This is a genomic window from Vibrio sp. S17_S38, from assembly GCF_014694375.1.
GTDB lineage: Bacteria > Pseudomonadota > Gammaproteobacteria > Enterobacterales > Vibrionaceae > Vibrio.
Genome location: NZ_JAAUWW010000003.1, coordinates 57,672 through 173,014, shown reverse-complemented (window position 1 = coordinate 173,014; position 115,343 = coordinate 57,672). Strand labels below are relative to the sequence as shown.

102 protein-coding genes are annotated in these 115,343 nt (G+C 40.2%); 72 read left to right on the top strand and 30 right to left on the bottom strand.

The window, feature by feature from the left end:
* Positions 1-322: 322 nt before the first annotated feature.
* Positions 323-1,288, bottom strand: a complete 966-nt coding sequence (ygfZ, locus tag HC725_RS03785; RefSeq protein ID WP_190330444.1) for a tRNA-modifying protein YgfZ — start codon at positions 1,286-1,288, stop codon at positions 323-325.
* 177 nt (positions 1,289-1,465) lie between these two features.
* Here ygfZ and HC725_RS03780 point away from each other — a divergent pair, with 177 nt between their 5' ends.
* Positions 1,466-1,726, top strand: coding sequence for an FAD assembly factor SdhE (locus tag HC725_RS03780; protein WP_190330546.1), 261 nt, complete (start codon positions 1,466-1,468; stop codon positions 1,724-1,726).
* A 52-nt stretch (positions 1,727-1,778) separates the two neighbouring features.
* A complete protein-coding gene (locus HC725_RS03775; protein WP_190330443.1) occupies positions 1,779-2,117 on the top strand; it encodes a hypothetical protein in 339 nt (112 codons plus the stop codon).
* An 85-nt stretch (positions 2,118-2,202) separates the two neighbouring features.
* On the opposite strand, the gene nadB is transcribed toward HC725_RS03775, so the two are convergent.
* Entirely contained in the window at positions 2,203-3,837 is a 1,635-nt protein-coding gene (nadB, locus tag HC725_RS03770) for an L-aspartate oxidase (protein ID WP_190330442.1), read from the bottom strand.
* Between the two features lie 441 nt (positions 3,838-4,278).
* Here nadB and rpoE point away from each other — a divergent pair, with 441 nt between their 5' ends.
* The 11 genes from rpoE (at position 4,279) to acpS (ending at position 13,632) form a co-directional block, all read left to right on the top strand.
* Complete coding sequence (rpoE, locus tag HC725_RS03765) at positions 4,279-4,857, top strand: RNA polymerase sigma factor RpoE (protein ID WP_190330441.1); 579 nt, start codon at positions 4,279-4,281, stop codon at positions 4,855-4,857.
* Positions 4,858-4,884: 27 nt separating this feature from the next.
* On the top strand, positions 4,885-5,469 hold the full coding sequence (locus HC725_RS03760; protein WP_190330440.1) for an RseA family anti-sigma factor: 585 nt from the start codon (positions 4,885-4,887) through the stop codon (positions 5,467-5,469).
* Between the two features lie 26 nt (positions 5,470-5,495).
* The gene (rseB, locus tag HC725_RS03755; protein ID WP_190330439.1) at positions 5,496-6,479 is read left to right on the top strand and encodes a sigma-E factor regulatory protein RseB; all 984 of its coding nucleotides are present in this window, start codon (positions 5,496-5,498) and stop codon (positions 6,477-6,479) included.
* Positions 6,479-6,949: a SoxR reducing system RseC family protein gene (locus tag HC725_RS03750; RefSeq protein ID WP_190330438.1), complete on the top strand. Its 471-nt coding sequence runs from the start codon at positions 6,479-6,481 to the stop codon at positions 6,947-6,949. The genes rseB and HC725_RS03750 overlap by 1 nt, the downstream gene beginning before the upstream one ends.
* Positions 6,950-7,104: 155 nt before the next feature.
* The gene (gene lepA / locus HC725_RS03745; protein WP_190330437.1) at positions 7,105-8,898 is read left to right on the top strand and encodes a translation elongation factor 4; all 1,794 of its coding nucleotides are present in this window, start codon (positions 7,105-7,107) and stop codon (positions 8,896-8,898) included.
* A 159-nt stretch (positions 8,899-9,057) separates the two neighbouring features.
* Positions 9,058-9,957, top strand: a complete 900-nt coding sequence (lepB, locus tag HC725_RS03740; RefSeq protein WP_190330436.1) for a signal peptidase I — start codon at positions 9,058-9,060, stop codon at positions 9,955-9,957.
* A gap of 10 nt (positions 9,958-9,967) precedes the next feature.
* Positions 9,968-10,648, top strand: coding sequence for a ribonuclease III (gene rnc, locus HC725_RS03735; protein ID WP_190330435.1), 681 nt, complete (start codon positions 9,968-9,970; stop codon positions 10,646-10,648).
* On the top strand, positions 10,638-11,669 hold the full coding sequence (gene era, locus HC725_RS03730) for a GTPase Era (RefSeq protein ID WP_190330434.1): 1,032 nt from the start codon (positions 10,638-10,640) through the stop codon (positions 11,667-11,669). The genes rnc and era overlap by 11 nt, the downstream gene beginning before the upstream one ends.
* Positions 11,670-11,745: 76 nt before the next feature.
* A complete protein-coding gene (gene recO, locus HC725_RS03725; RefSeq protein ID WP_190330433.1) occupies positions 11,746-12,459 on the top strand; it encodes a DNA repair protein RecO in 714 nt (237 codons plus the stop codon).
* Between the two features lie 57 nt (positions 12,460-12,516).
* The gene (pdxJ, locus tag HC725_RS03720) at positions 12,517-13,248 is read left to right on the top strand and encodes a pyridoxine 5'-phosphate synthase (protein ID WP_190330432.1); all 732 of its coding nucleotides are present in this window, start codon (positions 12,517-12,519) and stop codon (positions 13,246-13,248) included.
* A 3-nt stretch (positions 13,249-13,251) separates the two neighbouring features.
* Positions 13,252-13,632, top strand: coding sequence for a holo-ACP synthase (acpS, locus tag HC725_RS03715; RefSeq protein ID WP_190330431.1), 381 nt, complete (start codon positions 13,252-13,254; stop codon positions 13,630-13,632).
* An 87-nt stretch (positions 13,633-13,719) separates the two neighbouring features.
* Here acpS and barA read toward each other — a convergent pair whose 3' ends face one another.
* Positions 13,720-16,518, bottom strand: a complete 2,799-nt coding sequence (barA, locus tag HC725_RS03710; protein WP_190330430.1) for a two-component sensor histidine kinase BarA — start codon at positions 16,516-16,518, stop codon at positions 13,720-13,722.
* A gap of 278 nt (positions 16,519-16,796) precedes the next feature.
* On the opposite strand from barA, the gene rlmD reads away from it, so the two are divergent.
* The 6 genes from rlmD to tadA all read left to right on the top strand — a co-directional run bounded on the left by rlmD (position 16,797) and on the right by tadA (position 25,608).
* Positions 16,797-18,194 (top strand): 23S rRNA (uracil(1939)-C(5))-methyltransferase RlmD, encoded by a 1,398-nt coding sequence (gene rlmD / locus HC725_RS03705; protein ID WP_190330429.1) that lies wholly within the window; start codon positions 16,797-16,799, stop codon positions 18,192-18,194.
* Positions 18,195-18,252: 58 nt separating this feature from the next.
* Entirely contained in the window at positions 18,253-20,472 is a 2,220-nt protein-coding gene (relA, locus tag HC725_RS03700; protein ID WP_190330428.1) for a GTP diphosphokinase, read from the top strand.
* 88 nt (positions 20,473-20,560) lie between these two features.
* Positions 20,561-21,400 (top strand): nucleoside triphosphate pyrophosphohydrolase, encoded by an 840-nt coding sequence (gene mazG / locus HC725_RS03695; protein ID WP_446751347.1) that lies wholly within the window; start codon positions 20,561-20,563, stop codon positions 21,398-21,400.
* A 213-nt stretch (positions 21,401-21,613) separates the two neighbouring features.
* Complete coding sequence (locus HC725_RS03690; protein WP_190330427.1) at positions 21,614-23,266, top strand: CTP synthase; 1,653 nt, start codon at positions 21,614-21,616, stop codon at positions 23,264-23,266.
* 151 nt (positions 23,267-23,417) lie between these two features.
* Complete coding sequence (gene eno / locus HC725_RS03685) at positions 23,418-24,719, top strand: phosphopyruvate hydratase (RefSeq protein WP_190330426.1); 1,302 nt, start codon at positions 23,418-23,420, stop codon at positions 24,717-24,719.
* A 355-nt stretch (positions 24,720-25,074) separates the two neighbouring features.
* Positions 25,075-25,608, top strand: a complete 534-nt coding sequence (tadA, locus tag HC725_RS03680; protein ID WP_342365917.1) for a tRNA adenosine(34) deaminase TadA — start codon at positions 25,075-25,077, stop codon at positions 25,606-25,608.
* A 411-nt stretch (positions 25,609-26,019) separates the two neighbouring features.
* Here tadA and mltF read toward each other — a convergent pair whose 3' ends face one another.
* Positions 26,020-27,462 (bottom strand): membrane-bound lytic murein transglycosylase MltF, encoded by a 1,443-nt coding sequence (gene mltF, locus HC725_RS03675; RefSeq protein ID WP_446751346.1) that lies wholly within the window; start codon positions 27,460-27,462, stop codon positions 26,020-26,022.
* A gap of 331 nt (positions 27,463-27,793) precedes the next feature.
* Here mltF and purL point away from each other — a divergent pair, with 331 nt between their 5' ends.
* The 3 genes from purL to HC725_RS03660 all read left to right on the top strand — a co-directional run bounded on the left by purL (position 27,794) and on the right by HC725_RS03660 (position 32,776).
* Positions 27,794-31,705: a phosphoribosylformylglycinamidine synthase gene (gene purL, locus HC725_RS03670; protein ID WP_190330425.1), complete on the top strand. Its 3,912-nt coding sequence runs from the start codon at positions 27,794-27,796 to the stop codon at positions 31,703-31,705.
* A 129-nt stretch (positions 31,706-31,834) separates the two neighbouring features.
* On the top strand, positions 31,835-32,431 hold the full coding sequence (locus HC725_RS03665; RefSeq protein WP_190330424.1) for a YceI family protein: 597 nt from the start codon (positions 31,835-31,837) through the stop codon (positions 32,429-32,431).
* 114 nt (positions 32,432-32,545) lie between these two features.
* Positions 32,546-32,776, top strand: a complete 231-nt coding sequence (locus HC725_RS03660; protein WP_190330423.1) for a DUF3622 domain-containing protein — start codon at positions 32,546-32,548, stop codon at positions 32,774-32,776.
* Positions 32,777-32,845: 69 nt separating this feature from the next.
* Here the strand turns inward: HC725_RS03660 and HC725_RS03655 are convergent, their stop codons facing one another.
* Positions 32,846-34,822: a RecQ family ATP-dependent DNA helicase gene (locus HC725_RS03655; protein WP_190330542.1), complete on the bottom strand. Its 1,977-nt coding sequence runs from the start codon at positions 34,820-34,822 to the stop codon at positions 32,846-32,848.
* Between the two features lie 83 nt (positions 34,823-34,905).
* Here HC725_RS03655 and HC725_RS03650 point away from each other — a divergent pair, with 83 nt between their 5' ends.
* Together HC725_RS03650 and HC725_RS03645 are read left to right on the top strand one after the other, a co-directional pair.
* Complete coding sequence (locus tag HC725_RS03650) at positions 34,906-35,409, top strand: GreA/GreB family elongation factor (protein WP_194687856.1); 504 nt, start codon at positions 34,906-34,908, stop codon at positions 35,407-35,409.
* Between the two features lie 122 nt (positions 35,410-35,531).
* Positions 35,532-36,284 (top strand): DUF2884 family protein, encoded by a 753-nt coding sequence (locus HC725_RS03645; RefSeq protein WP_238928416.1) that lies wholly within the window; start codon positions 35,532-35,534, stop codon positions 36,282-36,284.
* 127 nt (positions 36,285-36,411) lie between these two features.
* On the opposite strand, the gene HC725_RS03640 is transcribed toward HC725_RS03645, so the two are convergent.
* Complete coding sequence (locus tag HC725_RS03640) at positions 36,412-38,955, bottom strand: Ig-like domain-containing protein (protein WP_190330422.1); 2,544 nt, start codon at positions 38,953-38,955, stop codon at positions 36,412-36,414.
* Between the two features lie 284 nt (positions 38,956-39,239).
* On the opposite strand from HC725_RS03640, the gene HC725_RS03635 reads away from it, so the two are divergent.
* Positions 39,240-40,229, top strand: a complete 990-nt coding sequence (locus HC725_RS03635; protein ID WP_190330421.1) for a DUF2860 family protein — start codon at positions 39,240-39,242, stop codon at positions 40,227-40,229.
* Between the two features lie 54 nt (positions 40,230-40,283).
* Here the strand turns inward: HC725_RS03635 and HC725_RS03630 are convergent, their stop codons facing one another.
* Both HC725_RS03630 and HC725_RS03625 read right to left on the bottom strand, forming a co-directional pair.
* Complete coding sequence (locus HC725_RS03630) at positions 40,284-40,472, bottom strand: DUF4250 domain-containing protein (protein ID WP_190330420.1); 189 nt, start codon at positions 40,470-40,472, stop codon at positions 40,284-40,286.
* Between the two features lie 22 nt (positions 40,473-40,494).
* On the bottom strand, positions 40,495-40,698 hold the full coding sequence (locus HC725_RS03625) for a YaeP family protein (RefSeq protein WP_190330419.1): 204 nt from the start codon (positions 40,696-40,698) through the stop codon (positions 40,495-40,497).
* A gap of 240 nt (positions 40,699-40,938) precedes the next feature.
* Between HC725_RS03625 and kch the strand changes: the two genes are divergently transcribed.
* Positions 40,939-42,117, top strand: a complete 1,179-nt coding sequence (kch, locus tag HC725_RS03620) for a voltage-gated potassium channel protein (RefSeq protein ID WP_190330418.1) — start codon at positions 40,939-40,941, stop codon at positions 42,115-42,117.
* A 102-nt stretch (positions 42,118-42,219) separates the two neighbouring features.
* On the opposite strand, the gene HC725_RS03615 is transcribed toward kch, so the two are convergent.
* Positions 42,220-43,935, bottom strand: coding sequence for a proline--tRNA ligase (locus HC725_RS03615; protein WP_190330417.1), 1,716 nt, complete (start codon positions 43,933-43,935; stop codon positions 42,220-42,222).
* 100 nt (positions 43,936-44,035) lie between these two features.
* Complete coding sequence (gene tsaA / locus HC725_RS03610; RefSeq protein WP_190330416.1) at positions 44,036-44,782, bottom strand: tRNA (N6-threonylcarbamoyladenosine(37)-N6)-methyltransferase TrmO; 747 nt, start codon at positions 44,780-44,782, stop codon at positions 44,036-44,038.
* 251 nt (positions 44,783-45,033) lie between these two features.
* On the opposite strand from tsaA, the gene ykgO reads away from it, so the two are divergent.
* Positions 45,034-45,159, top strand: a complete 126-nt coding sequence (gene ykgO, locus HC725_RS03605) for a type B 50S ribosomal protein L36 (protein ID WP_086982504.1) — start codon at positions 45,034-45,036, stop codon at positions 45,157-45,159.
* A 127-nt stretch (positions 45,160-45,286) separates the two neighbouring features.
* Here ykgO and metQ read toward each other — a convergent pair whose 3' ends face one another.
* The 3 genes from metQ to metN all read right to left on the bottom strand — a co-directional run bounded on the left by metQ (position 45,287) and on the right by metN (position 47,865).
* A complete protein-coding gene (gene metQ / locus HC725_RS03600; RefSeq protein ID WP_190330415.1) occupies positions 45,287-46,096 on the bottom strand; it encodes a methionine ABC transporter substrate-binding lipoprotein MetQ in 810 nt (269 codons plus the stop codon).
* A 61-nt stretch (positions 46,097-46,157) separates the two neighbouring features.
* Complete coding sequence (locus HC725_RS03595) at positions 46,158-46,841, bottom strand: methionine ABC transporter permease (protein WP_190330414.1); 684 nt, start codon at positions 46,839-46,841, stop codon at positions 46,158-46,160.
* The gene (metN, locus tag HC725_RS03590) at positions 46,831-47,865 is read right to left on the bottom strand and encodes a methionine ABC transporter ATP-binding protein MetN (protein WP_190330413.1); all 1,035 of its coding nucleotides are present in this window, start codon (positions 47,863-47,865) and stop codon (positions 46,831-46,833) included. Before metN ends, HC725_RS03595 begins: the two co-directional genes overlap by 11 nt.
* 379 nt (positions 47,866-48,244) lie before the next feature.
* Between metN and gmhB the strand changes: the two genes are divergently transcribed.
* Positions 48,245-48,802 (top strand): D-glycero-beta-D-manno-heptose 1,7-bisphosphate 7-phosphatase, encoded by a 558-nt coding sequence (gmhB, locus tag HC725_RS03585; RefSeq protein ID WP_190330412.1) that lies wholly within the window; start codon positions 48,245-48,247, stop codon positions 48,800-48,802.
* A 111-nt stretch (positions 48,803-48,913) separates the two neighbouring features.
* Here gmhB and HC725_RS03580 read toward each other — a convergent pair whose 3' ends face one another.
* On the bottom strand, positions 48,914-50,143 hold the full coding sequence (locus tag HC725_RS03580; protein WP_190330411.1) for an aromatic amino acid transporter: 1,230 nt from the start codon (positions 50,141-50,143) through the stop codon (positions 48,914-48,916).
* Between the two features lie 377 nt (positions 50,144-50,520).
* Here HC725_RS03580 and hflX point away from each other — a divergent pair, with 377 nt between their 5' ends.
* The 8 genes from hflX (at position 50,521) to glyA (ending at position 60,400) form a co-directional block, all read left to right on the top strand.
* Positions 50,521-51,864, top strand: coding sequence for a GTPase HflX (gene hflX / locus HC725_RS03575; RefSeq protein WP_190330410.1), 1,344 nt, complete (start codon positions 50,521-50,523; stop codon positions 51,862-51,864).
* A gap of 244 nt (positions 51,865-52,108) precedes the next feature.
* Positions 52,109-53,137 carry an ABC transporter permease subunit gene (locus HC725_RS03570; RefSeq protein ID WP_190330409.1) on the top strand — a complete coding sequence of 343 codons (1,029 nt, stop codon included), beginning with the start codon at positions 52,109-52,111 and terminating at the stop codon, positions 53,135-53,137.
* 14 nt (positions 53,138-53,151) lie between these two features.
* The gene (locus HC725_RS03565) at positions 53,152-54,207 is read left to right on the top strand and encodes an ABC transporter permease (protein WP_190330539.1); all 1,056 of its coding nucleotides are present in this window, start codon (positions 53,152-53,154) and stop codon (positions 54,205-54,207) included.
* Positions 54,208-54,234: 27 nt separating this feature from the next.
* Entirely contained in the window at positions 54,235-56,076 is a 1,842-nt protein-coding gene (locus HC725_RS03560; protein WP_238928415.1) for an extracellular solute-binding protein, read from the top strand.
* The gene (locus tag HC725_RS03555) at positions 56,073-57,221 is read left to right on the top strand and encodes an ABC transporter ATP-binding protein (protein WP_190330407.1); all 1,149 of its coding nucleotides are present in this window, start codon (positions 56,073-56,075) and stop codon (positions 57,219-57,221) included. The genes HC725_RS03560 and HC725_RS03555 overlap by 4 nt, the downstream gene beginning before the upstream one ends.
* The gene (locus HC725_RS03550; protein WP_190330406.1) at positions 57,214-58,227 is read left to right on the top strand and encodes an ABC transporter ATP-binding protein; all 1,014 of its coding nucleotides are present in this window, start codon (positions 57,214-57,216) and stop codon (positions 58,225-58,227) included. Before HC725_RS03555 ends, HC725_RS03550 begins: the two co-directional genes overlap by 8 nt.
* A gap of 41 nt (positions 58,228-58,268) precedes the next feature.
* Positions 58,269-58,667 carry an MliC family protein gene (locus HC725_RS03545; protein WP_190330405.1) on the top strand — a complete coding sequence of 133 codons (399 nt, stop codon included), beginning with the start codon at positions 58,269-58,271 and terminating at the stop codon, positions 58,665-58,667.
* Positions 58,668-59,149: 482 nt separating this feature from the next.
* Entirely contained in the window at positions 59,150-60,400 is a 1,251-nt protein-coding gene (gene glyA / locus HC725_RS03540; RefSeq protein ID WP_190330404.1) for a serine hydroxymethyltransferase, read from the top strand.
* A gap of 251 nt (positions 60,401-60,651) precedes the next feature.
* Here glyA and HC725_RS03535 read toward each other — a convergent pair whose 3' ends face one another.
* Complete coding sequence (locus tag HC725_RS03535) at positions 60,652-60,981, bottom strand: hypothetical protein (protein WP_190330403.1); 330 nt, start codon at positions 60,979-60,981, stop codon at positions 60,652-60,654.
* A 209-nt stretch (positions 60,982-61,190) separates the two neighbouring features.
* On the opposite strand from HC725_RS03535, the gene nrdR reads away from it, so the two are divergent.
* The 9 genes from nrdR (at position 61,191) to HC725_RS03490 (ending at position 67,864) form a co-directional block, all read left to right on the top strand.
* Positions 61,191-61,640, top strand: a complete 450-nt coding sequence (gene nrdR / locus HC725_RS03530) for a transcriptional regulator NrdR (RefSeq protein WP_190330402.1) — start codon at positions 61,191-61,193, stop codon at positions 61,638-61,640.
* A 72-nt stretch (positions 61,641-61,712) separates the two neighbouring features.
* A complete protein-coding gene (gene ribD / locus HC725_RS03525) occupies positions 61,713-62,870 on the top strand; it encodes a bifunctional diaminohydroxyphosphoribosylaminopyrimidine deaminase/5-amino-6-(5-phosphoribosylamino)uracil reductase RibD (RefSeq protein ID WP_190330401.1) in 1,158 nt (385 codons plus the stop codon).
* An 11-nt stretch (positions 62,871-62,881) separates the two neighbouring features.
* On the top strand, positions 62,882-63,541 hold the full coding sequence (locus HC725_RS03520) for a riboflavin synthase (RefSeq protein WP_190330400.1): 660 nt from the start codon (positions 62,882-62,884) through the stop codon (positions 63,539-63,541).
* Positions 63,542-63,603: 62 nt separating this feature from the next.
* Positions 63,604-64,716 (top strand): bifunctional 3,4-dihydroxy-2-butanone-4-phosphate synthase/GTP cyclohydrolase II, encoded by a 1,113-nt coding sequence (gene ribBA, locus HC725_RS03515; protein ID WP_190330399.1) that lies wholly within the window; start codon positions 63,604-63,606, stop codon positions 64,714-64,716.
* Between the two features lie 132 nt (positions 64,717-64,848).
* The gene (gene ribH / locus HC725_RS03510) at positions 64,849-65,316 is read left to right on the top strand and encodes a 6,7-dimethyl-8-ribityllumazine synthase (protein WP_190330398.1); all 468 of its coding nucleotides are present in this window, start codon (positions 64,849-64,851) and stop codon (positions 65,314-65,316) included.
* Between the two features lie 21 nt (positions 65,317-65,337).
* Complete coding sequence (gene nusB / locus HC725_RS03505; RefSeq protein ID WP_190330397.1) at positions 65,338-65,805, top strand: transcription antitermination factor NusB; 468 nt, start codon at positions 65,338-65,340, stop codon at positions 65,803-65,805.
* Positions 65,806-65,925: 120 nt separating this feature from the next.
* Positions 65,926-66,960 (top strand): thiamine-phosphate kinase, encoded by a 1,035-nt coding sequence (thiL, locus tag HC725_RS03500; RefSeq protein ID WP_190330396.1) that lies wholly within the window; start codon positions 65,926-65,928, stop codon positions 66,958-66,960.
* 25 nt (positions 66,961-66,985) lie between these two features.
* Complete coding sequence (gene pgpA / locus HC725_RS03495; protein WP_190330395.1) at positions 66,986-67,498, top strand: phosphatidylglycerophosphatase A; 513 nt, start codon at positions 66,986-66,988, stop codon at positions 67,496-67,498.
* Between the two features lie 15 nt (positions 67,499-67,513).
* Positions 67,514-67,864, top strand: a complete 351-nt coding sequence (locus tag HC725_RS03490) for a putative quinol monooxygenase (protein ID WP_190330394.1) — start codon at positions 67,514-67,516, stop codon at positions 67,862-67,864.
* Between the two features lie 118 nt (positions 67,865-67,982).
* On the opposite strand, the gene HC725_RS03485 is transcribed toward HC725_RS03490, so the two are convergent.
* The 4 genes from HC725_RS03485 to xseB all read right to left on the bottom strand — a co-directional run bounded on the left by HC725_RS03485 (position 67,983) and on the right by xseB (position 73,223).
* Positions 67,983-70,013, bottom strand: coding sequence for a sensor domain-containing diguanylate cyclase (locus HC725_RS03485; protein WP_190330393.1), 2,031 nt, complete (start codon positions 70,011-70,013; stop codon positions 67,983-67,985).
* 146 nt (positions 70,014-70,159) lie between these two features.
* Positions 70,160-72,055: a 1-deoxy-D-xylulose-5-phosphate synthase gene (dxs, locus tag HC725_RS03480; RefSeq protein ID WP_190330392.1), complete on the bottom strand. Its 1,896-nt coding sequence runs from the start codon at positions 72,053-72,055 to the stop codon at positions 70,160-70,162.
* A gap of 36 nt (positions 72,056-72,091) precedes the next feature.
* Entirely contained in the window at positions 72,092-72,976 is an 885-nt protein-coding gene (ispA, locus tag HC725_RS03475; protein WP_190330391.1) for a (2E,6E)-farnesyl diphosphate synthase, read from the bottom strand.
* A gap of 1 nt (position 72,977) precedes the next feature.
* Positions 72,978-73,223: an exodeoxyribonuclease VII small subunit gene (gene xseB, locus HC725_RS03470; RefSeq protein WP_190330390.1), complete on the bottom strand. Its 246-nt coding sequence runs from the start codon at positions 73,221-73,223 to the stop codon at positions 72,978-72,980.
* A 530-nt stretch (positions 73,224-73,753) separates the two neighbouring features.
* Between xseB and thiI the strand changes: the two genes are divergently transcribed.
* The 5 genes from thiI to rlmM all read left to right on the top strand — a co-directional run bounded on the left by thiI (position 73,754) and on the right by rlmM (position 78,728).
* Positions 73,754-75,202: a tRNA uracil 4-sulfurtransferase ThiI gene (gene thiI, locus HC725_RS03465; protein ID WP_190330389.1), complete on the top strand. Its 1,449-nt coding sequence runs from the start codon at positions 73,754-73,756 to the stop codon at positions 75,200-75,202.
* Positions 75,203-75,615: 413 nt separating this feature from the next.
* Complete coding sequence (locus tag HC725_RS03460) at positions 75,616-76,530, top strand: transcriptional regulator GcvA (protein ID WP_190330388.1); 915 nt, start codon at positions 75,616-75,618, stop codon at positions 76,528-76,530.
* Between the two features lie 4 nt (positions 76,531-76,534).
* Positions 76,535-77,173 carry an alpha/beta family hydrolase gene (locus HC725_RS03455; protein WP_190330387.1) on the top strand — a complete coding sequence of 213 codons (639 nt, stop codon included), beginning with the start codon at positions 76,535-76,537 and terminating at the stop codon, positions 77,171-77,173.
* Between the two features lie 2 nt (positions 77,174-77,175).
* Positions 77,176-77,640 (top strand): DUF423 domain-containing protein, encoded by a 465-nt coding sequence (locus HC725_RS03450; RefSeq protein WP_190330386.1) that lies wholly within the window; start codon positions 77,176-77,178, stop codon positions 77,638-77,640.
* Positions 77,637-78,728, top strand: coding sequence for a 23S rRNA (cytidine(2498)-2'-O)-methyltransferase RlmM (gene rlmM, locus HC725_RS03445; protein ID WP_190330385.1), 1,092 nt, complete (start codon positions 77,637-77,639; stop codon positions 78,726-78,728). Before HC725_RS03450 ends, rlmM begins: the two co-directional genes overlap by 4 nt.
* A 114-nt stretch (positions 78,729-78,842) precedes the next feature.
* Here the strand turns inward: rlmM and xni are convergent, their stop codons facing one another.
* The 4 genes from xni to queF all read right to left on the bottom strand — a co-directional run bounded on the left by xni (position 78,843) and on the right by queF (position 84,553).
* Positions 78,843-79,616 carry a flap endonuclease Xni gene (gene xni / locus HC725_RS03440; protein WP_190330384.1) on the bottom strand — a complete coding sequence of 258 codons (774 nt, stop codon included), beginning with the start codon at positions 79,614-79,616 and terminating at the stop codon, positions 78,843-78,845.
* A gap of 99 nt (positions 79,617-79,715) precedes the next feature.
* Positions 79,716-81,071 (bottom strand): nucleotide 5'-monophosphate nucleosidase PpnN, encoded by a 1,356-nt coding sequence (gene ppnN / locus HC725_RS03435; RefSeq protein ID WP_190330383.1) that lies wholly within the window; start codon positions 81,069-81,071, stop codon positions 79,716-79,718.
* A gap of 209 nt (positions 81,072-81,280) precedes the next feature.
* Positions 81,281-83,557, bottom strand: a complete 2,277-nt coding sequence (locus tag HC725_RS03430) for a tetratricopeptide repeat protein (protein ID WP_190330382.1) — start codon at positions 83,555-83,557, stop codon at positions 81,281-81,283.
* A gap of 99 nt (positions 83,558-83,656) precedes the next feature.
* Positions 83,657-84,553, bottom strand: a complete 897-nt coding sequence (queF, locus tag HC725_RS03425; RefSeq protein WP_190330381.1) for an NADPH-dependent 7-cyano-7-deazaguanine reductase QueF — start codon at positions 84,551-84,553, stop codon at positions 83,657-83,659.
* A gap of 87 nt (positions 84,554-84,640) precedes the next feature.
* On the opposite strand from queF, the gene syd reads away from it, so the two are divergent.
* Both syd and HC725_RS03415 read left to right on the top strand, forming a co-directional pair.
* A complete protein-coding gene (gene syd / locus HC725_RS03420) occupies positions 84,641-85,189 on the top strand; it encodes a SecY-interacting protein (RefSeq protein WP_190330380.1) in 549 nt (182 codons plus the stop codon).
* Between the two features lie 9 nt (positions 85,190-85,198).
* Positions 85,199-85,987 carry a DUF2310 family Zn-ribbon-containing protein gene (locus HC725_RS03415; RefSeq protein ID WP_190330379.1) on the top strand — a complete coding sequence of 263 codons (789 nt, stop codon included), beginning with the start codon at positions 85,199-85,201 and terminating at the stop codon, positions 85,985-85,987.
* 69 nt (positions 85,988-86,056) lie between these two features.
* Here the strand turns inward: HC725_RS03415 and HC725_RS03410 are convergent, their stop codons facing one another.
* The 4 genes from HC725_RS03410 to HC725_RS03395 all read right to left on the bottom strand — a co-directional run bounded on the left by HC725_RS03410 (position 86,057) and on the right by HC725_RS03395 (position 88,305).
* The gene (locus HC725_RS03410) at positions 86,057-86,503 is read right to left on the bottom strand and encodes a YaiI/YqxD family protein (protein ID WP_190330378.1); all 447 of its coding nucleotides are present in this window, start codon (positions 86,501-86,503) and stop codon (positions 86,057-86,059) included.
* 1 nt (position 86,504) lies between these two features.
* Complete coding sequence (locus HC725_RS03405) at positions 86,505-86,828, bottom strand: hypothetical protein (protein ID WP_190330377.1); 324 nt, start codon at positions 86,826-86,828, stop codon at positions 86,505-86,507.
* A 45-nt stretch (positions 86,829-86,873) separates the two neighbouring features.
* Positions 86,874-87,182: a DUF3301 domain-containing protein gene (locus HC725_RS03400; protein WP_190330376.1), complete on the bottom strand. Its 309-nt coding sequence runs from the start codon at positions 87,180-87,182 to the stop codon at positions 86,874-86,876.
* A gap of 64 nt (positions 87,183-87,246) precedes the next feature.
* Positions 87,247-88,305 carry a DUF3549 family protein gene (locus HC725_RS03395; RefSeq protein WP_190330375.1) on the bottom strand — a complete coding sequence of 353 codons (1,059 nt, stop codon included), beginning with the start codon at positions 88,303-88,305 and terminating at the stop codon, positions 87,247-87,249.
* Between the two features lie 87 nt (positions 88,306-88,392).
* Between HC725_RS03395 and HC725_RS03390 the strand changes: the two genes are divergently transcribed.
* Together HC725_RS03390 and truC are read left to right on the top strand one after the other, a co-directional pair.
* Positions 88,393-88,707: a YqcC family protein gene (locus tag HC725_RS03390; protein WP_190330374.1), complete on the top strand. Its 315-nt coding sequence runs from the start codon at positions 88,393-88,395 to the stop codon at positions 88,705-88,707.
* A gap of 8 nt (positions 88,708-88,715) precedes the next feature.
* Positions 88,716-89,555, top strand: coding sequence for a tRNA pseudouridine(65) synthase TruC (gene truC, locus HC725_RS03385; protein WP_190330373.1), 840 nt, complete (start codon positions 88,716-88,718; stop codon positions 89,553-89,555).
* Between the two features lie 216 nt (positions 89,556-89,771).
* Here the strand turns inward: truC and HC725_RS03380 are convergent, their stop codons facing one another.
* The 3 genes from HC725_RS03380 to map all read right to left on the bottom strand — a co-directional run bounded on the left by HC725_RS03380 (position 89,772) and on the right by map (position 93,877).
* Entirely contained in the window at positions 89,772-90,155 is a 384-nt protein-coding gene (locus HC725_RS03380; RefSeq protein ID WP_190330372.1) for a DUF3461 family protein, read from the bottom strand.
* A 77-nt stretch (positions 90,156-90,232) separates the two neighbouring features.
* Positions 90,233-92,854 (bottom strand): bifunctional uridylyltransferase/uridylyl-removing protein GlnD, encoded by a 2,622-nt coding sequence (gene glnD / locus HC725_RS03375; RefSeq protein ID WP_190330371.1) that lies wholly within the window; start codon positions 92,852-92,854, stop codon positions 90,233-90,235.
* 144 nt (positions 92,855-92,998) lie between these two features.
* Positions 92,999-93,877, bottom strand: coding sequence for a type I methionyl aminopeptidase (gene map, locus HC725_RS03370; protein WP_190330370.1), 879 nt, complete (start codon positions 93,875-93,877; stop codon positions 92,999-93,001).
* Between the two features lie 358 nt (positions 93,878-94,235).
* Here map and rpsB point away from each other — a divergent pair, with 358 nt between their 5' ends.
* The 18 genes from rpsB (at position 94,236) to tilS (ending at position 115,336) form a co-directional block, all read left to right on the top strand.
* On the top strand, positions 94,236-94,964 hold the full coding sequence (rpsB, locus tag HC725_RS03365) for a 30S ribosomal protein S2 (protein ID WP_190330369.1): 729 nt from the start codon (positions 94,236-94,238) through the stop codon (positions 94,962-94,964).
* Between the two features lie 147 nt (positions 94,965-95,111).
* Positions 95,112-95,957, top strand: coding sequence for a translation elongation factor Ts (gene tsf, locus HC725_RS03360; protein ID WP_190330368.1), 846 nt, complete (start codon positions 95,112-95,114; stop codon positions 95,955-95,957).
* Positions 95,958-96,132: 175 nt separating this feature from the next.
* Positions 96,133-96,867, top strand: a complete 735-nt coding sequence (gene pyrH / locus HC725_RS03355; protein ID WP_190330367.1) for a UMP kinase — start codon at positions 96,133-96,135, stop codon at positions 96,865-96,867.
* Positions 96,868-96,931: 64 nt separating this feature from the next.
* Positions 96,932-97,489, top strand: coding sequence for a ribosome recycling factor (frr, locus tag HC725_RS03350; RefSeq protein ID WP_190330366.1), 558 nt, complete (start codon positions 96,932-96,934; stop codon positions 97,487-97,489).
* Between the two features lie 90 nt (positions 97,490-97,579).
* Complete coding sequence (locus tag HC725_RS03345) at positions 97,580-98,335, top strand: isoprenyl transferase (protein ID WP_190330365.1); 756 nt, start codon at positions 97,580-97,582, stop codon at positions 98,333-98,335.
* A 23-nt stretch (positions 98,336-98,358) separates the two neighbouring features.
* The gene (locus HC725_RS03340; protein ID WP_190330364.1) at positions 98,359-99,204 is read left to right on the top strand and encodes a phosphatidate cytidylyltransferase; all 846 of its coding nucleotides are present in this window, start codon (positions 98,359-98,361) and stop codon (positions 99,202-99,204) included.
* 42 nt (positions 99,205-99,246) lie between these two features.
* Positions 99,247-100,452: a 1-deoxy-D-xylulose-5-phosphate reductoisomerase gene (ispC, locus tag HC725_RS03335; RefSeq protein WP_190330363.1), complete on the top strand. Its 1,206-nt coding sequence runs from the start codon at positions 99,247-99,249 to the stop codon at positions 100,450-100,452.
* Positions 100,449-101,807, top strand: a complete 1,359-nt coding sequence (rseP, locus tag HC725_RS03330) for a sigma E protease regulator RseP (RefSeq protein ID WP_190330362.1) — start codon at positions 100,449-100,451, stop codon at positions 101,805-101,807. Before ispC ends, rseP begins: the two co-directional genes overlap by 4 nt.
* Before the next feature lie 54 nt (positions 101,808-101,861).
* A complete protein-coding gene (gene bamA / locus HC725_RS03325) occupies positions 101,862-104,291 on the top strand; it encodes an outer membrane protein assembly factor BamA (RefSeq protein ID WP_190330538.1) in 2,430 nt (809 codons plus the stop codon).
* 29 nt (positions 104,292-104,320) lie between these two features.
* The gene (locus HC725_RS03320; RefSeq protein ID WP_190330361.1) at positions 104,321-104,830 is read left to right on the top strand and encodes an OmpH family outer membrane protein; all 510 of its coding nucleotides are present in this window, start codon (positions 104,321-104,323) and stop codon (positions 104,828-104,830) included.
* 22 nt (positions 104,831-104,852) lie between these two features.
* Positions 104,853-105,872 carry a UDP-3-O-(3-hydroxymyristoyl)glucosamine N-acyltransferase gene (lpxD, locus tag HC725_RS03315; RefSeq protein ID WP_190330360.1) on the top strand — a complete coding sequence of 340 codons (1,020 nt, stop codon included), beginning with the start codon at positions 104,853-104,855 and terminating at the stop codon, positions 105,870-105,872.
* A gap of 126 nt (positions 105,873-105,998) precedes the next feature.
* Positions 105,999-106,451, top strand: coding sequence for a 3-hydroxyacyl-ACP dehydratase FabZ (gene fabZ / locus HC725_RS03310; RefSeq protein WP_190330359.1), 453 nt, complete (start codon positions 105,999-106,001; stop codon positions 106,449-106,451).
* A gap of 15 nt (positions 106,452-106,466) precedes the next feature.
* A complete protein-coding gene (gene lpxA, locus HC725_RS03305; RefSeq protein WP_190330358.1) occupies positions 106,467-107,270 on the top strand; it encodes an acyl-ACP--UDP-N-acetylglucosamine O-acyltransferase in 804 nt (267 codons plus the stop codon).
* Between the two features lie 76 nt (positions 107,271-107,346).
* Positions 107,347-108,528, top strand: a complete 1,182-nt coding sequence (lpxB, locus tag HC725_RS03300; protein ID WP_190330357.1) for a lipid-A-disaccharide synthase — start codon at positions 107,347-107,349, stop codon at positions 108,526-108,528.
* Between the two features lie 9 nt (positions 108,529-108,537).
* Positions 108,538-109,167, top strand: a complete 630-nt coding sequence (gene rnhB / locus HC725_RS03295) for a ribonuclease HII (protein ID WP_238928414.1) — start codon at positions 108,538-108,540, stop codon at positions 109,165-109,167.
* A 114-nt stretch (positions 109,168-109,281) separates the two neighbouring features.
* Complete coding sequence (dnaE, locus tag HC725_RS03290) at positions 109,282-112,761, top strand: DNA polymerase III subunit alpha (RefSeq protein WP_190330356.1); 3,480 nt, start codon at positions 109,282-109,284, stop codon at positions 112,759-112,761.
* 108 nt (positions 112,762-112,869) lie between these two features.
* Entirely contained in the window at positions 112,870-113,829 is a 960-nt protein-coding gene (gene accA / locus HC725_RS03285; RefSeq protein ID WP_190330355.1) for an acetyl-CoA carboxylase carboxyl transferase subunit alpha, read from the top strand.
* 142 nt (positions 113,830-113,971) lie between these two features.
* Positions 113,972-115,336 (top strand): tRNA lysidine(34) synthetase TilS, encoded by a 1,365-nt coding sequence (gene tilS / locus HC725_RS03280; RefSeq protein ID WP_190330354.1) that lies wholly within the window; start codon positions 113,972-113,974, stop codon positions 115,334-115,336.
* Positions 115,337-115,343 lie beyond the last annotated feature (7 nt).

The following is a 115,343-nucleotide window of genomic DNA, read 5'->3' as shown; positions in this document are numbered from 1 at the left end:
GTATTTGTTGCTTGCATATTAAGCCATTATTATTTTCAATAAAAAAGCCCGTATTGGAGTATACGGGCAAAGTCACAGATGCATTATATAAAGTGGTTTAGAAGATTGTTCAGTCCAATCCACTTAAACTTGTGCCTAGCAAAAAAAGAGATTAGCGAAAGGAAACACAAGTATTACTAGAATACATTAAAATCATTAGTTTGATTATTTACTCACAAATTAAGCATAACAATTCCAACTTTGGTTTTTATTTGTGGGATGTAACCATCTTTTTATATATTGATTAAATTGTTATTTACATTAATAAAGTGATCTTAATCGACTATTCATCACTCTCCAGTGAGTAAGGTAAGCCGCTAAAAGTGAGCTCTATATTCGGTTGGTGGGTTAAACGGAATAGAGTTTCAGCCTCTAAGTTATTTGGTAACACAGCAAGCGCGATGATCTTGTCGTCTGAATATTTATAATGGGTAAGAAGTTGACCTGCGCCACGCCAGTTTTCACCCACTTGCCTTTCTATACTTAACTCTTCAGGTAGTTCCTCTTGTGATACACCTTCAAGTAAGAACATGGCTCGCTTATTAATTCCTCTATATTTGGCTCTCGCGACCGTTTCTTGACCTGTATAACAGCCTTTCTTGAATGAAATACCGCCTAAAGCTTGTAAATTCATGGCTTGTGGAATGTGTTCTAACTGATCTTGAGCTCTTACACGAGGTAGACCTGATAAAATATCAGAGCAATCCCAAATACTTTCATCGCAAATGACCGCCTGTGAATCTTGCTTAAGGTGGTTTTTAGCTTGTTCTTCTGAAACCAAGAGTAACCAGCGATTGTGCTCTACTTTTATGGCTGTACCACCTGATATGGCCCGAACATCTTGTGCTTGGTCATTTAATTCATCAATAAAAATGTCTGCTTGCTGCCCTAAAACCCCAATACAAACATCAGTGGTTTGGCTCATTTCTATTTTAGAAAAAATGGCGTACTTTTTGATTTCTTGTAGTTCTTTCTCTATCGCTGAGCGATGCTGAAATAATGCGTAGCCATCGTTGTGATTGAATAAACGAAAGACACTGAGCATCTTTCCTTTAGCATCGCAGTGTGCACCTAATGTGCTTTTCGTTGGATCCAATGCCACGACATCGCAAGTTACTTGGCCTTGAAGGTAGGATTTTTTATCGTCTCCAACTACATTGATGGCAGACCAAGAATGCAGTGGGCATAAAACCAAGTCGGGTAATGTTTTAGTCGAAGATAAAGATAATGTAGAAGAAGTCCCAGTCATTATAACGTCCTGAAGATAATATTTGTTCCATGGTAAACCTGTCTATTTCATTTGTCAGCTTTTCTCATTATTGGCTCGGTAAAGTTATAATTTATATACCACTCTGTGATAGCGGTACTAGTGAGAAGGTCATCATACTGGTAGACTAAAATGATTAAAATAATAGGTGGGATTGAGATGTATAGACCAGAAGAAAAAGCACGTATTAAATGGGCCTGTCGCCGAGGTATGCTAGAGCTTGATGTTGTTATCATGCCTTTTTTTGAAGAATGTTTTGATGATCTAAGTGAGCAAGAGCAGCAAGAATTTGTGTCTTTGCTTGAGTGTGATGATCCCGATTTATTTACTTGGATCATGGGGCATGGGCGCAGTGAACATTTAGGGCACGCAAAGTTAGTGGATAAGATCGTTGCCCATAATCTCAGTAAAGTGCGTTAATCTCGATAACCGCGCCAACAAATGTCATATTTTTGACTATAAAGAAACAGCAATGGCTTCAATTATCGCAATAGGTGTATTTTTATTGTTGAATTTGGGGCTCGCTGTTTCTCTCTCTCCTTTAGTTTTATCGCCATTATTAATACAATTATCATTTAAACTATGCTTTCAAAGTATAGAAGATAATAAATCGTCTTATTCCTATTCGTCTATATTCCATCCTGTTACTGCAATTCAAACTGAATTAATGACTTTCTGGGTACAACTTCGATTAAATAATCAGGTTATTCGATTATGGCGATATCAGTTTAATGAAGACGAATATCGTCGTTTATTGGTGTTGCTTAATCAAGATGACAATTATCGATTGGAAGTGAAGAAGGAACCTTAATGCTATTTATTGGACAAAATAGCATTAAGGTTTTAGAGCTTTAGAGCTTTAGAGCGAGGCTCAATTTATTGGCCGTGTTTTGTGATTAAAATAATGGATTGCTGGTTCTAAAGGTTTCAGGCTCTAGAATTGTCGGCCCGCTGTTCTCTAATTTATTAGGGTAATCTAAGGTATAATGCAAACCGCGACTCTCTTTTCTTGCCATCGCACAACGTACCATGAGTTCAGCTACTTGGAGTAAATTACGCAGTTCAAGTAAATTATTTGAAACGCGGAAGTGGCTGTAGTATTCATGGGTTTCTTGTTGTAATAATTGAATTCGTCGTAGTGCTCGCTCTAAACGTTTATCTGTCCTAACAATTCCCATGTAGTCCCACATAAAAAGACGTAGCTCATGCCAATTATGTTGCAGGATAACTTCTTCATCAGAGTTAGATACTTGGCTCTCATCCCAATAAGGTAAAGAGTCAGCTAGGGTAGCTTTATCGAAATTGGCGATAATATCGTTAGCGGCAGACCAAGCATACACTACGCATTCAAGTAATGAATTAGAGGCAAGTCGGTTTGCACCATGTAAACCGGTATATGTTACCTCGCCGATAGCATAAAGGTTTTTTAGATCGGTTTGTCCTTGCTGATTGACTATGACCCCGCCACAAGTGTAGTGAGCCGCAGGAACAATTGGGATCGGTTCTTTAGTCATATCAATCCCAAGGTCTTTTAGGCGCATATAAATAGTGGGAAAGTGTTTTTCAACAAAATCAGCTGGCTTATGACTGATATCTAAATACATGCAATCTGCGCCTAAACGCTTCATTTCAAAATCAATAGCGCGGGCGACGATGTCACGTGGTGCAAGTTCACCACGGTCGTCAAAATCAGGCATGAAACGAGTGCCGTCAGGACGCTTTAAGTATGCTCCTTCACCTCGAAGTGCTTCTGTTAGTAGAAAGTTTCGAGCTTCAGGGTGGAATAAACAGGTTGGGTGAAATTGATTAAACTCTAAGTTGGCAACACGACAACCTGCACGCCAAGCAATTGCAATACCATCACCAGATGAAACATCTGGATTTGACGTGTATTGGTACACTTTCGACGCACCACCTGTTGCAAGGATGACAAATTTAGCTCTGACCGATTCAACGTGTTCTTGATTACGATTCCAAATGTATGCACCGACCACTTTTTTAGGATCGCCACCAATTTTATCTTCAGTAATTAAATCAAGCGCATTGTAACGCTCAAGAAAGTGAATGTTGGGATGACGATCGACATTGTCTTGTAGCGAAGTTTGCATTGCCATTCCTGTGGCATCTGCTGCATGGAGAATGCGGCGATGACTGTGGCCACCTTCGCGTGTGAGGTGGTGTTTAGGGTGTTCACTTTTATCATTTTCATCAAAGTCGAATGGAACACCACCATCGATGAGCCACTGTACACATTCTTTAGAGTTTTTAGCGATGAAATTAACAGTCTCTTCTTCGCAAATACCAGCACCAGCGATTAACGTGTCTTCTACGTGAGATTCAATACTGTCATTTTCATCAAAAACAGCGGCAATACCTCCTTGAGCGTAGTAGGTCGAGCCTTCACACTTTGGGCCTTTGCTTAATACGATGACCTTCCCGTGAGCTGCAACGCGTAATGCCAATGAAAGGCCAGCCGCTCCACTACCAATGACGAGCACATCACATTCATGTTCTGTATTATTTGCGTTCATAATTTTGTCTCAATCCCTAAGCCAGAGGTTGGCGTTTTAATCAACCATAGATAACGTGACTGTGTGCATATATGCTTTTCATCTGCTGTTGTAGGTTTGCCTCAACGTACAGATTGGATCAAAGAGAATTGGTGGTAAATTAGTCTCACAATAAATAACGAATGGTATTATGAGCAAGCACTCTTGATTTAAAAAGGGTAATATGTCTGAATTATCGTCTCACATACCATATGATTACTGATTACGGTTAATTTGACGACCGAAGTAAATGATAATTACATTACACTTTATAATTGAAAAGCGAAAAGTTTTAATTTAAGGAACTTTTTTATTGATACGCGGTCATATCAGGTGCTCGTGTGGTGTCAATACTACAAATATAAAGAATAAGAGTTCATATCTGCGAAGATAAGAGCATAACAACAGGAGTAGGTGCTCGAAATGAGCGAGCAGTTGACAGATCAAGTTTTAATTGAGCGAGTTCAAAATGGTGATAAGCAAGCATTTAACCTTTTGGTGATTAAATACCAAAATAAGGTCTGCAGCTTAGTCTCTCGTTATATCAAAAATCCAGGCGATGTGCCGGATGTTGCTCAAGAGGCTTTTATTAAAGCGTACAGAGCAATTCCAGGGTTTCGTGGTGAGAGTGCTTTTTATACTTGGCTATATCGTATCGCAGTAAATACTGCGAAGAACTATATCGTGGCTCAATCACGCCGCCCACCAGCCAGTGATGTCGATGCAGAGGATGCAGAATATTACGAATCTGGTAGTGCACTAAAAGAAATTTCGAACCCTGAGAACTTAACGTTGTCAGAAGAACTAAAGCAGGTGGTTTTTGATGCAATTGATGCGCTGCCTGAAGATTTAAAAACGGCAATGACCCTTCGTGAAATAGATGGCTTAAGTTATGAAGAAATTGCTGAAGTGATGGATTGCCCTGTAGGGACGGTTCGTTCTCGGATATTCCGAGCTCGCGATGCAGTGGAAAAGAAGATAAAACCACTAATTCAGCGTTAATAGTCTTATTAATTTATGGTGATGAATATGACCAGTAAACAACAGATCTCGGCTCTAATGGATGGAGAGCTTGTGGATCAATCATTGATAACTGATATCGAAAACGATATTGAAGCACAACAATCATGGAGTTGTTACCATTTAATTGGTGACACGCTGCGTGGTGATGTCGCTCAAAATACATCAGGTTGGGATATTGCTTCCCAAGTTGCAATGGTACTTGAATCTGAACCAGCACATTCAAAACAAAATGGAAAACTTGCTCAAGTCGTACCATTAATGGAATCACAACCTAACCCACAAAAAGCGCGCTCAAAAATGCCAGCGTGGTTATCCAATCTAACTCAAATAGGGATTGCCGCTTGTGTTTCGTTAGTTGTGGTTTTAGGTGTACAGCAATATTCAGGCGGCAATGGTGCCGTCGGCGAATCAGATCAGCTACCCGTTTTACAAACCATCCCTTTTTCTGGATCTGCTGAACCTGTAAGTTTGACGAGCGAATCTGTTCGTACTCAATCGACTGAAGCGAAAGAGATGGAACAACATCGACGTATTAATGCACTGATGCAAGATTATGAATTGCAGTTACGCCTTAATCACTCCAGTGAATAATTGTTTAACGCTAGAGCGGTAATAAAATGAAAAAATTTCTGATTAGTATTGGGTTACTATTCAGCTTATTCAGTCAGCTTGCCTTGGCCGAAGATAAAAATTCAGCCGAGGCTTTACTGCATCAAATGAGCGAAGCCAGCCAAACTCTTAATTATGAAATGTCTTATATTCTTATTAAGAAAAATAGCATCGAGCCTTTACTTTATCGACACTCTGTTGGTGATAATAAACAACTTGCGCACTTGGTTTATCTCAGTGGCCCTGTTCGAGAAGTAATTCGACGTGCGGATGAAATAAGCTATATTGAACCGGGTATTGAGCCGTTCACTATTCGTTCTGGGAGTATGGTCGCACCACTTATTCCAATGATTAACAGCAATATTACAGAGCTTAGTCGCTTATATGATTTTGTTAAAATTGGGCGTTCTCGTGAAGCAGGATCTGCTTGCCAAGTCATAAGGGTAGTGCCTAAAGATGGGCAGCGTTATTCTTATGTCGTTTGGGTTGATGAGCGCAGTAAACTGCCTTTACGAGCTGATTTGATTGAACGTAATGGTGAGGTTTTAGAACAATATAGGACGGTGTCGTATGCCGTTAGTGATCATATTGCTACCATATTAGAAAAGCTTAATAGGGTGAAACTGCCTGATGTATTAAGCATTCCTAAGCCTCAATCTGCCGATGCTGATTGGAAGGTTAGTTGGGTGCCGGATGGTTTTAAAGCAAATGATCTTAATCGATACAGAATGCCTATTACGGACAGTATTGTAGAAAGTCAGCTATTTTCTGATGGATTATTTAATTTTTCTGTCTATGTTTCAGAGCTAAATTCACCAGACAGTCGTACGCAAATATACCGTCAAGGTCGTCGTACCTTGCAAACTTTCGTTAAAGATAATAAAGAAATTTCTGTCATTGGTGATATTCCTCCAGAGACTGCAAAACGTATTGCCAATTCGATTGTGTTTAAGTTAGCAACGGACACGGCAACCAATAAAGGTACTAAATAATGATGACAGCTTTGGCTACGGTCGTTGATATAGCTACCCAAAATGGTAAGCATTATGTTCAAGTGAGCTGTGATCAGCAAACCAGCTGCAATCATTGTAAATCACAAAAAAACTGTGGCACGGGATTGGTTTCTAAAGCATTAGGGAGTAAGTCTCACGTGTGGAAACTTGAAACTAAGCAAGCATTGAAAACGGGCCAAGTCGTTGAAATCGGCTTACCTGAAAAAAGTATTGTGCTCTCTGCGCTAACTGTTTATTTATTGCCTTTACTTGCGATGATGTTAGGTAGCCTTATTGCTCAGTTATGGTTAAGACCATTAATGGGCGGTGGAGAAGGGATTGTTATCCTCATGTTTTTTCTATTTGGTGGTTTGGGTATTTACTTCGCCAAGCCGATCACGGCTTGGTTAGAGGGTAAAGTTGGGCGTGAAGTCAGCTTAATTCGAATACTTGGCCAGCCTATTTGTTAAGCCTACCTCTCTTATGACTTGATCTACCTCTTCAAGTAATAAGGGTATAGCTACCTTGCTTGAAATTGGGTAGAATCCCCTCCACTTTAATGAAACCAACATATCAGTGTTGCGTTTCTATTTTTCATTTTTTAATTGAGTATCGTCACCAGCCTATGAAGCACATTCGTAATTTTTCGATTATCGCCCACATCGACCACGGTAAGTCGACCCTTTCTGATCGCCTAATCCAAGTTTGTGGAGGGTTAACTGAACGTGAAATGGCGGCTCAAGTGTTAGACTCAATGGATCTTGAGCGTGAGCGTGGCATCACAATCAAGGCGCAAAGCGTAACATTAGATTATAAAGCGAACGATGGTGAAACTTATCAGTTGAACTTTATCGATACTCCTGGACATGTTGATTTCTCGTATGAAGTATCTCGCTCTCTAGCGGCGTGTGAAGGGGCTTTATTAGTCGTCGATGCTGGTCAAGGTGTTGAAGCTCAAACACTGGCAAACTGTTACACCGCGATTGAAATGGATCTTGAAGTCGTTCCGATCCTAAACAAAATTGATTTACCAGCCGCGGATCCTGAGCGTGTAGCGGAAGAGATTGAAGATATTGTTGGCATTGATGCAATGGAAGCGGTTCGTTGCTCTGCAAAAACAGGCATCGGTGTTGACTTAGTATTAGAAGAAATTGTGAGATCAATTCCTGCTCCAGAAGGTGATCCAGACGGGCCCTTACAAGCTTTGATTATTGACTCATGGTTTGATAACTATTTAGGCGTAGTTTCTTTAGTTCGCATTAAAAATGGTTCACTAAAGAAAAACGATAAAATTAAAGTAATGAGTACAGGTCAGACTTGGGGGGTAGACCGTATTGGTATTTTTACTCCTAAGCAAGTTGATACTAATGGACTCAATACTGGTGAAGTTGGCTGGGTTGTGTGCGGTATTAAAGATATTTTAGGTGCGCCAGTAGGGGATACTTTAACTCACGCCAAAGGCGGTTGTGAAAAAAGATTACCAGGTTTCCAAAAAGTAAAACCGCAAGTTTATGCTGGATTGTTCCCTGTTTCTTCGGATGATTATGAAAACTTCCGAGATGCTCTGGGTAAATTAAGTTTAAACGATGCTTCGTTATTCTATGAGCCAGAAAGTTCGGCTGCACTTGGTTTCGGTTTCCGTTGTGGTTTTCTTGGCATGTTGCACATGGAAATCATTCAAGAGCGTTTAGAGCGTGAATACGATTTAGATTTGATCACAACAGCACCTACCGTAGTGTATGAAGTGATGAAAACGGATAAATCTATTCTATATGTAGATAGCCCTGCGAAATTGCCCGCAATTAATGACATAGAAGAAATTCGTGAGCCGATTGCACGCTGTAATATCTTAGTGCCAGCAGATTATTTAGGTAATGTGATTACCTTATGTATTGAAAAGCGCGGCACTCAGGTTGACATGGTTTATCATGGTAACCAAGTTGCATTAACTTATGACTTACCAATGGCTGAAGTGGTATTGGACTTTTTTGACCGTTTGAAATCAACCTCGCGTGGTTATGCTTCTTTAGATTACAACTTCCAGCGTTATCAGTTGTCTAGCATGGTGCGTGTTGATGTATTACTTAATGGTGAAACTGTCGATGCATTGGCGATTATTACTCATAAAGAAAACTCACAAACTCGTGGCCGTCAATTAGTCGAGAAAATGAAAGAGTTCATCCCTCGTCAAATGTTTGATATCGCGATTCAAGCGGCGATTGGTAATCATATTATTGCCCGTTCTACTGTTAAGCAATTGCGTAAAAACGTTATCGCTAAATGTTATGGTGGCGATATCAGCCGTAAGAAAAAATTATTGAAGAAACAAAAAGAAGGTAAAAAACGCATGAAGCAAATTGGTAATGTTGAATTACCTCAAGAGGCTTTCCTTGCAATCCTTCACGTTGGTAAAGATTAATTTATCAGGCTGAAATCGGGTCATCGAAATAAAGTGAAAGAGCAGTAACGTTCTTTCACTTTCATTGTTTTTATTGAGTGTTGTTTTAACCAAAATGGTTTTGAATGGACACCGGAATGGAATATCCGTTCTTATTTTAGAAAATTATAGGGAAGCCAAATGGCGAATACATTTTCATTGATTTTAGTTTTAGTGACTTTAGTTACTGGTGTTGTATGGGTGTTAGAGAAATTGGTTTGGGGTAAAAAACGCCAACAATCAGTTGCTAACATTGAAACTCAGACTAAAGAGCCTCTACCAAAAGAGATCGTAGCGAAAGTTAATCGTCAGCCTTGGTGGGTTGAAAATAGTGTATCAATCTTCCCTGTTATTGCATTCGTTTTGATTCTGCGCAGTTTTATTTATGAACCATTTCAAATTCCATCAGGATCGATGATGCCAACATTACTTGTTGGTGATTTCATCTTGGTCGAAAAATTTTCATATGGCATTAAAGATCCTGTATTTCAATCGACATTGGTTGAAACCGGTGAGCCAAAACGTGGTGATATCATTGTTTTTCGTTACCCACCACAACCTAATATTGATTACATAAAACGCGTCGTGGGCTTGCCGGGCGATACTATCCGCTATACTGAAAGTAAGCAGTTATGTGTTCAGTCTCCGGGCAGCCAAGAATGTAAACCTGTTGAGCATTCGGATGTAAAACAAAGTGACTTCTTCCAAGATGGCGTTCCTCTTATTCAAGCAAAGGAACAATTGGGTGACGTGGCACACAGTATTTTAATCAGCCCGGTACGCCGTGATAATGTTGCGGCTTATAAGCCAAGAGCATATCAAGCGGAGTGGGTTGTTCCTCAGGGCGAGTACTTTATGATGGGTGATAACCGTGATAATAGTGCAGATAGCCGCTATTGGGGATTTGTACCGGAGGCTAATCTAGTCGGTAAAGCCGTTGCTATTTGGATTAGCTTTGAATTTGATCGTGATGCGGACAGCGTATTGCCTTCGTGGATCCCAACCGGCGTGCGATTTAATCGTATCGGCGGCTTAATATAATTGAGAGAGCATGAATTCTCAGATTGCTAAGTTAGAAAAAAAGATCGGTTATAGCTTTAATAGCGCCGATCTTCTAAACCTCGCACTGACTCACCGCAGTGCGAATAGCCAACACAATGAACGTTTAGAGTTTTTGGGCGATTCAATTTTAAGTTTTGTCATTGCCGATGAATTATATCATCGCTTCCCTAAAATAAATGAAGGGGATATGAGCCGCATGCGCGCGACATTAGTTCGTGGGCAAACTTTAGCGGAGCTTGGGCGTGAGTTTGAGCTAGGAGATTACTTAAAATTAGGTCCAGGCGAGTTGAAAAGCGGTGGGTATCGCCGTGATTCAATCCTTGCTGATGCAGTAGAAGCCATAATCGGTGCCAGTTATCTTGATAGTGATGTTGAGGTTGTTCGTGGTGTTGTATTGAGTTGGTATCAATCTCGCTTGGAAGCGATCAAGCCAGGTATTTCGCAAAAAGATCCAAAAACTCAACTACAAGAATTTTTGCAAGGGCGTCGTAAGCCGCTACCGATTTATATCGTCGAGAAAATTAAAGGTGAAGCGCATAACCAAGAGTTTACCGTTTCATGTGATATTGCTGGTGTATCTGCGCCGGTGATAGGAAAAGGTACCAGCCGCCGTAAAGCTGAGCAATCGGCTGCGGAACTTGCGTTAGGAGTGCTGACCAATGACAAATAAAAATGATCCAAATAATGAGCAAAACAAGGTTCAAGATAACGAGCAGCCAGAATTCGATCTTGATGCCTATTTTGCGGGTGAAGCGCAACCATCAAAAGCTGACAATGTAAGCATTGATGAAAGTGAGCAGCATTGCGGTTTTATCGCGATTGTAGGTCGTCCAAATGTGGGCAAATCAACACTACTTAACCATTTGTTAGGCCAGAAAATTTCGATTACTTCACGTAAACCTCAAACGACACGCCACCGTATTATGGGTGTGGATACAGAGGATGGATTTCAAGCGATTTATATTGATACTCCAGGGCTTCACATTGAAGAAAAGCGCGCAATTAACCGTTTAATGAACCGGGCGGCTAACAGCTCATTAAGCGATGTTAATCTGGTTTTATTTGTGGTCGATGGAACACAATGGACGCCTGATGATGAAATGGTTTTGAACAAGTTGCGTAATGCTAACTTCCCAACTATTTTATTGATCAATAAAGTCGACAACGTTAAAGATCGTACACACGTTATGATGCATATGCAGTCATTGTCTGAAAAGATGGATTTTGTCGATATTATTCCTATTTCGGCTAAGCATGGTCGTAATACTGATGCGATTCGTCAGCGAGTCCGTGAGGCGTTGCCACAAGCTGTTCACCACTTCCCTGAAGAATATGTCACTGATCGTTCTCAACGTTTTATGGCATCGGAAATTATCCGCGAAAAATTGATGCGTTTTACTGGTGAGGAATTACCTTATTCCGTGACGGTTGAGATTGAACGTTTTGATTATAATCCTGACACCGATGGTTTTCATATCAACGCTCTAATTTTGGTTGAGCGTCTTGGTCAGAAAAAAATGGTGATTGGTTCTGGTGGTGAAAAAATCAAAACTATTGGTCGTGAAGCTCGTCTGGATATGGAAGAGCTGTTTGACCGTAAAGTATATTTAGAAACGTGGGTTAAAGTGAAATCAGGTTGGGCCGATGATGAACGTGCACTACGTTCTCTTGGATATATTGACGATTTATAATCTTTAGAATGGCGATCTCGTATTTCGATTTTATATCGAAATACGAGCCTTCGAAATGTGAGTGACGGAAAACGCTATGTCTGACGCTTTGGGTTTCCAACGTTGTTTTGTTCTCCATCGTCGTCCATATACTGAAACCAGCTTGATTTTAGATGTGTTCAGTGAAGAGTATGGGCGAGTCACTATTTTAGCCAAAGGTGCCCGCAGTAAGCGATCCAACCTCAAAGGCGTGTTGCAACCTTTTACCCCTTTGTTGCTTAAGTGGTTTGGTAAAGGTTCAATGCGTACTTTAAAGCAAGCTGAACCCATCAGTTTGGGCATTCCTCTTTCTGGTATCAATCTTTATTCTGCTATGTATATAAATGAATTGGTTGCTCGAGTGGTAGAAAGCGAAACTGCTTACCCTGAACTTTTCCACGATTACCTTTCCGCACTGACCGAATTAGCCCAATGTGACAACCCTGAACCCGCTTTACGCCGTTTTGAGCTAGCTTTGCTCTCTTCACTGGGATATGGCGTGGATTTTCTGCACTGTGCCGGCAGTGGCGAGCCTGTCTCTGATAATATGACTTATCGCTACCGTGAACAAAAAGGCTTTATTGCGAGCGTAAGACAGGATAACTTATCTTTTCTTGGTAATGAGTTAGTCGCTATTAGTGAGCGTCGTTTCTTAACCAAATCCCAATTACAAGCGGCTAAGCGCTTTACCCGCATGGCATTAAAGCCCTACATTGGCAGCAAACCGTTAAAAAGTCGGGAGCTATTTGTGATGATAGCTTCTAAGAAATAGTTACTATGTTTGGTATTTTATTCAAGCTTGAAGAGCTGATAACAAGGAATGAGAAAGATGAGTGAGATTTACTTAGGCGTCAATATTGATCATATCGCAACCGTTCGTAATGCGCGTGGCACTAAGTACCCGGATCCTGTTCACGCAGCGGAAATAGCAGAACGAGCCGGAGCAGACGGTATTACCGTCCATTTACGTGAAGATCGCCGTCATATAAATGATCGTGATGTTCGTATTTTGCGTGAAACATTGCAAACTCGTATGAATCTTGAAATGGCTGTGACAGATGAAATGGTGGATATAGCGCTTAAAGCCCAGCCTGAATATGTCTGTTTAGTGCCGGAAAAGCGCGAGGAACTGACCACGGAAGGCGGGTTAGATGTGGTTGGTCAACTTGATAAAATCACGGCTGCTACTAAAAAGTTAGCAGATGCCGGTATTAAGGTTTCTCTTTTTATTGATGCATCTACTGATCAGATTAATGCGGCTAAAGCGAGTGGGGCTCCTTATATTGAGCTTCATACTGGTCATTATGCTGATGCTGAAACAGACCTTGAGCAACAAGAAGAATTGAAGCGTATTGCAGCTGCGGCAACCTACGCACATTCTATTGGCATTAAGGTTAATGCCGGTCATGGTTTGACGTATCATAATGTTGGGCCTATTGCCGCATTACCAGAAATCTATGAATTAAATATTGGTCATTCGATTATTGGTCGGGCTTTATTTGATGGTTTAGACAAAGCGGTTGCTGATATGAAAGCCGTTATGCAGCAAGCACGCCGTTAAATTATGGCTATTGTTGGACTTGGCACTGACGTTGCTGATATTGAACGTATAGAAAAAAGCCTACAACGCTCAGGGAAAGCTTTCGCTGAGCGTATTCTAGTGTCCTCTGAACTTGATATTTTTGACTCATTGAAATATCAAGGTCGTTATCTCGCGAAACGATTTTCGGCGAAAGAAGCTGCTTCAAAAGCTCTGGGAACTGGCATCGCTTGTGGTGTTAGTTTTCAAGATTTTGAAATTAGGAATGATGATCTAGGAAAGCCATTTTTAATATTGCATGGTCAAGCACAAAAACTGGCAGAGCAAAAAGGCGTCCATTACATCCATTTATCTATTTCAGATGAAAAACGCTATGCTATGGCAACGGTGATTTTGGAAAGCTAAACTCGGCACTTACGTTTCGGCATTTAAACTTTGATTTTTCGGCCCTCGAGCGAAGCGTCCTTACACCTCGGCTCTCCATCGCTTGTTTTATAAATACTCACCTGCTGCTTGAACTATCTTGCTCATTTCATCTTGCAACTCAAATAATTCAGGCTCAATGCTCTCAATTAACTGATTTGATCGTAGAGCCGTTTCTATAACAGCACAAATATTTTGCAGTCTAGGCACACCACAATAAGCACAGCTTCCATGTAACTTATGGATAATAGCTAGTAATTCAGCTTCAGAACCATTTTTCGAAGCTAAAGATACTTCTACTTGTTTATCCACTTCGGGAATAAAGTGGACTAACATCTGTAGCATTTCAATAGCAAGATCGTTTTTATTGGCTGCCTGTTTTAACGCTATCGCCCAATCAATGCTGTTATCGGATAAGCTTAGCGGATTATGCGTTTTATCATTTTTATCTTCTGATGTGTCTATTTTTTCAATTGTGCCGGAGACCGTATAAGGATTCCAGTGCACCAATAGTTGATGCAACACATGCTCTTCGATTGGCTTGGACAAATAATCATCCATACCCGCTTGTAATAATCGTTCTCTTTCACCTTCAATTGCATGAGCGGTTACAGCGATAACGGGGGTTTTACCATTCAACTGAGTTTCTTTAATGTGTAAGCAAGCAGTCACACCATCCATATGCGGCATCTGAATATCCATCAATATAATGTCAAAGCTGTTTTCTGTTGCCTGTAAAACTGCTTCTGCACCATTTGAGCAAGTGGTTACGTGCATTACTTGTTCATCTAGCAGCGCTGTGATCAATTTTAAGTTAGCTGGGTTATCATCAACAGCCATTACTCGGATTGGTAACTTCTCACTATGTGGTGCTTCTGGTGCCGCAAGCAGCATTGATTGTGCTTGGTTAGGCAGCATCATTTGTAAGAGCTTCTTACGAATGATTGGCTTGGCAATACATTGAATTGGATACAGTTTGATTAGGTTTTCTGCCAACGCTAATTCTGTGCTTGGCAAGCCTAGGATCATTTTAGATGAAATACTCATACCTTGTTGGATGGCTCTGAAAATTTGATTTTGATCTAAAGGTGCACTTGGCGATGTATTAAATAACAATATATCGAACCGTTCGTTACTATCAGATAAGGCCGCATCAGGTAAATGATCTAAATGTGTAACCAACATGCCTAATCGAATCATATGTTGCTCAATAATACGGGCTAGTGAAATATTGGGCTCAATTAATAGCACCGATTGACCTTCAAGCGCAGAAGCGTCTATTTGAGGAACCAACGGTATATTGGTGGTTTGGAATGTTACGGTAAACCAGAAGGTCGATCCTTGATGCAAACGGCTGGTTAAGCTGATTTCTCCCCCCATTTGACTGACTAGGTTTTGCGTGATCACAAGCCCTAAACCTGTACCGCCATAACGGCGTGAAATACTGGCATCAGCTTGGCTGAAAGCTTGAAATAATTGGGCTTGTTGTCGTTCGGATATCCCAATGCCAGTATCACGAACAATAAATTGTACTTCTGCTTTATTGTCGATACTTGAACGCAGCTCAGCTGAAATATCAATGTTGCCACGTTCAGTAAATTTAATAGCATTACCAACAAGGTTAGTAATGATCTGTTGAATTCGTAATGAATCACCGACTAACCCAGCAGGGAGTGCAGGATCCAGATTTAATGTAATTTCTAATCCTTTTTCGTGGGCACTCGGCGCTTGTAAACTAACGACCTCATCTAATGATTCTTGTAAATCAAATGGGATATTTTCCAGTAAAAGCTTACCGGCTTCGAGTTTAGAGAAGTCGAGAATATCATTAATAATTGACAATAAACTTTGCGCTGAACGTTCAATGGTTTGTAAGTAATCGACTTGATTCGATGTTAATTGGGTTTTGAGTATTTGACGGGCAAAACCGATTACGCCATTTAATGGAGTTCGTAATTCATGCGACATATTAGCTAAGAATTCAGATTTCACTCGAGCGGCTTCTTGAGCTCGTTTTTTTGCGATATCAAGTTCGATATTTTGAATTTCTAGTTGTTCAAGGGTTTCTCGTAAATCGGATGTGGCTTGATCAATGCTATGTTGCATTTCAACATGATACTCGGACAACGACATTGCCATGGCATTAATACCACTTTTTAAGGTATCGAGTTCGCCATGCAGCTTGCCTTCAATCCTTACGTCCAAATGTCCGCGGCGAATTTTATCTACTACGCTTACCATATGTGAAATCGGTAATGTGACATCACGCATTAGGCGATAAGCAAAAAATCCAGATAGACCTATACCAAAAATGAGCACCATTAATGCCGAAAATATCTCTTGATATTGTTGCAGTCGTAATGACGACATATCCAACTCGATAGCGATATAACCTAAAGCTTGGTTTGGATCGATTTCTTTACCGGTAGGGTCAGAAAATTGACCTTCGGCTAAGATAGGTGAGCGTAAGATCAAAATGTTTGAGTTGTTTTTCGCTTGCTCTATTGTGCTGAGAAGTGGGATCGGCTTCGTTTTATCAAAAGTGAGTGATTGAAAGTTAGGATGAAAGTTTGATGTTACAAATAGCTCATGATGAGAATCAAATACCGCTATACTGCGCACAATATCTGAATGTTTACGGTGAGCGTAACTTATTAAACGGCGTACAGCTTCTCGGCTTTGCTGAGTCATGCCGTACTCACTAGCAATCGCTAACGGTTCAATGATATCAGTTCCAGAAGTAATTAATTGATTTTCGAGATCATTGTAGCGATTTAATGTGAAAAATCCGCTCAATAAAAAACCAATAATGAGTGTTGGTGCGAGCGTTAATGTAATTACGCGGGCGCGTAAGCCATACCTTGTCATGATTCTTTAATTACAAGCCTGTCTGGATATGGGAAAATAGCTATTTTGATAATTGTGAGTGATTGAATGCCACTAAATAGCCGTGATTCAAGTACACTTAGTCACCATAAAAGCTAAACGAATCGTTAGCTTAATCAACAATGTGTGTTTCGACAATCATAGAGTGAGATATTCACGATTAAACACAACTTTCACTGTTATTCATATCGCTTATTTTAATTAAATTAAGCGATAATATTTTTAAGTAACTCAATTTTATAACTAGGTAGTAAGTCGTAATGGCCAATTTTTATCAAGCTAAAAAACCACAAGCAAGTCAGATCAAGCATCAACTTGTGACTATCGAACGCCTCGATCATCAAGGGGCAGGGATTGCTTACGAAAATAAAAAGCCAATATTTGTTGAAGGTACGCTACCTGGTGAACGTGTGTTAGTGCAAGTGATGGAAGATAAAAGCAAATTTGCTAAAGCGAAGCTCATGCGAGTTGAGCAAGCGAGCGATAAACGTATTGATGCATTTTGTCCACATTATCAAACTTGCGGTGGTTGTAATCTTCAGCATTTGAGCCATGAGGATCAAATTTCTCATAAATCACAATCTTTAACACAATTGATGACTAAGTTTGCAGGCAAGGCGCTTAAGAAAAATGCTGCGACCAATGGAGATCTTCAACTCGAAGAACCCATTATTTCTAGTAATACTGGCTATCGCCGCCGCGCTCGCATTAGCTTAATGTTTGATATTAAAACCCAGAAACTTCAATTTGGTTTCCGTCAAAAAAGTAGTAAGAACATTGCTAACGTTACCGATTGTCCAGTATTAGAACCACAATTGAATGCCTTACTACCGGGTATTAAATCAGTATTAGATAATATGGATCAGCCAAGAAAGCTTGGTCATGTGGAAGTGGTGTTTGACGGTGTTAATAAAGCCATGTTGTTGCGTCATACCGCACCTTTAACCAGCCAAGAGCATCAATCTTTAGTTGAATTTGCTGAGCAGAATGATCTGACATTGTACCTGTCACCCAATCAAGGTGAGCTACACTGTGTGGTGGGTGAATCGTTAGCTTACCAAGAAACAGGAAGTCAGATTGCATTTTTACCGAATGATTTTATTCAAGTTAACCAAAGTGTGAATCAAGCCATGGTGAAACAAGCCATAGATTGGTTAGGATTAACCTCACAAGATCGTGTGCTCGATTTATTCTGTGGATTAGGTAATTTTAGCTTTTCTTTAGCTAAGTATGCTGAGCATGTGGTTGGCGTTGAAGGTGTGGAAGCCATGGTGCAGCGTGCAACTGAAAATGCTGAACGTAATGGCATTAAGAATGTTGAATTTTATCAAGCGGATCTTGAACAAGATTTACGCCAAGCACCTTGGGCTAAAAAACAATTTAATAAAGTGTTGCTTGATCCCGCTCGTGCGGGCGCCTCAGGTATCATTGAGCGTATTGCTGAACTTGGCGCTCAGGCTGTGGTCTATGTTTCATGTAACCCTGCTACGTTAGCCAGAGATAGCCAAAATTTATTAAACCAAGGTTACGAGCTACATAAATTAGCTATGTTAGATATGTTTCCTCATACCAGTCATTTAGAGTCGATGGCGCTATTTATCAAAACAGGTAAAGTCAAAAAGAACACCGTCAAAAAGCCGAATCGATTCAAATTATAACCAGTGAAAGAGGTAATTTTCGCTGTTATTCAAATTTTACCGACAGGAAGATGTACTAATGGTCGCAGTCAGAAGCGCACATTTAAATAAGCATGAAGAGTTTGAGCTAGACGCTTGGATTGAAAGCCTTCATCAAGATGGAAAAACCAGTAATAAGTTAAAGCAAGTTTATCAACAATGCGAAGAAATACTGGTTAATCAAAAGCAAAAAGAGAAGCTACTATGGCGTGGTCGAGAAATGATCGAAATATTGATCACCTTATCGATGGATCGCCCGACCTTAATGGCTGCACAGCTTTTTCCTATTGTTTCCGAAGGATTATTTGATCGTGAAGCATTAGTCGAAATTTATGGGAAAGAAATCGTTAAGCTTATCGATGGTGTCGATGAAATGGCAGCCATTGGTCAGCTCAATGTCAGTATGGATGATTCAGAAGCTTCGGAGCAGGTTGATAACGTCCGCCGGATGTTACTCGCCATGGTGGATGATTTTCGTTGTGTGATCATCAAACTTGCGGAACGTATTTGTAATTTGCGTGAAGTAAAAGATGAGCCCGACGACATCCGTCAAGCTGCAGCCAAAGAGTGCGCTAATATTTATGCTCCTTTAGCAAATCGATTAGGTATTGGCCAGCTTAAGTGGGAAATTGAAGATTACGCTTTTCGTTACCAATGTTCTGACACCTATAAAAAAATCGCCAAACAATTATCGGAACGCCGTATTGTCCGTGAGCAATATATTCATGACTTTGTGACTGATTTATCACAAGAAATGAAAGACGCCAATATCAATGCAGAAGTGAGTGGAAGACCAAAGCACATCTACAGTATTTGGCGAAAAATGCAGAAAAAAAATCTTGAGTTTGATGAATTGTTTGATGTGCGTGCGGTACGTATTATCGCCGATCAACTACAAGATTGTTATGGTGCGCTCGGTATGGTTCATACCAAATATCGACATTTACCAAGTGAATTTGATGATTATGTTGCGAATCCAAAACCGAATGGTTATCAATCTATCCATACGGTTGTGCTTGGGCCGGAAGGGAAAACCATTGAAATCCAAATTCGAACTAAACAAATGCATGAAGACTCTGAATTAGGCGTTGCCGCGCATTGGAAATATAAAGAAGGCAGCAGTACGGCAGGGCGCAGTGGTTATGATGAGAAAATTACATGGCTACGTAAACTGATCGATTGGCAAGAAGAGATGGCAGATTCTGGCGAAATGCTGGATGAGCTCCGCAGTCAAGTGTTCGACGATCGTGTTTATGCATTTACCCCAAAAGGCGATGTGGTTGATTTACCTATGGGCGCGACACCACTTGATTTTGCTTATCATATTCATTCTGAAGTCGGACATCGCTGTATTGGCGCAAAAGTGGGAGGGCGGATCGTACCGTTTACCCATAAGTTATCTATGGGCGATCAAGTTGAAATTATTACCCAAAAAGAACCTAATCCATCACGAGATTGGCTTAATCCATCCTTAGGTTTTGTGCACTCAGGCCGCGCACGTGCCAAAATCAATGCTTGGTTTAGAAAACTGGGTCGAGATAAAAATCTCGAAGCAGGTAAAGATATTCTCGAATCAGAGTTGCATAAAATTGGCGCTACATTAAAAGATGCTCAGAAATATGCCTTGAAGCGTTTTAATGTTAATAGCAATGATGAGTTGTTTGTTGGTATTGGTAGTGGTGATTTACGTATTAACCAAGTGATTAATCACATTAATGCTTTGGTTAATAAACCAACCGCTGAAGAAGAAGACAAACAAGCACTAGCTAAGTTACAAGAGGCAAAAACGGTACATGACAACCGCCCAAGAAAAGATGCGGTAGTGGTGCAAGGGGTTGATAACTTAATGACGCATCTTGCACGCTGTTGCCAACCTATCCCGGGTGATGAAATTCGTGGATATATTACGCAAGGGCGCGGAATTTCGGTTCATCGATCTGATTGTGAACAACTCGGTGAACTAAATCACCATGCACCCGAACGTATTATTGATACAGTTTGGGGAGGGGGCTCAAATGGTTTATATGTTTTGACCATTAGAGTTGAGGCGTTAGAGCGTGTCGGATTATTAAAAGATATCAGTACCTTGTTATCTAATGAGAAAATAAAAGTGAATAGCATGAATAGTCGTACCGACTACAAACGCCAGATCACGATTATGGATTTTCATCTTGATGTACATAATGTTGAAATACTGAATCGAATTGTGGCACGAGTTGAGCAGATTAAAGATGTATTACGAGTCAAACGTCTGAAATAATTTAACGAGAACAAGTTAAACACCGCTGATTGTAGCGGTGTTTTTTTATGGTAATAATTATCCCATAAAATATAAATGAGTATGAAATATGACGAGTGAAACCATTTTGAATAAATCCCTTAGCAATCCGATTGAACAACTTAAAGCTATCATGCAGCAGTTGCGCGATCCTGAAAATGGCTGCCCTTGGGATAAAAAACAGACCTTTGACTCCATTATACCTCATACGATTGAGGAAACGTATGAGGTCGTGGATGCAATTCATAATCAAGATTGGCCAAATTTACAAGAAGAGTTAGGCGATTTGTTGTTTCAAGTGATTTTTTATAGCCAATTGGCGAATGAGCAAGAATTATTTGATTTTGATGATGTTGTGCAAAGTGTGAATCAAAAGCTGATTCGTCGTCATCCTCACGTGTTTCCAGATAAACATGGTGTAAAAGAAATCATCAATGATGAAAGCGCATTGAATCAGAGATGGGATACTGAAAAGCAAAAAGAGAAGTTGGAGCAAGGCAAGGTTGAAAAAAGTATTCTAGACTCAATACCAAAAGCCTTACCTGCATTATCTCGTGCGAATAAAATTCAAAAGAAAGTGGCTAAATTTGGTTTTGACTGGGCAACCCTCGGACCTGTTGTTGATAAGGTACAGGAAGAGATTGATGAAGTCATGGCAGAGGCGCTGCAAGTTAAGGTTAATGAACAAAAAGTAGAAGAAGAGTTGGGTGATCTGATGTTTGCGACGGTGAACTTAGTGCGTCACTTAGGAAAAGATCCCGAAATGACTCTTGCTAAAGCAAATAAAAAATTTGAACGTCGATTTCGAGGCGTTGAAATTAAGATTCATGAAAAGGCCAAGCAGCTAGTCGATTGTTCTTTAGAGGAGCTTGATTTGGCTTGGGATGAAGTTAAATCTGAGGAGAAATAGCGCATATGAATACTTTTGTGGACGAAAAGCCTTAATAAATAGAAAGTTTAATTGCTTAAAATTCGTTGTCGATGAGGGAAATTGATTTGAAGCAAAAAATTAAATTACAGACTGTGATAGATTTCACGTTGTAGCGGAAAAGCGGTTCTGGTATATTTTCATCCCGTCCAGAAGTAATCCATTTTCCCTCATTCAACCAATTTCAGGTTAAGCATGACGACAAATTACATTTTTGTTACTGGTGGGGTTGTATCCTCTCTAGGTAAAGGTATTGCAGCCGCATCATTAGCAGCAATTTTAGAAGCTCGTGGTCTTAAAGTGACCATGATGAAACTTGATCCTTATATCAACGTTGATCCGGGCACAATGAGCCCAACTCAGCATGGTGAAGTATTCGTCACGGAAGATGGCGCGGAAACCGATCTCGATCTTGGTCACTACGAACGTTTCATTCGTACCAAGATGACCAAGCGTAATAACTTTACTGCTGGTCGCGTTTATGAAGACGTTCTTCGTAAAGAGCGCCGTGGTGACTATTTAGGTGCAACCATTCAGGTTATTCCTCACATCACTAACTCGATCAAAGATCGCGTTATTGCTGGCGCAGAAGGCCATGATATTGCATTAATTGAAGTTGGCGGAACGGTCGGTGATATTGAATCATTGCCATTTATGGAAGCGATTCGCCAGTTAGCAGCAGAAGTTGGTCGTGAGCACGCCATGTTCATGCATTTAACGCTTGTGCCTTATTTGGCCGCTGCAGGTGAAGTAAAAACTAAGCCAACGCAACATTCAGTAAAAGAATTATTATCAATCGGTATTCAACCTGATATTTTGATTTGCCGTAGTGATCGTATTATTCCTGCCAATGAGCGTAAGAAAATTGCTCTATTTTGTAATGTGCAGGAAAAAGCAGTGATCTCAATGAAGGATGTAGATTCGATCTATAAAATCCCTCAATTGATCCACGCTCAAGGTTTAGATAACTTAGTTTGTTCTCGTTTTGGTATCTCGGCTCCTGAGGCCGATCTGAAAGAATGGGAACAAGTGATTTATGAAGAGGCCAATCCAACTGGTGAAGTAACTATTGGCATGGTTGGTAAGTATATTGAATTGCCAGATGCTTATAAATCGGTGAATGAAGCCTTAAAACATGCAGGGTTGAAAAACCGTTTAAGCGTGACCATTAAGTATATTGACTCACAAGATGTTGAATCAAAAGGAACTGAATTATTAGAAGGCCTAGATGCCATCTTAGTTCCTGGCGGTTTTGGTGATCGTGGTATTGAAGGCAAAATTATGGCCGCTCAATATGCTCGTGAAAACAAAGTGCCTTATTTAGGTATTTGTCTTGGTATGCAAGTGGCGTTAATTGAATTCGCTCGTAATGTTGTTGGCCTTGAGGGCGCACATTCAACCGAATTTAATCCTGAAACTAAATTCCCTGTGGTTGGTCTTATCACTGAATGGGTTGATAAAGAAGGTAACGTTGAAGAGCGCACCGAAACATCAGATCTTGGCGGTACGATGCGTTTAGGCTCCCAGCTTTGTCACCTTGAGAAAGGTACGAAGGCTTATGAGCTTTACGGTAATGCTCAAATTCATGAGCGTCATCGTCATCGTTATGAAGTGAATAATAATTTACGTCCTCAAATTGAAAAAGCAGGATTGAAAGTGTCTGGTTTATCAGCAGATAAAAAACTCGTTGAAGTGATTGAAAACCCGAATCATCCTTGGTTTGTGGCAGCCCAATTCCATCCAGAGTTTAATTCAACTCCACGTGATGGACATCCATTGTTTGCTGGTTTTGTTAAAGCCGCAGGTCAATTCCAGCGTGGCGAGTTTGAAGCTGACGTTCAAAAATAAAATAGTTTCAACACTTTTAAGGTTGAGCTGATGTTTAGCCTTAAAAGATTTAAAAAAGTAAGATGTAAAAAGGATACGGATGGTTGCAAAAGTTGTGCTGCTATCCATTAGTTTGACATTTAAATTTTAAATTAAACGAGAGGAAACATTCATGTCTAAGATCGTTAAAGTTCTAGGTCGCGAAATCATCGATTCACGTGGTAACCCAACAGTAGAAGCTGAAGTACACCTTGAAGGTGGCTTTGTCGGTATGGCTGCTGCTCCTTCTGGCGCATCAACAGGTTCTCGTGAAGCTCTTGAACTACGTGACGGCGACAAATCACGTTTCCTAGGTAAAGGTGTTCTTAAAGCAATTGAAGCAGTAAATGGCGAAATCGCAACTGCTCTTGCTGGTAAAGACGCGAAAGACCAAGCTGCAATCGACCAAGTAATGATCGATTTAGATGGCACAGAAAACAAATCTAAATTTGGTGCTAACGCTATTCTTGCCGTTTCTCTTGCTAACGCAAAAGCAGCAGCAGCAGCAAAAGGCATGCCTTTGTTCGAGCATATTGCTGAACTAAACGGTACTCCTGGCGTATTCTCTATGCCTCTTCCAATGATGAACATCATCAATGGTGGCGAGCACGCTGATAACAACGTTGATATCCAAGAATTCATGATTCAACCTGTTGGCGCGAAAACATTCAAAGAAGCAGTACGTATCGGTTCTGAAGTATTCCACAACCTTGCTAAAGTTCTTAAAGCGAAAGGCTTAAGCACAGCAGTTGGTGATGAAGGTGGTTTTGCTCCTAACCTAGAATCAAATGCGGCAGCTCTTGCTGCAATCAAAGAAGCGGTTGAAGCTGCTGGTTACGTGCTTGGTAAAGACGTTACTCTTGCTATGGATTGCGCTGCATCTGAGTTTTACGACAAAGAAGCTGGCAACTACAACATGAAAGGCGAAGGCAAAATCTTCACTTCTGAAGAGTTTAACTTCTACCTACAAGATCTTGCTAACCAATACCCAATCGTATCTATCGAAGACGGTCTTGATGAATCAGATTGGACTGGCTTCAAACACCAAACGGAACTTATGGGCGACAAGCTTCAACTAGTTGGTGACGATCTATTCGTTACAAACACGAAGATTCTTGCTGAAGGTATTGAGAAAGGCGTTGCTAACTCTATCCTTATCAAGTTCAACCAAATCGGTTCTTTAACTGAAACTTTAGCAGCAATCAAAATGGCTAAAGACGCTGGTTACACTGCAGTTATCTCTCACCGTTCTGGTGAAACTGAAGATGCAACTATTGCAGATCTTGCTGTTGGTACAGCTGCTGGTCAAATCAAAACGGGTTCTATGAGCCGTTCTGATCGTGTTGCTAAGTACAACCAACTAATCCGTATCGAAGAAGCACTAGGTTCACGTGCACCATTCAACGGTCTTAAAGAAGTGAAAGGTCAAGCTTAATTCTTCTGCCTTTGGACGAAAGTATTAACTGATTAAACGTTTAAATCCTCGTCTAGTAATAGGCGAGGATTTTTTAGTTTGTGGAAATAAGAACAATGAGCCGTTCTGACCGTGTTGCTGCTAATACCTAAAAGCGGGCAACCAACTAATCCGTATCGAAGAAGCACTAGGTTCACGTGCACCATTCAACGGTCTTAAAGAAGTGAAAGGTCAAGCTTAATTCTTCTGCCTTTGGGCGAAAATATTAACTGATTAAACTTTTAGATCCTCGTCTAGTAATAGGCGAGGATTTTTTTCGTCTGTAGAAAATGATTCAATCACGTATAATGTTCGCTCAATTTGAGAGGTAGCCATTGTGACAAAATCTTTAACACCCCAATTTACTCCACAAGATGAATACTTCATGCGTCGTGCAATGGTATTGGCTGCACAAGCTGAAGCAAGTGGTGAAGTACCTGTTGGCGCTGTATTAGTAAAAGACGGTGAGATTATTGCCGAAGGTTGGAATACTTCTATTGAAAATCATGATGCCACTGCACATGCTGAAATCGCGACAATACGTCAAGCTGGTTTAGTACTTGAGAATTATCGTTTACTCGATACGACCTTATATGTGACATTAGAGCCTTGCCCAATGTGCGCAGGAGCTTTGTTGCATAGCAGAGTTAAACGTATTGTATTTGGTGCTCCAGATTTAAAAGCGGGCGCGGCTGGCACCGTATTAAACCTGTTTGAAAGTCAGGCTGCTTTTCATTATGCGGAAGTCGTGGGCGGATTATTAGAAAATGAGTGCCGTGGACAATTACAACTCTTCTTTCGCCGGCGTCGTAAAGAGATTAAAGAAAAAAGAAGAAAAGAGGTTGGAGATGATAATTCGGCAAATAAGTAGGTTTATATCTGCCGAGTTCATTAAATAATTGAATGGAATGCAGGGTGTGAGTTGTGATGATGGTGGGCGTTATTGTAGATCTTCTTCAGCACAAAAAACAAAACTACGATGGCGCCAAATGACTTTCTTTTTGTTATTTGAAATCATACGCTTTCTACGGGTTGAACTTGAACTGCGTGATAGTGATTTTTTTATGAGCTTTTTTTTAGAGAACATTCGTATTTCCCCTTATTAAATTAATGATTGATGTCTAATTAGATCTTAATTATAGCCTTGTTATATTACGTTCTTATGAATTGATAAAACTAACCTAATATTTAAAGCGTTAGGCTAGTTTTATTGTTATTTCTTGATGCTTGTCATACCCACTTGCTTTGATGAATCATCTGTCTCTTGCGCGTCTTTGGCTTCTTAGATTGTTGGGGCATCAATCACGGTGAAGTCGGTATCTTTATTATCGTTTCTAATTTCTTGTTTCGCTTGGGCTTCATAACCAATAATAGTTTGGTAGTAACGGCGTATATTCTCGACATAGTTTTTTGCTTCACTACCACGAGCGTAACCGTATCGAGTATAAGGGTAATAGCCTGATAATTGTAAATATGGTAAACGCTCTTTTACATCTGTCCAAGAGTTCGGATTGGCATTTTGAGATTGTGTAATTCGACGAGCATCCATGACATGGCCATATCCTAGATTATAGGAGGCTAAAGCAAACCAAATTTTCTCATGATCTGGAATCGAATCAGGGATCCGTCTCATAATACCTCGTAAATAAGATACGCCACCTTTAATTGATTGGGCGGGATCAAGTCGATTTGTGACGTTGACCATTTTCGCGGTTGACTGAGTGAGCATCATCATACCTCTGACACCCGTTGGTGAGGTTGCATGAGGGTTCCAGTGTGACTCTTGATAAGATAATGCCGCAATTAGCCGCCAATCAAATTCTTTAGAATAAGTTTGAAATAGTCGTTTATAACGAGGCAGCTTACTGTCTAGTGAGCGAATAAAGGCTCGTGTATCCACATAGTCAAAGCTTTGTATATGGCCAAAATATTTTTCTTCTAGTTGGGCGAGATCGCCTGATTGATTAATATCGCCGAAGAATTCCAACATCATAGCGTAGAGTGAATCATCATTGGATTTTCTAATATACCAAGAAATTGGCTGATCTTCGGTGAGTTCAAAGGCAGCGGCTAGATTAGGGTGTAGCCTTTGATTAACCGATAGTGAAATAGAATCGACAACGGTAAAGTCAATATCTCCAGTTGAGACTTGTTTTAATAAATCATTAGTATCAGTAGTTTGTACAGTATCCCACTTTAGTTCAGGGTTACTTGACGACAAAGCTTGTAATGTTTGATCGAATTCAGAATCTTTTACTACGACAAGACTGCCTTGTTTTTCCATTAATTGTTTAAGGTTACGTGGACGCCATGTTCCTTTGCGATAAATGACTTTTTGGCTGACATAATAATAAGCAGGCCCAACATTAAACTCAGCTAGACGATCCGGAGTGTGGCTGACTCCGGCGGCTATAAGATCGACTTCATGATTTTTTAATGCAGGAAAAAGTCCACTTGAATGGTAAGACGGTTTTATTTCAAGTTTTACTCCCAGCTCCTTGGCAAATTTTTGTGCTAACTCATAATCCAATCCCGTGGGGCCCTCTGGACCAATGAAATAAGACAGTTGATTATTTAAAGTGCCAACACGCAATACACCACGTTGTTGGATCTGTTCCAAGTCTGTCATAGACTTAGGATCTGGCTGACAAGCGGTCAACCCAATGAGAAAAAATAGGACCAGAATCCAGCGTTTACTTTCAATATAAGAGCAATATTTAGTCAAAAGGGGATCTCATAAAGTCGTTTAGATGTACTTTATACCAAATGCAGAGGTTCTCAGCAAAATTGATGAAATGTGGCGAATCGATATTCATTTCATCGGCTTAATATTAACGTCAAAATATGCTGTTTTATTGTTAATGACTAACAAAGATAAAAAATTGCGCAAACGGTTGCTTTGGGTGTTACGTCGAGTGCTAATTTCCTTTATAATACGCCGGAAAAGGCCGTTCACTGGTTTGAAATGACATTGATATAACGTAAATAAAAGCTAACCATTTGAAATTATATCAATATTATTTTTTATAACCCAACAGCCAAAGAGACCTAAGTACATGAGAATTTTGCGTGGTTCACCCGCTTTATCCGAATTTCGTGTCAACAAGCTTTTAGAGCTTTGTCGTGAGTTAAACCTACCTGTATCTGGTATTTATGCTGAGTTTACACATTTTGCAGATCTAACGACTGAGCTTGATGCTCAAGAAGTTGAAAAGTTAGAAAAACTACTTACGTATGGTCCAACCATCGAAGATCATGAACCTAAAGGTCAACTGCTGTTGACGACTCCTCGCCCTGGCACTATCTCTCCATGGGCATCAAAAGCGACCGATATTGCCCATAATTGTGGCTTGACTAAAGTAAAGCGTCTTGAACGTGGTACGGCTTATTATGTGGAATCCTCAGTTGAATTGTCTGAACTGCAATTATTAGAAGTTAAAGCTCTTTTGCATGATCGAATGATGGAAGTGGTTTTTTCTGGTTTTGAACAAGCTGTAACTTTGTTTAAAGTCGCGCAACCTGCACCGGTTTCGGAAGTGGATTTATTAACCGGTGGTCGCGCTGCACTTGAAGAGGCGAATGTTACGCTTGGTCTTGCTTTGGCAGATGATGAAATTGGTTACTTAGTTGAAAGCTTTACCGAAAAGTTAGGTCGTAACCCGACTGATATTGAATTGATGATGTTTGCTCAGGCGAACTCAGAGCATTGCCGTCATAAAATATTTAATGCAGCTTGGACCATTGATGGCGTTGAACAAGAAAAGTCTTTATTCAAGATGATCAAAAACACCATGGAAGTCACTCCAGATCACGTCTTATCGGCTTATAAAGATAACGCGGCTGTTATGGTCGGTTCAAGTGTTGGACGTTTCTTCCCAGATCCAAAAACGCGTCAATATGGTTACACGCAAGAACTCGCGCATATTTTGATGAAAGTAGAAACGCATAACCATCCAACCGCTATTTCTCCTTGGCCGGGCGCTTCAACTGGTTCTGGCGGCGAAATTCGCGATGAAGGCGCAACTGGCATAGGTGGTAAACCTAAAGCGGGTTTAGTCGGTTTCTCGGTATCGAATCTTAAAATTCCAAACTTTGTTCAACCTTGGGAAACGGATTTTGGCAAACCAAGCCGTATTGTCACAGCATTGGATATTATGCTTGAAGGTCCACTTGGCGGCGCAGCATTTAACAATGAATTTGGTCGTCCAAATCTATTGGGTTACTTTCGTACTTACGAAGAAAAAGTGAACTCTCATAACGGCGAAGAAATTCGTGGTTACCACAAACCAATCATGTTGGCTGGTGGATTAGGCAATATTCGCGACGAACATGTGCAGAAAAAAGAAATCCCAGTCGGCGCAAGTTTAATTGTGCTTGGTGGCCCAGCAATGAATATCGGTTTAGGTGGCGGCGCTGCCTCTTCAATGGCATCGGGTCAATCGGCTGAAGATCTCGATTTTGCTTCGGTTCAACGTGAAAACCCAGAAATGGAGCGTCGTTGTCAAGAAGTGATCGACGGCTGCTGGCAACTTGGCGATGAGAATCCAATCGCCTTTATCCACGATGTGGGCGCGGGTGGTATTTCTAACGCATTACCAGAGCTTGTTGATGATGGTGAGCGTGGTGGTATCTTCCAATTGCGTGATGTACCTAATGATGAGCCTGGAATGAGTCCATTAGAGATTTGGTGTAATGAATCTCAAGAGCGTTATGTGATGGCAGTTGCTCCAGAAAATATGGCCGTATTTGATGCCATCTGTCAGCGTGAACGCGCACCCTATGCCGTCGTAGGTGTTGCGACTGAAGAACGTGAATTGAAACTGGAAGATTCACATTTTGATAATACGCCAATCGATATGCCGATGGATGTTTTGTTAGGTAACACGCCTAAAATGCATCGTGATGCAAAAACATTAAAAGCGAATAACCCAGCAATTGATCGCAGTGGTATTGAATTAAATGAAGCGATTGATCGTGTATTACGCCTCCCAACGGTAGCTGAGAAAACTTTCCTTATTACCATTGGCGACCGTTCTGTGACTGGTCTTGTGGCTCGTGACCAAATGGTCGGCCCTTGGCAGGTTCCTGTGGCGAACTGCGCTGTTACAGCGGCAAGTTACGATACTTATCACGGCGAAGCTATGTCATTGGGTGAGCGTACGCCAGTGGCATTACTTGATTTTGGTGCATCAGCGCGTTTAGCGGTAGGTGAAGCTATCACCAATATTGCGGCAACCAATATCGGTGATATTAAGCATATTAAGCTATCGGCTAACTGGATGTCTCCTGCGGGTCATCCGGGTGAAGATGCTGGGCTTTATGAGGCGGTAAAAGCGGTCGGTGAAGAACTCTGCCCAGCGCTTGGTTTAACCATTCCGGTCGGTAAAGACTCAATGTCGATGAAAACCAAATGGCAACAAGATGGCGAAGATCGTGAAGTGACCTCGCCATTGTCATTGGTTATCACCGCATTTGCTCGCGTTGGAGATGTGCGTAAAACCATCACGCCGGAATTAAAACTCAACAAAGGTGATACCAACCTTATTCTCGTTGATTTGGGTAACGGTAAAAACCGCATGGGTGCAACTGCACTCGCTCAAGTGTATAAGCAATTGGGTGATAAACCTGCTGATGTGGATAATGCCGAGCAGCTGAAAGGTTTCTATAATGCGATACAAACCTTAGTGGCAAGCAACAAGTTGTTGGCTTACCACGATAAAGGTGATGGTGGCTTGTTTGTTACGTTATCTGAAATGGCATTTGCGGGTCACTGTGGTGTGAAAGCAGATATTGCTGGTTTAGGCTCAGATTCTTTAGCGGCTTTATTTAATGAAGAATTGGGCGCTGTGATTCAAGTTCAGTCTGATGACGTTGAAGTTGTTCAATCGGTGTTAGCTGAGCATGGCTTACTGACATGTTCTCATATTATTGGTTCGGTTGAAGTATCAGATAGCATTGTGATCACTGACGGTGAGACCGTTGTACTTGAACGTAACCGTACTGAGCTTCGCATGATTTGGGCTGAAACCACCAATAAAATGCAAGCCATGCGTGATAATCCTGCGTGTGCAGAACAAGAGCATGCAGCCAAAGCCGACAATAATGACCCAGGCTTAAATGTTAAGTTAACGTTTGATATTAATGAAGATGTGGCTGCACCAGTCATTGCCGCGTCGATGATCAATATGGGCAAAAAACCTAAGATGGCGATTTTGCGTGAGCAGGGTGTTAACTCTCATGTTGAAATGGCGGCAGCGTTTGACCGTGCTGGTTTTGCAACTACCGATATACACATGAGCGACATTTTAACAGGCCAAGCGGTATTAGAAGACTATCAAGGCCTTGTGGCTTGTGGTGGTTTCTCTTACGGAGATGTACTTGGAGCGGGCGAAGGTTGGGCGAAATCAGTACTGTTTAATGACAATGCTCGTGACCAATTTGCTGGTTTCTTCGAACGTCAAGATACGTTCTCACTTGGTGTATGTAATGGCTGTCAGATGCTATCTAATTTGCGCGAACTTATTCCAGGTGCGGATTTATGGCCTCGTTTCGTGCGCAATGAATCTGAACGTTTTGAAGCTCGTTTCAGCTTAGTTGAAGTGCAAAAATCGGATTCTGTCTTCTTTAGTGAAATGGCAGGGTCTCGTATGCCAATCGCGGTTTCCCATGGCGAAGGCCGTGTCGAAGTGCGTGGTAATCAACATCTTCAAGCAATCGAAAATTCAGGCACTGTGGCGTTACGTTATGTGGATAATATGGGTAATCCAACTCAACAATATCCAAACAACCCGAATGGTTCACCTAATGCAATTACAGGTCTAACTACCGAAGATGGCCGTGTCACTATTATGATGCCTCATCCAGAGCGAGTATTTCGCACGGTAGCAAACTCATGGCATCCTGAAGATTGGTCTGAAGATAGTCCATGGATGCGTATATTCCGTAATGCGCGTAAGCATATTGGTTAAATAAGTTTAGCTATTTATAAATACACAAACGGTCACTTCGGTGGCCGTTTTTTATCATTTAACCTAATCAACACATGAATATTAATTTAGCGACTACACTTATTTACATCCCCTAAAACTAAGGAATAAATGATGAATAAAACAGTTAAATGGCTTTTAAATGGTACGTGGGTAGCGATGATGTTGTTTTGTCAGCAAGCTTTAGCTGATTGGAATTTAGATGATAAAAACTCAATTTTGAATTTTGTATCAACCAAAAATAACAGTATTACGGAGGTTCATCATTTTAAAACATTATCCGGTACGCTTGGTTCTGACGGTAAGGTTGCCATTGATATAACGCTATCGAGTGTTGATACTAAAGTACCCGTCCGCGATGAACGTATGAGTCAAATGCTGTTTAATGTAAAAGACTTTCCACAAGCGATGCTTACCGCTCAACTGAATGTGGCACAATTAAAAAAATTAGAAAAAGGACAATTGGTTACCATGCCGTTAGAAACGGAACTGTCTTTACATGGAAAGTCTAAAACAATAGACACCAATGTTTCAGTTATAAGATTGAGCGACGGTGGTTTTCAGGTGGATACCATACAGCCTATTGTTGTAAATGTGGCAGACTTTGGTTTAGATAAAGGTGTGGAAGCTCTTAAGAATATAGCGAAATTAGATTCTATTGCACTGGGGATTCCGGTGACTGCGCACTTTGTGTTTAAAGAACAATAAATACTATTAAAAAGTGCATCTTTTTTCGTCAAGATATGCTTTAATGCGCGCCTAATTTAGCGTTGCGCCTAAGCGAAATGTTTCACCATGGGGCAAGGCAGGTAAAAGAGTATTATGAGTAACAAATATAGCTTTCAATTGGTTGAAAAGCGTAATGGTTGGTCTGCTGAGATTGTTCGCCAAATTACCTCTCGACGTACAATTATCTCTAAACGTCAATTAGGTTTTGAAACTGAAGCTGAAGCAACTGAATGGGCAGAGAAAGAATTGGTTGAATTCCAAAAGGTTCAAACTGAGCGTAATAAACGTAAATCAGCGGGTAAGCGTAAGAATGACGACGAATAAGTCGCTGCTTTAAGAAATATAAAAAACGGTCACCTTTACGGTGACCGTTTTTTTATGGCCTAGATTTAATTAACTGAGTGCTTCTACCCATTTTTGTACCTGAGAGAATGGATATTGCTCAAGCTTGCTAGCGCCTTCCATTTTATTCGCTTTTAGCTTGCTGCTTAGCGGCGTTGAAATACCGCATAGGAATCTTGTGATTGCTTCAGAGGTTAATTGCATTTCTTCTTGATGAAGGCTGCTCTCAAAAGCACTTTTAAATGGTTTTATCCAATGGGCGATAGTTTCTAATGGTATTTCATCTAAATAGGGTTTAGGCAAAGTGGCAACTTTGCCACGGCACACGCTGCAATGACCACAAGCATTTGGAACATCATGGTCTAAAAAGTATCCTGCAAGCTTAGAGCTTAGACAGGACGAGCTTTCAAATAAATTAATCAATGTTTGAATTCGGTTTAGATCACCATGTTCTTTTTGCTTGAAAAGCTCACTTAGCTCGTTGGCAACCTCAGTATGATCTCGCTGAGTCTCTGGTGTTTCTGAACCCAAAACTTGATATACATCCGTCACTTGTTTGCTTTCAAGTTCAATAAAACCTTGTTCATGAAAGTAATCTAACGCTGCGACCACTCGGCTACGTTCTGCTTGATAGCCCATCCACAAACCATCGAAATCGACACTGCGCCAAGTTTTGGCTATTTTTGAGCAACTGAAAATGGCTTGAATAAATTGGTGACGTTCAGAATTGGTTCCGTGCTGTGGGAAGCGGGCTAAAATATCGGCTTCACTCATAATATGCTTAAAGCGGTAGTCGGCGTAATAGCTATATTTCGCTTGGATAATGCCTTGTAGTTCTAAGTACACTAAAAGCGTTTTTAGAGGCAGTTGACGAATATTAGAATCACGAGATAAACGCGTGAGCATGACTTCCCATAACCCTGATTGGCTTTGGTCTTCATAAATTGATTGCAATACATGCTTAATAGAACAAGTATCTGGCGTATCACCATAAACAAAATTTTCGAGTACATTGATACCCGAAGTATTCGCCAGCACAGTACAATAAGATTTTTCACCATCGCGCCCAGCGCGGCCAATTTCTTGTGAGTAATTTTCAATCGACTTAGGCAAATCAAAGTGTACCACGCGACGAATATTAGACTTATCAATTCCCATCCCGAAAGCGATAGTGGCAACAATGCAGGGTACTTCTCCAGACATAAACTGCTGCTGAATATGTTGACGCAAGCCTGAGTCTAATCCAGCGTGATAAGCTAGGGCATTCATACCATGTTGTTGCAAATGTTGAGCGACTTGAGCAGCGGTATGTTGCAAAGTGACATAGACAATGGTGGGTAAATCAGGTGTTGTGCACAATAAATCAATTAAGGCTTGTGGCTTATCTTCTTCCTCACAAGGCAGAACACTTAAATCAAGGTTGGGGCGATAAAATCCCGTGATAGTGATGTTCTCTTTTAAGATATTAAACTTACTACTCATATCTTCAATAACCGCTGGAGTTGCCGTCGCGGTTAATAATAACACTTGTGGAATGTTTAAACTTTGGCAGTAATAAGGCAGTTTTAAATAGTCTGGTCGGAAATTGTGACCCCATTCTGAAATACAGTGCGCTTCATCGACGACCAACATTGAAATGGGTACTTGTGAGATAAACTGACGAAAGCGTTCGTTTTTCAATCTCTCAACTGAAATCATCAGTATTTTTATTTCTCCATTACGCACTTTTTGCATTATTTGATTGCTTGCTTCTCGATCTTGAGTTGAATCGAGAGAGGCCGCCGCAATACCTTTTGAATGAAGGAATTCGAGTTGATCTCTCATTAAAGCAAGTAGAGGTGATATAACGATAGTTAGGTTAGGTAGTAGCACAGCCGGTAATTGATAGCACAGAGATTTACCTGAACCAGTTGGAAAAATGGCCGCCGCAGATTGCCCCGATAAAATGGTATCAATGACTTTCGATTGCCCCCCACGAAGCTCACTAAAGCCAAAGTGCTGCGTTAATGCTTGCTGAATTAGGGTCATCATCAATTTCCGTTTGCCGATTAAAATAGAGTAATATGATACTTCATTTCAGAAGTACAAATAGATGCAACAATGAGAAAATCATGAATTCCTCATCGATAAACAAGATATTGATAGATAAAACGATACTCCACCAAGAAATCATTAAGAAGTTAGAATTGGTATATGCATCAGCCTTAGCTGCCACTCAAACTGCAACCGATAAAGAGAATGTACCTGAGCATAAATACGATACTTTGAGTTTAGAGGCTTCTTATTTAGCGCATGGGCAAGCACAGCGATTACAGCAATGTTTGAGAGATCTGCATAGCTTTAAAGATCTTGCTGTGAAAAATTGCTTGGACTCAGATTCTGTGAATATTGGTGCTTTAGTCAAACTGCTGGATGACGATGAAGACAGTTATAAATGGTTTTTCTTAAGTCCTGTGGCGGGTGGGCTGAGTGTCCAGTTCTCCAATATTATAGTGCAGTTAATTACACCAGAATCTCCGTTAGGAAAGACTTTAATGAGGAGAGCAGTCGATGATGAGATTGTTATCAAGATTGCTACCCACACAAAGTGTTACGAAATTATGTCTATTTATTAATTATCGGGCGGGATGGGTTGAAAGTATTGGTATAAGTTAACGTTTTACTGACTTAAACTAAAGATATATTGCTAGTCTTTCTTCCTACTTACTTTTACTCATCTCCAATGGGATCTTATCATATGAAACGGACTTTACTTTCTTTAGCGCTAACCTTTGCATCTGTTTCTGCTATGGCACAAACACCACGATGTGACATCAATATTAACAATGAAATGCATTTAAAAAATAATGCGGTTTCGATCTATCAACAAGACCAAGCGAAAGTACTTATTAATCAAAATAATGATTTGTTCATTAACGGTAAAAAATTAGATTTAGATCAGGCTCAAGCCGATGCTGTTAAAGCGTATCGAGAAAAAGTTAGCCTTTATATTCCGAAAGCCAAAAAAATTGCTGATGACGGTGTAACTTTGGCGAATCAAGTCATTGATGATATTAGTGCTAGCTTTAATAACACCAAAGCTTTTGATAATGTAAAAACAGCCATTGGTGGTTATTATTCCGATATTGAATCTCGTTATTACAACAATGGTGAATGGATTATAAAAAAAGATGCAGTTAAAGATGCGCTAATTAACTGGAAACAAGAATCAGCTGCTGCAACACAACGTTTTAATGGTGAGTTTTTCTCAAGTGCATTTGCTGTGTTGTCTGAGAAAATGAAAGCTGACGGAAGTGTTAATCTCACCGAACTGCAAAATCAATTAACGGGATTGAAATCACAAGTTGAAACGCGTTTGAAATCTCAATCAAAACAATTACAGAAAGAAGCGAATGATTATTGTGGTGATTTAAAAGACTTGGCGGGAGAAGAGGAAAAACTGCATCAACAAGTTCCTCAATTGAAAAATTACGATGTGTTTGTAATGTAAAATCAATTTTCCTCTAGTGATTAACAGACTTAACTAATTAAAATAAAAATGCCAGTTCGAGATGATTCGAACTGGCATTTTGTGCCTATATTTATGCTTAGTTATCCAGAGTTAAGGTTAGTCAGGATTACTGCGCGTTATTCATCTGTGTGAGCTTATCGCTAATTGGGCCTGAGAAGTTAAAGCCATCATATTTATCCCAATTAATCGACCACGTCATCACTCCACCAAAATTACTATAGGCTTTACTTGGAATCACCGAGCCACAATGAGTGGTGTTGGTAACACAATCCAACGCATCGGTAATATTCTGAGTTGGAGCTTGGCCTGAATTTGCCGATTGTGGGCCTGACGGTAAACCGAATGCGACCTGATCATCACGTAGAGGTTCAAAGCGAGAGCCATCAGCTAGCGTAAAGCCTTCAACTAACATTTTGGCAGAAGCAACCATCATATCAACAGAACCTTCAGGCGCGGCACTTGATGTATATGGATTCGCTAAACCACCGTTGTTGTACAACTGAACATGGAGTAGATCCAAAGTGCTGCGAACTTGATTGATGATTGGGATGTAAGCTCCCCAAATACCAGAGTAAGCCACCATGCCACCTTGAACATATGGATGCTCTGGTGCCATTGTGAGGAACATATCTCCGCCAATGTTTTTCTCAATTTGTAACAACGCTCCACCTAATCGGGCTTGAATTTGCGATCCATGCACTAAGCCTGAGCCACTTTCTAAGTCAATATCTAAGCCATCAAATCCCCATTCATTAATCAGGCTAGTAAGGCTTGAAATGAAGTGCTGCTCATCGGTATCACTATTGAGCGTAATAGTACCTTCCGCGCCACCTAAAGACAGAACAAACACTTTACCTTTAGCTTGTAAATCACGCATATCTTGCTTGAATTTTACAGGATCAATAGCGGGGCAGCTGCTGTGAATATCCGATTGGAACAAATTAAAATGAACGGTACCAGTGCTGTTTGGATCGTTATCAGCAAAAGCAATATCAATCACATCCCAGGCATCTGACATTTCAGACAAAGGAATTGGACAGCCGGCCGGGTTAACAAAGTTGTGCCAATAACCCACTAACTTGTGTACTTTCGAACTTTTCTCAATCACGTTTACCATTGCAGCATCGGAATCGGCTTTATTGCCTTGATTGTCGGTTGCAGAGCTAGAAATAGTGTAAGAACCGAGTGCGGTTGGTGTCCAGTTTACGGCGTAAGGAGAAGTTGTATCGGTGTCAATTAAGCTGCCATTAACGAAAAAGTCGATGCTAGAAATACTACCAGTGATGCTGGTGGCTTGTGCTACTAGTTGAACATTTTTACCTAATCCTACCGACGTACCAGATGTAGGAGAGATTAAGCGTGTCACAACAGGCTTATCACTTACAGTCACTTGTGCTAACGATTCAGCTTGGTTGTTTTCATCATCTGTTGCCACTGCTTTAATACTGTTGGAACCGACTAAGGTTGCACTCCACTGAGCGCTATACGGTGCTTGAGTATCAACGCCTAAACTAGCGCCGTTAGCAAAAAATTCAACACTTGTAATACTGCCATCAGGATCGGAGGCTTGTGCGGTAACATTAACATCGCTTCCTGCTAAAACGACACTTCCATCTTGTGGGGTGGTTAATGTAACAACTGGTGGTGTAGTGCATAATCCTAAGCTGGTCCAAGCATCTTGCCAATTTTGTCCAGTACCTGGCGCATAAGCCCATGATGCATCGGAAGAGCACCAACCCGCGACATCGCAGCGATATTTTTGATTATCTAATTGAACCAATTGACCCACGGTATATGCAGTGCCAGCAGAATAGAGCGCTACTTCACCACAACCACCACTAGATGTAGTGGCAACGTTAAGCGAGACTTGGTTACTGGTCGCGGTCGCATCTTTATCATCAAAGGCTTTAGCTTTAAGCGAGTGTTGACCTGAAGTAGCGATCCATTGAGCCTCAAACGGTTCACTATTGTCTGAAGCGATCAGTTGGTTATCGACATAAAATTCAACTTTAGCCACATAGCCATCGGTATCGTTAGCATTTGCCGTTAGCGTCACACTATCCGAAGGTTGAATATCATCTTCCGCTGTTGGAGTAATTAGACTGATGATTGGAGCCATATTGGTATCACCATTTTGGACTGAAATAGAAACTTGGCTTGATGTGCTTTTTCCTAAATTATCAGTCGCAATGGCTTGAATTGAGGTCGAACCTAGTGTCGCACTCCAATCCAGTTGATAAGGTGCGGCAGTCACTTGACCTAATGATTGATTACCTGCAAAAAATTCTACTTTACTGATATTACCATCTTCATCGTTGGCGTTGGCTTTTAACGTAATGGTCACGGATTCTGCAATTTGAGCATTATTCAATGGTGAAATAATGCTGATTGTTGGCGCAATATTGCCATCTTGATTATCGCATATTCCAAGCTTTTCCCATTCTTGAAATGATTCAGAAAACTGCGCTGGAGAGTTGCCCTTTGTCCACCATTGAGCTTGGTAAGCATTGTTATTTTGTTGAACTTGGCTGCCTCCATTGTAAGCTTGATCTGATTGCCAAATAGGTAAGTTACTACAATCTTGTGCATAAGCTTGCTGACTTAATATCAACGAAGCCATTACAGCACTATAAGTTAAAGTCCATTTCATCCTTTTCTCCTAAATATGAAAGCTATGTGTTTTGTATTTGACTCAGTTGAGTTTATAAACCCATGCTTATTTAGTAGTTGATAAAAATATAACGTATGTCTTGTTTGTATCAATATGAATAAAAATAGAGCGGATATCACTAAATATGGAAATGAAATAAGACAGCGACAATTAAGTCTGGAAGCAGATCACTCTAAATTAAGATGGTTCTTTGCTATTGTATTGATTAGTTTTATTTGTTATTTTTAGTCAAGTATTCTTATTTTGTATGGTTCGGTGTTGGCATGGTTAAAGTTATTTGGGTTGCAGTGGTTTTATTTGCACTATCAGAGTATAGCTATGCAGATGAACAAAAAGGCAAGTGGCAACCTGGTGTTTCAGGAACGCTAGCGATGTTAGTGGGAGGTGTGCAAAGCAACTCTCGCCTAGACTCTGGCCCTAAAAATATTGATTCGTTATCAGGATCGGGTGAAGAGAAAAAGGAGGCTTTCTTTTTTCCTTTGGCTGCGAGTCATGTGAACTATACGTTTTCAAATGGCAATTCACGTGTGCGATTTGGTGTAGAAGAAGCTGATATTGCTCTTGGTCGGCCACATATTGAGTTAGGTTTTCATCAATATGTTGATAATCTGGGTACTTTTAAGCTTTCTTACTTACCAGGTATTTTATCTGCGACGACTTGGAAAGATCCTTACCTTGTTGGTGAAGATAGAAAAGAAACTGACCGTAATATTCAAGGGGCACGCTTCCAATATACAGATATATTATCATCGCGATTTGGTTTGGAAATGGCCTATGGGAATCAAAAAATAGACGATGAACTCAGTGGTATTAGCTTTTCTCCGACAGCCCAAAAAGCATTAGATCGTAATGGTGACTTGTACTTTATTGAACTATCTCATTTAGACCCGATAAGTAAGACATGGTTAGTACGCAGCTCCGTCAACTATATGCGTAAAGATTTATCTGGTGAGGCAATGTCATCAAATAAATACACTGGGCAAATTGCCTTTTTGAAGCGGTTAGTTAAAGGAACCTTTACCGTAAGTGTCAAATATCATTATGAAGATTTTGAAAATGTGAACCCTATTTTTCAAGACACACGCAGTGATAATGGTGTAGGCATTATGTCTACTTATGTTTATAAAGCGCCATTTAATTTGAAAAATGTCGGATTAGTGACGTTACTTGGTTACAATCAAGATTTTTCTAATATTGATTTTTATGACAATTATAATGTGATTATTGGGGCTGGCGTGAGTTATGATTTCTAGTGATAGGGAGAATTGATTATTGAAGATAAGCCAACCCATATTTTTATAAATAAATTACCGGAACTGCTTAGCCTCTGGTAAATAATCAAATCCTGCGGTTGCGAGTTTCTCTATTAATTTTTGCTTATCAATATCGAAAAACTTAGTTAAGCCTTCTAAGTCACCAAATTCATCTCGGATCTTCATGTTGACAATACTCATCAACATAATCGGATCCATTTTTTCAAAATTAGATAAATCCATCGTGCGTTATCCTTATTATGATTTAGTCTTCAAAGTCTGAGATTAAAAGATTGGCTGCGGCAAAGGCGGCTCGCTCACGGGTTTCTTTAGGTAGGTCTTCATCTGAAGCAATATCATTAAAGGTTTTTACAGCACAAGTAATAGCTTGTGGAATATAGCCTTGATCGCCACTGCCAATTTGAGCGTATAGTTCACGGACTAAGTTGCAACAGTCGTAGATTTTCATTAAATATATCCAAGTTAAGTTACTAGCTGATTAAAGGTATTTCTGAGTGTTGATGGTAGATTAATATACTTAAAAGCGATATGGAACATCGAATATAGCTATCTTATTGGATAGTTGTAGTTTCCTCTAAGTTCACTCATCCCAACCACTTAGGTCGCTTTACTCAACAAAAGGTTATTTTGATTGTGAATATCTAAATGGTATTCTCTCAGCTCTATTATTATCGGATATGTTTGCAACATGATGAGAAAAAAATTACTCAGTCTATATAAACCATCTTGGATATTAGCCATTCTTGTTGCGGCTAATGGCTATTGGTTTATCAAACCAGCGATACAGCATAGCTTAAATATTTTGCCCAGTTTATTAGACTGGCATGATGATTGGTCGAGCCTTATTGATGAAATTGGACTAACTGAATTACCTAGATTAATGCTCGGTGCTGGCTTGATTATCATGTCTATTGGCTTGGCATTAAAAGCTCGATTAGCTTGGGCATTTTCCCTTCTTTTGTTGATCATTGTTGCGGCTATTAGCCTTTTATCATCAAGCTCTGGGTTATTATTACTAAGTTATACGTTGATTGTTAGTGCTCTATTATTGCTGTACTGGAAAAGCTTTGATAGTTCAAGTATTGCGGCGGGTAGCCTTTTTGCCTTAACCAGTACGGGCGCATTAATGCTGTACGCTATTTTTGGTACATTATATTTAGGGGCTGAATTCAGTTCACCTATTACTGATCTTTCCACGGCATTTTATTTTTCCATCGTGAGTATGTCGACAGTGGGTTATGGTGATCTTTATCCTATAACCTCTACCGCGAGATTATTTACCGCATCGATTATTGTGATGGGTATTACGGTATTTGCAACGTCCATCAGTGCGATTATTGGTCCTGTTATTGGTGGTAATTTAAAAAGAATTGTTAAAGGTAGGATATCGAACGTGATGAGAAAAAATCATTTTATAATTTTAGGTGTATCTCCAACTGCGCACAGCGTCTATGAGGGTTTAACTGAACGTGGGGAATCGGTCACTGTTGTTATTCCTGCCAATGTAGAGCATGAATATCCGAGTGATGCCGATATTGTTATTGGTGAGCCTTCGTCTTCTGATGTTTTGATTGAAGCGGGTGCTGAGAAAGCCCAGTATATTCTGGCATTGCGTAATGACGATGCTGATAATGCTTTTATCGTATTAGCGGCAAAAGAGGTTGGCGGTAAGAATACTAAGACTATTGCTTTGGTAAACTCAAGTAAGCATATTCCTCAAATTAAACGAGTAAAGCCTGATGTGGTTTTTTCGCTACAATTATTGGGAAGTGAGTTGTTAGTGAGAACCTTAAAAGGTGAAACTATAGACAATAAATTGATTACTAAACTATTTTTTGGTGAAGAAACTGAAGTGTCGGCTGATTAATTTTATCTGTAGATTTCAAATAAGAACACTATAGAAAATAGAAAAAAGATAGTAAAAAAGGCAGCGTAAAGGCTGCCTTTTTCATATCAGATAAAGCGAGGTTTATTGTAGCTTGGCTTTCAAGTGCTCAATAATATTATCGATTGCAATTGATTCTTTAACGCCATCTCGACGATGTTTATATTCAAAATTTCCTTCATCGATACTACGATCTCCGATCACAACCGTGTGCGGAATGCCAATTAGCTCGATATCTTTAAACATCACACCTGGGCGCTCTTTACGGTCATCAAACAGTACTTCAATACCCATTGTTGTAAGTTCGGCATAAAGCTTCTCTGCTGCTTCTTGTACGCGTGGCGATTTTTGCATATTCATAGGAACAATGGCTACTTGGAATGGTGCAAGCGCGTCTGGCCAAATAATGCCTGAGTCATCGTGGTTTTGTTCAATAGCGGCTGCGACAACACGTGTTACACCGATACCGTAACAACCCATTTCAAGAATGACGTTTTTGCCGTCAGGGCCAAGCACACCACAGTTCATTTTTTCTGAGTAGTTTTTACCGAGTTGGAAGATATGACCAACTTCGATGCCGCGTTTTAACATCAATGTACCTTTACCACATGGACTTGGGTCACCTTCGACTACGTTACGTAAATCTTCAACTTGACCTAACTTAACATCGCGGCTCCAGTTAATACCGAAGTAGTGCTTACCGTCGATATTAGCACCTGCGCCAAAATCACTCATGACTGCGACGCTGCGATCAACGATGAATGGCAGTTTAAGACCAACCGGACCTAATGAGCCAGGGCCTGCACCGATTAGCTGACGAATTTCTTCTTCATTTGCCATCTCCAGAGGAGCGGCTACTTGCGGTAAGTTTTCCGCTTTAATTTCGTTTAGCTCGTGATCACCACGAATAATCAAAGCAATGATTGATGCATCGATATCATCAGAAGCCTTTACAAATAATGTTTTGACAGTTTTTTCGATCGGTAAGCTGTGCTGTTCAACCAATTCTGCAATGGTTTTTGCATTAGGAGTATCAACTAATGTCATTTCTTGAGTTGGATCTGCGTATTCAGCTGATGGTGCTAAGGCTTCTGCTTTTTCGAGGTTAGCGGCATAATCAGATTCAGTTGAGAATGCAATTAGATCTTCGCCACTTTCGGCTAATACATGAAATTCTTGAGAACCATTACCACCGATAGCGCCGCTATCGGCTAGTACAGGACGGTAGTCCAGGCCCATACGATCAAATGCTTTACAGTATGCATCGTGCATAGCGTCATAAGACTTTTGAAGCCCATCTTTATCGATATCAAAGCTGTAAGCATCCATCATACTAAATTCACGAGCACGCATAACGCCAAAACGAGGGCGACGTTCATCACGGAATTTGGTTTGGATTTGGTACAGGTTCAATGGTAGTTGTTTGTAAGAGCTGACTTCACCACGTACGAGACTCGTGATCACTTCTTCTGCTGTTGGGCTAAGAACAAATGGACGAGAGTGTCGGTCAGTAAAGCGAAGTAATTCAGGGCCCATTTTTTCAGAACGGCCAGTTTCTTCCCATAGCTCAAACGGTTGAACAACGGGCATTAATGTTTCAATTGCACCTGCATTATCGATTTCTTGACGAATGATGTTTTCAACTTTACGCAGTACACGTAGACCTGTCGGCAGCCAAGTGTATAAACCTGACGCTAATTTACGGATCATACCTGCACGTAGCATTAGCTGATGGCTAATGACTTCTGCATCGTTTGGGGTTTCTTTTAAAGTCGAAACAAGGTATTTGCTGGTGCGCATTATGTTACCCGCTTAAGTTATTGAATGATGTGTCTTATCCATATGGAAAATTAGTCCATATAGTAAATTAGCCCAACATAATATCAGCCTGAGCGCATTCTCAAAAGGGTTCTATGGTTGTTACTCGAATGAAATTGCGATTTATTGTATCGATGGTAGTAGATAAATCACTTTCAACTGTGAATTTGACGTTTAAAGCGAATAAATGCACAGCGTATTCTTTGTTATCAGTTTTATTTTTTTTGTAAGCTGGGCGAGGATCTTGTCCTAGCACTTGTTCGATTACCGCCTGGATTTGTTGATGTTCAGAAGGCTTATTTTGGCAATGTTTTGCTAATGACAGTTGGGCTGCTTCTGAAAAGATCACGCTGAAAACGTCAGGTGCTTTTTCTGCGAAGCCACCTACAGCATTTGGTAATGCATCGGAATAAGGAATATACGGTTTAATATCGATGATTGGTGTGCCATCAACTAAATCAACACTGCCTAATTCTAGCCAAGTCTGGTTTCCTTCTTGTGTTACACCTTTTAGTTCTACCGCCGACATACCAATCCCATTAGGACGGAAGGTCGAGCGTGACGCAAATACACCAATCCTCTCATTACCACCCAAGCGAGGTGGCCGCACTGTTGGTTTCCATCCGGCTGCGAGATTTTGATCAAATAAGAACAGTAACCAAACATGGCTGAATTGTTCAATACTACGTACCGATTCTGGGTTATTCGCTTCACCAAGGAGCTTTACTCTTGCCGTCGCACTTGGTGCTAATCGAGGTTGTCTAGGCACTGCAAATTTTTCTTTATAAGGGCTTTGAACCATACCGATTGGTTCTATTTTGTAAGGCATAAGTTATCAATATAGAAGGTTGATTATTTACATATAAAAATACCACAGGTCCTCAATATTAGGTGCTGAATTTTTGTATCAATAGAAGCCCTTTTTAAATGCTACTTTTTTATGCAAAATAATTCGCTTCCGTTTGATAATTACAGTATATTTATTGTTATGATATAACATATCACAAGGTGGGGTTAAAAGTGATATTTTTGTGCTCAGCTCAGTTATTGGTTAGTTGTATTTTTAAAGGAAGATAATAAATGAAAGTATTGAAATCGTTAAAAAGTGCGAAAAATCGCCATCCAGATTGTCAGGTAGTGAAGCGAAAAGGGCGGTTGTATGTAATTTGTAAAGCGAACCCTAGGTTTAAAGCGGTTCAGAAGTAGCTTTATGGGTTTACCAAACAGGGGCTGTGGTTAATATAGGACTCAGGGTCTGTTTTTATATAAAAGGCATGAAATAAAAAAGGGTAGCTGAAGCTACCCTTAATGTGTTGTTAGCGTTTAGCCGGAATTACCAACCTTTCACTACGCCACCTTTGAATAATTTTTTCGCTGCTTCGTATACTTCTTCAGTTTGGTATGCTTTTACGAAGTTTTTCACGTTTTCACTGTCTGCATTATCATCACGAGCAACAATTAAGTTGGTGTATGGTGATTCTTTGTTTTCAACAAAAATACCATCTTTGTCTGGCGATAAGTTGATGCTGCTTGCATAAGTAGTATTGATAATTGCAATGGTAACGTCTTGTAGAGAATTAGGCAGTTGTGGTGCTTCTAACTCAACAAAATCCAATTTCTTAGGATTATCGATAATATCAAGAGGCGTAGCTTGTAGGCCAGATTCTTTGCTCAGCTTGATCAAACCTTGCTCTTGAAGAAGTAACAGTGCGCGGCCTTCGTTGGTTGGATCATTTGGAATAGCAATGCTGTCGCCTTTTTTCAACTCATCAAGTGATTTGATTTTCTTTGAGTAGCCAGCGATCGGGTAAACGAAAGTGTTACCAACTGGTTTGATTTTGTAGCCACGATCTTTGATTTGCTGATCAAGATATGGAGCATGTTGGAATGCGTTTGCATCAATAGAACCATCATCTAATGCAGCATTAGGAATAACATAATCAGAAAAAATCGTTAGTTTTACATCTAAATTGTATTTTTCTTTAGCAATTTTCGCTGCAACTTCTGCAACTTGTGCTTCTGCTCCAGCAATTACGCCAACATTGATAGTATTACTCGCTGCATTTACCGCACCAGCAACAAGTAGTGATGTTGTAATAACAGCAGCGCTGAATAAACCTTTTAATTTCATATTTAACTCCATGTATTTTATTTTTAATTGGTTGTTTATATTAAATCTATTTCTATTTCTATTTCTATTTCTATTATCTATGGTCAACACGAGTCGCTATTCGATCGCCAACCATTTGAATAATTTGCACCACAATGACCAATAACACCACTGTTATAAACATAATGTCAGGCTGATAACGTTGGTAACCATAACGCATGGCAACATCACCTAAACCACCGCCACCAACGGTACCCGCCATCGCAGAATAACTCACTAAGGTAACAAGAGTGATGGTGATAGTATTAACAATAGAAGGCAGGGCCTCAGGCAGTAATACTTTAGCTATTATTTGCATTGGTCGTGCGCCCATTGATTGCGCTGCTTCAATTAATCCAGTTGGTACTTCCACTAATGCACTTTCAACTAAGCGTGCAATAAAAGGAATTGCACCAACGGTTAACGGAACAATTGCCGCTGTAGTGCCAATGAACTTACCAATTAATAATGTGGTAAACGGAATGATAGCAACCATTAAGACTAAAAATGGAACTGAGCGGCCGATATTCACAATCGCGCCAAGCACTAAATTAATAAGCTTGTTCTCGGTTAAGCCGCCTTTTTTGGTTATATGTAAAATCACGCCCATTGGTATGCCAACCATAAAACCAATTAGGCCAGCGACTCCAACCATGTAAAGTGTTTCCCACGTTGCGCCCCAAATAAGACGAAAAGTACGGTGGTCGTAATACCAATCCATGATGTGATCATAAAACATAGCCAAGTACCTCGACTTTAATATTGTGTTCTTTTAAGAAAGTGACTGACTGTTCTACTTGAGTCTTGTCGCCGAAGAATTCCGCCACCATTAAGCCAAAACGAACGCCACCAGTGTAAGAAATATCCGCATTTAGAATACTGACATCAACATTGAATTGACGAGATAATTGGCTTACGGCAGGAATATCAATCGATGCGCCTGTGAATTCAAGACGAATAAGAGGGACTGAACCTTCTATTTGTGCAGTGTGTAGACGAGCTTTGTAATCATCAGGAATAGAGAGGTCAAGCGTTGAACGAATGAAATCTTGCGCTAATTCAGTTTTAGGGTGAGCAAAAATATCACTGACTAAGCCCTGCTCAACCAATAAGCCACCACCAATAATAGCCACCTTGTCACAAATGTTTTTCACTACATCCATTTCGTGGGTAATGATCAAAATAGTAAGGTTTAACTTTTGATTAATGGTTTTGAGCAGCTCTAAGATTGATTTTGTGGTCGCAGGATCAAGTGCACTGGTCGCTTCATCACATAATAATACTTTTGGATCGGATGCTAATGCTCGAGCAATCGCGACTCGTTGTTTTTGCCCACCACTTAAATTGGCTGGATAAGTATCACGTTTATCTGCAAGCCCAACTAATACCAATAACTCAGATACTTTGGTTTCAATTTGCGCTGCTGGAATTTTAGATAACTCAAGTGGCAGCGCTATATTATCGAATACCGTGCGAGAAGAGAGTAAATTGAAGTGTTGGAAGATCATGCCGATATTACGACGAGCATGGCTTAATTGAGTATTTGAAAGCTGAGTAAGATCGACACCATCGACAATCACATTGCCAGATGTTGGCGCTTCAAGCATGTTAACGCAGCGAATCAGTGTGCTTTTGCCTGCGCCAGATGAACCTATCACGCCGCATATTTCCCCTTGAGGAACGGTGAGGTTGATGTCTTTCAGGGCAACGATCTCTTTGCTTCCCTGATAAAAGATTTTGTTAACGTTTTTTATTTCAATCATTTAATGACCTAAATTGTATCCGTACAATAGTTTCATTTCGTATAATGCACGGAATACAGTTGAAAAGTACAGCGTGTTTGCAATCTGTAGACGATGCTATGGTTTTGTGTGCTACAAGTCAATGGGTATTTCTACGTCTAGACGTCTAAACGTTAGGTTTTAAATTGGCTGCTGATAAAACATGCAATCAATTATTGTAAGTAATTGATTACCTATAATAGTTCATGTTTATTCCGCGCTTCTTTCTTTAAGTTAGTCAAAAAAAGAATAAGCTAATGAAGTCATAAATAAAGCGTGCGATAATTAGGCCTAATATGCTTTACCCAAATCGAGACTCGACTTAGGTATACGCACAATAAATCATAGAGAGAGTGCTATTTTGTCTAAACCTGCCGTTTTTATCGATCGCGATGGTGTCATTAACGTTGACCATGGCTATGTCAGCAAAGTTGATGATTTTCAATATATCGATGGCGTTTTTGATGCCACGAAAGCCATCAAGGAATTGGGTTATCAATTGGTGCTTGTCACGAATCAATCCGGTATTGCTCGCGGCTATTATACCGAAAAGGAATTCCTAAGATTAACGGAGTGGATGGATTGGAATTTTGTTGACCAAGGTGTTGAGTTTGATGGTTTGTATTACTGCCCACATCACTCAGAAGGTAGCGTTGAAAAATACACTCAAGAATGCGATTGCCGTAAACCGCAACCAGGAATGTTTTTATCAGCTCAAGACGAATTAGATATTGATATGTCAAATTCAGTCATGGTAGGTGATAAAGAAGCGGATATGCAAGCCGCGATCAGTGCTGGCGTGAATACTCGTATCTTAGTTCGCAGTGGCAAAGCTGTGACGGAAGCGGCTGAAAAATTGGCTACAGTGGTACTTGATAGTATTAAAGATGTACCTAAGTATTTAGCAGAGAATAAGTAACCATTCTTCGCAAGTGCGCACTTGGCTAGCACTTAGTTTAATAATAGTTAGAAAAAATAGCCCTTCATCATTTTGCTACTGATGAAGGGCTATTTTGTTAATAGTGTTAGTCTAACCTTTAAAAACGGGCAACATACCTAACATTGTTAAAATATGAAATAAGGCGGTAGCAACACCAAAGAGCAAAATAAAGTAAGGTACGAACTTACCACCACCGACGACAAAATTTCGCCCACTCTTGTTAGGTAAATGAGTGTTTTTCTGACGAGATTTCAACACTAGCAATGCAGGAATAATACACGTCCACACGGTTGCTGCTGCTCCTGCATAACCAATAGCTAGAATAAATCCGAATGGAAAAAGAAGTGATAATATCAGTGGTGGCATAAAAGTAACGGCCCAGGTTTTGGTGCGACCTGTTTTACTTTGATCAAACTTAAATAAATCCGCTAGATAATCAAATACCCCTAAACCAACACCAATAAATGAAGACACAATGGCCGCCATTGAAAAGGCATTAATGGCTTGGGCTATCTTTTGCGATTCGACTACATCACCCAATGCTTTGAGCAGTACATCCACGTTACCATCTTGCGCAATGATAGGGCCGAATGAGCCACGCGGTAGATTACCAAAAATACTTAATACCCAAATAATATATAAAGTTAAGGCGATTAATGTACCACCTAAAATAGCGTATTTCGCTTTACGCTCTTCCTTATAGTAAGCACGCATTGACGCCACTGAGTGATGGTAGCCAAATGAGGTCAGCGCGATTGGTAGCAAGGCCATCGAGTATTTAGCATATTGCCCTTGCTGATTAATGGTATCGAATAAGCTAGCAGTATCAATATGCACAGTTAAGCCAAAGACTCCGAATACAAAGGTCAGAATCATGGTCGCAATGAGCATAATCGAGATACGATCAACGGCGCGTGTTGAATGCCATACAATGCTTGAAGCAATAAAGACAAATAAGATCGACGCTAGTTTGCTATCGAGGCCAAGTGAGCCTTGTAGAATCAGGCCGAATGAAGTGGTGTAAGCATAAAGTAAGATCCCACCGACAAAGTACACGGTTAAGTTATTAAATAAGTTAACTTTACTACCGAGCATGTCGAGTGTGACGGTGTTAAACGAAACTGATAAATCGTAATGTTTAAACGCTTCTAATAATAACCAACCAGAAACTGTCATGACCGCCATGGTTAATGTGATGGCAAGAATAGACCATATGGTCCAACTACCCGCACCAGCACTTGGTAATCCAAGCATACCTGCGCCCACACACACACTAGCAATAATACAAGCGCCGCCAATCAATGAAGGTTTCTTCGTCATAATCAGTCTCTTTCAGAAAAATATAAAGTAGTGGAATATACTACTCAACAGCATTTAGCTTGGAAGGACGCTTGTAATAAAATTGAATTCAAAGAGAAAACAACCGACTTCGATACTAAAGAAGGCACATCATAGCTGTAATTTTCAAATCAGTAAACTAGTTAGGTAGTACAAAGGGGTGGGGACGAAAATTATTCTGTTTTATTTGAGGGCAGTCTTATTTTGTACATCTAACTCATCTTTTAAAACTTGGCAATTTAGCCTCAATGTAAATAATATCTTGATTAGTCTCCTCTCCTCTATAAAGCTTACCTATAAAAGCGTAGGATCAAATTACTTTAGATCAAAATTTGGTTCGCATTCAGGTGCTCTAATATATGAAATTAACGACAAAACCATTACATAATCACGCTTTACTTATTTCTATCTGTACACCGCAATTTAAAGGCGATGAAGCTGCTGAATCGCTGGCGGAACTTGCTCGATTAGTGACAACCCTAGGATTTAAAGTGGTTGGCACTCAGTCGCAAATGCAACGCTCAAACCAAAGACAAAATGTATTGGGTGCGGGTAAATTGGCTGAAATCGCACATCTCACTGGAAATAAAGGCGAGACGGAAGAGGGGGATGACTTTGACGAAGTATTATTGGATGAATCCTCATTTGACGATATTACCTCAGAAGATCTGCCATTTTCTTGTGCCGATGTGGTGGTATTTGATTGTGATTTAAGTCCATCACAACTGCGTAATGTCGAGAATCAATTAGGCGTAGAAGTATTTGACCGTACTGGCATCATTATTGAAATATTTAGCCGCCATGCTCGAACTCGAACCGCTCGCCTACAAGTTGAAATTGCACGCCTTAATTATGTTGCACCACGCTTACGAGAATCTACCATTGGTAATAAAGAGCGCCAAATGGGTAAAGGCGCAGGCGAAACAACACTCGAGCTCGATCGTCGTAAAGTCCGCGATCAATTAGCCGAACTTAGGCGTGAGTTAGTTAGCGTTCAAGCAGAATTGAAAGGGCGTCGTCGCCAGCGTTCAGATCTGTTTTGTGTTGCGTTAGTAGGCTATACCAATGCTGGTAAATCATCGATGATGCGGGCACTCACCGGAAGTGAAGTGTTGGTCGAAAACAAGCTTTTTGCTACCTTGGATACCACCGTGAGAGCTTTGTCTCCAGAGACGCAACCACGTATATTAGTGTCTGATACGGTTGGCTTTATTAAAAAATTGCCGCATGATCTTGTTGCATCATTTCACTCGACTTTAGCCGAAGCGCACGATGCGTCATTGTTGCTCTATGTGGTTGATGCCTCGGATACGACTTTCCGACTTCAGCTTGATGTGGTGCACGAGGTATTGGCGGAAGTGGGCGTGGACGATATCAATAAATTATTGGTATTGAATAAGTCCGATCAATTGAGCTTGGATCAACAACAAGTATTAATGGAAGAATTTCCTGATGCCATGATGACTTCAACTCGTGATCCGTTTGATGTGGCAAAATTACATCAATATATTGTTGATACGGCCGAACACGAGATGATTGAAGAGGACATTATTGTTCCTTATACCGCAAACGGTATTATAGGTGAAATTCGGTCGAGCATGAGTGTGACGAAAGAAGAATATGAATATAGTCATATTAAGCTCACAGTGCGATCAAGTGCGATTGATTTAGCAAGGCTAAAAAAGCGCATGCAAAATTTATAAGCACTCATGACTCACATATGATAAAAATCTCTCAATTTAGGTAACTATCTACCTACTCTGAGAGGTTTTAACATAAATAAAAAGACTAATTCAGCGTAGAAACTGATAATCGTTCACAACCTTCATTATCATTTCTAGTGAATTTATCGCTTCCCCGTTACAATCAATAACTATAATCTAAACAGCAAGATATGATTGTTTATCTCAATAGGGAGTGTTGAGTCATGGTGACAGGCTGGACTGGATGCTAGCGTATATTTTAAGACGACTGTTACTGGTCGTTCCTACCTTTATTGGTATTACATTGTTGATCTTTACGCTAACTCGCTTTGTGCCGGGTGGACCAGTCGAACGTATGCTGCTGAGCTTACAAATGCAGCAAGGTGATAAAGCGTTAACTTCGCAAGTCACGACAGGATCCAGTAATGCACTTTCTGATGACCAAATCGCAGAACTCAATGAATTTTATGGTTTAGATAAACCGATTCCACAGGCGTATTGGGCGTGGTTAACCAAGCTAGTACAACTGGATTTGGGTGAATCGACTCGCTACTACGAACCTGTGACCGATATGATTGCCGAGCGTTTACCAGTGTCGCTATTTTATGGCGGTATGACCTTTCTAATTAGTTACCTTGTCTCAATTCCTCTGGGTTATTTTAAAGCAATGCGACATGGCAGCGTACTTGATGCCTCGAGTTCGATTTTTATCTTTGTCGGCTATGCGTTACCCGGTTATGTCATCGGGGTATTATTGATCAGTTTATTTGGCTTCCAATTAGAATGGTTTCCGATGGGCGGATTTGTCAGTGATGATTTTGATGATTTCTCGTCGTGGATGCAGATTAAAGATGTTATGTGGCATGCCGTTTTACCATTATTTTGTTATTTGATTGGCGACTTTGCTTTGCTCACTATGACCATGAAAAACAATTTAATGGAAAATCTTGCTGCTGATTATGTTCGTACTGCAATTGCCAAAGGTTTACCTTTTAAAAAAGCAGTTCGCCGCCATGCTTTGCGTAATAGCTTGATCCCTGTTGCCAGTTCGTTTGGTAATTCATTAATGTTTTTTATGACTGGCTCTTTTCTTATTGAAGTAATTTTTAATATTAATGGTATTGGCCTACTTGGCTATGAGTCGATTATGGAACGAGATTACCCGGTCGTCATGGGGTTGTTTGCTATTAATGCCTTGATGCTATTGATTGGGAATATTTTATCGGATATTTGCGTCGCGTTGGTGGATCCTCGCATTCGGTTTGGAGCGTAAGGTTGAATATGAGTATGATGAAATTCGATCCAATCACGAATAAAAAAATTCAACGCTTTAAAGCGATTAAGCGGGGTTATTGGTCGCTGATTATTTTGGCTTTATTAGTGATTATTGCCGTTGGTGCCGAACTGTTAGTCAACAGCCGAGCGTTAGCAGTAAAGTATGATGGTGAATGGTATTTTCCTACTTATGGCGATGTACTCTCTGGCACCACTTTTGGTCAAGACTATCAATCAGAAACCAATTATCGCCTATTACAACAGCGCTTTGAACAAGAAGATAAAACCGCTGAGCATGATAATAAAGTCATCATGCCAATCGTACCTTGGAATCCGTATGAACAAGACTTTGATGGTGACTTCCCACCGGCGGCTCCCAATGTCGAAGCGAAGCATTATTTAGGAACCGATACCATTGGTCGCGATATCCTAGCGCGTCTTTTGTATGGCTTTAGAATTGCGATGGGCTTTGCTTTTTTGACCATGATTATTTCGTATGCGATTGGAGTCAGTGTGGGTTGCGCAATGGGATTTTGGGGCGGGAAATTTGATTTATTCTTTCAGCGCTTTATTGAAATCTGGTCGATGGTGCCGTTTTTGTACGTCATTATGATCTTGGTTTCGATCATGCAGCCCAGCTTTATGTTGTTTACCTTTATTAATGTGCTATTTGGTTGGATGGGGATGACGTGGTACATGCGCACCATGACTTACAAAGAAAAAGCACGTGAATATGTCATGGCGGCTCAAGCATTGGGAGCGTCTAATTGGCGTATTTTATTTCACCATATTTTACCCAATACTATGGTGATGATTGTGACTCTTGCGCCGTTTACTATTGTCGGAAATATTACAGCTCTTACGGCATTAGACTACTTAGGATTAGGATTAATGCCACCGACTCCAAGTTGGGGGGAGTTATTGCAACAAGGTAAGTCGAATTTAGATGCACCGTGGATTGCATTGTCTGTGGTCTCTGCCATTGTGGGCGTATTGGTGATGGTGACTTTTATCGGTGAGGCGATTCGTGAGGCGTTTGATCCAAAACGTTACACCAAATATATATAAATCAAATTAATTGAGTAGGATTAGATGATGAAAAAATGGCTAAAGATGCCGCTGCTATCCACCGGATTATTGTTGGTAAGTGCTACATTACAAGCGGCAACTTTACCTGATAGTCTTGCTTGGCAAACCAATCCAAATGAGCCTATTTTTGCTTCTTCTGATGCAACTTTTGGTGGAACTTACCACACGTTTATCGATAGTTTTCCGCAAACATTTCGCACAGTAGGCCCTGATTCTAATGGCGGTTTTGCCGCTTGGACTCGTTCATCGCTTGGTTTACTAGATCGACATCCAAATATGGACAAATGGCTTCCATCGATTGCTTCTTCTTGGGCGCTAGGAGATGATCATAAAACCGTCTACTTTAAGATTGATCCTAATGCGAAATGGAGTGACGGCGTGCCTATCACCGCGAAGGATTTTACTTTCATGATGAAGATGATGCGTTCGAAAGACATTGTCGATCCATGGAGTAATGATTTTTATACCAAAGAGGTGAGTGAGATTATTGTTTATGATGATCACACCATTGCAGTGGTTTCGGGAAAGCAGAGAAATCCGGATGAACTGATGGATTATGTCAACCTTCAACCTCGACCTGCTCATTTTTATGAGAACCCTAAAAAAGATGCTAATGATGATGGCATCGCTGATGATTTTGTTCGTCGTTATAACTTTAAAGCCGAACCTACAGCTGGACCTTATTACATCGATGATATTGATAAAGGCAAAGCAGTCACTTTTCGTCATGTGAAAGATTGGTGGGGTTATGATAATAAGTATTACCAGCATCGTTTTAATGTTGAGAAGATCAATATTAAAGTGATTCGTGATCAAGACATTGCCTTTAAGTATTTTGAAAAAGGTCAGCTGGATTCATTTGCCTTATTGCGTCCTGCGTTATGGCATGAAAAAGCAACGGGAGAATTGTACGACAAAGGCTATATCCATAAAGCGTGGGCTTTTAATCAAGCACCAGTTGGAGCCGGTGGGATCTGGATAAATACTGCGATGCCATTGTTAGATGATATTAATATTCGCCGAGGCCTAGAACATGCGATCGATTATGATGGCATGATTGAGAAACTGCTTCGAAATGATTATGTTCGTAAGCCAAATCCAATGGGGATAGGACATGGTGATTATGATGCACCAGATATAAAAGCCCCTGATTTTGCTCCCAAGTTAGCGGTTTCTTTTTTTGAAAAAGCCGGTTTTACTCAAATTGGACCGGACGGTATTCGCCAAAATGGCAAAGGCCAACGATTAAGCTTTGCTGTAACGTATGCAACGCCAGCTCACACCTCACGGATTGCTTACTTACGCGAGCAAGCCAAATTAGCAGGGCTAGATTTAACCCTTAACCTGATTGATGGTTCTAGCATGTTTAAATATGTACTGGAGAAAAAACATCAGTTGTCCTTTCATGATATGAGTAACTCTAAAATTCCTGTTTACTGGCAGTACTTCTCCTCGGAAAATGCCAATAAACCTCAAACTAATAACTTCACTAACTACTCATCCCCTGAACTGGATAAACTGATTGATGCTTATAGAGTTGAATTTGATTTAACCAAAAAGCATCAATTATCTCGCCAGATCCAAATGTTAATTAATGAAGCGAATGTTATCGTTCCAGGCTATATGGTGCCATACGCGCGTGAAGGTTATTGGCGTTGGATGAAATTGCCGAAAGACATTGCGACTAAACAAACCGAATTTTTATTTAATGCTAACGGCTTTATGGGCACCATGAGTACGTTTTGGATTGATGAAAAAGCCAAACAAGAAACTAAAGAAGCAATGAAAGCAGGTAAAGCAGGTAAAGCATTTGAGCCTGTTACACTTGTCGATGAGAAGTATAAATGATCGATCATTCTGTTCTCACGATTCGAGATCTTTGTACTGAATTTACCACCGATGATGGCGTCATGCGGGTGCTTGATGGGGTGAGTTTTCATGTTCCTCGAGGTAAAACTTTGGGTATTGTGGGCGAATCGGGCTGCGGGAAAAGTGTCACAGCTATGTCGATCATGGGATTGTTACCAAAACCATTTGGCCAAGTGGTCGCAGGGAACATTATTTACTCTGATCAAAAAGACGATTCCCAAAGTGAACTCGATTTGTTGCAATTGCCAGCAGAGAAAATGTACCGCATGCGTGGCAATCGGATCTCGATGATATTTCAAGATCCGATGACGGCGCTAAATCCTGTGCACACCATTGGTAAACAGCTAATGGAAGTATTGGAACTGCATCGACCTGAATTGAAAAAGAAACAACGTTATAGCGCTGCATTAGAGATGCTTGAAAAAGTTGGTATTCCTTCGCCGAAACAACGAATGTTGGAGTTTCCTCATTTACTCTCGGGTGGTATGCGTCAACGGGTAATGATCGCGATGGCATTAGCGTGTCGGCCTGATGTTCTGATTTGTGATGAACCGACCACGGCATTAGATGTGACGGTACAAGCGCAGATTTTAGATTTAATGCGAGAGTTGCAAGCTGAAACCGGAATGTCGATTATTTTTATTACACATGATTTGGGCGTAGTGGCTGAAATGTGCGATCAAGTGGTCGTGATGTATGCAGGAAAAGTGGTGGAACAGGCGGATATCTTTGAATTATTTGATCATCCAAGCCACCCTTATACTCAAGGCTTATTGGCTTCTATGCCAAGTATGATTGGTACGCCAAAGTCTTTATTACCCACTATTGACGGTTCAGTGCCAGCTTTAAATCAAATGCCTTGTGGTTGTCGCTTTGTGACGCGGTGTCAATATGCACAAGATTTATGTCATCAAAAGCAACCTGACTTACAGTTAGTTATCTTAAATCAATCTGTTATATCAAAGCAGTCTGCCATATCAAAACAATCTTCAGATTTAAACCAAGCGACCCTGTCAGAACAAACCTCCAAGAAAGTACCAGATATTCATTTAGTCAGTTGTCATTATTGGGAACAACTTATACCCAAAAAAGATGGTGTAATTATAGGGAAAGTACATGACTGAGTTGATGCGAGTTGAAAACCTAACTCAACATTTTTTTTCAGGTAAAAGCTTGTTTAAAAAGAGTTATACCGTGCATGCGGTTGATGGTGTCAGCTTTAGGGTGAATAAAGGTGAAACGCTCGGTATTGTCGGAGAGTCGGGGTGTGGAAAAACCACCTTAGGTCGCAGTTTATTGCGTTTATATCAACCAACGTCGGGAAAGGTTTTTTTTGAAGGACAAGATATTTGTCAGCTGAGTAGTCAAGAGATGCGCAGCTTGCGGAAAGAGATGCAGATGGTGTTTCAAGATCCTACGGAATCATTAAATGTGCGACATACCGTGGGTAAAATTTTACAAGAACCTTTTGTCATCCATAATATTGGCTCAACTCAAGAGCGTAAAAAATGGGTTGCAGATTTGCTGATTAAAGTAGGTTTGCCTGAAAGCGCAGCGCAGCGCTATCCACATGAGTTTTCGGGTGGACAGAAGCAACGTATTGGTATTGCGCGCGCCATTGCATTAAAGCCAAAGCTGGTGGTGTGTGATGAGTCGGTGTCGGCGCTAGATGTTTCGGTACAAGCTCAGATTTTAAATTTGTTACTTGAATTACAAAAAGAGATGCAATTAACACTGATATTTATTGCCCATGATTTATCGGTGGTGCGTCATATTTCAGATAATATTGCCGTAATGTATCTTGGTAAAATTGTTGAATATGGCCCAGCAGAACAAGTATATCGAGATCCTAAGCATCCTTATACTCAATCATTATTATCGGCTATTCCCATTACTCACCCAAAATATCGAGACGCTAAGCTGAGAGAGCAAGAACTTGGTATTGGAAAAAGAATCTTATTAAAAGGCGATATCCCATCACCAATTGATATTCCGAAAGGCTGTCGCTTTGCTTCACGCTGCCAGCAAGTCATGCCACAATGTTTGCAAATAGAGCCTGAACTGATGGTAGAGAAAGTAAGCCAATCTTCTGGGCCTAGTAGAAAAGTTGCCTGTTTTTTACATCAATAAATGTAATGAACGTAATCACAATCTTTTAGAGAGAGCATTAAATGAAGTCTTTATCATTATTGAGCTTACCTTTGCTATTACCTGCGGGTTTATTGCTGGCTGGCTGTACAACGGTTGTTGAACCAGCCGCGACGCCTAAAACATCCACTTCGGTTAATGGCGTTGAAGTGACGAGTGTTGTTTATGAATGTTCAACTAAGCTCACAGATAGCGAGTCCCAAGGGAAATTTGAAAGCCATTTTTTAGTTGAGTATTTTAGTCAAGATAAAGTGATGTTAGTGACGCGAGAAGCCTCGTACCCATTAATTCGAATTGAAGCTGCTTCTGGGGAAAAATATGCATCGGTAGAGGGTGCAGAAGAATTTTGGAGTAAAGGTGATAGCGCTATGATCAAAGTGAATAATATTCGCTATACACAATGTGTCATCAAAAAAGATTAGAATTAGGCATTATTAATTAAGAGCATTCTTTATGTGCATTTTTTAGGCGCATTAAAAATTAACTTGGCAACTTTATCCATTAATACGAAGTTTAGTGCTTAGTTTTACTCAGCTTCGTCTGGTTTTGTTGTTAATGACTGGTTAATCGATGTTTTGTATTTGTTGTGGGTTTGATCGTGTTGGTGGGCACTGCTATTTGATTCATCGTGCTTTTTTTCTTCGATATGAGTATTTCTTATGCGAAGTATTAAATTTTTGCGTGAAGAAATTAGACATTGCTACTTTCTGATTTTGAACAAATTAGGTAGAATGGCGGCCATATAACACGGTGACGTAAACGTTTGCGTAAGTGGTTGATAGTTTATACCCAGAGTCGACGATATAACCATAAACTATTTTTATTAGCGTAAGATTGTTAACTTTGAAGTTAAGAGACTTATGTTTTTTGGGAACTTTCAGATTATCTGAGTTAGGAGATACAAATGCTTAAACGTGACATGAACATTGCGGATTACGATGCAGATCTATTTACTGCGATTCAGGAAGAAACACTTCGTCAAGAAGAGCATATTGAACTTATTGCTTCAGAAAACTACACCAGCCCACGAGTAATGGAAGCTCAAGGTTCTCAGTTAACTAATAAATATGCCGAAGGTTACCCAGGTAAGCGTTACTACGGTGGTTGTGAGTTCGTAGATAAAGTGGAAACACTTGCTATTGAGCGTGCCTGTCAATTATTTGGTGCAGAATACGCAAACGTACAGCCTCACTCTGGCTCTCAAGCAAACAATGCTGTTTACATGGCATTATTAAATGCAGGTGATACGGTTCTTGGTATGAGCCTAGCTCACGGTGGCCACTTAACTCATGGTTCTCCAGTAAATTTCTCAGGCAAGCTTTACAATATTATTCCTTACGGTATTGATGAAGCAGGTCAAATCAATTATGAAGAAATGGAAGCACTTGCCATTGAACACAAACCGAAAATGATTATCGGTGGTTTCTCGGCTTATTCTCAAATTTGTGATTGGGCGCGTATGCGTGAAATCGCAGACAAAGTGGGCGCTTACTTCTTTGTTGATATGGCTCACGTTGCTGGCTTAATTGCAGCAGGTGAATATCCAAACCCAGTGCCACATGCGCATGTTGTCACGACAACCACGCATAAAACACTAGCGGGCCCTCGTGGTGGTTTAATTCTGTCTAACGCAGGTGAAGATCTGTATAAGAAATTAAACTCAGCAGTATTCCCTGGTGGGCAAGGTGGTCCATTAATGCATGTTATCGCAGCAAAAGCGGTCGCGTTCAAAGAAGCATTAGAACCAGAATTTAAAGCATACCAAGCTCGCGTTGTACTTAACGCTAAAGCAATGGTTGCTGAGTTTATTGCTCGTGGTTACAACATCGTTTCAGGTTCTACTGAAAACCACCTGTTCCTAGTTGATTTAATCGATAAAGACATCACAGGTAAAGAAGCAGATGCAGCGCTAGGTTCAGCTAACATTACAGTTAACAAGAACTCAGTACCGAACGATCCACGTAGCCCGTTTGTAACTTCAGGCATTCGCGTTGGTTCTCCTTCTATTACTCGTCGCGGTTTCACAGAAGAAGATGCGAAAAACCTAGCTGGCTGGATGTGTGACATTCTTGACAACTTAGGTGATGAATCTGTGATTGCGGCAACTAAAGCAAAAGTATTAGAAATTTGTAAGCGCAAACCTGTTTACGCATAATATTGCTTTATAAAAAGTAATAATTTCTTAATAAATATAAACCCAATATCTTCGGATGTTGGGTTTTCTTTTGGGTATAGAAAGTAGACATTCGTCATCCTAAAATCGTGAAACGAATGGTTTAGGTACACACCCTTGTCGTTATTCAGAATGACGAGCGGTGTGGTAGTCATCTTTATTTGAGTATAAAAAAACGCAAACCTAAATAAAGATTTGCGTTCTTTGTTCATATCAACAGAATTTGTCGACTATTAATCTTTCTTGTTGATGCTGATCATCGAGCCAGATTTACATTTGAACATGTAATAACGGCTGCTTTCGTTAAACTGACCAAGACCACCACCAGAGCAGTAAGATGCGTTTAAGTCTTGCATTGTATCTAATGTTTTTGCGTTATCCATTGCAAACTTAGAACTATCTGCACAAACGATACGTACTTTACCGTCATCACTAGTAGAGAAAACTTTTACTTCGGTATTACAAAGTTGGAAAGACGCATCTAAGTAATTGTCTTCTTGAGTGGTAGATGAACAACCTGAAACTGCTAATACTAGCAATCCAGCTAATGCTAAATATTTCATTTTATTACTTCCTATGTGCATCTGTAGATCCGAAAACCTAACTTTGATTATAAATGTGGATGATGACGAGGTAGTCATCTTGCAAAATGTGTATTAAGTGTAACCGTATAACGTGCTTAGCTCAACATTAAAGCCGTACACATTGTCGCTAAGCGTACACATTTCGGATAAACTAGAATACATAACAAATGAGGATTAAAGGAAGGGATATGCATTGTCCATTTTGTTCTGAGAATGATACTAAAGTGATTGATTCTCGCTTGGTTGCCGATGGTCATCAGGTGCGCCGCCGCCGCCAATGTTTAGCTTGTAGCGAGAGGTTTACGACGTTTGAAAGCGCTGAACTTGTGATGCCAAAAGTAATTAAAACCAATGGTAATCGTGAACCATTTAATGAAGATAAAATGATTGGCGGATTGCAACGTTCATTAGAAAAACGCCCAGTCAGCGCTGATGCTGTTGAGCTTGCGATCAGTCATATAAAATCACAGTTACGCGCAACCGGTGAGCGTGAAGTGCCCAGTGAAATGGTGGGTAACTTAGTGATGAATGAGCTTAAAACATTAGATAAAGTGGCTTATATCCGTTTTGCCTCGGTATACCGTAGTTTTGAAGATATCCGTGAGTTTGGTGAAGAAATCGCGCGTTTAGAAGATTGATCTTTGAATCACAAAGCTAGCCGAATATCGCATTAAAATCGATGACGAGTAACCATTAAATTAAAGGGTAGTATGTCTTTTTCAAATTTTGATCATCAAATGATGTCACGCGCATTGCAGTTGGCGAAAAAAGGAATATACACCACTGCGCCAAACCCCAATGTAGGCTGTGTGATCACGCTAGGTGAGAGCATTGTTGGTGAAGGTGCGCATTTAAAAGCAGGTGAACCACATGCCGAAGTTCACGCGCTTAGACAAGCTGTCGATAATGCAAAAGGCGCGACGGCTTATGTGACGTTGGAGCCTTGTTCTCATTTTGGTCGTACGCCACCGTGTGCAGCTGCGCTTATTCAAGCACAAGTAAGCCGTGTTGTTTGTGCAATGCAAGACCCTAATCCTCAAGTCTCGGGTCGCGGAATTCAAATGCTGCGTGATGCAGGAATTAAAGTGGATGTTGGTTTATTAGAAGGTGATGCCATCGCATTAAACCCAGGTTTTATTAAACGAATGAAGACGGGAATGCCGTTTGTTCAGCTAAAATTGGCCGCGAGTTTGGATGGTAAAACAGCGTTAAAAAATGGCGAAAGTAAATGGATTACAGGCTCTAAAGCTCGCCAAGATGTTCAAGTCTTTCGTGCTAAAGCTGGCGCGATATTATCCAGTAGTAAAACCGTACTTGATGATAATGCTAGTTTGAATGTTCGTTGGAATGATTTACCAGAATCGGTTGCTCTATCTTATGCTGAACCTACTGTGCGCCAACCGATTCGGATTATTTTAGATAGAAATAACAGTATTAATAAAGTAGATGTAAACACGTTAAATTTACTGAAATCCGATGGTGATCTCTTATTGGTTGTAGGACAAAAAAGTGACACCAAGATCGTCTCATCACCGAAGAGTAAGATTGAATCTATCCAAGCGCCATTAAATCCACATCATCAATTTGATTTATCCCTATTATTAAAGCAGCTTGCGAACGAGCATAATATTAATCACATTTGGGTTGAAGCGGGCGCAACGTTGGCGACCAGTTTTATCGAGCAAGGCTTGGTGGATGAACTCATTGTGTATTTATCCCCTAAATTAATGGGCACTGATGGACGAGGCTTGACTCAAATTACGGGTTTAGAATCGATGCAAGATACGATTGACTTAACGGTTAAAGATTGTCGCATGGTCGGTGATGATATTCGCTTGATTGCGACACTCAATTCAACATCAAAATAGAAAGAGATCTTATGTTTACAGGTATTGTTGAAGCAGTTGGTACGATTACTGCCATTATCCCAAAAGGTGAAGATGTCACCATCACGGTCGACTCTGGCAAGCTGGATATGTCTGATGTGCAATTAGGCGACAGTATTGCGACGAATGGTGTGTGTTTAACCGTAGTACAGTTTGATAAACGTAGCTATAGCGCCGATTTATCATTAGAAACGTTAAAGCGTACTGGATTTACTCAGTATCAAGTGGGCGACAGCGTCAATCTTGAAAAAGCTATGTTGCCATCAACGCGTTTTGGTGGGCATATTGTTTCAGGACATGTTGATGAAGTCGGCACTATTATTGAGCGCCAACCCGTTGGCCGAGCCGTAGAATATTGGGTTCAGGTGCCGAGTCACTTATCTCGTTATATCGCTGAAAAAGGTTCTATTACCATTGATGGTATTAGCCTAACGGTTAATGATGTGCGTAAAGACAGCTTTAAGATAACTATCGTGCCTCACACTTCGGCTGAAACAACAGTCGATAGCTTTGTAGTTGGGCATAAAGTTAATCTAGAGGTGGATATTATTGCCCGCTATTTAGAGCGATTGATTTCAGGTAAAGCTCAAGATGAATCGACACCAGAATCATTAGTCACTATGGATTTACTACAAAAAAATGGTTTCGCTTAAGCTGACCAGTCGTAATTTTTCAGTTTGCGGTAAAGTTAATTTCAAAGTTAAAGGATTTCACTATGGCAATTAGCAGCTCAAAAGACATTATTGAAGATATTCGTTTAGGCAAAATGGTTATTTTGATGGACGATGAAGATCGTGAAAATGAAGGCGACTTAATCATGGCTGCCGAGCATATCACGCCTGAAGCAGTAAACTTTATGGCGACTCATGGACGTGGTTTGATTTGTTTAACATTGACTAAAGAGCGTTGTTCTAACCTAGGTTTGCCACCAATGGTACAAGATAATAACGCACAATATACGACTAATTTTACGGTTTCTATTGAAGCTGCTGAAGGCGTTACGACCGGAATTTCAGCGGCGGATCGCGCCGTCACTGTACAAGCTGCTGTAGCAAAAAATGCGAAAGCGGCAGACTTGGTTCAGCCTGGACATATTTTCCCACTTGCGGCTCAGGAAGGCGGGGTATTAACTCGTGCTGGTCATACTGAAGCGGGGTGTGATTTATCGCGTTTAGCTGGGTTAGAGCCTGCATCTGTAATTGTTGAGATTTTAAATGAAGATGGCAGCATGGCGCGTCGTCCAGATCTTGAAGTATTTTCCGAAAAACATGGCATTAAATTGGGCACTATTGCCGATCTTATTGAATATCGCAACAACACCGAAACCACGATCGAACGTGTTGCCGCATGCCAATTACCTACAGAGTTTGGTGATTTTGAATTAATCACTTACCGCGACACAATTGATAATCAAATCCATTATGCTTTGAAAAAAGACTCAGTAAATAAAGAGCAAGCACCGTTAGTGCGTGTTCACTTGCAAGATACTTTTACCGATTTATTACACTCTAATCGTGCTGCTGATCGTAGCTGGAGTTTAGATTGTGCTATGAAGCGAATTGGAGCAGATGGTGGTGTATTGGTGGTCTTAGGCAATGAAGAATCTTCAGAGTCGATCATCAATAAAGTAAAAGCATTCGAACAACAAGATAATGCAGCAGCGCCTGTGATGGCGAAAAAACAAGGTACATCTCGTCGGGTTGGGGTTGGCTCTCAAATTCTTGCGGATTTAGGTGTCACTGATATGCGCTTATTATCTTCTAGCTCAAAGCGTTACCATGCACTTTCCGGCTTTGGATTGAATGTTGTGGATTATGTAACGGAATAGAGCAAAGACAAACAAAGTGGTTTTAGGTTATAAAGCCAAAAACTAGCAATAATTACTCATAGATATCGGTCACAGATTTGTGATAGAATCCGCCGATTCTCACTCTACAGAAAAACAGTTTAAGGATAACTTATGAAAGTAATCGAAGGTGATTTCTCAGCACCGAACGCAAAAATTGCGATCGTGATTTCTCGTTTTAATAGTTTCATCAACGAAAGTTTACTTTCTGGAGCGATTGATACGTTAAAACGTCATGGCCAAGTTGCTGATGATAATATTACCGTTGTTCGTTGTCCTGGCGCCGTAGAACTACCATTAACTGCACAATATGTTGCAAAAACGGGTAAATACGATGCGATTGTTGCTCTTGGTACCGTGATCCGTGGTGGTACACCGCACTTTGATTACGTATGCAGTGAGTGTAATAAAGGTTTAGCACAAGTGTCTTTGGAATATAGCCTTCCAGTTGCATTTGGCGTATTGACTGTTGACACCATCGATCAAGCGATCGAACGCGCTGGCACCAAGGCTGGTAATAAAGGGCAAGAAGCGGCTCTTAGCGCACTAGAAATGATCAACGTTTTAAATGAAATTCATTAATTTTTTGCAATCTAATTCCTAATGGGGGCTCGCGTGAAACCAGCCGCACGTCGTAATGCACGTCAATTCGCACTACAAGCGATATATTCTTGGCAAGTCACAAAAGAAAATGTGGCAACAATTGAACATCAGTTTCTAACCGGTGATAAGTATGATGAAGAAGAACATCATGCTAAAGAACCGAGCCTAAAAGCACCAGAAACGGATGTGGCTTATTTCCAAGATTTGTTGTCTGGTGTTGTGAATTCCAACATGGAATTAGACAGCAAGTTACGTCCATATTTATCTCGTCCGATGCAAGATTTGGATATGATGGAATTGGCATTACTTCGCCTTGCAATGTATGAAATGACTAAGCGTGATGATGTTCCGTATAAAGTTGTGATTAATGAAGCGATTGAATTGGCAAAAGTATTTGCTGCTGAAGATAGCCATAAGTTCATTAACGGTGTACTTGATAAAGCCGCGCCGCACGTACGCAAAAAATAAAATATTCATCGTACCTTAATTATCTTTAGGTCTAATGTTGAATTAAATAAACGAAAGGTCAGCCATGTGCTGACCTTTTTTGTATAATCAATTTAACGTTTTATATTAATTAGAGTTTGTATGTCTGGTGAGTTTAATTTAATTGATAAGTACTTTGCGCATCGTCAGGAAAATCGACCGGATGTGCAACTTGCGCTTGGCGATGATTGTGCTTTATTAAGCGTACCTTCGGGTTATCAATTGGCTGTCAGTACCGATACGATCGTGCTGGGGACTCACTTTCTAGCAGATGCTGATCCTGCTGATGTTGCTTATAAAGCTTTGATGTCGAATATTAGTGACTTAGCTGCCATGGGGGCAATACCTGCTTGGCTATCCATGGCGATTAGCATGCCCAAGTTTAATCAAAAAACAGAAGATAACTCATGGTTTAATGAGTCTTGGCTTGTCGAGTTTTGTGACAGCATGTTTGCCTTAGCGGATGAACATGATTTGCAATTGATTGGAGGCGATACCACCAATGGCCCATTGACGATAACGTTCACTATTCAAGGTTTTGTTCCTCAAGGAAAAGCGTTAACCCGAAGTGGTGCGAAAGTTGGGGATTGGTTATATGTGAGTGGTAATTTAGGAGACAGCCAAGCGGGTTTAGATGTCATTCTTGATCATTCTAAATCGATACGACCATACGCTCAGTATTTAGTAAAACAACATTTTCGCGCCGATTCTCGTATTGCTTTTGCTCAATCTTTGTTAGGTTTGGCATCCAGTTGCATTGATATTTCCGATGGGCTTATTTCCGATCTTAAACATATTCTTAAATCTTCCAATGTGAGTGCTAACGTCAATATCGATGCTTTGCCGGTATCACAACAGGCTACCGCATTTTATGGTGATATAGCGCAAGCACAACAGGTTGCGCTAAGCAGTGGTGAGGAATACGAGTTGTGTTTTACCGTATCGCCGCAGCATAAATGCCAACTGGAAACGTTAGTGAATCAAGATGAAGGAAATGTTGGGAATGCTTACTGTATTGGCCAGATAATTGAAAATACCAATGTTGCTGAAAATGAAATTCAACTTTTTAAACATGGCCAATTGCTATCAAAACAAGATAACGCATGGCAACTACGAGGTTTTGATCACTTTGAATAACAATAACAATAAATAAGGTAATGATATGTCACAACCGAAAGATGGAATAAACCCAAAATCTCGCATTAAGCTTTCTAACCCTTGGCATTTGTTAGCAGTCGGATTTGGTAGTGGTTTATCTCCTATTGTGCCTGGAACAACGGGAACTTTAGCGGCAATTCCATTTTATTTTTTGATCGTTCAACTGCCGTTGATGGGATATTTTTTAGTCGTATTATTGGCCGCTTTAGTGGGTATTACGATTTGTCAAAAAGCCTCTGATGATATGAAAGTACATGATCATGGCGCGATTGTATGGGATGAATTTGTTGGGTTTTGGATCACCATGAGTATTGTTCCCATGCTTGGTTTACCTATTTATGATTGGCACACTTTATTGATAGGTTTTGTTTTATTTCGGGCTTTTGACATGATTAAACCGTGGCCGATTATTGTACTTGACCGCAGAGTGCATGGTGGTTTTGGTATTATGGTTGATGATGTACTGGCTGGGATTATGGCTGGATTTAGTTTGTGGCTAATTGTGGTCTATTTTTGAATAAAGGAAAAATACATGTCTAAGAAAGTTTATTGTGTGGCACAGTTTCAACCTAAAGCGGGTAAAGAAGATGAATTGTTTTCGATTCTACAAGCATTAGAGCCAAATACATTACGCGAGGATGGATGTATTCAATACGTTGTGACTCGTCATCGCAGTAGCCCATTTGCGGGTGGAGAAAGTTACCCGATCGCTTTTCATGAAATTTGGGCCAATAATGACGTATTTGAAGCTCATTGCCAGCGTAAGCAAATTTCAGATTTCTTTCAGCAACAATGTGTAGCAGAAACAGGTTTAGTTGAAAAATCGAATGTGGCTATTTATAGCGATGAGCCTAATGATTTTGATGCCCCTAAGAACCTTTGATACGCCTAAGTTTTGATGCGTCTAAAGTGTCATTATAAGCCAGCTGAAACACTCAACACATCAGTGAAAACACTCGTTTCTGATGGTGTGTTGAGTTATTCATAACGAGTGTATTGATTCACTCATTATTTATCATAATAACTTTATTCCTACCTTGATTCTTGGCTTGATAAAGCGCCATATCAGCTAATTTTAAAATTTGGTCAATATTGATATTAGCTTGAGTACCAATAGTAATACCAATTGATACAGTAAATTGAAGATTTTTATTTACGTTAATTTCAATTTTATTACTTTGTATGATATCCCGTAGCTGATTACCTAACGCTAAGCTTTGCTGTTCTGATAACCCGGTAGTGAGCAGTGCGAACTCTTCCCCTCCTAAGCGTGCAAAAAGTACATTCTCAGTGATGTGGTTTTGTATTAATTCAGCTAGCTTTTTCAATACCATATCGCCAATATCATGACCATGTTGGTCATTAATGGTTTTGAAATGGTCAATATCTAACATCAGTAATGTAACTTGGGCAGAGGTCTTCTGGGCTTGATGCAGTTTTTTATCTGCAAGTTTAAAAAAGTGGCGACGATTACTTATGCCGGTTAATACATCTGTATGGGCGATATAGTGGAGCTCTCTTTCTAATGCAATTCTATCGGATATATTGAATACGGAATTTCTCGCCACCACAAATTGACCTTGGCTCATGACTGATTTAGCTGCTATAGACGCAAAGAAGGTTTCTCCATTTTTACAAACTATTTCAAGCACTAAGTTATCAATATTCTGACCGTATTTTAGTTGTGATAAAAATTGCTCAAATACAGAGAGGCTTGTTTGCGTTAAAAATTGACTAAAGTGTTGACCTATAACTTCTTCTCTTGAATAGCCTAACCAATTAAGCTCTGTATTATTAACACGAGTAACATACCCTTGGCTATTTAAGCTGTGATATCCACATGGCGCATCTTCATATAAAGCACTCAATTCTTGGTTAATTTGCTTATGATAAAATCTTTGTTTTTTTCTGGATATGGATAAATAAACGAGCAGCAATAAAATTGAACATAATGATAAAGTTATAATTATAATTATAATTATACCGCTGGGTTTAAAAAAGAATGATTGAGCATTAATCGCCTCATTTGAGATGAAGACAATTAATTTCCAGTCGGTATTGTGCTGTGATTCTTCTGTTACATGTAAAACTTGTAGATTATTGCGGTGGGTTAAACTTAAACTCGACTTTTTAAAGTTAAAAGGTTGAAGAGATTCGTAGCGAAATAAACCATCTTGAGTTTTTAGCGTACCACTTTCATTGGTGAGTATTGTTTGTGCCGCATTAGGATATGATTTTTGTAAGGTGCGATCTAAATTACCAAGCGACTCACCCCATTCGTTATGTTTGTCATGGCTGCTTATCCAAAATCCTTTTGCATCAATTAGCATACCTTCAGCCGATAAGCGTAATGCCATTTGTTGTTTAAATGACTTTAAAATATCGTTTGGAAGATAGTTTAATATCATTAATCCAGCGAGTTGATTTTGATTATTCATTACGGGTGTCACAAAACGTAATACTGGTTGAAGGGGATACTCAATTTTGCCTTGTTCTTGGTTGAGATCCATTTTTGATACAAATACTTCACCCGCTTTAAGTTTTAAACCTTGTTGAGTGTAATAGCGGTCGGCTTTATTTTGTAATTCACTGAGGGGAACCACACTAGATTGCTTCCCATCATAATTAATACGAATTATTTCATGGCCAGTATTATCTAATAGCCTTACTTGTCCAAAATGTTTAAACGTATTCGCCAAGTTTTCAAGTAGACCTTCTAGCACAACTCGGTTGGTATCTGATGGAGTTTGGATAAACTCTGATGTTGACTTTGAATTAACCGTCATTTGTAGCAAGACTAATTGCTCATACATTTCTTTTTTAAGTAATTGAGTGGTGGTTGATACAAAAGCCTCTTCTTGATCTAAGAGGTGTTTCCTTAGATCTTGTTGATAATTTTGAAAAATAAGATATCCAATTGAAAATAGTATGCAGAGCAAGATGAGAAGCATCCAACTAAAGCGCTTGAACGTGTTGAGTAAGAGAGGGTATTCAGTTGTGGATGATTCTATTGAAGGTGCTTGATTTTGCATAATAACCACAATCTAGAGAGTTAGAATGTGATTATAAGCACTGGAAATGTAAAATAAAAGTTAATCAACCTAGTCTCTGTATTTTTAAATGCGTAACCCGATGTCTGTATCATTTTTGACAATGAGTTACGCATTTTTTATTTGAGTTAACTTTTTAAATAAGTATTAATTTGTTTCTCTATTCCAGCGGTATCTAAACCTAGATCTGCATATAATTCTGTCTGTGTTCCTTGTGAGACAAACTCATCAGGTAAACCTAATTGTAATACTGGTTTGAGTAATTTGTTTTGCATCATGAACTCAATCACACCTGAACCTGCACCGCCAGCAATGACGTTCTCTTCTAAAGTTACCAATACATCATGGCTATTTGCTAGCGTACGGATCAGCTCTTCATCAAGTGGTTTGACAAAACGCATGTCTGCGACCGTGGCGTTAAAAGTTTCAGCCGCTTTTATTGCTTCGGGGAGGAAGGTGCCAAAACAAAGAATGGCAACTTTAGGATTCGTTTCTGGTTGGTCTTGAGAGGTACCACTGTGGCGAACAATACGACCTTTACCAATTTCTAATGCTGTCATATTTTGTTCTATTTCCACCCCGCAGCCATTACCTCTAGGGTAGCGAACCGCACTTGGTCCTTGATGCATGTGCCCTGTATAGAGCATTTGGCGGCATTCATTTTCATCACTTGGCGCCATGATCACCATATTCGGAATACAGCGCATAAAGCTTAAATCAAATGCGCCTTGGTGAGTTTGACCATCAGCGCCAACCAAACCAGCGCGGTCGATAGCAAACATCACAGGTAAATTCATGATTGCCACATCGTGGATCATTTGATCATATCCACGTTGTAAGAAGGTCGAATAAATTGCCACAATGGGATGATGACCAGAAATTGCCATGCCTGATGCCAGTGTCACCGCATGTTGCTCGGCAATGGCGACATCAAAATATTGTTCTGGGAATTCTTTAGAAAAGCGCACCATGCCAGAACCTTCACGCATAGCAGGAGTGATCGCCATTAATTTAGGATCAATAGCCGCCATATCACATAAGAAGTCACCAAATATATTTGAGAAGGTTGGTTTACCACCGCTGCTTTTTGGGAGTGAGGTTTCCTGTGGGTCAAACTTAGGAACGCCATGGTAACCAATCGGATCTTTCTCCGCAGGTTCATAGCCTTTGCCTTTTTTGGTCATCACATGTAAAAACTGCGGACCTTTCAAGTTGCGCATATTTTTCAGAGTTTTGACTAGTTCATTAACATCGTGCCCATCAATAGGACCAATGTAATTAAACCCAAGCTCTTCAAACATAGTGCCGGGTACGACCATGCCTTTTAAATGCTCTTCAGTACGACGCACCAATTCTTTGATTGGTGGAACGTTAGATAACACTTTTTTCCCGCCTTCACGGATCGAGGTATAAAAGTTACCAGTGAGTAATTGTGCTAAGTGATTATTCAGCGCGCCGACATTTTCAGAGATCGACATTTCATTATCATTGAGGATCACCAGCATGTCCGAGTGGACATCACCTGCGTGGTTCATCGCTTCAAATGCCATGCCAGCTGTGATCGCGCCATCGCCAATAACACTGACGACTTTACGGTTTTTGCCTTCTTTAGCTGCGCCAATTGCCATGCCTAATGCGGCGCTGATGGATGTTGAAGAATGGCCAACCGATAAAGTGTCATATTCGCTTTCTTCACGCCATGGGAAGGGGTGTAGCCCTCCTTTTTGACGAATAGAAGATAAGCGATCACGGCGACCCGTTAAAATCTTATGCGGATAAGCTTGATGGCCAACATCCCAAACCAGTTGGTCAAAAGGGGTGAGATAAACATAATGTAGGGCGACGGTCAGTTCAACCGTACCTAGACCTGAAGCTAAATGCCCACTAGATTGGCTAACTGAATTGAGTAAATAGGTACGCAGCTCATCACATAATGGCGATAAGTTTTCTTTTGGTAACGAGCGTAATTCATCTGGTGTATTGGCCAGTGCGAGCGTTGGGTATTTAGAAATATCAAGGGTCATAAGGTATTAGCGCTTATTGTAATCGTGCTTATCATATTAATGGCTGCGCTCGACGGCGTATCGGGCGAACTCTTCGAGTAATCGCGTATTGTACGGGATCGCCTGTAGCGCGAGTAGGGCTTCTTGTAGCAAGTTTTGCGCTTTTTGTTGCGCACCTTCTAAGCCTAGCAGTGCTGGATAAGTACTTTTATTTAAATTTTGATCTGAGCCTTGTGGTTTGCCTAACGTTTCGGTGTCGCTGATAACATCTAAAATATCATCATGCACTTGGAATGCTAAACCCACGGCATCGGCGTATTTATCTAGTTGTGGTAAAACATCCATCCCTTTGTCACCCGCGGATAGTGCTCCCATACGAATCGCACATTTAATCAGTGCACCCGTTTTATTACGATGAATATTTTCAAGCTCTTCTAAAGCAACGCTGCGGTTTTCAGCTTCTAAATCGAGAGATTGCCCCATACACATACCGAGTGAACCAGAAGCTCGTGCTAGTTCTTGAATTAAGCGAATACGCTGAGGTTCACTCACTTCACTTAAATCGCCTTCTGAAAGAATAGTAAAGGCTAAAGTTTGCAGTGCATCGCCGGTTAAAATGGCCGTCGCTTCATCAAATTCAATATGGCAGGTTGCTTTGCCGCGGCGCAGTTCATCATCATCCATTGCGGGTAAATCATCATGAATTAATGAATAAGCATGAATGCATTCAATTGCAGAGGCAGGTGTATCTAAACTTTCGACATTTAGACCAAGCATTTGTCCTGTAATATAGACTAAAAATGGACGAGCGCGCTTGCCACCAAGTAACAAACCGTAACGCATCGCTTGTGTGAGTGTTTGTTGTTGATAAGGAATGCGATCTAACCATGCATTGAGTTGCTGGTTATTACGATCTTGATATTCTGCTAGGGCCGTTTTCATGTCAAATGTCACTTTCAGGATCAAAAGGGATTAATTCTGCGTCATCGCTGTCGTTTAATAAAATTTCAACACGTTGTTCGGCTTCGCTTAACTTTCCTTGGCTGACACGCGCAAGAGAGATACCACGTTCGAATTTCTTAAGGGCATCTTCAAGATCTAGGTCACCATTTTCTAGTTGATTCACTAAGGTATCTAGCTCAGCTAAAGATTCTTCAAAACTCATATTTTCAGGTTTTTTATTGGCCATATTCTTCTGCTTGCTTGAGAGTGTAATCAAAATTACTGAGGAGTAAGTCTGGTCGCTATGATGAAACGCGGCAGTATTATTTTAATAGTCAAATACGATTAAAACTCCGACGCCGGAAATGTAACGGTATTCCAAGTATATAAAGGGAATATTCTGTGGGCTAATTGTATTTATCCATAGGCACTGAAACAAGGACTAATCTCATGTTTGTCGTATTCATTTAAAGATATTTTTAACTTTAGTCAGCGAAATCGGGAAATCAATGTTGTCGATACGTAATGTGGTGTATAATTTTGCGCCTCAGATTTGGCGATACCTTACTTATTTTATCTATGCCCAAAGTAATTGAAGTTGCAGTGAGGCGACAAGCAAGTGAAGCCCCGTGAGCTTAGTTAACTAAGTGAGTGGGGTGAACGAGTGTAGCCAACAAAGCTGCAGCTTCAAGTAAAACGGGTATATCTGTAATGGCAAGAAATGATTATATAAGTAAGGTATGGCGTACCATAACCCGATTAAAAGCGAATCATAATATGAAGTTTATTGTTAAACCCCATCCGGAAATCTTTGTTAAAAGTGACTCGGTGCGTAAGCGTTTCACTCGAGCTCTGGAACGCAATATTCGTACTATTATACAGCGTAGAACAGAATCTGTTGCGGTGTTTAACCGTCGTGACCACATTGAAGTGGCGGCAAATAGTGATCAATACTTCTCAGAAGTGCTTGAAATCCTTACTCATACGCCGGGCATTCATCACTCGTTAGAGGTTGTGCAGTCTGATTTCACCGATATGCACAATATCTATGAGCAAGCATTAATTCAAAGTCGCGACCTAATTGAAGGTAAAACTTTTGTTGTCCGGGTTAAGCGTCGTGGGCATCATGATTTCACTTCGATTGATGTAGAACGCTACGTTGGTGGTGGTCTAAACCAAGCAGTTGAATCGGCAAAAGTAAAATTAACCAAACCTGATGTCACGGTAAATATTGAGATTGATGGCGATAAGTTAAATCAAGTGGTGGCACGTCATAAGGGTTTAGGTGGCTTTCCTCTTGGTACTCAAGAAGATGTCTTAAGTTTGATTTCTGGTGGTTTTGACTCTGGTGTTTCAAGCTACTTGCATATTAAACGTGGTTCGAAAACACATTTTTGTTTCTTTAACTTAGGTGGCCCTGCTCACGAGATCGGTGTGAAGCAAGTCTCCCACTTTATTTGGAACAAATATGGCTCGTCAGCCAAAGTGAAATTCATCGCGGTGGATTTTGAGCCGGTTGTGGCTGAGATCCTTGAAAAAGTTGATGATGGCCAAATGGGCGTCGTGCTTAAGCGTATGTTTATGCGTGCAGGCGGTATGATTGCAGAAAAGTTTGGCATTGAAGCTTTGGTTACTGGAGAAGCACTTGGTCAAGTATCAAGTCAAACTCTGACTAACTTGCGTCTTATTGATAATGTGACCGATACACTGATCCTTCGTCCTCTAATTAACTGGGACAAAGAAGACATTATCAACGTTGCTCGAGATATTGGCACGGAAGATTTTGCTAAAGTAATGCCAGAATATTGTGGTGTGATCTCGAAAAAACCAACTGTGAAAGCCGTGAAAGCTAAACTTGAAAAAGAAGAATTGAATTTTAATTTCGATATTCTAGAACAAGTAGTGATGAATGCACGAGTGATGGATATTCGCGCCATTGAAGCAGAAAGCCAAGAACAAGCTCCAGAAATTGAGCTAGTTGCTGAGATTGCTGAAAATGCCATTGTGCTGGATATTCGTAGCCCAGATGAAAAAGAAACCAATCCACTGAATATTGGTGATGTTGAAGTGAAACATCTGCCTTTCTATAAATTGGCGACTCAGTTTGGTGATTTAGACCAAGGTAAAGAATACTTATTGTATTGTGACCGTGGTGTGATGAGCCGTTTACAAGCCTTGTATTTACAAGATTTGGGCTTTGGTAATGTAAAAGTATATCGCCCATAGATAGACGTTAATTTATTTACTTAAGTTATCTCTTTAAATGCCGACATAACCGTCGGCATTTTTGTATTATTATTTTTGGATATGAGTAACTAAAGATGAGTAAATTATCCAGAGGTTAGGCTGAATTAAGAGTAAAAAAAAGCACAGTCAACTTGAGAAGTTAGACTGTGCAGAAAATTTGATAATCCATCAAATCTCTTAAAAGTAAAGAGATGAGGGACTATCTCTATTACTAGAAAACTCATAAAGAGTTAATGCAAACACAACATTAGCATTAGTCAATTACAGGGGAATTCATACGAAAACATCGGGTAATTCATTAATGTGGGTGAAATATAGAGTTTTAATGGTAGTTCGACAATGGACAATTTATAATGATTCGCATAAGAAAAAATAATGAATAAGGTTGAGTTATGGCAAGACGTTTACCACCATTGAATTCGTTACGGGTATTTGAAGCCGCAGCACGTTATTTGAGTTTTACTCGCGCAGCAGAAGAGCTCTTTGTGACTCAAGCTGCGGTGAGTCATCAAGTAAAAGCATTAGAAGAATTTTTAGGTATGAAATTGTTTCGCCGTCGCAACCGTTCTTTATTATTAACGGAAGAAGGGCAAAGCTATTTTCTTGATATTAAGGATATTTTTACTTCAATTTCTGATGCTACGGATAAAGTATTAGAACGAAGTGAAAAAGGTGCATTAACCATCAGTTTAACCCCAAGTTTTGCGATTCAATGGTTGGTCCCTCGTTTAGCTGATTTCAATGCTCAAGAACCTGATATTGATGTTCGTATCAAAGCGGTCGATATGGACGATGGATCATTATCGGATGATGTTGATGTGGCTATCTATTATGGACGAGGAAACTGGCCTGGAGTTCGCGCAGATAAACTCTATCTCGAATGTTTGATTCCGGTATGTTCACCACAATTGTTACTCGGGACGAAACCATTAGCAGGATTAGAAGATCTAAAGTATCACACCTTATTACATGACAGTTCTCGTAAGCATTGGCAAAACTTTATGAAAGAGCATCAAGTCGATGGTGTGAGTGTGAATCATGGCCCTATTTTTAGTCATTCTATGATGGTAATCCAAGCCGCGACTCATGGGCAAGGTATTGCGTTGGTCAATAATGTATTGGTTCAACCAGAGCTTAATGCTGGGCGTTTAGTACAACCATTTGATGAAGTTTTAATGAGTAAAAATGCCTTTTATGTGGTGTGTGATAACAAACAAGCTGACAGTGGTCGAGTGGCAACTTTCCGAAATTGGATGATTGAGAAAGCCGCGAGCGAACAAGATGTGTTGTTAGAAGGTAATGAATAGTTTGATGACTTCAGTGTTAGTCAATGGCAGCAAATCGGCCCCAGTAACGATTTTATTTGCACATGGGGCTGGTGCGGGTATGGATCATGAATTTATGCAAGATATCGCCCATCAACTTGGATCGGATCAAATCCGAGTCGTGCGGTTTAATTTTCCTTATATGACCAATCGAGCGGTGACAGGGAAGAAAAGCCCACCAGATCGAGCGCCTAAGTTATTAGCTGCTTTTGAATCACTTATTGATGGATACGCAAACCCAAAGACTCATTTATTCTTAGCTGGCAAATCGATGGGAGGGCGTATGGCGAGTCATTTATCTGAACTCGATAGCGTGTGTGGTGTGATGTGTTTAGGTTTTCCATTTCATCCACCTAAGAAACCAGATAATTACCGTGGTGATCATTTAGTGAATGTGACCAAGCCAATGCTGATCTTACAAGGCGAGCGTGATACTTTTGGCTCAAAAGAAGAATGCTCCAATTTTGCATTATCTCAATCCACCACTATTGAATTTATTCCTGATGGCGATCATGGTTTCAAGCCGCGTGTGCGTTCAGGTTTTACTGAAATACATAATCGCGACCTTATTGTTACTAAGATGCGCGATTTTATAAAACAGACTCTCAAAATTAAATCGGAGTGATTATGATAGGCTCTTCTCAAATTTTTCCGTGTAAAGGACAGCGTTTTCTAGCGATTGCTGGGTTTTCAGGTTTTATCGTTGTGGCATTAGGAGCATTTGCCGCGCATGGCCTAGCAAAAATATTACCTGAATATTTATTAGCCGTGTTTAAAACGGGGGTGCAATACCAAGCGTGGCATACATTTGCTTTATTAGCGTGTGGTATTTTATTGCAACTGAGTGCGCATGAGCCTCAAGCAGCATCAGAACATCAGCCACGCTATAATGAAAAAGCACGAAAAGGGCTAGCTTATGCTGGTGGTTGCTTTATCATCGGCATCCTTTGCTTTAGTGGTAGCCTTTATGCGCTAGCACTCACTGGCATTAAATGGTTCGGCCCAATTACCCCACTTGGTGGTCTGTTTTTTATGTTGGGTTGGCTCATTTTTACTATTTCTGTATTAAGACTTAATAAGGTGACATCGTGAAACACGTTTTAATTTACTGCCGCTCTGGCTTTGAAAAAGAGTGTGCAGGTGAAATTCAAGACAAAGCTAATGACTTAGAACTGTTTGGCTTTCCACGCGTAAAGAAACAAACGGGCTATGTTGTTTTTGAATGTTACCAAGAGGGTGATGCGGATAAGCTCATCAAACAAATTGACTTTAAAACGTTAATTTTTGCTCGTCAGATGATGGCAGTTAGTGCAGAGATCACCGATCTTCCAAGTGAAGATCGTATCTCTCCGATTCTAGCCGCGATTGAATCACAAGAGAACTTTCCGACTTGCGGTGATATTAGAGTTGAAACGCCTGATACGAATGAAGCCAAAGAACTATTGAAATTTTGCCGTAAATTTACGGTACCAATGCGTTCTGCACTGCGTGGTAAAGGGGTTTTGTTTGCTAAAGATAATGCGAAGAAACCAGTGTTGCATATTTGCTTTACCGCGCCAGGCCAGTGTTTTGTAGGCTATTCATTATCGCAAAATAACTCACAGTTTTTTATGGGAATTCCTCGTTTAAAATTCCCATCGGATGCGCCAAGTCGCTCGACTTTAAAACTTGAAGAAGCTTTCCATGTCTTTATTCCAAAAGAAGAGTGGGAAACGCGTTTAGCGCCAGGAATGTGGGCGGTTGACTTGGGTGCTTGTCCTGGTGGTTGGACGTATCAATTAGTTAAGCGTTCAATGTTCGTACATGCGGTCGATAATGGCGCAATGGCGCAAAGCTTAATGGATACCGGCCAAGTTAAGTACCACGCTGAAGATGGTTTTAAGTTTATTCCACCAAAGAAAAATGTGACTTGGATTGTGTGTGACATGATTGAAAAACCGTCACGCGTTGCTCAGTTGATGGGGGAATGGTTGATTCGTGGTTTAGCCAAAGAAGCGATCTTCAATCTTAAATTGCCAATGAAAGGCCGTTATGACGAAGTGCTTGAAGATATTGAAAACTTGAAAATCTTCTTTAAAGAAAATGAAGTGCCATTTAAGTTGCAAGCGAAACATTTGTACCATGACCGTGAAGAAATCACAGTTCATGTACAGGTTTTGAAAAATATCTCGCCGTATTAAAAAATGAGCGCCTCGCTTCGGGGCGCTTAACTTCTAGATATTAGATTAATAATTGCTTTTCTTTTACCTCTCTAGATCTCGAATTAGCGTCTTCTACTCTAGTTCTTGTTTCTGTTACGCTTCGTTTTTAAACCGAATATCTTGTAAATTAAATCCTAATTCCATTTCAGTTTGCAAAGCAGCAATACGTTTGCAGGTTCTGGCTAATTCAATATGCTCATCGAGTTTTTTTCGGTATTTAGCAACAAGATCTTCCGCTGTATAAGCCGTTTCTATATCACCATATTGCTGCAAAATCTCTTTCGCCGCTTTTGGACCAACCCCCGGAACGCCAGGCACTTTGCTTGAGCTAATACCGACTAATCCCCAATAATCTGCCAGCTGATTTGGTTTTACGCCAAACTCTTTTTCAATGAAAGGCGAATCTAACCAGCGGTGTTGAAAGTAATCTCTAATTTGAATATTAGGACTCAACAATTGACAGTAACCTTTATCGGTTGAAATAATAGTGGTTTTTTCTCCAGCGGAGGCAACTTTGCACGCTAATGTTGCAATAAGGTCATCGGCTTCATCACCATCTGAAAGTAATGAATCGACCCCAAGATCCCACCATGCAGATTGAATGGACTCTAAGCCGTTGAGTAGTGGTAATGGCATGGGTTTTCGGTCTTCTTTATAGCTTGGAAGCACCTTGGCTCGCCATCCTCTATCTTGTAAGTGATGATCAAATACCGCGATAATATGAGTGGGTTGAGATTCGTGAATAATCTTATGTAAGGTTCGACTGGTGGTTTCAATGGTTCGAGCAATATCTGCCGGATCAGGTTGTGCTGAATGAACGCGACGGATTAAGTTAAGTGCATCGATGATCACCAAATGAATCGACATAATTTTCCTTGCTGACGGTAAATAAAGTAATGCGAGATAAAATAAAAAGCTTCGGGCACATCATGCACCAGAAGCTTGTTAGCTTAACATACTAAGGTTTTATTTTGCGATTCGATAGCAGGGAATGTACTCAGAACCCGGTAACTTCATGCGTTGCTGTGCTACAAAGTCATTCAGTAGAGTATCCATTTTCGCCATTAAGTTCCGCTCACCATCAATAATAAATGGACCGTTCTTTTTGATTTCTCGGATGCCTTCTGATTTTACGTTACCTGCCACTATCCCTGAAAATGCTTTGCGTAAATTAGACGCGAGCTTCTCTGCTGGTTGATCTAGGTGTAAATCCAGTGCTGCCATTGATTGATGTGTGGGTATAAATGGGGCTTGGAACTCAGGATCAATATGTAAAGACCAGTTAAAGCTATAAGCATCTTCATGAGCTCGGCGATGTTCCTTCACTTTTGGCATGGCATCTTTAATAATTCTAGCGGCTTGCGCAGGATCGCCAATGACAATTTGATAATGCTTTTGCGCTTCAGGTCCTAATGTGTCATGGATGAATTGATCGATGGATCTAAAGTACGCTTCACTTTCTTTTGGTCCAGTCAGAACTAGCGGTAGAGGCTGATCCGAATTTTCTGGATGCATTAAAATTCCGAGTATATAAAGTAGTTCTTCGGCGGTACCTGGGCCTCCTGGGAAAATAATAATCCCGTGCCCCATCCGAATAAAACCTTCTAAGCGCTTTTCTATATCCGGCATGATGATGAGCTCATTCACGATTGGATTTGGTGGCTCAGCCGCAATAATGGAAGGCTCAGTTAAGCCAACATAACGTTGAGAAGTATAGCGTTGTTTGGCATGACCAACTGCAGCACCTTTCATTGGCCCCTCCATTGCACCGGGTCCACAACCAGTACAGATGTTCATTTCTCGCAAACCTAACTCATGTCCGACCGAGCGAGTATATTGGTATTCAACCTCATTAATAGAATGCCCTCCCCAACAAACAACGAGGTTTGGATCAATGCCGGTATGCAGTGCCTTTGCATTACGTAAAATACCAAACACTAAATTGGTAATTTGTGCGGAATCGACGAGGTGTAAGCGTTGGCTATCTGCTAGTTGCACATGTAAGAATACGATATCGCGTAATACTGAAAATAGATGTGATTGAATGCCTTTTATAATCGTGCCATCTACAAAAGCGTGTTCTGGCGGATCAATTAACTCTAATTTTATACCTCGTTCACGCCGCATGACTTCGACTTCAAAAGAGAGATTTTGGCTTAATAATTGTTCGGAATTATCGGTGTGACTTCCTGAATTTAAAACGGCTAAAGAGCAACTGCGATATAACTGATAAAGATCACTTGAAGCGGCTTTTTTTAATTTGTTAACTTCTAATTGAGACAATAAATCTAAACTACCCATAGGACTTATTTGAGTGATCATAGGCGATTCCTTCCAACTTGATTTTGAAAACACCTGAACATAATTCAGGAGGAGAGTGTGATAAGAGCGAATAACCTGCGGGTGAGGTAAGCTTTGGATAAAGCAGGCTGCATTCTTAGGTTTCTATCGTTTAGTTCGACATAACTTAGCATGAAGAATATAAACCTTACACCCGTTTTATAGGCGAGGCTACTAGCAATGTCTTGGAGTTAGAGATCAAGCTTTTCATTACGAATGATTGATTTAGCCAATTCATCGTTACCGTTTAAGGTTTGGATTTTGATTAAGCCTTGATTCACCGCTTGTTGGCAAGCTAAACGAATATTAGGGGACGCAAAACTGGCGGCGGGTGCATTTTCTATCGCAGATAGGTGAACCCACTGACTGTCGGTTTCTCCTTCGTATGTGCTTATTTTTCCACTGATATAAATAGCCATTAATAATATATCAATCAATTCTTTATCATTAATTGCGGTGAAGGCTTTAGGTAAGAATGGATATTCCGCCATACCCATTTTTATATGTCGGTCTATGGTTATATTTGTTTGGAACGTTTCAGTCCACGAGTTGATTTTCTCAAACATGGCTTCGGTACTGCCTTGATGGCTAGCTTTAGGTTCAATATAAAGAAATAATCCATCGGAGAAATGGTATAAGCGTGCCGGTGAATTGACAAAATTTTGTAGGTGCTTACCAAATGCTTTTTCTATATCTAAACCTGCCTGATAGCCTCTTTTAAGGTATACATTGCGTAAAAAAGGCACCTCAAACATAACAAAATGAAGTCGATCGCTTAAGGGTTCATTGATTAACTCACCGAGTCGCCATTGTTCAAAGACCGCATTACTGCGCTCAAGTGATTTTGGCAGTTTTGCATTAAGAAGTTTTAAGTTTTGCAAGCCAGAACGAGTGTGGGTATAGAGATCAATAGTTTGAATTTCCAGCTCTTTTTTGATTTTCTTATTTAGGTTACCGCGATAAATAATGACCATTAATAGCAATATACTAACGACAATTAATATTAAGGTAGATTGTTGATAATCATGATATTTCTGCTGACTTCGTGAAAGGTTATCTTCTAGTCCCGCATAATGTAAGGATTGCTCAATAATATCTTTTTGTTGTCGAAATACTTCTTCATTAATGGCATTAAATTGTTCTTGTTGGTTCTGCCATAAGCTTTGATAATTCTGCTGCGCTTCGAGAGCTTGTTTATAATTACCTTTCTGCTGGTAAGCGGCAGAACTAATTTTGTACGCACCCATTTTTAAGTGATTATTGTTTAATTGAGTAGCTGCAGTGAGGGCTAATTGACCGTAAGCTAATGCGGTTTCTGTGTTTCCGTGTGATAAAGCTAAGGCAGCTTGCAGTAGATTTACTTCCGATTTTTGCAGTGACGAATTAGTCTGCTCCACCATTCTTTGGGCTTGATTTAAATAAATTTCAGCATGAGAGAAATCGAATAATTTCAAGTAAGTGTTAGCAATGCTGATGCGTAATTCTATTATTTGGTCTAGCGTTTTTAATGTTTCTTCATTGTCCAATACATTTAAATAATTCACTAAAGCTAGGTTGAATTTTCCTTGTTGGTAATAGGTAGCGGCCATCAATTTTAATGTTTCAGACAATGGTGTTGAGTGAGGGTAATTATCATAAAAGTCCGCCGCTTCTGTGGTGTGCTCAATGGCTTTATCAAAAACATGGCGAGAATAGAAGAGTTTTGCGAGCAATAAATTGGTTTTAGCGAGTTCAATGCTATCGCCTTCTTTTACCGCCATCCAATAAGTAATCAGAAGCTGGGTTAATGAATCATCATATTCATCTTGCTCGAGATAATATTCACCTAAACTGAGATGATAATCGATCGTCAGTAAAACCGAGTTTAAGGTAACAACATAGTTTTCAGCTTGCTTGAAGGCGGCTTCCGCTTTAATGCGGTTATTTTGATAAGCATAAACACTGGCTTTAAACATATTGAGGTGATAATTCAATTGTTGCTTCCAGTTTGTGGTTTGTTGTTCTTGAGCTAGCTTTTGATCAATCTCGCTAAGGTAACGATTTATGTCATTGATGCTATGAGTTTGCTCCCATAATAATTGGGCATGAGAAAGACGAGCGTTGATATAAAGTTGAGGCAATTTGTATTGAGTGGCAAGTGTTTCAGCGTCTTGAATCGACTGTAATGCTAACTGGTATAAGCCTTGATTATGATAGGCCTGAGCCATGATTTGTAAGGCTTCAATACTGGTTGACGGTGTCCTAATGCTTTTTTCACTACCATCACGTGACAGGGTGTAATCTTGGCTATTTGTGGCGACGAGTTTACGGGCTGAGAGAAACTGCTGAGTGGTTGTTAGAGATTGCTGAGGATTAATACTTAACACTCTTGCCGCTTCTTGAAGTGAAGGGGTCAGGTATATTTGAGCTTGAGCCAGTTTAGATATTAAAAGGCTGCTAAATAAAAGGGTAATAATAATCTGAGCCACTCTCTTCATTGGTCTCTGCATTCTCCTAGGTGTATTCAAAATAAATAGTACGGTAATGATTATGTTGAAAAGGCGATATTACATCGCCTTTATATTGTTCTATTGGCGAGCCATACGTTTTATGCAATTTGGCTTTTCATGCACAGTAGAGCGGTAAGGATTAATATCTAAGCCTCCCCTACGAGTATAGCGAGCATAAACACTGAGTTGTTGAGGTTGGCAATATTTAATAATGTCACAGAAGATCCGCTCTACACACTGTTCGTGAAATTCGTTATGTTCACGAAAAGAAATGAGATAGCGCAATAAAGCCTCTTGTGAGATTTTATTACCGGTATATTGAATTTCAACGCTCCCCCAATCTGGTTGATTGGTGATTAAGCAGTTTGATTTCAATAGATGGCTATGTAAAGTTTCAGTGACTTGTTGCTTACTGGTTGAATTTTGCAGATATTGTTCATTAAATTGATAATCGGTGATTTCGATATCTTGATTATCAATACAGTTGCCTTGCATCGTCACAATCGGCTGTAGGGTGTAATGCTCAACATTGTGTAAGCAAACATTCACTGTTTCACCGGCGCAAGCAGAGAGATCGGCTTTTAAGGTATTTTCCACCTGTTGCCAATCATCAAAGCGAGTTTGGTTTAAACTATTTAAATATAATTTAAACGACTTTGATTCAATAAGATTTGGGCTAGTGACGGGCAAGAACACATCACCAATGGCAACTTGTGGTAATCCTTTTCTATTAAGCCAAGATATTTCATACAAGGTCCAAATATCACAACCAACAAAAGGTAGATTATTGATCTCGTTTAATCCGAGATCTTGACGATTTAAGCTACGCGGTACTGGTTGTAGCAAACTTGAATCATAATCATGACGATATTGTGTATGCTGACCTAATGTTAAGCCTTGCAATTCTTTGGCATTAGCATATTTTGTGCTGCTAGGTTGAGTTGATGAATGCTTGGATTTTGAAGTATGAGTCATAGTAAAATCTAGATTTATTACAGTGACCAGAATAGTAATACCAATTCCAATCGGTATCTATGTATAATTTTGAATATGGAGCCTTGAATGAACCACAATATTGCCCATGCGTTGGCTGTGCTTACTTCTGATTTTATTGAGCAATGGCAACAAGCCTATAAAAGCAATCCTATTGCCGATGAAATGAAAGGGTTAGCTTCACCTTGTCTACAAACTCAAGAAGATAGCGAGCATGTTGAGTGGTTACCACAAGAACGTGATGCACTGGCCGACTTCAGTAATTTGGAACGCGGTATTGAGCTTATTATTCACCCTGATATTAAAGCTTTTTATGGTTCACAATATAGCGCCGATTTAACGTTATCTTGGAAAGAAAAACCGTTCACTTTACTACAAGTGTGGAGTGATGATGATTTTGTTCATCTTCAAGAAAATATTTTGGGTCATTTGGTGACTCAACGTCGATTAAAGTTAAAGCCAACGGTATTTATTGGTACCACTGATGCCGAGTTAGATGTGATTTCTATTTGTAATATTAGTGGTGAAGTGATTCTAGAGCGTTTAGGTACGTCTAATCGGGATGTGTTGAGCTCAAACATCGAGCAGTTTTTAATTCAGTGCCAAGTGCAAGTGTAAGGAAGATAAGTGTACGTTGTAGAGTTGCAGTTTGAATGTTTTGATAATACAACCATGGATGCGGTTGAGAAATCGATCAATGGTTTACTTGATGCCTTACGTTTTAATGGGCAGATATTAGGGCGAGAATTTCCTATTATTATTGGTGATGGGGAATTTCGTGTGCGCTTAATTTGTCCAGAATCAGACAGTATGCATCCAAGGTATCATTCTGCTTATGTCAAAGTATGCTTGCAACGGCTTACTGATGCTAAGGTTTTAGCGCCGAGGGTGAAAGTACTTGGGCAAGATCTTAACTCAGAGCAAACTGTTGCACATGAAGATGCGGGGCAATCAAGTTGGCAAGTGTTGTACACCACATTTGTGCATTCCTGCTCACCGTTACGCTGTGGCGATACGTTTAGGCCTATTCCCTTATATCATAATCCGCCAACCTTAAATGGCGATCATAAAGCGATCATTAAATGGCAAACAGAATGGCAAGCGTGCGATGAAATTCAAATGGCAGGCGCAACGGAAGCAGAGCATGCAACATTAAAAGAAATCTCAGATGTTGGGAGTTATTTATTTCGACGAGGCTGGGATCTGCGTGGGCGCTTAGAATATCTGACCAAAATTCCGACGTATTATTATTTATATCGAATTGGTGGGGAAAGCCTTGAAGCGGAAAAACAACGCCGTTGTCCACGTTGTGATAATGACTGGGCTTTAGAGCAACCTCTGCACGATATTTTCTATTTCAAATGCGATGATTGTCGGATTGTATCGAATATTTCGTGGGATCAGTTGAAGGGTTAATTTTATAGGCATGGTCTATTAGTTGAAATCCTGAATAACACATTATAGACGTTATTCAGGATGAGCGTTTTATTTAGCCTTTGCTAAGATCTTATCCAGATGATTTGCAAATTCACGCTTATCGGTTTGCGAAAGTGGCGCAGGACCGCCGCTTTGAATGCCACTTGAGCGCATAGTATCCATAAAATCACGAATATTGAGACGAGCCTTAATGGTGTCTTTAGTGTACAACTCACCGCGTGAACTTAATGCTTGCCCACCTTTGGTTATTACTTCATCAGCCAGTGGAATATCGGAAGTGATCACCAAGTCACCAATTTCTACTCGACGTACAATTTCATTATCAGCAATATCAAAACCACTTTCTACTTGGATCGAGTGAATGTTGGTACGATTGGGGACGGGAACTTGATGGTTTGCCACAAAGGTGGTGGTTATACCGGTTCTTTCTGCGGCGCGACAAATCGTTTCACGAATGGTTTTTGGACAGGCATCGGCATCAACCCAAATTTTCATACTATTTCCCTTGCTCTGTTGTTGATTTCTGCTCTAACTGATTGATGCGTAGTTCTAATTGCTCAATACGTTGGATAAAAGTCTGCATTTGAGTTTCAAGTCTCTGAACTCGTGGATCATTATTTGACGCATTTTCTTGAGCGGCTATTTCAATTTTTGGTACTTTATTGGATGCTTTCCACGATTTGATTGTGCTGATGATAGCTGGAATTGGCACAGAGACAGATAGACGAGCTTTCACTAATGCCACACTAGGTTCTTTCCCTTCGGCATTGAGTTCGGATAAGACTTTATGTAATTCAGCCGTGACATTTTGAGTATTCATTTTAGATTCTCTTTAACACAAAAAATTGAATAGTAATTGAGCTTATTAATAATCAACCATTCTATAAGGTGGTAGGCGAAAGTGCGTTGCTTTAAAACCTAGCATAATCATCCTTCCTTGGTAACAATCATCACCACGAGATGAAAATTCAAATTGATACAGTGAGTGAAAGCGCCAACGACCATCCGGTAACCTTATCTGATAGCGCAATAGAGAGGTTGATAGCACTTGCAGATCCAATTGTTCACAATGACGTAAAATCGCTTTATGTGCTAATTCAGATTGACGACGCTGCTGCCAAAATAAAAAGGCAATAAACATAACGATTAAAATCATCAATAAATCCGTGATCATTTACGCTTCCTTTGAGGTATTTATTTTATAAATCGGTAAATAGTGCTTTTCATAAAATCAAATACTATTGGCCGGATTTAGTGTGTTGCTGCAAGGTGATCAGCGCGTTAGCCAGTTCTGGGCTTGGCGTATTATGCAGTAAGGGAAGAAATGTCATCCTTAATTCAGGTAGCATCACTAAGTCTGCAAATAATTGATTAAATAGATTTTGATTATCGGTTTGGGCTAATCGTAATAAGAATTTTATCGCTCGCGCTTCGGTGGCAAGTTGTGACCAACAGCGTCCCGCGATGGCAATTAATATCTCGGAATGACTCAATTCTGGTTTGGCTAAAAGGGCTTCAATGACGGTTTGAAGTTGATCGATATTACCGCCAGATAGCGCTCGTACAAAAGCGGATAGCAAAAATAAGTCAGGTTGGTCTTTATTGGATTCTTCCAGTGCGAGCTCAGCAATACGTAGGCTTAATTTGTCGTCTAGATTGACATGCTCCAATGCGCCTAACAAAACATACAACGCTGGGTGGCATTGAACATCTTTTGTGATCGATGGAAGTGCTTTACGAATTGCCACGGTATTTTGATTATTTGATAATCGTGCACATATATCCGTAATGCCTTGCAAGCCGACCGTTTGCCAATTATTCCATCCAAGATCACCTGTAAAATAATGCTGAGCATGTTCGTAATATTGACTGGTGGGTAAATCTAAATGTGCTCGAATTAAGCTATGAAAAGCCGCCATTTTGTCATCTTTAGGCTTAAAGGTGTATGGGTTACTTGCGAGATGTTGCTGTTGTTCCTCTGTTAAGCTTTGGTTTAATTGCGCTCCCATTGCCTCGGTTACATATCTCAAGAAATTACCAACATCGGTTTGATTGAGTAAACCTCGCTCATCCAATGGGAATTTTAAGAACCAAATCCAAGGTTGGTTTTGCTCTGTCCAATAAGCAATGCCAAGGTGTGCATGTCGTTGTAGAGGATAAGGGTAGGGCTTTTGTGCCATTTCGACTTGTAGAAAGGTTTTATGGTCAATCGATTGAATGCGGCGACCTAAATCAAATATTTTATATTGGCACTGACTTTTTTCGAGTAGCTGACTTAGATTGTGAATAGCATTCATAGAGGGTTATCCGATCTTAATTCAAAAAGGTATAATCTCTACTAAATGGTACCCAATTTGACCATTATCAAGGGCGCATAGAGTAAAATGATTCAAGCAGATTCACTTTGTCAAAAACTGGACACATTAAAATCGACTTTACAGCAGTTAAGTTTATGGGAAGAACATTCGCCTAATGCTGATATGCTTGCCAGTTCTCAGCCTTTTGCGCTGGATACGTTAACGCCAACACAGTGGTTACAATGGGTTTTTATTCCTAAAATGGAGGCCTTGATTCGCTCGGAACAAGTGATACCAAGAGGGTTTGAAATTAGCCCTTATTTTGAGCAAGCGATGGTCAATAATGAAGCGCAGCACCAGTTATTGGTAGTGTTAAAACAAATAGATGAAATCGTAAAATGAGCGACATTATGAATCAAGAAAAAACCGATCAAGCTAATATTGATCAAGATGATATCGATCAAGCTAATAACGTTGAGCAATTAACTGCTGCAGATGATCATCCAGAGAGCGAATTACCGCTGATTGAGCTAGAAATCATTTATCAAGATGAGTTTCTTATTGCGGTCAACAAACCTGCGGGAATGTTAGTGCATCGTTCTTGGTTGGATCGTCACGAAACTCGATTCGTCATGCAAACATTACGCGATCAAATTGGTCAGCATGTGTTTCCACTGCATCGCCTCGATCGTCCGACTTCGGGGGTATTGCTATTTGCTTTATCCAGCGAGGTCGCATCACAAGCCGCGCCAATGTTTGCTGAGCATCAATTTGAGAAAACTTATCATGCGATTGTCCGCGGTTGGATCGAGGAAGGTGGCCTATTAGATTATCCGCTCAAGAAAGAGTTGGATAAGGTCGCTGATAAATTTGCGAAGCAAGATCAAGAAGCACAATCCGCTATTACGGACTATCGACCTCTTGCTAAAGTTGAAGTCCCATTATCAACCGGACGTTTCCCAACTAGCCGCTTTGGCTTAGTTGAAATGAAACCGTTAACAGGACGTAAACATCAATTACGTCGACATATGGCTCATCTTCGTCATCCAATTATTGGCGATACTTCGCATGGTGATGGTAAGCAAAATCGATTATTTCGCGATCACCTTAATGCACATAGATTGATGCTTCATGCAACACGTTTAAGTTTTATTCATCCTATAACTAAGCACGCCGTTATCATTGATGCAAAATTTGATGAGGTGTGGATGAACCTTATTGAGAAGTTTGGTTGGAATAGTAGCTTCTAGTTGTGAGGAAAATAAGTTTCGAGCCTCGGAGTGAGGCACTGTGACAACAGTTATAGGAACTGAAAATCGTCATCCTGAAAAACGACGTAGAAGTGCAGATCAAGATCTCCGACAGCAATTCGAGTTTCAATGCGTTGAGGAGATTCCGCATCTTCTTTGCTTAGGCTAATGTACCGAATGACGTTATGCGAACGGAGATGTTGCTCTTTATTTTCCTTATTTCAGCTTTGCTAAATCCGCTTCAATATCAGCAATTTTACCTGCCACCACTTTTTCTAAATGACGTAAATCAGTTAAAATTTTATGCTTAATATCTTGGTTATCCATCGGTTTAGGTTTAGTTATTTTGTTTAACTCCGTCATTACTTGAGTGAGGTTTGGGCTGACTTCGGTAGTTTCTTTATAGCCGCCTTGACTATTTTCTACACGGATGTTTTTGCGTTGACGTGGGTATTTAAATTTGACACTTTTAGCAAAAAGCTCACCTTTTTGTTTGTGGAAATAGATTTTAAGTACATCGACTTGAGCTTCTTGACGCAAACTATAGCGGGCTATTAATTTAGGGTCGGTGATGCCGAGCGTTTGTAAATTTGGATACATATAGATTTACCTCAATCGTTTATCTTCACGTTAAATTAAACATAGAATCTATCGATAATTCTAGCTTCAATTTGAGTTTAATGTGGTGATAACTCTTTTATTTTTGTTATCAATAACGCTTTAATCGCTTGTTCTTCGTCTTCTTCTAATCTTCCACTTGCTGGTGAGGTAAGAATAAATAAATCTTCTGCTCGCTCTCCAATAGTCGTGATTTTAGCTCCATGTAAATGAATGCCGAGTTCAGCAAAAGCCGATCCGACTCTAGCTAATAATCCAGGAGTGTCTAAAGCGACTAATTCCATCAGACTACGCTTACCTGTTTTGGTTGGAATGAAATTAATTTGAGTCTTTACATTGAAATGCAATAACTGACGCGGAGTGCGTCTTGGTGTCGCCAGTTTTAGCCCTGTTGATTGGAGAATAGTCGTCAATTGTTCTTGCAATATTTGGTGTCTATTGTCTTCAATTGGATCTCCATTGTGGTCGAGTACCATGAACGTATCGAGTGCATAACCGTCTTTGCTTGTCATAATTTGAGCATCGTGAATGCTGAGATTGCGGCGATCTAATTCAGCAGCCATAGTGGCAAACAAACTTGCTTTATCTTTAGCGTAAATAAAGACTTCCGTGCCGCCTCGTGATGCATTTTTGCTGATCAAAACTAAAGGGGCTTGGTGGTCATGCTTTAATAAATGTTCACCATGCCACGCTATTTGGTTCGCGGTATGCCGCAGGAAATAATCAGCCTTAAAGCGTTGCCATAACACTTCAATCTCTCTTGGCGAGAAGTTTTCTTTGCGTAACATTGCCGCGGCCATATGTTGATTATGGCGAATACGATCGCGGACATCGACTGGGTTTTCTAGCCCTCGTCGTAAAGCTCGCTGAGTGGAATAAAATAATTCGGCTAATAAAGTCCGTTTCCAACTATTCCACAATTCAGGGTTAGTCGCGCAAATGTCGGCCACAGTGAGGCAGACTAAATTTTCTAAGTATTCTTCATCACGTACTTTCTTAGCAAATTCTGTAATCACATCAGGATCATAAATGTCACGACGTTGCGCGGTAACTGACATTAATAGGTGGTTTTGAACAAGCCAAGAAACCATTTTTGCTTCTGGTTTTGATAAGCCATGTTCAATACAAAAATCATAGGCTTCAACTGCGCCAATTTCTGAGTGATCGCCACCCCGACCTTTGCCAATATCGTGAAAAATAGCCGCGATGATTAATAAGTTTTTCTTTTGAATCCTTGGATACACATCGCAGCAAATTGGGTGCTCTGTATGATTATTTGAATCACCGAAGGCGTGAATTTCTTTTAATACTCGCATGCTGTGTTCATCGACAGTATAAACATGGAATAAATCGAATTGCATTTGCCCTACGATTTGACTCCATTGCGGAAGGTAAGCCGCGAGTACTCCTAAACGGTGCATTAGACCAAATGATTTATGTAAAGCATTAGGGTGATTGATAAGCTCCATGAATTTTTCACGAGCGGCTGGAATGGTATGAAGAAAACGATTTAAGCGTCGGCGTGCTGTGCGTAGTTGTCTCAAAGTAGCAGGGCTAACACCTTCGATGGTGGAGTCATTGGCAATATGCAGAAACATGTCGAGAATGGTTTCTGGGCGAGCTTGAAATAAAGCGGGCTTTCTTGCTTCAATCAAGGTGTCTCGACGCTGGAAATCATCAGACAGTATTTCGACTTCTTGTCGCTTTCCTTTGTTAGTGATGGCTTGATCAAAGAGTTTTAGTAACATGGTATTGAGTTCAGCAACACGGCGCAGGGTGCGGTAAAACTCTTTCATCATCATTTCGATGCCGCGATTGCCTTCGCCGATAAAGCCTAAGTTCTCAGCCACACTTGCTTGGTGACCAAAGGTTAATCGATTGTCGTAGCGTTTTAATTCAATGTGCAGAGCGAAACGCACTCGCCATAAGAAGTTTTGGCATTCGAGTAACTCCCGATATTCTGCATCGGTTAGAAATCCTGCATAACTCATCTCACGTAAAGATGTAGCGCCAAAGTGACGACGGGCGACCCAGCTTAGTGTGTGAATGTCGCGCAAACCGCCTGGGCTAGATTTTATATCGGGCTCTAAATTATAAGTAGTGTCGTGATAGCGTGAATGTCGCTCGCGCTGTTCTTGTAATTTTGCTTTATAAAATACTTCGCTTGGCCAAAAAGTAGGGGCATTGATTTGTTCAATTAATGAAGTGTAAGTGCTGCTACAACCACATAGAAATCGTGCTTCTTGTAAGTTAGTGGCAACCGTTAAATCATCTAATCCTACTTGAATACATTCATCAAGTGTTCGGACGCTATGGCCAACCTCTAAACGTAAATCCCACAACAATGTGATGAACTGGCTTACTTTAGCGCTGATATCTTCAGTAATGCTTTCTTTCGACAATACTAAAATATCAATGTCAGAAAGTGGGTGTAATTCAGCTCGGCCATAACCACCAACTGCAATTAAACTCAAAGATGAATATGCATTGAATCCAAAATATAGCCACAGCCGACCTAAGATTGAATCCATATAATCGGAGCGAGCAAGTACGAGATCTTCAACTGGCTGATGAGCGAGAAAAGCTTCTTTTTGATGAATTGAAAACTGCTCAAGTTGAGATTTGAGTTCTGTCGGACAAATTTGATCATCTTTTAGGCTAGTCGGCGGTTGATATGGCATTGTGCGTTCCCTGCAACAAATAAAATCTGTCTTGATAATACCGTTTCAAGCTTATAAAACCAATGAGCAGACAAAAAAAAGCCCTCGCAGATAAATCCGAGAGGGCAATAAAATTGAAGCGTTTGGCTTAATATATTTCTCGACTTAGCTGTTATGCATAATGCGAGGAATGTTCTCTTCTGAGCGTAATGTCATTACTTCACAGCCAGTTTTGGTGACAACAATGGTGTGTTCGTATTGAGCTGAGTTTTTAGCGTCACCAGTATAAACCGTCCAGTCATCAGCAGCATCAACGGTTACGCCAAATTTCCCTGCGTTAATCATTGGCTCAATAGTAAATATCATGCCTTCTTTTAAAATGCGACGGTCGGTGTTTTTGTAATGAACAACTTGTGGCTCTTCATGGAATTCATCACCAATACCATGTCCACAAAAATCTCTTACGATAGAAAATTTATTACGAGGATTTTTCTTGTTGCTGTCTTTAATATATTTTTCAATCGCGGTGCCAATTTCACCAAGCTGTAAACCTGGTTTGACCTTACGAAGCCCAACATACAGAGCTTCTTGAGTCACCATACATAGACGCTTATCGGCTGGTGCAACATCACCAATTAAAAACATCTTTGACGTGTCACCGTAATAACCATCAGGTCTCACACTGAGATCTGCATTAGGGTCATTAGGTACGATAACTGTAATGTCGATATTTAAAATATCGCCATTTTTTAATACCGCTGGCTTGAGTTGTCCATTGCTGCCAATTTCGTCTTGCGATGCAGGAATACCGTGGCAAACAATATGATTAATGGAAGTACAAATTGATTTTGGATAGCCATGATAATCAAGTGGTGCTGAATACGCGCCGTGTTTAATGCCGTAATCATGGCAAATCTGATTGAGCTCTTCGGTGGTTACGCCGGCTTTGACATGCGGTTCGATCATTTCAAGTGTATCGGCTGCTAATTTACAAGCAATGCGCATTTTTTCAATTTCTTCGGCGGTTTTAATTTTAATCGTCATGTTTATTTGGCCTTTTTAACTATTGTTAATAGTGTATTCAGTGACGGCGCTAATCGCAATTGAAATCCGTTATCATCAGTATAATTAGGTTAAAAATTCACATGTCAGGCTAAATGAATAAAAAATGATAGCAAGTTAATGAGTTTTTCTGGATTAATAAGTGGGTTTTATGGTATAAAGCGCACCGAAATTGGCATCTGTTCACTCCTGTATTTGGCGTAGCAATGTGAGTTTCACATACTTATTTCTTAAATCACACACATTCCGACACGTGATCCGGGGTGCTCAAGTCAATATTGAACTTGGGTCGGAGTCATGGGGGATGTGGAGGCCTAACCCCATTAAAGAGGATTATATAATGGCAACTGTATCAATGCGCGATATGCTTAAAGCTGGTGTTCACTTTGGTCACCAAACTCGTTACTGGAACCCAAAAATGAAGCCTTTCATCTTTGGTGCTCGTAACAAAGTTCATATCATCAACTTAGAAAAAACAGTTCCTATGTTCAACGAAGCGCTAGCAGAGCTTAGCAAAATCGGTGAGCGTAAAGGTAAAGTACTTTTCGTTGGTACTAAGCGTGCGGCTTCTGAATCAATCAAAGAAGCGGCAATTGCAAGCAATCAGTACTACGTAAACAACCGCTGGTTAGGCGGTATGTTGACTAACTTTAAAACAGTTCGTCAATCAATCAAACGTCTTAAAGAATTTGAAGCGCAATCTCAAGATGGTACGTTTGAAAAAATCACTAAGAAAGAAGCTCTAATGCGTACGCGCACAATGGAGAAACTTGAAAAATCCCTTGGTGGTATTAAAAACATGGGTGGTTTACCTGACGCATTATTCGTAATCGATGCTGATCACGAGCACATTGCAGTTAAAGAAGCAAACCACCTAGGTATCCCAGTGTTTGCAGTAGTAGATACTAACTCTGATCCAGATGGCATTGATTTCATCATTCCTGGTAATGATGACGCAATCCGTGCTGTACAACTTTACCTAAACGCTGCTGCTCAAACAGTAACTGAAGGTCGTAACAAAGACGTAGCTGCAGTTTCTGATAAAGATAGTTTCGTAGAAGAAGCTTAATATCACTGCTCCTTGTCACTTAGCGTTGATTGTCATTATTTGGTAGTTAAGGTTAAGTTATAGTTAGTAATAGGGGCCATGCTTTTAATGTAAAATTAAGCTGGCCCCTGTTTTTTACCATTTTTGGAACCAACCGAGGATTATACCATGGCAACAGTAACAGCTGCTCTAGTTAAAGAATTGCGTGAGCGTACTGGCGCAGGCATGATGGATTGTAAAAAAGCGCTTGTTGAAGCAAATGCTGATATCGAATTAGCAATTGAAAACATGCGTAAAAGCGGAGCTGCAAAAGCGGCTAAAAAAGCGGGTAATATCGCTGCTGAAGGAACCATCTTAGTTAAAGAAGGTGAAGGATTTGCAGTGCTTCTAGAAGTAAACTGTCAAACTGACTTCGTAGCAAAAGATGCAAACTTCCTAGGTTTTGCCAATGCTGTTCTTGACTCTGCACTTACTGAGCGTTCAGATGTTGAAGCACTTCAAGCTCAATTTGAAGAAACTCGTATTGCTCTAGTTGCTAAAATCGGTGAGAACATCGGCATTCGTCGTGTTGTTTACATTGAAGGCGCTAAAGTAGGTTCATACCGTCACGGTGAGCGCATTGGCGTAGTTGTTGCGGGTGATGCAGATGAAGAAACTATCAAGCATGTTGCAATGCACGTTGCAGCTTCTAAGCCTGAATATGTTCATCCTGAAGATGTGCCTGCAGATGTGGTAGCTAAAGAGAAAGCGGTTCAAATTGAAATCGCAATGAATGAAGGCAAACCACAAGAAATCGCTGAGAAGATGGTTATTGGTCGTATGAAGAAATTTACTGGTGAGGTTTCTCTTACTGGTCAAGCATTCATCATGGAACCTAAGAAAACTGTTGGTGAATTCTTAAAAGAAAAAGGCGCAACAGTAACTAGCTTCGTACGTTTAGAAGTTGGTGAAGGTATCGAGAAAGCTGCTGAAATGAGCTTTGCTGATGAAGTTGCAGCAGTACAAAAAGGTTAATTCCTATTTTGTATAGTTAATCTAAGAGACCGTGGCCATGCTGCGGTCTTTTTGTGAATAAGGATAATTCGTTAGTTGTTATGAATAAATATTATGCTAGCCTTTTTGGGAGGTTAACTTATGCATATTTATCCGTAACAGTTAATCAAATAACACTTTTTGAAAGGTAAACTCCATGACAACGAATCCTAAGCCTGCATATCAACGTATTTTGTTAAAACTTAGTGGTGAAGCCTTACAGGGAGCAGAAGGTTTTGGTATCGATCCTACGGTTTTAGACCGTATGGCTCAAGAAGTGAAAGAATTAGTTGAACTTGGTGTTCAAGTTGGCGTAGTTATCGGTGGTGGTAACCTATTTCGTGGAGCTGGTCTTGCCGAAGCTGGTATGAATCGTGTTGTTGGTGATCATATGGGTATGCTTGCAACTGTAATGAATGGTTTAGCTATGCGTGATGCTCTTCACCGGGCTTATGTGAATGCCCGTGTTATGTCGGCGATTCCTCTTAAAGGTGTGTGTGATGATTACAATTGGGCTGATGCTATTAGCCAATTGCGTCAAGGCCGCGTTGTGATTTTCTCTGCGGGTACAGGTAATCCATTTTTTACTACTGACTCAGCAGCATGCTTGCGTGGGATTGAAATTGAAGCGGATGTTGTCTTAAAAGCAACCAAAGTGGATGGTGTTTATACTGCCGATCCTGTCGCTAACCCTGATGCGATTTTATGTGATAAACTCAGTTACAACAGCGTATTAGAAAAAGAATTAAAAGTAATGGATTTAGCTGCCTTTACTTTGGCTCGTGATCATAAAATGCCAATTCGTGTGTTCAATATGAATAAGCCTGGCGCGTTACGCCGCGTCGTGATGGGTGAGCAGGAAGGGACATTGATTAGCGATCTCTCGGAATAAAGTAAAAAGGGCAAATAGAATAGCTTTCTTGCTCTGTTAAAATATCAATAATTAAGGTGATACCGTGATTAACGAAATTCAAAAAGACGCTCAAGAGCGTATGCATAAGAGTGTTGAAGCTCTTAAAAGTAATCTATCAAAGATCCGTACTGGTCGAGCGCATCCAAGTATTTTACAAAATATTTCAGTAGAATATTACGGAGCACCAACTCCGCTTAATCAAGTTGCAAACATCATTGCAGAAGATGCCCGCACATTGGCTATCACTGTTTTTGATCGAGAACTGACTCAAGCAGTAGAAAAGGCGATAATGAAATCAGATCTTGGTTTAAATCCAATGTCTGCTGGTACGGTTATCCGTGTACCACTTCCTGCATTAACGGAAGAGCGTCGTAAAGACTTAGTGAAAATTGTCCGTGCTGAAGCGGAAGGTGGCCGTGTAGCAGTACGAAATATTCGCCGTGATGCTAACGGTGATTTTAAATCGTTACTGAAAGACAAAGAAATTTCAGAAGATGAAGATCACAAAGCACAAGATGAGATTCAAAAAATCACAGATGTAGCGATCAAAAATATTGATGATCTCTTAGCTGTGAAAGAAAAAGAGTTAATGGAAGTTTAATTTTCCGCTCAAATTGGGAAGCGCTGTGCTGATTTATTAATCTATCAGTATGGCGTTTTTTATTTTGGCCTAATAAAAAGACTTTAAATAATGTCAGACGTTCAACTCTCATCGGAACTTTTACCTCAGCATATTGCAATTATCATGGATGGTAATGGCCGTTGGGCTAAACAACAAGGTAAGCCTCGACTGTATGGGCATCGTGTTGCGGTAAAAGCTGTGCGGGAGACTATAAGTACGTCTTCTCGTTTGGGGATTAAAGCGGTTACTTTATTTGCTTTTAGTAGTGAGAATTGGAAGCGGCCCCAAGAAGAAGTCGGATTATTAATGGACTTGTTCATGATGGTGCTGACTAAAGAAGTCAAAAAACTGCATAAAAACAATTTGAAACTTAAAATTGTTGGGGACAAATCTCGTTTTAGTTCTTCTCTGCAAAAAAAAATAGCAGAAGCTGAATATCTCACCCAGAGTAATACAGGGCTAGTAGTTAATGTGGCCGCAAATTATGGTGGTAAGTGGGATATTACTCAAGCTGTTAAGCAGTTAGCAATATCCATTGAAAATCAACAGTTTAAATCTGAAGATATAACCGAAGAATCAATTTCGCAATATTTATGCATGTCTGATTTACCTGATGTGGATCTTATGATCAGGACTAGTGGCGAATGTCGAATTAGTAACTTTATGTTATGGCAGATGGCTTATGCTGAATTGTACTTTACCGATCTTTATTGGCCGGAATTTAATGAACAAGCGTTATTAGAAGCAATTTCTTGGTTTATTAATCGTGAGAGACGATTTGGTTGTACGAGTGAACAGCTGCAATCATTAATGAACCATAAATAGAGATAAAGCATAAGGATGGAAGTTTGAAACAACGAATTATTACAGCATTGATTTTAGCTCCTTTGGTAGTATGGGGGATTTTTCAATTACCTATTCCTTTGTTTATAGCTGCTTTGACTGCCGTCGCATGTATTGGCCTTTGGGAGTGGACTCAGTTTATTAGTCCTAACACTCGAGTGAAAAATTTATTTCCTGCAGTTATTGCTCTGCTTGCCAGTTTTGTATTTATTCCAGTTGATGTTGAGAGCTTATCCCAAGTTTCAAACATACATCTCGCAATTTTGAGTGTAGGTAGTTTATGGTGGATATTTGCTAGCTTGTTAGCGTTGACTTATCCCAAAAGTACTCGCATATGGAGTAAGAGTCTTTCTCTACGTCATTTGTTTGGTATTTTATCGATTCTGCCATTCATATGGAGTGTGTTTATACTCCGTTCGGAAGGATATGCAGTACACCCACTCCATGGGGCTAAGTTAGTTATGTATGTATGCTTATTAGTGTGGGCAGCAGACACCGGCGCTTATTTTACTGGAAAAGCATTTGGTAAGCATAAAATGGCACCAAAAGTTAGCCCGAATAAAACATTAGAAGGCTTATTTGGTGGCATGATATTAGCGATGCTGGTAGGTTGGGTTGTTGCTAAACTATTTGATATTCATTTTGCTAATTTAATAACAATGTTCGTTATTACGTTCATCACAGTGGTAATTTCAGTATTAGGTGATCTTGTCGAAAGCATGTTTAAGCGTGTGGCAGATATAAAAGATAGCAGTAATATTATTCCCGGGCATGGTGGAGTTCTTGATCGAATTGATAGCTTAATGGCTGCATTTCCTGTTTTTGCTCTACTGTATTTTCTTTGCCAGTAGTATCGGTGTTACGTCATCTTTCTCTTTTAGTGGTTTGATCTTATGCAAAAGATAACGATTTTAGGTGCAACGGGTTCTATCGGGGCGAGTACGCTGTCTGTCATTGAGCATAACCCAACTGACTTCTCGGTGTTTGCATTGGCAGCATGTTCTAATGTTGAAAAAATGCATCAATTGTGTCTGCAGTGGCAACCTGAATATGCTGTCATGTCTGATGACTCAGCTGCATTGTTATTAGAAAAAAAGCTAAAAAACTCACATGTTTCAACTAAGGTTTTGTCAGGGTTAGATGGGCTATGTGAGGTCGCTTCTGCTGAGCCTGTTGACATGGTGATGGCAGCCATTGTTGGGGCTTCTGGGCTATTACCAACTATGGCAGCGGTAAAAGCAGGTAAGAGAATTTTACTGGCTAATAAAGAGGCTCTCGTTATGTCAGGGCAATTCTTTATTGATGCAGCTAGGCAGTATGGAGCAGAAATTTTGCCCGTAGATAGTGAGCATAACGCCATTTTTCAATGCCTTTCTCAAACCATCCAGACAAACTTAGGACATTGTGATCTTGATGCTGGTGGAGTTCATTCCATCCTGTTAACTGGTTCAGGTGGTCCTTTTCGTTATAGTGATGTTTCTTCATTAAGCCAAGTTACGCCTGAGATGGCGATAGCACATCCTAATTGGTCAATGGGTCCGAAAATCTCAGTAGACTCTGCCACTATGATGAATAAAGGTTTGGAGTTTATTGAAGCGAAATGGCTATTCAATGCAAAGCAAGAACAGCTTAAGGTTTTGATTCATCCTCAGTCAGTCATTCATTCTATGGTGCAATATAATGATGGTTCCGTCATTGCTCAAATGGGTGAGCCTGATATGAGAACCCCTATTGCATTATCAATGTCATACCCTGAACGTATTCCATCTGGCGTTAACCCTATTAATTTTACACAGCTAAATGAACTGACTTTTCTTGAACCTGATATGTCAAGATACCCCTGTTTACAGCTTGCGATTGATGCTTGTTATACTGGGCAAAATGCGACGACTGCGATTAATGCAGCCAATGAAGTTTCAGTTGCTGCTTTTTTAAATAATCAGCTTAAATTTACCGATATTGCCATCATTAATGAGGCTGTTATGTCGAAAGTGTGTGGCTTATCAACTCTTGGTGCACAGAGTTTGGAAAGCTTACTTGAGCTAGATAATATAGCTCGCCAATACGCCAATGAATTATTAACAGAGCGATCATTATGACTGGCATAATATGGAATTTAGCATCGTTTATCGTTGCACTTAGTATTTTAGTGGCAGTACATGAATTTGGTCATTTTTGGGTTGCACGTCGGTGTGGTGTTAAGGTTCAAAAGTTTTCGATTGGATTCGGTAAGTCTCTTTGGAGCCGTAAAGCGAAAGATGGAGTTGAGTATTCCATCTCAATGATCCCTTTAGGTGGTTTTGTCAAAATGCTCGATTCTCGAGTTGATAATGTCCCCGAAGATCAGAAGCACATGGCTTTTAATCATAAAAGCTTATGGCGACGTAGTGCTATTGTTGCTGCAGGCCCTGTTTTTAATTTTCTTTTTGCGATCTTTGCCTATTGGCTAGTTTTTATGATTGGTGTGCCAGCGTTAAAACCAGTGATTGGTGATGTAGCGCCAAGTTCTATTGCTGCAAATGCAGGAATGACGTCAGGCATGGAACTAAAATCAGTATCTGATATCAAAACCTCTGATTGGGAATCTGCGCATATGGCGTTGATTTCTCATATTGGCGATAAGCAGATAATTTTGACCGTAAGTTCGCCAGAAGATGTTGGTCTTGAAAGAAAGATTACTTTAGACACTCAAGATTGGTCATTTGATCCTGAAACAGATTCTGTCATGCAAACATTAGGGTTTAAACCTTATCGACCAGCGCTGACAACGGTTGTTTCTAATGTCAGTGAAAATAGTGCTGCGGAGAAAGCTGGATTTAAAGTCGGTGATAAATTACTTTCAATTGACGGTAAGTCTGTCGTTATATGGCAAAATTTTGTTGATGCCGTTAAATCTAGTCCAGAAAAATCACTTTCTCTATATGTGGAAAGAGAAGGAAAAGAGCAAGCTTTGACTTTAGTACCAGAAATGAAAGTTTTAGCTGATGGAAGCAAAATAGGATTTGCGGGTGTTGCACCTTCAATGGATGCTTGGCCGGAAGAGTATCGGATTGAGCAAAAATATGGTGTGCTTGAATCAATACCTAAAGCGATTGATAAAACCGGACAAATTGTTGGTTTAACACTGACAATGGTGAAAAAACTGTTTACTGGTGACGTCGGTATTAATAATTTAAGTGGGCCGATTACTATTGCTAAAGGCGCTGGTACCACCGCTGATTACGGTTTAGTTTACTTTTTAGGTTTTTTAGCCCTTATTAGTGTTAATTTAGGTATTATTAACTTGATGCCTCTTCCTGTATTGGATGGTGGACATCTGCTATTTTTTGCAATTGAAGCTATTATTCGCCGTCCTGTCTCCGAAAAGGTGCAAGAGATTGGTTATCGTATTGGTAGTGCAGCTATTTTTTCTTTAATGCTAATAGCAATTTTTAATGACGTTGCTCGCCTGTAGTGCCAGTAGTGGTTTAACAAGGCATCTATTTATAAAGGATTTATGAACAAGTTTATGGCGATCAAACGCATTTGGATTATGGCTTTACTGGTTATCTCATCAGTGGCTCACGCGGACTCTTTTGTAGTCTCTGACATTAAAATTGAAGGTTTACAGCGCGTTGCGCTTGGTGCTGTGCTATTAAAAATGCCAGTCCGAGTAGGCGATACTGTGGATGAACAAGATGCGTCTGCGATTATTAACGCGCTTTATTCTTCGGGAAATTTTGAAGATGTTAAAGTCTATCGTGATGGCTCGGTCTTATTACTTAAAGTGAAAGAGAGACCAACTATTGCTGAAGTGTCTTTCTCAGGTAATAAAGCTATTAAGGATGAGCAACTACAGCAGAATCTTGATGCATCTGGCATTCGTGTCGGCGAAGCGTTAGATCGAACTAAATTAAGCTCAATTGAAAAAGGTTTAGAAGATTTCTACTACAGCGTGGGTAAGTATAACGCGACAGTAAAAGCCGTCGTTACACCTTTACCGCGTAATCGTTCCGATTTGAAGTTTGTTTTTACTGAAGGGGTTTCAGCCAAAATTCAGCAAATCAATTTCATTGGTAATAAAGTGTTTACCGATAGCCAACTTTTATCACGTTTCGATCTTAATGCTGATGTGCCGTGGTGGAACTTTTTAGCGGACGAAAAATATCAAAAGCAAGTGCTTGCTGGTGATATTGAAAAACTTAAAACGTACTATTTTGATCGTGGCTATTTAAAATTTCAAGTGACGTCTACTCAGGTGTCAATTTCACCAGATAAAAAAGGTGTCTATATCACGCTTAATGTTACCGAAGGTGAACCTTATATCATTAAAGAGGTGAAGTTTCGTGGTGATCTTATTGGAAAGGAAGACGATTTTAAAGCGATGATCCCATTTGAAAGTGGTGATACTTACAATGGCTCATTAGCGACGATGCTTGAAGATGGTATTAAAAAGTCATTAGGTGAATCTGGATACGCTTATCCTAAAGTTCAAACAATACCTGAATTTAACGATGAAACGAAAGAAGTCTCTTTGACCATTCAAATAGATCCTGGCAGTCGTATGTATGTACGTGATATTCGTTTTACTGGTAATACGATTACACGAGATGAAATATTACGCCGTGAGATGCGCCAAATGGAAAGCTCGTGGTTAAATTCTAAATCAGTTGATGCCGGTAAGGCTCGCTTGAATCGCTTGGGTTTCTTTGAAACTGTCGATGTTCAAACACAGCGTGTTCCTGGAACTGACGACCAAGTTGATGTGGTTTACAATGTTAAAGAAGCCAACTCAGGTAGCATTAACTTTGGGGTTGGTTATGGCACGGAATCGGGTGTTAGTTTTCAAGTTGGTTTACAACAAGACAACTTTTTAGGGACAGGTAATCGAATTGGTATCAATGCCATGACAAACGATTACCAAAAAAATATTAGTTTAGATTATCGGGATCCGTACTGGACGTTAGATGGTGTTAGTTTAGGTGGCAAGGTATTCTATAATGAATTTGAAGCATCTGAAGCAGGGATAGTTGATTATACTAACGAAAGTTATGGTACCAGTTTAACTTGGGGTTTCCCTATCAATGAGCTTAATTATATTGAATTAGGAATTGGTTACACACATAACAAAATTTCCAATTTAGACCCTTATGTTCAGAATGAAGGTTTCTTAACGACTCAGGAAAATGCGGGTAATTACGATGAAGCTTCAGGCGAATTAAAAGTTGATGATTATGATGTCAATATTTCTTGGACCCGTAACAACTTGAATAAAGGGTATTTTCCAACAGCGGGTAACCACCAAAGAGCATTCTTTAAAATAACAACACCAGGTTCGGATGTTCCCTATTACAAAATTCAATATGATGCAAAACAATACATTCCCCTGACTAAGAAACAAGACTTTACTGTTTTATTACGAGGACGTTTGGGATACGGTAATGGTTACGGTTCTGTGAATGGTAATGATAACTTATACCCATTCTATGAAAACTATTATTCAGGTGGCTTCTCTACATTGCGCGGTTTTGGTTCTAACTCTGCAGGGCCGAAAGCCGTATATGATGAGGGTGGTTCAACTGGAGGGAACAATCCAAATTATACTGCAACCGATGATTCAGTTGGTGGTAATGCAACCGCTGTAGCGAGTGTTGAGCTTATTGTCCCGACCCCGTTTGCTTCAGAAGAAGTGGCGAATTCACTTCGGACGAGCATCTTTCTTGATGCGGCAAGTGTTTGGGATACTGAGTTTAAGTATAGGGATCCTGATGCAAACATGGCAGGTAAGAAATATTATTATGATTACTCAGATCCATTAAATTTCCGCTATTCGGTAGGGATGGCGATGCAATGGATGTCACCGATGGGGCCTTTGGTGTTCTCAATAGCAAAACCGTTGAAAATTTATGAAGGCGATGATGATGAGTTCTTCACCTTTACTATTGGACAAACATTCTAATTTTAGATTCTTTTTGTAAGGAAATTATTGTGAAAAAATTGATGAAAATTACAGGTATCAGCTTAGTTGTGTTAACTGCATCTTTAACGGCACAAGCGGCACAAGCAGCTCAAAAGATTGGCTACGTGAATACGGCAAAAGTATTTCAAACCGTTCCTCAAGCTCAGGCAGTAGAGCAAAAATTAGAAAAATCCAGCAAAGACAAAAGAGCTGAACTGGATAAACTAAAAAAACAAATTGATACTAAAGTGGAAAAATTAAAACGTGATGCTCAACTTATGTCGACTAATGATGTTGATAATCTCCGTATTGATATTCAATCGATGCAAGCGAAGTTAGAAGTTAAAGGAAAGTCTTTCCAAGCTGATATCAACAAAATGAAGCAAGAAGAAATGCAAAAAATTAATGTGAAAATTCAAGCTGCGATCGATAAAGTCGCGAAGAAAGATGGCTACGATATTGTGCTAAATGGCCAAGCGTTAGTTTATGCTACACCAAGCGCAGACATTACAGATTCTGTTATTAAAGAATTAAAATAATAAAAGTAGAAAGATTTTATTTATGCCAAATAAAACACTTGCTGAACTAGCAAAAATAATAGGCGGAGAGCTACATGGAGATGGTGATTGTACCGTTTCCTCTGTTGCTGCGATGGATAAAGCTGGCTCTGGTCAAATAACTTTTTTGACCAATGAAAAATACCGCAAGCATTTATCAGAATGTAAAGCGAGTGCCGTCCTTATTAAAGCATCTGAACTCGACGTATGCCAAACGAATGCACTTGTAGTTGAAGACCCTTATCTTGCTTATGCATTAGTGGCTCAAGCCCTTGATATAACACCAAAGCCTGCTGATTGTATTGAATCGACAGCAGCCGTTGCGGATGATGTGATATTGGGTGCTGATGTCTGCATTGCTCACCATGCTGTGATTGAAACTGGTGTTGAGCTTGGGGACAATGTGGTAATTGGTGCAGGCTGCTTTATTGGCAAGAATACTAAGATTGGAGCCAATACAACAATTTGTGCTAATACGACGATTTATCACAATATAACTATTGGGGAGTCATGCTTAATCCAAGCCAATACAGTTATTGGTGCGGACGGTTTTGGTTATGCGAATAATCGTGGTGAGTGGGTTAAAATCCCTCAACTCGGAGGCGTGATAATTGGTAATCGAGTTGAGATTGGTTCTTGTACTACGATTGACCGCGGCGCGTTAGATGATACGGTTATCGAAGATAACGTAATTATTGATAATCATATTCAAATCGCACATAACGTTCGTATAGGATATGGTACGGCGATGGCTGGTAGCACTACTGTAGCGGGTAGTGTGAATATTGGTAAATATTGCATTATTGGTGGAGCCTCCGTGATTAACGGTCATATTGATATTGCTGACCAAGTGACAATAACCGGTATGGGAATGGTTATGCGTGGCATCCCAGAGAAGGGTGTGTATTCGTCAGGTATCCCACTGCAAACGAATAAAGAGTGGCGTAAAACCGCCGCTCGAACATTGAAAATTGATGATATGCATAAACGTCTTAAAACTTTAGAAAAAAAGTTAAAAGATTAATATATTGATAAAACACATTAGTAATTTATTTAGTTTAATGGTTTATAGCATAATGAAAAATCTTCAAGTAACAGACTTTTCATCGCTACATCAATAATATTTTAGAACATTTATAGGAAGTTGATTGTGACTGCTGAAAAGAAAACATTAAATATTACAGAAATTAGAGCGTTATTGCCGCATCGTTACCCATTTTTATTGATCGATCGAGTGACCGATTATGAAGAAGGTAAGTATCTTATTGGGCTTAAGAATGTTTCTGTTAATGAACCCCAATTCACAGGACACTTTCCACAGCTTCCAATTTTCCCGGGTGTTTTGATTTTAGAAGCCATGGCTCAAGCAACGGGGTTACTTGCATTTAAAACCTTTGGCGCACCAAAAGAAAATGAGCTTTATTACTTTGCGAGTATTGACCGAGCTAAATTTCGTAAGCCAGTGGTACCTGGTGATCAATTAATGATTGAAGTTGAATTTATTAAAGACCGCCGCGGTATTGCTTTATTCAATGGCGTAGCTAAAGTAGACGGCGAAGTTGTTTGTTCTGCTGAGTTAAAATGTGCGCGTCGTGAATTCTAAAGGGTGAGCGCTAGTATGAATAATGCAAAATTAATCCATGAAACTGCTCAAATTCATCCTTCTGCAGTGATTGAAGATGGAGTGAAAATTGGTGCTAACGTTAAAGTTGGTCCATTTACTTACATTGGCTCTGACGTGGAGATTGGTGATGGCACAGAGATCCATTCTCACGTTGTTATCAAAGGTCCTACCGTAATTGGTAAAGAAAACCAAATCTACCAATTTGCCTCTATCGGTGAAGCTTGTCAGGATCTCAAATATAAAGGTGAGCCGACTCGATTAGAAATCGGTGATCGCAATGTCATCCGTGAAAGTGTCACCATGCATCGTGGCACTACTCAAGATCAGCATTTAACCAAAGTGGGTAGTGATAACCTATTTATGGTGAACGTACATGTTGCGCATGATTGTGTGATTGGTAATCGCTGTATTTTGGCTAATAATGTAACCTTAGCCGGTCATGTTACGGTTGAAGATTTTGCCATTATTGGTGGGATTTCAGCGGTACATCAATTCTGCCATATTGGTCAGCATTGTATGGTTGGTGGCGCATCAGGCGTTGCTCAAGATGTCCCGCCTTATGTTATTGCACAAGGTAATCATGCGACACCATTTGGTGTTAACTATGAAGGTTTGAAACGTCGTGGTTTTGAAAAAGACGAAATCCATGCTATTCGTCGTGCCTATAAGTCTCTTTATCGTAATAAAAATACGTTAGAAGAAGCGAAAGCAGAAATGGCAGAAGATGCGAAAGTATTTCCTTCAGTTCAAGTTTTAATTGATTTCATTAATAATTCCTCACGTGGCATTATTCGATAATCGTCGAAAATTTCAATGTTGAGATTGGAAAGGCCTAACCTTGTTTAGGCCTTTTTTGTTTGAAAAGGATAATAATATGGATCGTCCGTTACGAATTGGTGTGGTTGCTGGTGAGTTATCTGGTGATACTTTAGGTGCTGGCCTAATTAAAGCGATTAAAGCTATACACCCAAATGCTGAGTTTGTTGGTATAGGTGGTCCACAGATGATTGAACAAGGCTGTGATTCTCTCTTTGATATGGAAGAGCTATCCGTAATGGGATTGGTCGAAGTACTTGGGCGATTACCTCGTTTGCTTAAAGTTAAAAAGACGATAATCGATTATTTTATTCAAAATCCACCAGATGTCTTCGTCGGGATTGATGCGCCTGATTTTAATCTACGAGTTGAATTGGCTCTGAAGAAATCAGGTATTAAAACGGTACATTATGTCAGTCCATCGGTATGGGCATGGCGACAAAACCGTATTCATGGTATTGCCGCCGCGACTAATTTAGTTTTGGCTTTTTTACCTTTTGAAAAAGCGTTTTACGATAAATTTAATGTTCCATGTGAATTTATTGGTCATACGTTAGCCGATACTATTCCGCTGTATAGCGACAAATTAGCAGCACGTGAAAAGTTGAATTTAGATCCTAATAAAACTTGGCTTGCTGTTTTACCTGGTAGTCGTAATGCTGAATTGAAGAAGCTATGCGAGCCTTTTATCCAAACTTGCCAGAAATTAGCTAAAAACAATCCAGATTTAGGTTTTGTAGTCGCGTTGGTTAACCAAAAGCGTCGTGATCAGTTTGAAGCTGCGTGGAAGCAACATGCTCCTGAATTACATTTTGAATTAGTGAATGGTACAGCAAGAACGGTATTAGAGGCATCAGATGTCGTCATGCTTGCTTCGGGTACTGTGGCGCTCGAATGTATGTTAGTGAATCGCCCAATGGTAGTTGGTTATCGTGTTAATGCATTATCTGCTGCTATTGCTCGTCGTATGCTTAAAACGTCTTATGTATCGCTACCTAATATTCTTGCCGATCAAGAATTGGTCAAAGAGTTTTTACAAGAAAATTGTACGGTTGAAAATCTTACTGCTGAAATTGAGCGTTTGATGACGGAAGAAGGTGAAGCTATGCAAGCAAAGTTTACTGAAATGCATCAATGGATACGTAAAGATGCTGATAAACAAGCGGCAAGCTCTGTTTTAGCCTTGATTGATCCAAATTTTGCAAACTTAAATTCTGAATCTAATTTAATGGCAAAATAACAAGACAGTATGATGAAAACAGAACTTCCTATTTATGAATATCCATCGGGTTTTCACTGCATTGCAGGGGTGGATGAAGTTGGGCGTGGTCCATTAGTGGGGGCTGTCGTTACTGCTGCAGTTATTTTAGATCCTAATAATCCGATTGAAGGATTAACCGATTCTAAAAAATTGTCTGAAAAGAAACGCATGGCACTGTTTCCTGAGATCCAGCAAAAGGCATTAGCATGGTCGATTGGTCGTTGTGAAGCGTGGGAAATCGATGAGCTAAATATCCTACAAGCCACTATGGTTGCGATGCAGCGTGCAGTAGCAGGGTTGGCCATTGAACCTGACTTCGTTGTGATTGATGGAAATCGAGTGCCTAATTTACCGATGGCAAGTGAAGCTGTTGTTAAAGGGGATTTACGCGTGGCAGAAATCAGCGCTGCGTCTATTCTTGCTAAAGTCATTCGTGATGAGGAAATGAAACAGTTGGATGCGCAATTTCCACAGTTTGGTTTTGCAAAGCATAATGGTTATCCGACCAAAGTGCATCTTGAGGCCATCGAGCAGTTTAGTATTACGCAAGATGCTAGTTTATTAGCGCAATATAGAAAAAGTTATAAGCCTGTTAAAAAGGTGCTAGGTCTAATTTGATTAAGTGGATATTTTCTTGTGATGGTTATCGCTAAGCCGTAAACTTTCATTGAGACTAAATACGTCATCTAAGCACATAATTTGAACATACAATCTGAGCAAAAATAGAAATTTATGTCTGATCCTAAGTTTGTACATCTGCGTATTCATAGCGACTATTCCATGGTGGATGGTCTGTCAAAAGTGCCGCCTTTGGTCAAGAAAGTGGCAGAATATGGCATGCCTGCAATGGCGATTACCGATTTTACGAACTTATGCGGTTTAGTGAAATTTTACGGTAATGCGCATAGTTGTGGGGTAAAACCTATCATAGGCGCAGATTTTACTCTCCAGTCACCGGAGTTTGGCGACGAACTTACTAAAATCACTATCTTAGCAAAAGACAATAAAGGCTATAACAACCTTACTTTATTGATTTCTGAAGCCTATCAACGTGGTCATATACAGCACCAACCAGTGATTGATAAAGAATGGTTAGTGAATCATAAAGAAGGGTTGATTATTCTTTCTGGAGGACGTGTTGGTGAGGTTGGACGAGCTTTACTCAAAGGCAATAAACCTTTAGTGGACGCTTGTGTTGAGTTTTATCAAACACATTTCGAAGATCATTTCTATTTAGAGTTAACTCGTACCGGCCGCGCTGATGAAGAAAGTTATCTGCATTTTGCGCTAGATCTAGCCGAGCAATATCAACTGCCTGTTGTGGCGACTAACGAGGTGGTTTTCTTATCGCCAGACCAATTTGATGCACATGAAATTCGAGTGGCTATCCACGATGGTTATACTTTAGTTGATCCTCGTCGACCTAAAAATTATAGCGCACAACAGTATCTTCGCACTGAAGATGAAATGTGCCACCTGTTTCGAGATATTCCCGAAGCACTACAAAATTCAGTTGAAATCGCCAAACGCTGTAATGTTACCGTACGTTTAGGTGAGTATTTTTTGCCAAACTTCCCAACAGAAGGTTTGGCCATTGAAGATTATTTAGTTAAAAAATCGCAAGAAGGTTTAGAAATTCGTCTTGAGTTTTTATTCCCAGATGAAAATGTGCGCTTAGAGAAACGCGCGGAATACGATGAACGACTTCAAATTGAACTCGATGTTATCAACCAAATGGGCTTTCCCGGTTACTTCTTGATCGTAATGGAATTCATCCAGTGGTCAAAAGATAACGACATTCCAGTGGGGCCGGGACGTGGTTCGGGCGCTGGTTCATTGGTGGCTTATGCTTTAATGATCACCGATCTTGACCCATTGGAATATGATTTACTCTTCGAACGATTCTTAAACCCAGAACGTGTTTCCATGCCCGATTTTGATATCGATTTTTGTATGGATAAGCGAGATCAGGTTATTGATCATGTTGCTGAAATCTATGGTCGTGATGCGGTATCTCAAATCATTACCTTTGGTACTATGGCGGCCAAAGCGGTTATCCGTGATGTAGGCCGTGTACTCGGTCACCCTTATGGTTTTGTGGACCGTATTTCAAAAATGGTACCACCGGATCCTGGAATGACATTAGCGAAAGCTTTTGATGCCGAACCACAATTACCTGAAATTTATGCTGCCGATGAAGATGTAAAAGAACTCATCGACATGTGCCGAATTCTTGAAGGTTGTACCCGCAATGCCGGTAAGCACGCCGGTGGTGTGGTTATATCGCCAACCACTATTACAGATTTTGCCCCAATCTATTGCGACTCGGAAGGGAACTTCCCTGTAACTCAATTTGATAAAAATGACGTAGAGACGGCCGGCTTAGTTAAGTTTGACTTTTTAGGTTTAAGAACGTTAACCATTATTGATTGGGCTTTAGGCTTAATTAACCCAAGGCTTGAGAAAGAAGGCAAAGCACCGGTTCGAATTGAATCCATTGATTTAAAAGATCAAGCATCGTTTAAAGTACTACAAAATTCTGAAACTACCGCCGTTTTCCAGTTGGAATCGCGTGGTATGAAAGATTTGATTAAACGCCTTCAGCCGGACTGTTTTGAAGATATTATCGCACTCGTTGCGCTTTTCCGTCCTGGGCCATTGCAATCAGGCATGGTAGATAACTTCATCGATCGTAAACATGGCCGTGAAGCGGTGTCGTACCCTGATGAAAAGTGGCAACATGAGTCTTTAAAAGAAACATTAGAGCCAACCTACGGCATTATCTTGTATCAAGAACAAGTCATGCAGATCGCACAGATTCTGGCTGGCTATACGCTTGGTGGCGCAGATATGTTACGCCGTGCGATGGGTAAGAAAAAGCCAGAAGAGATGGCAAAGCAGCGCTCGGTATTTAAAGCGGGTGCTGAAAGTATCGGTGTCGACGGTGAGTTGTCGATGAAGATCTTTGACTTGGTAGAAAAATTTGCCGGTTATGGATTTAACAAGTCGCACTCGGCCGCTTATGCGTTAGTTTCCTATCAAACCTTATGGCTCAAAACTCATTATCCAGCTGAGTTTATGGCGGCAGTAATGACTGCGGATATGGATAACACCGAGAAAGTGGTTGGCTTGGTGGATGAATGTATTCGCATGAAAATTAAGCTATTGCCACCAGATGTAAATTCTGGCTTATATCGCTTTAATGTGGATGAAGAAGGCGCGATTGTTTATGGTATTGGTGCGATAAAAGGGGTGGGCGAAGCGCCGATTGAAAATATTATCGCTTGCCGTGAACAAGGTGGTCACTTTAAAGATCTATTTGATTTTTGTGCTCGGGTGGACTTGAAAAAGTGCAATAAGCGCGTGATTGAAAAGCTAATTCAAGCAGGTGCATTAGACCGATTAGGTCCGCATCGAGCTGCATTAATGGCCTCGGTAGAAGAAGCAGTAAAAGCAGCTGGTCAATTTCATCAGGCTGAATCTTTTGGTCAGTCGGACATGTTTGGTGTATTGACGGAAGCGCCAGAAGAAATTGAACAAGCTTATGCTCAGGTACCTGAATGGCCCGAAAAAGTTTGGTTGGAAGGTGAAAAAACTACATTAGGCCTATATTTAACGGGGCACCCTGTTAATGCTTATTTAAAAGAACTGAGTAAATATACCCAGTGTAGGTTGAGTGATTTACAGCCAACGCGCCGTGATCAATCGTTAACTGTAGCCGGTTTAGTAATTGCCTCACGTGTGATGACCACAAAACGTGGCACTCGAATTGGTTTGATGACGCTTGATGATCGCTCTGGCCGTGTGGAAGTGATGCTGTTTTCTGATTCACTGGAAAGGTATGCGGAATTGCTAGAAACGGACAAAATAGTGATCGTTTCTGGACAGGTCAGCTTTGATGACTTCAATGGTGGCCTTAAAATGTCGGCAAGAGAGATCATGAGTTTGGCCGATGCCCGAGAAAAGTACGCCAGAGGCTTATCCATCTCATTAGATGAAAAGCAAATCGATGGGGCATTTTTCGAACGTTTTACTCGGGTTTTAGAGCCTTATCGAGCAGGAACGGTACCTGTGAATATTTATTATCAACGCCAAGATGCTAGAGCAAAATTGGCGTTGGGTGTTGAATGGCGAGTGACGCCAGAAGATGAATTACTCGACGAATTGAAACTTCTTATCGGTTCTAAGCAAGTAGAACTCGAATTTAACTAAAGAAAAGGGCATTATTAGCGCATTCGCTAAAATATGCCCTGACTAAATGTATTTGCTATCTCCTTAAGTGAATAGCAAAACAACTAAATGATATTAAAGGATCCATTGATGAGCCTAGATTTTCTTGAATTTGAAAAACCTATCGCAGAGTTAGAAGCTAAAATTGAAGCCTTACGTGAAGTCTCACGTCACGGTGGTCAATCTTCTGTTGATTTAGGTAAAGAGATCAGCCAACTAGAAGCTAAAAGCCTAGAGCTAAAGAAAAAAATCTTTGGCGATCTTGGCGCGTGGCAGGTAGCACAACTTGCACGTCATCCAAAGCGTCCATATACCTTAGATTACATTGAGCATGCCTTTACTGAGTTTGATGAATTAGCCGGTGATCGTGCTTATGCTGATGATAAAGCCATAGTTGGTGGTTTGGCTCGCTTAGATGGCCGTTCAGTGATGATCATTGGCCATCAGAAAGGTCGTGAGACGAAAGAAAAAATTCGTCGTAATTTCGGCATGCCTCGTCCTGAGGGGTATCGCAAGGCATTACGTTTGATGGAAATGGCAGAGCGTTTTAATATTCCGATTATTACTTTTATTGACACTGCGGGTGCTTACCCTGGTGTTGGTGCGGAAGAACGTGGCCAATCTGAAGCGATTGCGCGTAACCTTAAAGTGATGTCAGGACTTAAAGTTCCAGTAATTTGTAATGTTGTTGGTGAAGGCGGCTCCGGTGGCGCACTGGCGATTGGTGTCGGTGATTATGTGAATATGATGCAATATTCGACGTATTCGGTTATTTCTCCTGAAGGTTGCGCATCAATTTTATGGCGTGATTCGGATAAAGCGCCACAAGCGGCTGAAGCCATGGGCCTTGTTGCACCTCGCCTAAAAGAGCTTGGTTTGATTGATCAAATCATTGAAGAGCCATTAGGTGGTGCGCATCGTGATAAAATAGTCTCTGCTGAAAATATTAAAGCCGTTTTACTCAAACAGCTTGAAGAGCTAGATCAATTAGATCATGACAACTTGCTTGAACGTCGTTACCAACGTTTGATGAGCTATGGTTATTGCTAAGCTTATCTTCTTGAGTGCTTAGATTTTTAAGTATTTAGACTTAAGTATAGAAATGAATATTGAAGCGAGCTGAGGCTCGCTTTATTTTTGTCTATTTATTATCATTATTCCAATTAAATTCAGCTTTAGAGTAGTTTCCTTTATGTTATATCGTCACTTTTGCGAGCAACTTAATGCGTACCTTTTACATGATTTACCCGTAGATGCGCATTTCGTTTTAGCGTTAAGTGGCGGTGTCGATTCACGAGTAATGCTGTCTCTGCTTGGGCGATTTAAAAATCAATATCCGAACTATCGTTATAGTGCAGTGTATGTTCATCATGGATTGAGTGATAACGCGGATCATTGGCAGAAGCAATGCAAGAATTATAGCCAACAAGCCGATATACCTTTTTATGCAGAAAAAGTAACCTTAGATCTCGGCGCGCAAGTGAGCATTGAGCAAGCTGCGCGTGACGCTCGTTATCAAGCCTTATCTAATTATATTGATGAAAATAGTGTTCTTTTGACGGGGCAACATGCTAGCGATCAAGTTGAAACTTTTTTATTAGCTCTAAAGCGAGGTAGTGGGCCTAAAGGTTTGTCGGCCATGGCAGAGTTGTCAGATTTTTATCAAGGTCATTTATTGCGTCCATTTTTATCCATTTCTCAAGCGAACATTCAAGAGTATGCAGAACATCATAATCTTGATTGGATAGAGGATGAAAGTAATCAAGATGTTCGCTTTGATCGTAATTTTATTCGTCATCAGATTACTCCGTTATTAAGAGAAAGGTGGCCTCAGATCGAAAAAACGGTCGCTCGCAGTGCTGCATTATGTGCGGATCAAGAAGCATTGCTCCAATCGCTCTTGTATGAGCGTCTACAAGGAATGATCGGGCCAGATGATAGTTTATCGATTAAAAGCCTTAAACAGCAGGCTCAACCAGCAAGAGACGCATTAATCCGCATGTGGCTGGCTAAGCTTGGATTCTTAATGCCAAGTGAGAAACAATTACAGCAATTATGGCAAGATGTGGCTTTAGCAAAAGCGGATGCTGCTCCAGAGTTTCGTTATGGCCGAACTCAAGTTGGTCGATTTGATAATAAGCTTTATGTTTTTGCGGTAGCTGATGATCTGTCATCCATAGTATTAGACTGGAATATTACTACGTCATTAATGTTGCCGGATGGGTTAGGCCAATTGAGCTTAGTTTTTGCTGGAAAAGCGCCGGAATTAGAAGAGGGGGATCTGGCCTTTGATCTGTCACTAGAATCTGAGGTGCAGCATCTACAAGTTATATTTTCACCTTCAAGCATCACGGCACAACCAGAAACTCGTCAACATAGCCGTAAACTAAAAAAATTGCTGCAAGAGTATAAAGTCCCAACTTGGCAAAGAAATCGAATTCCATTACTTATGGATGGAGAATATCTAATTGCAGCGTTAGGTTTATTTGTCTGTAAAGCCTATAGCGGCTGTACACATCAGTTAGTATGGCATAGATCAAAACTACACAAAAAGTAACGAACAA

Excerpts from the sequence above, each read along its gene's own strand:
- HC725_RS03460 (WP_190330388.1), top strand. The coding sequence starts at position 75,616 with ATGGCAAGACGTTTACCACCATTGAATTCGTTACGGGTATTTGAAGCC.
- HC725_RS03665 (WP_190330424.1), top strand. The coding sequence starts at position 31,835 with ATGATGAATAAAACAGTTAAATGGCTTTTAAATGGTACGTGGGTAGCG.
- HC725_RS03545 (WP_190330405.1), top strand. The coding sequence starts at position 58,269 with ATGAAGTCTTTATCATTATTGAGCTTACCTTTGCTATTACCTGCGGGT.
- HC725_RS03550 (WP_190330406.1), top strand. The coding sequence starts at position 57,214 with ATGACTGAGTTGATGCGAGTTGAAAACCTAACTCAACATTTTTTTTCA.
- dnaE (WP_190330356.1), top strand. The coding sequence starts at position 109,282 with ATGTCTGATCCTAAGTTTGTACATCTGCGTATTCATAGCGACTATTCC.
- pgpA (WP_190330395.1), top strand. The coding sequence starts at position 66,986 with ATGTCACAACCGAAAGATGGAATAAACCCAAAATCTCGCATTAAGCTT.
- nusB (WP_190330397.1), top strand. The coding sequence starts at position 65,338 with ATGGGGGCTCGCGTGAAACCAGCCGCACGTCGTAATGCACGTCAATTC.
- HC725_RS03750 (WP_190330438.1), top strand. The coding sequence starts at position 6,479 with ATGATGACAGCTTTGGCTACGGTCGTTGATATAGCTACCCAAAATGGT.
- ispA (WP_190330391.1), bottom strand. The coding sequence starts at position 72,976 with ATGAAAACGGCCCTAGCAGAATATCAAGATCGTAATAACCAGCAACTC.
- era (WP_190330434.1), top strand. The coding sequence starts at position 10,638 with ATGACAAATAAAAATGATCCAAATAATGAGCAAAACAAGGTTCAAGAT.
- HC725_RS03615 (WP_190330417.1), bottom strand. The coding sequence starts at position 43,935 with ATGCGCACCAGCAAATACCTTGTTTCGACTTTAAAAGAAACCCCAAAC.
- relA (WP_190330428.1), top strand. The coding sequence starts at position 18,253 with ATGGTCGCAGTCAGAAGCGCACATTTAAATAAGCATGAAGAGTTTGAG.
- metN (WP_190330413.1), bottom strand. The coding sequence starts at position 47,865 with ATGATTGAAATAAAAAACGTTAACAAAATCTTTTATCAGGGAAGCAAA.
- thiL (WP_190330396.1), top strand. The coding sequence starts at position 65,926 with ATGTCTGGTGAGTTTAATTTAATTGATAAGTACTTTGCGCATCGTCAG.
- xni (WP_190330384.1), bottom strand. The coding sequence starts at position 79,616 with ATGTCGATTCATTTGGTGATCATCGATGCACTTAACTTAATCCGTCGC.
- rseB (WP_190330439.1), top strand. The coding sequence starts at position 5,496 with ATGAAAAAATTTCTGATTAGTATTGGGTTACTATTCAGCTTATTCAGT.
- HC725_RS03580 (WP_190330411.1), bottom strand. The coding sequence starts at position 50,143 with ATGACGAAGAAACCTTCATTGATTGGCGGCGCTTGTATTATTGCTAGT.
- pyrH (WP_190330367.1), top strand. The coding sequence starts at position 96,133 with ATGACAACGAATCCTAAGCCTGCATATCAACGTATTTTGTTAAAACTT.
- truC (WP_190330373.1), top strand. The coding sequence starts at position 88,716 with ATGAATCAAGAAAAAACCGATCAAGCTAATATTGATCAAGATGATATC.
- HC725_RS03345 (WP_190330365.1), top strand. The coding sequence starts at position 97,580 with ATGTCAGACGTTCAACTCTCATCGGAACTTTTACCTCAGCATATTGCA.
- nadB (WP_190330442.1), bottom strand. The coding sequence starts at position 3,837 with ATGAACGCAAATAATACAGAACATGAATGTGATGTGCTCGTCATTGGT.
- rnhB (WP_238928414.1), top strand. The coding sequence starts at position 108,538 with ATGATGAAAACAGAACTTCCTATTTATGAATATCCATCGGGTTTTCAC.
- barA (WP_190330430.1), bottom strand. The coding sequence starts at position 16,518 with ATGACAAGGTATGGCTTACGCGCCCGCGTAATTACATTAACGCTCGCA.
- HC725_RS03650 (WP_194687856.1), top strand. The coding sequence starts at position 34,906 with ATGAATTCCTCATCGATAAACAAGATATTGATAGATAAAACGATACTC.
- lepA (WP_190330437.1), top strand. The coding sequence starts at position 7,105 with ATGAAGCACATTCGTAATTTTTCGATTATCGCCCACATCGACCACGGT.
- ribH (WP_190330398.1), top strand. The coding sequence starts at position 64,849 with ATGAAAGTAATCGAAGGTGATTTCTCAGCACCGAACGCAAAAATTGCG.
- hflX (WP_190330410.1), top strand. The coding sequence starts at position 50,521 with ATGAAATTAACGACAAAACCATTACATAATCACGCTTTACTTATTTCT.
- HC725_RS03630 (WP_190330420.1), bottom strand. The coding sequence starts at position 40,472 with ATGGATTTATCTAATTTTGAAAAAATGGATCCGATTATGTTGATGAGT.
- HC725_RS03380 (WP_190330372.1), bottom strand. The coding sequence starts at position 90,155 with ATGTATCCAAATTTACAAACGCTCGGCATCACCGACCCTAAATTAATA.
- HC725_RS03775 (WP_190330443.1), top strand. The coding sequence starts at position 1,779 with ATGGCTTCAATTATCGCAATAGGTGTATTTTTATTGTTGAATTTGGGG.
- syd (WP_190330380.1), top strand. The coding sequence starts at position 84,641 with ATGAACCACAATATTGCCCATGCGTTGGCTGTGCTTACTTCTGATTTT.
- HC725_RS03490 (WP_190330394.1), top strand. The coding sequence starts at position 67,514 with ATGTCTAAGAAAGTTTATTGTGTGGCACAGTTTCAACCTAAAGCGGGT.
- dxs (WP_190330392.1), bottom strand. The coding sequence starts at position 72,055 with ATGACCCTTGATATTTCTAAATACCCAACGCTCGCACTGGCCAATACA.
- metQ (WP_190330415.1), bottom strand. The coding sequence starts at position 46,096 with ATGGAGTTAAATATGAAATTAAAAGGTTTATTCAGCGCTGCTGTTATT.
- glyA (WP_190330404.1), top strand. The coding sequence starts at position 59,150 with ATGCTTAAACGTGACATGAACATTGCGGATTACGATGCAGATCTATTT.
- mazG (WP_446751347.1), top strand. The coding sequence starts at position 20,561 with ATGACGAGTGAAACCATTTTGAATAAATCCCTTAGCAATCCGATTGAA.
- HC725_RS03535 (WP_190330403.1), bottom strand. The coding sequence starts at position 60,981 with ATGAAATATTTAGCATTAGCTGGATTGCTAGTATTAGCAGTTTCAGGT.
- glnD (WP_190330371.1), bottom strand. The coding sequence starts at position 92,854 with ATGCCATATCAACCGCCGACTAGCCTAAAAGATGATCAAATTTGTCCG.
- HC725_RS03595 (WP_190330414.1), bottom strand. The coding sequence starts at position 46,841 with ATGTTTTATGATCACATCATGGATTGGTATTACGACCACCGTACTTTT.
- HC725_RS03520 (WP_190330400.1), top strand. The coding sequence starts at position 62,882 with ATGTTTACAGGTATTGTTGAAGCAGTTGGTACGATTACTGCCATTATC.
- rlmD (WP_190330429.1), top strand. The coding sequence starts at position 16,797 with ATGGCCAATTTTTATCAAGCTAAAAAACCACAAGCAAGTCAGATCAAG.
- pdxJ (WP_190330432.1), top strand. The coding sequence starts at position 12,517 with ATGAGTGAGATTTACTTAGGCGTCAATATTGATCATATCGCAACCGTT.
- HC725_RS03655 (WP_190330542.1), bottom strand. The coding sequence starts at position 34,822 with ATGACCCTAATTCAGCAAGCATTAACGCAGCACTTTGGCTTTAGTGAG.
- HC725_RS03400 (WP_190330376.1), bottom strand. The coding sequence starts at position 87,182 with ATGATCACGGATTTATTGATGATTTTAATCGTTATGTTTATTGCCTTT.
- HC725_RS03760 (WP_190330440.1), top strand. The coding sequence starts at position 4,885 with ATGACCAGTAAACAACAGATCTCGGCTCTAATGGATGGAGAGCTTGTG.
- HC725_RS03625 (WP_190330419.1), bottom strand. The coding sequence starts at position 40,698 with ATGAAAATCTACGACTGTTGCAACTTAGTCCGTGAACTATACGCTCAA.
- rnc (WP_190330435.1), top strand. The coding sequence starts at position 9,968 with ATGAATTCTCAGATTGCTAAGTTAGAAAAAAAGATCGGTTATAGCTTT.
- ispC (WP_190330363.1), top strand. The coding sequence starts at position 99,247 with ATGCAAAAGATAACGATTTTAGGTGCAACGGGTTCTATCGGGGCGAGT.
- ygfZ (WP_190330444.1), bottom strand. The coding sequence starts at position 1,288 with ATGACTGGGACTTCTTCTACATTATCTTTATCTTCGACTAAAACATTA.
- HC725_RS03410 (WP_190330378.1), bottom strand. The coding sequence starts at position 86,503 with ATGAAAATTTGGGTTGATGCCGATGCCTGTCCAAAAACCATTCGTGAA.
- lepB (WP_190330436.1), top strand. The coding sequence starts at position 9,058 with ATGGCGAATACATTTTCATTGATTTTAGTTTTAGTGACTTTAGTTACT.
- rpsB (WP_190330369.1), top strand. The coding sequence starts at position 94,236 with ATGGCAACTGTATCAATGCGCGATATGCTTAAAGCTGGTGTTCACTTT.
- acpS (WP_190330431.1), top strand. The coding sequence starts at position 13,252 with ATGGCTATTGTTGGACTTGGCACTGACGTTGCTGATATTGAACGTATA.
- thiI (WP_190330389.1), top strand. The coding sequence starts at position 73,754 with ATGAAGTTTATTGTTAAACCCCATCCGGAAATCTTTGTTAAAAGTGAC.
- HC725_RS03485 (WP_190330393.1), bottom strand. The coding sequence starts at position 70,013 with ATGCAAAATCAAGCACCTTCAATAGAATCATCCACAACTGAATACCCT.
- recO (WP_190330433.1), top strand. The coding sequence starts at position 11,746 with ATGTCTGACGCTTTGGGTTTCCAACGTTGTTTTGTTCTCCATCGTCGT.
- rpoE (WP_190330441.1), top strand. The coding sequence starts at position 4,279 with ATGAGCGAGCAGTTGACAGATCAAGTTTTAATTGAGCGAGTTCAAAAT.
- lpxB (WP_190330357.1), top strand. The coding sequence starts at position 107,347 with ATGGATCGTCCGTTACGAATTGGTGTGGTTGCTGGTGAGTTATCTGGT.
- purL (WP_190330425.1), top strand. The coding sequence starts at position 27,794 with ATGAGAATTTTGCGTGGTTCACCCGCTTTATCCGAATTTCGTGTCAAC.
- eno (WP_190330426.1), top strand. The coding sequence starts at position 23,418 with ATGTCTAAGATCGTTAAAGTTCTAGGTCGCGAAATCATCGATTCACGT.
- HC725_RS03660 (WP_190330423.1), top strand. The coding sequence starts at position 32,546 with ATGAGTAACAAATATAGCTTTCAATTGGTTGAAAAGCGTAATGGTTGG.
- HC725_RS03450 (WP_190330386.1), top strand. The coding sequence starts at position 77,176 with ATGATAGGCTCTTCTCAAATTTTTCCGTGTAAAGGACAGCGTTTTCTA.
- HC725_RS03690 (WP_190330427.1), top strand. The coding sequence starts at position 21,614 with ATGACGACAAATTACATTTTTGTTACTGGTGGGGTTGTATCCTCTCTA.
- tsaA (WP_190330416.1), bottom strand. The coding sequence starts at position 44,782 with ATGCCTTACAAAATAGAACCAATCGGTATGGTTCAAAGCCCTTATAAA.
- HC725_RS03555 (WP_190330407.1), top strand. The coding sequence starts at position 56,073 with ATGATCGATCATTCTGTTCTCACGATTCGAGATCTTTGTACTGAATTT.
- HC725_RS03455 (WP_190330387.1), top strand. The coding sequence starts at position 76,535 with ATGACTTCAGTGTTAGTCAATGGCAGCAAATCGGCCCCAGTAACGATT.
- ribD (WP_190330401.1), top strand. The coding sequence starts at position 61,713 with ATGTCTTTTTCAAATTTTGATCATCAAATGATGTCACGCGCATTGCAG.
- HC725_RS03640 (WP_190330422.1), bottom strand. The coding sequence starts at position 38,955 with ATGAAATGGACTTTAACTTATAGTGCTGTAATGGCTTCGTTGATATTA.
- HC725_RS03395 (WP_190330375.1), bottom strand. The coding sequence starts at position 88,305 with ATGAATGCTATTCACAATCTAAGTCAGCTACTCGAAAAAAGTCAGTGC.
- HC725_RS03560 (WP_238928415.1), top strand. The coding sequence starts at position 54,235 with ATGAAAAAATGGCTAAAGATGCCGCTGCTATCCACCGGATTATTGTTG.
- HC725_RS03405 (WP_190330377.1), bottom strand. The coding sequence starts at position 86,828 with ATGAATACTCAAAATGTCACGGCTGAATTACATAAAGTCTTATCCGAA.
- tilS (WP_190330354.1), top strand. The coding sequence starts at position 113,972 with ATGTTATATCGTCACTTTTGCGAGCAACTTAATGCGTACCTTTTACAT.
- bamA (WP_190330538.1), top strand. The coding sequence starts at position 101,862 with ATGGCGATCAAACGCATTTGGATTATGGCTTTACTGGTTATCTCATCA.
- map (WP_190330370.1), bottom strand. The coding sequence starts at position 93,877 with ATGACGATTAAAATTAAAACCGCCGAAGAAATTGAAAAAATGCGCATT.
- HC725_RS03635 (WP_190330421.1), top strand. The coding sequence starts at position 39,240 with ATGGTTAAAGTTATTTGGGTTGCAGTGGTTTTATTTGCACTATCAGAG.
- HC725_RS03565 (WP_190330539.1), top strand. The coding sequence starts at position 53,152 with ATGATGAAATTCGATCCAATCACGAATAAAAAAATTCAACGCTTTAAA.
- tsf (WP_190330368.1), top strand. The coding sequence starts at position 95,112 with ATGGCAACAGTAACAGCTGCTCTAGTTAAAGAATTGCGTGAGCGTACT.
- lpxA (WP_190330358.1), top strand. The coding sequence starts at position 106,467 with ATGAATAATGCAAAATTAATCCATGAAACTGCTCAAATTCATCCTTCT.
- lpxD (WP_190330360.1), top strand. The coding sequence starts at position 104,853 with ATGCCAAATAAAACACTTGCTGAACTAGCAAAAATAATAGGCGGAGAG.
- accA (WP_190330355.1), top strand. The coding sequence starts at position 112,870 with ATGAGCCTAGATTTTCTTGAATTTGAAAAACCTATCGCAGAGTTAGAA.
- ppnN (WP_190330383.1), bottom strand. The coding sequence starts at position 81,071 with ATGATCACTCAAATAAGTCCTATGGGTAGTTTAGATTTATTGTCTCAA.
- ykgO (WP_086982504.1), top strand. The coding sequence starts at position 45,034 with ATGAAAGTATTGAAATCGTTAAAAAGTGCGAAAAATCGCCATCCAGAT.
- nrdR (WP_190330402.1), top strand. The coding sequence starts at position 61,191 with ATGCATTGTCCATTTTGTTCTGAGAATGATACTAAAGTGATTGATTCT.
- HC725_RS03780 (WP_190330546.1), top strand. The coding sequence starts at position 1,466 with ATGTATAGACCAGAAGAAAAAGCACGTATTAAATGGGCCTGTCGCCGA.
- HC725_RS03645 (WP_238928416.1), top strand. The coding sequence starts at position 35,532 with ATGAAACGGACTTTACTTTCTTTAGCGCTAACCTTTGCATCTGTTTCT.
- kch (WP_190330418.1), top strand. The coding sequence starts at position 40,939 with ATGATGAGAAAAAAATTACTCAGTCTATATAAACCATCTTGGATATTA.
- HC725_RS03570 (WP_190330409.1), top strand. The coding sequence starts at position 52,109 with ATGCTAGCGTATATTTTAAGACGACTGTTACTGGTCGTTCCTACCTTT.
- rseP (WP_190330362.1), top strand. The coding sequence starts at position 100,449 with ATGACTGGCATAATATGGAATTTAGCATCGTTTATCGTTGCACTTAGT.
- ribBA (WP_190330399.1), top strand. The coding sequence starts at position 63,604 with ATGGCAATTAGCAGCTCAAAAGACATTATTGAAGATATTCGTTTAGGC.
- HC725_RS03390 (WP_190330374.1), top strand. The coding sequence starts at position 88,393 with ATGATTCAAGCAGATTCACTTTGTCAAAAACTGGACACATTAAAATCG.
- queF (WP_190330381.1), bottom strand. The coding sequence starts at position 84,553 with ATGACTCATACTTCAAAATCCAAGCATTCATCAACTCAACCTAGCAGC.
- xseB (WP_190330390.1), bottom strand. The coding sequence starts at position 73,223 with ATGGCCAATAAAAAACCTGAAAATATGAGTTTTGAAGAATCTTTAGCT.